Genomic DNA, 115,343 nt, shown 5'->3' on the forward strand with positions numbered 1-115,343 from the left:
TTATTGAAAGTAATAGATAATCCGCAGCAGGATATCCCATTGGCATCCGTTCTCCGCTCTCCGATTGTAGGAATGGATGAGGAGGAAATGTCTCAAATTCGTTTATACCACACAGGTACGTATTATGAGGCGTTAGCCGATTTCTATAGGAAGGGTGACCCGGATGAGCATCCGGACCTATATCGTAAAGCTTCTACCTTTTATAAAAAGCTGGTGAAGTGGCGGAAACTGGCTAGACAGGAAGCCTTGTCGGATTTAATTTGGCTTTTGTACCGCGAAACCCAATTTTACGATTTTGCTGGTGGAATGCCGGGCGGTAAACAGCGCCAGGCCAATTTAAGGGCCTTGTATGATCGGGCCAGACAATATGAAGCGAGTTCATTCCGTGGGCTCTTCCGTTTCTTGCGTTTCATCGAAAGAATGCAGGAGCGTGGAGATGATTTAGGTGCGGCACGGGCTTTAGGTGAACAGGAAGATGTCGTCCGCCTGATGACGATCCATTCCTCAAAGGGATTGGAGTTTCCGATTGTATTCATTGCAGGCCTTTCAAGACAATTCAATATGATGGATTTGCGGAAGCCGTATTTATTGGATAAGGATTATGGATTTGCGGCGAAGTATGTCAATTCCGAGTTACGGATAACGTACCCATCACTCCCACAGCTCGCTTTCAAGAAAAAGAAACAGTTAGAGTTAATTGCCGAAGAAATGCGTGTTCTCTATGTAGCGTTGACGAGGGCGAAGGAAAAGCTCCATCTGATTGCCAGCATAAGTGATGCCGAAAAAACACAGCAAAAATGGATAAGTCAAGCAACGCATGGAGAATGGCTCCTGAAAGACCATGCGCGGGCAGGAGCTAAAAGTTACCTCGACTGGATTGGTCCATCCCTTGTGCGTCATCGTGATTTTCAGGGCTTTACTGGGTTTGGTTTTGAAATGGAATCCCATCCGTCAAATTGGTCAATCTCTGTCATTCCAATGGAGGAATTGACTGTTCTGGATGAGGAAGAAGCTATTTTACAGGAGCAATTGCTGGAACATGTTCGGAAATCCGAAAAGGTGGACTTGGAATCTGAGTTTGTCGATGCTGTTAAGGACCAACTGAACTGGGAGTATGGGGAACATGAGGCGACTGTGCATCGATCCAAGCAATCCGTTTCAGAGTTGAAGCGTCAATATGAGCTGAGAGACGAGCAGAGTTCTACTGAGTTATTACGTAAATTCAAGAGCCCGATAACGAAACGCCCTGTCTTCATGCAAGAAAAATCTCTGACACCCGCTGAAAGGGGAACGATTACGCATCTAGTCATGCAGCATATCGATTTGACATCGGACATCACCATTCCCTCCATTGAGCGATTACTCGTTGACTTGATTCAGCGCGAGCTGTTGACTGAAGAACAGAGAGAAGCCGTGAATCCGGAAACGATTATCGATTTCTTTGAAAGTGATATTGGAAAGAGGCTGCGTAAGGCGCCGACAATTCGACGTGAAGTACCGTTCACGATGTCACTTCCAGCTAAAGAGGCTTATAGTGATTGGGAAAAGGGTGAAGAGGAAGTCTTGATCCAAGGTGTCATTGATTGTATTTTTGAAGATGAACAAGGCCTTGTTCTGCTGGATTATAAAACGGATGCGATAACTGGACGTTTTGCTAGTGGATATGAAGGTGCGAAAGACATTCTTGCCGACCGTTACCGTATGCAATTGGAACTTTACACAAGGGCAGTTGAAGGGATTTTGAATAAAAAAGTGACAAGCCATTATTTATTTTTCTTTGATGGCTCGCACTTATTGGAAATGTAAAAGAGAAAGGGGGGGTCTGCAGCTGAGGGACACCCCTTTTTTTGAATGGCTGTTTTCGTAGGTAGGTATTTAAATTTCATAAATGAAGGAGGAAGGGAACCATTGATTCCCTTCCTCCTTCATTTTTTTACACCAATTACACGTAATCTTTTATAATCAGCTACCCAATTTTCGTCTTTATACAAAGTATCTTTTAAATTATTCTCAACGTTTGTAATGATATCTTTTATCCTATGTTCAGGAACATCATCAAATAAATGATTACCAAACATAGCAATCCAATTTTTCAGCCCTTTATCTCCGTCCAATTGTGTCGGCCTATCGTAGTGTTGAGCAAAGGTTACTCTAAATCCTACCTCTTCCATTAAAGTTGCGTATTCAGCAATACTAGGATAAAACCACGGGAATTTTTCTTTTTTAAACGTTATCCCTTCTCTTTCGATTTGTTGAATGATTTCATCTGTTATGATTTGAACGTTTCCTTTTCCTCCGAACTCAGCTACAAATCTTCCCCCTGCTTTTAAGCTGTGGTAAATACATTGTAGGGCTTGGATTGGTGGTTTTACCCAATGAAGAGTTGCATTAGAGAATACAGCATCAAATTCGCTATGGAAGTCTAATTCTACTGCATTTTGAACCATGAACTTTATTTTTGGGTATTTGTGTCTTGCTTGAGTAATCATATTTTCTGAGTTATCTATACCAACGATATCAATACCGAAATTAGATAATTCATTTGCTAAATCACCCGTCCCGCAGCCTAAGTCAAGAATTTTTTCACCTTGCTTTGGTGCTAATAAATCTACTAAGTCCTGACCATACTCAGAAACAAATGAATGCTTTTTATCGTATAAATCTGCATTCCAGCTATCATTCTTATTTTGAAGTGTTTTCAAGTTAATTCCCCCTTTGTCAATATGGATATATTTAGTAAATTAATTATACATGAAAGAATAAATGAAAGTTAATGATGAAATTTAATTACCACAATGGACATAGGCTAACCCTTCGTTGAAGCGTGTTTCTCCACTTGCAGTAAATGCATCTTTCATTTCTTCCTCTTCATCGGAGAAGAATTCGTGTTTTGGCAAAACGGTAAAGTTAGCCTTTACGTCTTTCCAAAACGACCATTTTTAGGTATATATACAAAAGAATTTGAGAAAAAGCGGTTCGTTCACGTATACTTGAATTGTAAAATAAAATAGTGCATGCAAAGGAGAAGAGTTGAGTATGACGAGAGAACAGACGAGCAGAGGATACTTTGGAGATTTCGGTGGGAGTTTTGTACCTAAAGAACTTCAAGAAGTAATGGATAATTTAGAAGCGGCTTTCATGAAATATAAAGATGATCCTGAATTTAAAGAGGAGTTTCAATACTATTTAAAAGAATATGTGGGAAGGGAAAATCCGTTGACCTTTGCACAAAATCTAACAAAAAAAATAGGCGGTGCAAAAATTTATTTGAAGCGGGAGGACCTGAATCATACGGGCGCTCACAAAATCAATAATGCCATTGGGCAAATACTGCTCGCTAAACGGATGGGGGCAAAGCGTATCATTGCAGAAACCGGAGCCGGACAGCATGGTGTAGCGACTGCGACGGCTTGTGCGATGTTCGGCTTGGAATGTGTCATCTATATGGGCAAGCTGGATACGGAACGGCAGGCATTGAATGTATTTCGAATGGAATTGTTAGGGGCTAAGGTCATACCGGTGGAAAAGGGCCAGGGCAGGTTAAAGGATGCGGTCGATGAGGCGCTGAGTGACTTGGTTCAAAACTATGAAAATACGTTTTACCTCCTGGGTTCTGCTGTCGGGCCTCATCCTTATCCTTCAATCGTCAAGTATTTTCAGTCCATCATCAGTGAAGAATCGAAAAAACAAATCCTTGAAAAGGAAGGGAAACTGCCAACGGCAATCATTGCGTGTACGGGTGGTGGAAGTAATGCCATTGGTGCTTTTGCTCACTATATCGATGACGCAGAGGTTCGTTTGATTGGTGTAGAACCCTCCGAAGCCCCGAGTATATCTCAGGGAGTTCCAGCAGTGCTGCATGGATTTAAAAGTTTGACGTTATTGGATGAGGAAGGGGAACCACAGCCGACTTTTTCCATTGCGGCAGGCTTGGATTACCCTAGCGTAGGTCCGGAACACAGTTTCTTGAAGGAAAGTGGCAGGGCCGAGTATCTAACCATAAAAGGGGAGGAAGCGCTCGAAGCCTTTCAAGTACTATCCAAAACGGAGGGAATCATCCCGGCGCTTGAAAGTTCGCATGCCGTTGCGTGTGCCCTGGTCTTGGCAAAAGAACTATCAAAGGATGACGTGTTGATTGTGAACTTATCAGGACGCGGCGATAAAGACGTTGAGCAAGTATTCAAGATGCTGAGTGAATGATGTATAGAGACAAAAGGGTTTCGGGATGAATTCGTCCTGAAACCCTTTTTAATTTGCTTAAAGATTAAGAGTCCAAGAGTTTTACCTACATATGAATCGTTTGAAGAAGCATCGCCGCCACCCGAATTTGTTGTTGAAACAAGGTCGAGAAGCTATTTAGTGTTGATGAATGAGATGAATCTTTTGCCCTGTCTTTTCTCTATCAAAATAATTCGGCTAAGATCTACATAGGTATTTATTCTATTTTCATTCTTGACGATAAGATTTCTGAATATTTTGTCGTATTTAGTCTTATCACATGTCTTTCAAAGTGAGGAGTCTAGACTAGTAGTCCGATTATTTGTGCGGAAAGCAGGTGGCTTTACCTATATTTGTCCTGTAGTGTAATTGAGTGTTTCGACTGATAGTTAATTAATGGCAAATTAAAATAAAATAGTTTTACAGCTTGAGAGCTTCATACATAGCAAATACAAAGCGAAAGCGAGAGAGGGGAAACGAGATGAAGACTGGAAAAAGGATTGGAATGGCTATGCTGTGTTTCGGGATGAGCTTCTCCATTTTTGCCAAAGGAGCGGATGCCAAACAAAGCGAGAAGGTACAAAAGGAAGATATTCGCGTTTACCTAAAAGGGTCTGAGAATGAGATAACGCAAGCCAAGAAGAAGTTTGGGCATGAGCGGAGTTTTGGAAAGGAAGGCTTTACGGCAAACGTAAGCAGCGAAGAATATGAAGCGTTGACTAAGAATGGCAATCTAGAAGTTGAAAAGGTAAACAAGTATACAACTGCGCAAACGGTTCAACCGACTAGCCAGGCCACGACTGCTGCGGTTCCGTCCGCGAGAACGCCATGGGGCATCAAGGCTATCTACAATGATTCGTCCATCACTAAAACATCGGGGGGAGACGGTATTAAAATCGCAGTATTGGATACTGGAACAACGGTTTCGCATACGGATTTGTCAGCAAATGTGGAGCAATGCAAAGATTTCACTACCTCATCCACCTACACCAATAACTCTTGTACAGACAGGGACGGACATGGAACACATGTATCCGGAACTGTCTTGGCAAACGGTGGCTCTGACGGACTTGGGGTATATGGAGTGGCTCCTGAAGCCGAACTTTGGGCATATAAAGTACTGGGTGATGATGGTTCGGGATATTCCGATGATATCGCGGCAGCTATCCGTCATGCAGCCGATCAAAGTGTGAGCACAGGGTCTAAGACCATCATCTCGATGTCCTTGGGTTCAAGCAGGAAAGATTCCTTGATTTCAAGTGCAGTGGACTATGCTTATGGCAAAGGTGTCCTGGTCATTGCGGCTGCCGGAAACAGCGGATATTCAGCGAATACAATCGGTTATCCAGGAGCTCTTCCCAATGCAGTGGCTGTAGCGGCTCTTGAAAATGTTCAGGCTAACGGGACATATAGAGTGGCTAATTATTCTTCCAGAGGGAATCCGAATACGGACGGAGATTATGTGATTCAGGAAAAAGATGTCGAAGTATCAGCTCCGGGTTCAGCCATTGAATCAACTTGGCTAAACGACGGCTATAACACTATTAGCGGAACTTCGATGGCAACACCACATGTTTCAGGGTTGGCGGCTAAAATCTGGTCCTCTAATAAGAACCTGACTAATGCGCAGGTGCGAGCTCAATTACAAACAAAAGCAAAAGCTTATGACATCAAGGGTGGATACGGTGCAGCGACTGGTGATGATTATGCATCCGGTTTTGGATTTGTCCGTGTAAAATAACGGAACCCTTATACAGATGATATCACTGAGGGATAAATGCCTTTGAACGTGTATCATTTCATAATTCATTCATCATCTATATTTTTTTAATATAACAGAAACATCACTATTAAACTTTATTAATAAAATCATCAATTCAACAAATTGAAGCCTCCTAGAAATAGGAGGCTTCCATGCATTAATTATTTCCGGCGATAGGCTGATCTACCCCATTAACATCAAGGACGTTGCTTCCGTTCAGACCATTGGCGGTAAAAACGAATGCACCTGTGTTAGATGAGCCGGAGCCGGTGACGGACTTGCTGGCGGATTTCGGTGAAATGACGGCCGCATCCCCGAATAAGAGGTTTCCTGACCCGACATTAAATATTTGTACTGGACCTACAATGGCTGGCATATGATTTCTCCTTTATACAGTTTCTGTTCCATCCGATGTATTATCGCCTGTTCCTGCCTCATCGTTTTTCCTCGGAATCTGACGGATGTGTTTAATCCTTGATTCCATGCGGATATGACCTACGTTTCCTACGCCTACGATAGCAGATGAAGATATCCCGATGATATCGACATTCCCAACACGAATGAAGGGGTTGGGATTCGAGAATGTTGTCGCGACTGGTTCAGAAATCCTCGGGATATAGAAAGGACGTGTAAAGACTTCATAATCACTGAAGTCGGGTTCCGGTTCGGAAAAGCTATCACTTTTTTTCTGGACTGCCAATGCTTTGGCGGCCCCATCGATATAAGCAGTGTCTCCAATTTGTAGGTTGGATGAAAATGAGACGGTCTTGGCTGACAAAGACTTCACTTTCGATATTCTTGTGAACATCTGATTTATCCTTTTGGAGTGAGTGGAACGAATGGTCCGATGATGAGTGATTCGGGGGGAGTATCGAATGCTGAGGAGAGCTGGATGGTTTGTACGTCCCCAATGAGGAATAAGGCGGAACTCGCTACCCCAGTCACTTTAATATCACCGACACATAGCTGGTGGTTTGTTACATTAAACTCCATTTGGATTTCCTCCTGTCTCGGAATGTGAGTTGGTAATGAATTGTATCAACGCTGTTTGAATATCCGATCTTACTTTTTCCGTGATCTTTTCTTTCACATTATCACGCTGCTGAGGTGCACGTTCAGCATGTGAAAGGTTGTCAAAGTACATATTGATACGCTGATGAAGCTGGCGTTCCACATCCTGTCTCATGAAGTCGTGATATGAGGGTTCCAATGTGATCTGAAGCTGGCCTTCCGTATCACGGATCATATCCTCCAATCCTGAAAGAATGTCATTATAAATCTCCTGAGCGACAATTTCACGTCCTGGAAATAGAAAAGGGGCAGGTTGGATGGGTTGATTGTTGACAGCGAACTCCTCAATATTATTTAAATCATTAGGATTCAAACCGATATTCAACGTTCCATCTAATGACTCGACTTTTAACTGATCAAATTTATATTCAATTTTATCCACATGGATTGGGGGTTTATTCTTCATTTCGGCAAGTTCATCTGTCAGGCGTTTGAGTTCGTGTTCAAGCTTCATAATTCGTTTATCCTGGGCTTCAAGAAATCGCTGCATTTGTATGGAATACGAATATAAATCATGATTCACGATTAAACACCTCACCTTCACCTAATGATAATTTCATATATGGCAGTATATGAAATTGCCTCATGTAGGTGAATGCCTATGGATTACGGATTAGGGAGGGCTAAATGGGACAAAGCTAGTCTCTGGAACCATATCCTCTTCAAGCATTGGAGCGGGTTCAGTGAATCCACCTGTATTGGCTAAGGTGGAGTATGGCTTAATCACTCCGGCACTCCCTATTTGAAAAACAGATGAATTGGTTATGCTTTCGATTTTTATCATATTGATTTGGATCGTTTGGTGGATATTGAAAATCATGATGTCCTCCTTTCAAAAAAATGCTAGAGGTTCAATGCTACTGGCTGATCGACGCCATCTGAATCGTTTGTGTTAGTGGTACTGTAGGCGTTGTAAAGTGAAATGGATTCGCCTGTATTAAAAGAGCCAGCTCCCGCAAACGTTTTTGAAGCGGAATATGGGCTGATCTTAAAAACATCGCCAATATGGACAACGCCACTGCTCCCGACATTGATCACTTGAATAACTCCTACGATGGCCGGCATGAAAATCACCCTTTTTTATTCTGGTTTATCACGGATTTACAAGCAGCAAGTCTATTTTGAATGGATGCTTCACTGTATTCTATGTTTTTTCCTTTATTGATGTGATTCAATTGCCTATACCTTAGCAGCTTAGAAACCTGTGATGTTTGGTGTTGGTAAATAATATACAAATATGGTAATATAATGATAAATTCATAATTTTCAAACAAATTGAATGAGGGGTGATTGGATGAATGTGCCTTTAGTGCTATCACATTTTCTGGACAGGGCAGCTTCACTTTATGCTGACAAGAAAGCGATTATCGGGGACGATAAGGTCCTGACATATCAGGAGCTGAATGGAAGGGTCAACCAGCTTTCCAATGGATTGAGTGACCTAGGGATTAAAAAAGGGGATAAAGTGGCTTATCTTGCACCGAACTCGATCGAAATGCTTGAAGGTTTTTATGGGGCGTTCCAGCTTGGGGCTGTAATGGTGCCTTTGAACATTCGGTTGACGCCGGCGGATTATGTATTCATTTTGAATCATAGTGAATCAAGGGTCCTTTTTGTGGATCAGGATTTGTATCACCTTATCTCATCGGTTAAGGACCAGCTGAAATCAGTGGAGCATATCATCGTGCACTATAAAGCAGGCGATACAAATGAAATCGATTACAATGTCTGGCTGGAGAGGTTTGACAAAGAAGGCTTCTATCGGGAACAAGTGGATGAGAATGACGTATCGAGTCTCTTATATACAAGTGGCACAACCGGTAACCCTAAAGGGGTCATGCTCACCCATCGCAATAACTATTTACATGCCCTTAGTGCCATGCACCATTTCAGGGTCAATGATCGCGATACATATATGCATGTCCTGCCGATGTTCCATGTGAATGGGTGGGGTGCTCCTTTTTATTATACGGCCAATGGTGCGACGCAAGTTTGCTTGAGAAAAACAACACCAGATTCCATATTCAAGGCGCTTGAGAAACATAAGGTAACCATCATGCATATGGCGCCAACCGTCCTTAATTCATTGTTCCAATATTATGAAAAGAATGTACCGAAGCTGGAACAGGAAATTCGAATCGTCGTGGCTGGTTCGGCACCCCCGCCCGCCTTTGTCACTAGGGTGGAAAAAGAGTTGGGGTGGGAGTTCATCCAAATCTATGGCATGACGGAATCCACTCCAATGAGTTTGCTTTCGGTACCCCGCTCTGAATTCGATGGACTTCCGGAAAGGGAAAAATACAAAATGAAGGCGAAAGCCGGTTACCCCTCCATAGGCAGTGAGGTAAGGGTGGTACATGACAATGGTGACGAAGTAGCACGTGACGGGGTTGATGTCGGTGAAGTCATTGTTCGCAGTCATGGAGTCATGTTGGGATATTGGAAAAATGAAGAGGCCACGATGCAGGCGTTGAAAAATGGGTGGTTGCATACAGGTGATATGGCGACCATGGATAGTGATGGGAATATAGATATCGTAGACCGCAAGAAAGATATTATCATAAGCGGTGGGGAGAATATCTCATCCATAGAAGTGGAAGGGACTTTATATGAGCACGAGGGCATCTTAGAAGCGGCAGTCATCGCAGTGCCCCATGAAAAATGGGGGGAGACACCACATGCTTTCATCGTGCCAAAACCAGGCGTTCAATTAACGGAAGCCGATATTCTGGCTTTCACAAGAGAAAAACTAGCCCATTTCAAGGCAGTGACCAGCGTCTCATTCGTAAGGGAGTTGCCAAAAACGGCATCGGGAAAAATCCAGAAAATCCATCTTCGTAATGATTATTGGGAAGCTAAAGGGAAAACGGGAAGATTCGTCAATTAAAAGACGGTCCGCGCTGCTCTATGATGAGCAGCGTTTTTTCTAGTAGTTTGTAAGCCATTAATGAATGGGAAAGGAAATATACAACTAAATTTTCCAGGCTCATTTATAATGGAGTAATTAGTGAATGAGGATGTGAAATGATGAAAACTGCAATGGCCCCTTTACAGGAAAGCAAAAGGATTGCCAGTATTGATCTATTAAGAGGTTTGGCCATTTTAGGAATTTTTTTAGTGAATATGCCTTCGTTTCATACACCCATCTTGTATAGTAGTGGTGTTGAATATTGGGATGAAGGCTGGGATCGTATCTTGTACATATGTAGCGATATTATCGCCCAGGCGAGTTTTTACCCCTTGTTTGCATGTTTGTTTGGATTTGGGGCCGTTATCTTGGCTGCACGGAGTGAAGATAAAGGCATCTCGTTTCCTTTGCTGTTTACGAAGCGGCTTTGCTTTTTATTAGGGGTAGGGTGCATACATGCCTTTTTCATTTGGCATGGAGACATCCTTGTTAATTACGCAATGTTCGGGTTTGCGTTTTTATTATTCTATAAATGGAAAGGGAAGTATCTGATTTGGCTTGGATCGTTCTTATATATTGTTCCTTTCGGCGTGTTCGGGCTTTTTTTCCTTATTATGAGCTTTGTGGATAGTGGATTGATGAAAATTCAAAATGAGGTCGAGTTAATCAAACAATCCCAAGAGATATATTCTGCGGGTTCTTTTATGGAAGTGACGGGACAAAGAATGGCAGACTGGTATATGGTTAATGGTCCAACGAATGTCATCTTCCTCTTCCTCTCCATTTTTCCTTTCTTTTTAATTGGAGCTGGTGTAGCCAAGCAGGGATGGCTTCAAAATCCTGCCCGTTATAAACGGCCAATAAGGAAGATAGTGATTATAAGCCTGTTAACAGGGGTGGCGATCAAGATCCTACCGTATGTGACGGATTACGATTATGGGACGACATTCATCCAGGATTACTTTGGCGGACCGCTGCTGACGATGTTTTATATTACCGCAATCACACTGTTGGTTGAAAAGGCGTGGGCTTACAAGTTGCTATATCCCTTATCTTTGGTAGGAAGGATGTCGATGAGCAATTACCTATTTCAATCGATTGTCTGTACATTCATTTTTTATTCATATGGTTTTGGGTTGTACGGGAAAGTGACTTATACGGAAGGGTTTCTCCTGATGATCGTTGTCTTTTCTATACAAGTCTTGCTAAGCTTCTGGTGGATGAAGCGATTCCGGTTCGGTCCGGTGGAATTTGTCTGGCGATATGTTTCGTATGGCAAAAAGCCCGTTATGATACGGAATGATAAGTGAGGGGGAAGAATGTTCGCAGAACTGCCTTATTTGAGCGAGATACTGGCACCTTACTTTTGTTTTTATGTAAAAGCCTATGTTATGATGAAATGGATATTGAACGAGGGGGCAAGTAAATGGGAACTCACTTACACATAACGACTTGGGTTATCGGAATCATTCTTTTCTTTGTAACATATTCCATGCTTAAAAATGGAAGCCCGAAAGCCAAAATGATGCACATGATCACACGTGTATTCTTCCTTTTGATTTTCCTTACAGGTGGAATGCTAATTACTGACTTTGGTGCATATGCAGTGAAAATGATTGTAGGAATCATCGTGATTGCCGCGATGGAAATGGTATTGGTCCGTAGGAAAAAAGGAAAAGCTGTAAGCGCGATGTGGGCATTATTCGTCGTTGCTTTTATATTCGTCCTTTATCTAGGATTATCCCTACCACAAGGTTTTGACTTGTTTTAATCATGATTGAAAAAGGACAAATGGGTTTCATCTCATTTGTCCTTTTTTGTATGCAAACTTTACAAGGAATTAGTGGGAATTCACTTTTTCGATGATGATCCGTTTCCCTGTATTAAGGGTGAATTCAAAACGGTCATGATCCTTTTTACCATAGGAAAAATGGTGCTGGACGAGACAGATTTGGGTCTCGTTATCAAAAGTGAAGAAATTCACGCCGGATTGATTGGTGAGCTCCCTTAAAAAAGTGAGCTGATTGTAGCTATATATACAATCATAAATAGAGAAGTCCAGCGAATTCAGGGTCGTGACAAACTGGAAAAAAGAATCATCGTTCAATTCCTCCAATAAACGTTCAAACGAATATAATAGTTTTTTTCGAATCCTTATGGGTTCATTGTCCCTCAGGAAAGTGAAATCCCTGTGAAGGTGGATTTTCCCCTCCGCTTCCAATAAACCCTGCTGCCATCTTCCCCCTCTATAAACTTCAATGATGCTCTGAACGTGATCTTCAATCGATGATGCCTCATCGGTTTCATCGTCAAAAAAGATCCATTGCTGATTGATATTTTCCACAGTTCCTTCGGTAAACGCTCGTGTTTGTCTGTTCATTAACTTCGTTCGATGTTGCTGACTCATGCTTATACCTCCAATAGGGGAATCCTCACCTACTTTTTAGTCAAAATCCAATGAAAATATAACGGTATATTTTAAAATATTATGGACAAATAACCAACTTTCCATCTTTGCATAGGCTATGTTAAACAGGGATGCCTTCCTTTCCCACTCTTTTTTGTCACAACAAGGGTGGGGGCAAAGGGCTTCTACGGAATGGTGCTGTAACGATACTAGGATTTGAAGCCAGAACATAAATATGGATACCTAATTGCTTAAAAGGCAGAAGGCTATATGATTTGATCGTCCAGATGGAAAGGGTGAAGTGTGATGTGTGGAATTACAGGTTGGGTGCATTTTCAAAAGAATTTAAGGACGGAAACTGAAACACTCGAACAGATGACGAAAACTTTGGCTAAGAGGGGTCCAGACGAGGAGAATGTATGGAGTGATACCCACGTCGCCTTTGGTCATAAAAGATTAACGGTTGTCGATGCAGAGGGTGGAAAACAGCCGATGACAAAGGAACATGGAAACGGAAGATATACCCTTTGTTACAACGGCGAATTGTATAACACCGAAGACATTCGAAAACAGCTATTATTAAAAGGATATTCCTTTAAGGGGCATTCTGATACAGAAGTTTTACTAACTTCTTATATAGAATGGAAAGAAAAATGCGTCGAACTGTTCAATGGGATTTTCGCCTTTTCCATTTGGGATGAAAATGAACAGAAATTATTCATTGGAAGGGACCGAATGGGAGTTAAGCCTTTCTTCTATGCTGAAAGGAAAGGCGGGTTCATTTTTGGTTCGGAGATAAAAGCCATTCTAGCCCATCCCGATGTCAAAACAGAAATTGATAGGGAAGGCTTAGCCCAAGTATTAGGGGTGGGCCCATCCCGGACGCCCGGTTCTGGTGTCTTTCACGATGTTAAAGAATTAAGGCCGGCCCATGCCCTTACTCTATCAAGAAAAGGGATGAGAATATGGAGATACTGGAATGTTCAGAGTGAGGAACATCGTGATTCACTAGATGAGACATCTGAAAAAGTACGCTTTCTGGTAAAAGATGCCGTGACCAGGCAACTCGTCTCCGATGTTCCGCTATGTAGCTTTTTGTCAGGTGGGGTGGACTCAAGCGCGATTACGGCCATCGCGGCGAATGCCTATTTGGATGAAGGTAAAGGAAGGCTTCATACGTATTCCATCGATTATGAAGATAATGAAAAATACTTCAAGGCAAATGAATTCCAGCCTAATTCAGACGGACCCTGGATCAAAAAGATGTCGGATACATTCAACACCGTGCATCATTCCGCCGTCATCTCTCAAGAGCAGTTGACCGACTATTTAATCGAAGCTGTCCAAGTCCGGGACCTACCGGGAATGGCGGATGTCGATTCCTCTTTGCTTTGGTTCTGCAAAGAAATAAAACAAGATTTCGTGGTGGGGTTATCAGGGGAATGTGCGGATGAAATTTTCGGTGGCTATCCATGGTTTCATCGTGCCGATGATTTAAATCGCACTGGTTTTCCTTGGATGAGGTCGACTGGTGAACGGCAATCTCTGTTGAAAGAGGGCTGGCATGACAAATTAAAACTGGAGGAATATGCAAATGATGCGTATTTGACCACGGTTCTAGAAACTCCTAGATTAGAAGGGGAAAGTGGGGAAGATGCTAAGCGCAGGGAGCTATTCTATGTAAATTTATTATGGTTCATGACAACATTGCTCGATCGGAAGGATCGGATGAGTATGGGCGCAAGCCTTGAAGTGCGCGTACCGTTTGCGGATCACCGACTTGTTGAATATGCTTGGAACATCCCTTGGGAAATGAAGATGACCGGTAACCGGGAGAAGGGGATATTACGTAAAGCATTAGAAGGAATGTTGCCAGATGAAGTGTTATACCGCAAGAAGAGCCCGTATCCCAAGACACATAACCCTGTCTACACGGATCGAGTTCAGACGTGGTTGAAAGATATCCTGACTGACAAAAGCTCGGTTCTTCACGAGTTATTCGATCAACAGAAAATGACTGATATAGTTGATTCGAAAGGCGCCGCCTTTAAGGTCCCTTGGTTCGGTCAATTAATGTCAGGTCCTCAGTTACTCGCCCACTTGGCTCAAATAGATGTATGGTTCAAGCAATATGATATCCAAATCATTGAATGAAAAAAAGGGGCTCAGCGTATCGTACGCTTTGCCCCTTTTCGTTTGCTTCAGTGATCAAATGCAAGAATTCTATATTGATAGCCACCCAATTCAGAGTGGTCTTCCTTCGCGATTTCCTTCGTTCTTAAATCAATCATTGAGTCCTCTTTTACATCAAATGGGAGTTTATAAGACTGTGACCGGTCTGTCGGGTTAAGAAGAATGACAACAGAGCGTGCCTCATTGAACTTTCGATAAGCGACGATGTTTGTGTTATTGATCTTTTCAAGGAATTCGAAATGTCCTTCATTTGCAAGCAAGCCTTCCTCTTTCCGTAAAGCAATCAATTCTTTGATTTCGTTATGGAGTTCGCGATTCTGTTTGTCTTCCTCCCAGACCATACATTTTCGACAACCGGGATCCTGGTCGCCAGTTAAACCAATTTCATCTCCATAATAGATGCAGGGACTGCCCTTGAACGTCAGTAGAACGGCATGAATGAGCTTTGCCCTATTCACATCTTCCCCGCAGTCTGTGAAAATCCGTGGTGTATCGTGGCTTCCAAGAAGGTTGAAGGTGACATCGAATACATTGGTCGGATAGCTGTGATAGACAGCCGTCATTTCTTCAATAAACTGCCGGGCATTGATTTTTTGCGAAGCAATGAGGCGGAACACGTTATTGGTAAATGGATAATTCATGACTGCATCGAATTGGTCGCCTCTTAGCCATGGCATGGAATCATGCCAAATTTCCCCGAGAATATATAGATCAGGTTTAATGTTTTTCACCGTATTCCGGAACTCCCGCCAAAACGGTGAATCGACCTCATTGGCAACATCAAGTCGCCAGCCATCGATATCGAACTCCTTAATCCAATAAGCGGCGGTTTCCAAAAGGTATTTTTTGACGTCAGGATTGGCTGTATTCAATTTGGGCATCGATTCAAAAAAACCGAATGTTTCATAATTGGGACGTTCTCCTCCTTTTAAAGGGAAGCCGTGGGGGTGGAACCAATCTTTGTATTCTGAGTCCTCACCTTTTTCAAGGAGGTCTTGAAAGGGAGGGAAATAATAGCCGCTATGGTTAAAGACGGCATCGAGCATCACACGGATATTCCGTTTGTGGCATTCTTCCACAAGGGTTTTCAAGTCCTCTTTCGTCCCGAATTGGGGATCGATTTCCATGTAATCGATCGTGTCATATTTATGGTTGGAATGGGCGTGGAAAATGGGCGTGAAATAGATGCCATTGATGCCGAGGTCCTCTAAGTAATCAAGATGCTCTAGGATCCCCTCGAAATCCCCTCCAAAAAAGTTGTCCACTTTCGGTTCTTCACTGCCCCAAGGCTTTGCACCTTCAGGATCATTATCGGGATTTCCATTCGCGAATCTTTCCGGGAAGATCTGGTACCAGATTGTTTCTTTTACCCATTCAGGCGTGTTAAACACTTCATTTCGATGAAGATAAGGTATGGCAAAATAACAGCCTGTATCATCAGGAGCCTCATCAAAAAAACCTTTTTCCGTATAAATGAGTTCTTCCTCACCCGATTGTAGCTTAAATCCATACCTTATTCTCCGGTAAGGTGGCTTCACATAAATATGCCAGTAATCATAATGGCCATCACTGCCAGAGAGGTACATTGGCACTTGTTCATACTGCCAATGACCTTCATCAAGTATATTGGGGTCTCCAAAGAGGAGTCCAACGTAAGAAATATCTTGTTTTTTTGTACGAAGGCGGATATGAAGAGTTTCTGCATCGATGCTATAAGCAAAATTGTCTGTAGGCCGGTGCTGGATGGACGAACGTTCCATAGAAAACCACTCCAATTCTAGTCAGGTTAATTTTGAAAGCTGAATGAACTTTAAGACTGGAGATTGAGAGGACATTACTTATGTACTGATGAAAAGTTAAAAAAATTAAATATTTCAAAAACTATCCAGTCATTTTGATTATATACCCATTTTATATAAAAAAAGCACCTGGTTCTTAAAAAATATGAAATAGAACGCTTCCATTTAAGAAATAAAATTGATAAAGGAAAATGTTGTAAAAATTGAGTCCTCTCATATAATGATAACAATAAAGATTGATATCGTTTTCATCGTGAATCCACGTTCTTTCCTTTCGATTTTCTAACGGTGGTGTAAACAATTCGAAGCTTTGGGACATGATAGAATCAAACATTTTTAAAAGGAGAATAAAAGTGAAGAAGTTGATGATCTATTTACTCATGTCCCTCATCTTTATCGCTATCGGAAGTGCTTGTGATGCCAATACAGATAAGGAAAATGAAGTGGTGAAGGAAAGGATGCCGCGAGAAAAAGAAACCACGAATGAAAAAAAACCGGAAAAACTGATTGTTTGGGAAGAGGAGAATAAAGGGGAAGCCCTAAAACCGATCCTGAAGGAATTCGAAAAAGAATATGGAATCAAAGTGGAATATAAAGAGCAAAAAGTGAACGATGGGATGTACACACAATTACGCCGAAATGGGCCTATCGGGACATCCCCGGATATCGTGACACTTACCCATGAAAAAATAGGTCAGCTAGTGGAGGAGGGACTGATACAGGAAATCAAGGTGAATGATGAAGTTACAGATGCCTTTTTAGAAGCTTCCATATTCGCCGAAATGTATCAGGGAAAACTATTTGGGCTGCCCAAGTCTGCTGTCACTTCCGTTTTGGTGTATAACGAGAAGATGATGCCGAAGGTCCCGGACACGATGAATGAATTGTATAAAAAAGCAAAAAAGGCTAGGGCAGGTAAGGAGTATGGATTTGCGGCTGAATGGAACGATTTCTATGATGCATATGGAATTATGACGGGAATGGGAGGGTATGTATTCGATCGGGATAAGAAGAAAATAAATCCTTTGGATATAGGATTGAACAATGAAGGTGCAGTGAAAGGTGCGCAATTCATTCAAAAATGGTATAAAGCGAGTGCCATCCCAGAGGGTGACAAAGAAGATATGGAAAAAATGTTTAGGGAGGGGAAGGTAGCCTCCATCATGAGTTCAAAAACTGCATGGTTGGATGGGAAGAATGTCGGCGTCGCTCCGATGCCCCAATTGCCAAATGGAAAGCCAATGAAAACAATCATGGAAATACAGGGCTGGCATATTACCGCATTCACCAAATATCCCTATTGGTCTACAAAATTTGTGGAATATGTATCAAATGAAAAAAATGCAGTGCTCCGTTTTGAACGAACGGGAGAAATCTCCCCTATAAAAACAATCAAAGGGCATGAGGCAATAAAAGATAGTGAAAGGGCACAAGCCATCGCCATACAATTACAATACGCAGAACCGATACCGAATATTCCAGAAATGAATAAAGTCTGGGGACCGATGAATTCCGCGATGCAGGACATAACGGCGATTAAAGCCAAACCGAAAGCCGCTTTGGATGAAGCCGTAAAGAAGATCGAAAAAAGTTACCAGGAGGAATGAAACGGGAAATATGCCCCACTATCAACTGCTCTCCATTTTATCTCTTTTGTGTAAAAAATTTTATAATATGGATTTGACGTCAAGGGGGCAAAACGCTAATCTTAAAGGCGTAAAGAGATAGCTAGGAGGAGAGCGGATATGAAAAAAAGGGTGTTATCACTCGCTTTAATTCCGTTGCTTCTTTTTTACGCCATTCCTGTAGGAGCAGCTGAAAAAGAACAACGAACATGGAAGGATGAAATCGCATACTCATTGATGATAGACAGATTTTTTGATGGAAATCCTAAAAACAATGGGGATGCAGATGTATTGAATCCTTCAGCTTTTAATGGAGGAGATTTCGAAGGAGTCACGAACAAGTTAAATTACCTTAAAGATATGGGGTATACCGCTATCATCCTATCACCTATTTTTGCTAATGAAGATAATGGCTACCACGGGGAATGGGTGAAGGATTTTTATAAAACGGATGAACATTATGGTACGAAACAAGAATTCAAGAAGCTCGTGGATGAGGCCCATAGCCGTGAGATGAAAGTTATTGTTGATTTTCAGGTTAATCAGGTGGGGAAGAATCATTCTTGGCTAAACGAACCTGATAAAAAAGACTGGTTTCACGAAAAAAAGGACATTTCCAAGGATAGCAATCAGCAGAACATGGAAAACGGCTGGGTGAATGGCCTGCCGGACTTAAATCAAGATAACCAGGAAACTCGGGAATATTTGTTGGATGTTGCCAAGTGGTGGATTGCAGAAACGGATATTGATGGGTATCGACTAAATCAAGTTCAACACGTTCCAAAGGACTTTTGGAAGGAGTTTGTTGAAACAGTCAAGTCTGAAAAATCAAACTTCTATACAATTGGCGATGTCCAAGGCAATGAGGATTTGATAAAAGGATATGAGGAAACGGGAATCGATGCTTTCATGGATTACCCACAAAATGCTGAACTGAGAAAAGCATTCGCTGCACCGGATCAGGATCTGGCACCTGTTTTCAATGCTATCGGAACGAGCGGTACACAGGCTTTATTCATGGATACCCAGAATATGCCCCGTTTCACCAAGGATGCTGCCGATCATAATGAAAACCCTGGGGCAAGATGGAAGATGGCCTTATCCTATATGTATACCACTCCAGGTGTACCCATCGTGATGTATGGATCGGAAATCGCCCTTAATGGTGATGAAGCACCGACCAATCATCAATTGATGAATTTTAAGACAGAGCAAGAGCTAGTGGAGTATATCACCAAGCTTTCCGATCTTCGGGAGATGTACCCTGCATTATCAAAAGGGGATATGGAGCCTTTGTACCAAAAGGGCGGTACGGCGGTTTTTAAACGTGTGTATGGCGACGAAACAATGGTGGTGGCCATGAATAATACAACCAAAACGCAAACGATTAATCTCAGTGAAAAGGATCTTGACGAGAACAAAGAGTTGAGAGGTATGCTGAATGGAGATTTGGTTCGTAGTAAGGATAATGGCTACTCGATCGTAATCGACAGGGAGTCAACGGAAGTCTACACTCTTGCATCTAAATCGACCATCAATACTCCCTATTTGATCATTATCGGGTTGGTCCTTGTCATTTTTGCCATTTTCATTGCTTTGGTCATTAAACGTTCAAAAAGGAATCAAGTAAACTAACCATGTACCTCTCGATTTTTGGCTGCAAAACAATGTCCCTTGGCTTTGTGGAATACAGAAACGGGAGGCTACAGCATGAGCAAAACCTGGTGGAAAGAGGCTGTTTGTTATCAAGTTTACCCCCGCAGTTTCATGGATAGCAATGGAGATGGAGTGGGGGACTTAAGGGGATTGATCTCCAAACTGGATTACTTGCAGGAACTTGGGATCGATGTCATTTGGATTAGCCCGTTTTATAAGTCCCCCAACGCAGATAATGGATACGATATCAGTGATTACCAATCGGTTTCTGAAGAATTCGGCACGATGGAGGACCTGGAACAATTGCTGGACGATGTACACCGACGTGGCATGAGGGTGATTCTTGACTTGGTGCTTAACCACACTAGTGATGAGCATCCCTGGTTCGTGGAGTCGCGTTCTTCAAAGGATAACCCGAAACGAGACTGGTATATTTGGAGAGATGGCAAGGATGGTAGGGAACCTAACAATTGGGAAAGTATATTCTCAGGAAGTGCCTGGAAATTCGATGAAAGGTCAAAACAATTCTACTTACATTTATTCGCAGAGAAACAACCGGACTTAAATTGGGAATGTAAAGAAGTCCGGCAGGCTCTATACAGCATGGTGACATGGTGGTTGGATAAGGGCATCGATGGTTTCCGGATTGATGCCATCACCCATATTCACAAGCGTGAGGGGTTGCCGGATATGCCCAATCCATATTGGCATCAATATGTCCCTGCGTTTGAGATGCATACCAATCAGGAAGGGATATTGGATTACCTTCAAGAGCTTAAGGAAGAAACTTTTGCGAAGTATGATATCATGACGGTTGGTGAAGCCAATGGCGTAAGGATTGAACAAGCGGATGATTGGGTCGGGGGAGAAAACGGTAAGTTCAATATGATTTTTCAATTCGAACATCTGGGCCTATGGAATCGGGGACATGATCATCATGTCGACGTCTATGAACTGAAAAGGACCATGACAAAATGGCAAAAGGGACTTCAGAATAAAGGCTGGAATGCTTTGTTTTTTGAAAACCATGACCAGCCGAGAAGTGTGTCCACTTGGGGAAATGATCATCAATATTGGTTGGAGAGTGCGAAAATGATTGGTGCATTGTACTTTTTTATGCAAGGGACACCATTCATTTATCAAGGGCAGGAAATTGGGATGACAAACGTACAATTCGACTCTATCGATGATTATGATGACATTGGCATGAAAAACTTTTATCATATTGAAACCTCCAAGGGACGTTCACATGATGAAATCATGCAGATCATTTGGCATAACGGTCGGGACAATTCACGTACACCCATGCAATGGAATGATACGGAGCATGGAGGGTTTACAGAAGGAACACCCTGGATGAAAGCAAATTCCAATTACCGTGCAATCAATGTGGAAGAGCAAAGGAATAATCCTTCATCCATCTACCATTTTTACAAAAAGATGATTAATCTTCGAAAGAAGTACCAGGTTTTAGTTTATGGAGAATATGATTTATTATGGGAAAATCATTGTGAACTTTATATTTATACAAGAAAAATGAATAGTGAATCAGTGAAAGTCATATGCAATTTCAGTACGAATCACCATTCCATCGATATATCTGATTGGGGGAATATGGAACTATTACTGGGCAATTATGACAATGTGGAAGACGAATGTGAGATTCATTTGCGTCCTTACGAGGTGAGGGTCTACCATCATTAGTTGAAGCTATGTAGTCGTTGGTGCTACTGTAGTTAGTCGTCTGACTTCTGTCCTCTTCTCTAAACAAATCATACGTTTCAATGAAGGAGTTGATTTAAAATCAACTCTCTTTTTTATGATAAAAGTGAAGGCTGACTCTAAAAGCCGATATTTTCTGAAAAAAATAGAAAATTTAAAAAAAGTAATGGATATAAGCATTGAGTTGAGTGTATGATAGATACATATAATTGTATATTTATTTAATATATTGGAAAAGTATTTATTGACTTTACACAAAGTTGTCCAAAAAGTCTGTAATACGATGAGGGGAGACGGGAAATGCATGGCTATTACGATTAAAGATGTAGCTCAACTGGCGAATGTAGCACCTTCAACAGTTTCTCGAGTGATTGCAAATAATCCTCGAATTAGCGAGAAAACGAAAGTGCGCGTGCGTAAAGCGATGGAGAAATTGGGATATCACCCAAATTTCATTGCCCGCAGCCTAGCAAACCAATCAACGAAAATTATAGGGTTGGTCTTACCAAGTTCATCGAATGTCATCTATCAAAATCCATTTTTCTCAACAATCTTGCAAGGACTTAGCGAAGGGGCCCAGGAAAAACAATATTCGCTATTGCTCAGCACGGGAAAAACGGAGAATGAGATTTATGAAGGAATCGTGAATATGGTCCAGGGGGGGATGGTAGATGGTATCGTCCTGATGTATTCAAGGATGAATGATCATATCCTTACTTATTTGCGATCAAGGGATTTCCCATTTGTCATGATTGGAAAGCCATACGATTTTATCGAGGAAATATCATATGTGGATAATGATAACGTCTTGGCGGCTGAACAGGCCTCAGATTATCTAATCCAATTGGGGCATGAAAGAATCGGTTTCATCGGTGGGGATATAAAGTCTGTGATGACACTCGATCGCCTTTCTGGATACGAACGGGCATTAAAAAGGGCTGGGATCGTTCCAAGAAGTGAATATACGATACTTGAGAACTTTGTACATAATGGGGAACTGGAAGTAGCAAATAGGTTGCTATCCATTAAGGAACCTCCGACCGCTTTAATCGTCAGTGATGACTTAATGGCACTTGGAATTGTCCATTCACTAAGGGAGATGGGCATACGCACTCCTGAAGAGATATCAATTGTCAGCTTTAATAACCTTCTTTTCACTGAAATGTCACTACCTGCCCTAACTTCTGTCGATATTAACATTTTTGATCTGGGTTATCAGGCAGCCAAATCGATCATCCAAAAGTTACAAAAGGGAGCAGAGCCGGGGGGAATCATCATACCCCATCAGTTTGTGGAAAGAAGTTCCTGCCGACCTTTAAAGCAAGAATCGTTGGTCATGAATTATTAAAGGGAAGAGCATTGTGTGTCACAATGCTCCTTTGATTTGCATGCATATCCTTAAAACTGGACGCTGAAGCTTCTAAATGAATGGATGCCTGTTCCGTGTCTGTCCAAGTTATGTTTCCGAATGTAGTGGACCGCATCCATCACGTCAAAAAGGATGATTGGCTCGAGGCCTAGCTGATTATGCCCTCCATATATTTTGGTGATGTCTTTTATTTGAGCCACCCTCTCTAAAGAATTAACGAGATCAACCGGGTTCGTGGATGGATAAAATGCGTAGATAGGAGTATCAGCATACAATAGGTCTCCGGTAAATAAATAACCTGTTGATTGGTCGAAAATCGAGATGTGACCCGGTGAATGCCCGGGGGTATGGTAAATGGTTAGGTCACGTTTCCCGAGGAGAATGGTGTCCCCGTCTACAAGCACATTATCAGGAATTCCTTGAAAAGGATGATATGTAAAAGGATTAAATGATTTCGGTACAGGCAAGGTGATGTCACGGGCCATACCTTTTCGTATTTGGTCTAAAGACAATCCTTTAATTCCATTCATCAACCAGTCAGCATCATCTTCATGAACATAGAGCGTATCGAACTCTCCATGGCTTCCAATATGATCAGCATGGACATGTGTAGTGAGGACAATGATGGGAAGTTCTGTTATTTGATCGGTTATCCGTTTTATATGGTCTATTCCTAATCCGGTATCAATCAAGGCAGCCTTTTCCTCGCCTAGCAATAAAAAGGAATGAACTTTTTCCCAATGTCCATATTCACTAATTGCGAATGTTTTCGGGTCTAATTCTGTAACGGTGAACCAAGGATCGATAATAAGAGTCAAAAAATCACACCTTTCTTGTCCTTATATTCGTTACGAGCTTTCTAAATCCTTCTTAATAAAAAAGCAGCGGATCTCAGAAATGAAATCCGCTGCTTCCTTCTCGTAATTAACCGTTTACCACTGAACCGCCGTTGACATGGATGACTTGTCCGCTGACGTAAGATGAATCATCACTTGCTAGATATACATAGGCAGGTGCTAATTCTTCTGGCTGTCCTGCACGACCCATAGGTGTATTTTGTCCAAATTTGGCCACATCTTCTTCACCGAATGAAGCGGGAATAAGCGGTGTCCAGATAGGACCTGGCGCTACACCATTCACTCGAATGCCATCTTTTGAAATGGAATTCGATAGAGCGCGTGTAAAGGCTAAAATGGCGCCTTTAGTTGATGAGTAATCGATTAGCTTTGGATTACCCTGGTAGGCTGTGATTGAGGTTGTATTGATGATGCTGCTCCCTTTTTTGAGGTGCTTCAAAGCGGCTTTCGTTAAGTGGAACATGGAAAAGATATTAGTTCGGAATGTTTTTTCCAACTGCTCGGCTGATATGTCGAGAAGGCTTTCTTGCACATGCTGTTCGCCGGCATTGTTGACAAGGATATCCAACCCGCCGAATTCTTCAATTGTTTGCTTGACGATATCCTGACAAAACGTTTCATCACCGATATCCCCTGCAAGTAGCAAGCATTTTTGTCCTTCTTGTTCGATTAATTCCTTAGTTTTCTTTGCATCTTCGTGTTCATCCAAGTAGGCTACAACTACATTGGCTCCTTCTTTCGCATAATAGATGGCGACCGATTTACCAATGCCGCTATCTCCGCCGGTTACAATCGCTGTTTTTCCTTTTAATTTCCCACTACCTTTATATTCCGATTTTACAGACTCAGGATTCGGATCCATCTTCGTTTCTACTCCGGGTTGATGTTGTTGATGTTGTGGTGGAAACCCTTGTTTATTTTGGTTTGTCATGATTACCCCTCCTATATTTTATTGTATTTTTTATATTCCTTATTTTTGAATTGCTTAAACATAAGAGCAAGAATAGCATCTCACAACTCCTTGGAATCGATACATTGGTTTGAATAACAGGAAATGTGAAGGCGTTATGTGTGAGATATCCAGATAGGGTGTATGGGGAGGAATGGAGGGGGAAATAGGCATGGGGAAACGGGCACCTTGTGCCTTCAACTAAATGAAAAAGGGGCTGTCTAATAAGTCCCTAAAATAAAACAGGTGGAGAAAAACGAGTTGTTTTTCTCCACCTGTTTTTCTATTTTTATAATTATTCATTGAAAGTAGCTGATGCAAGCCAGCTATCTTCAGTAAATTATGTGCCATGGCTACGATGCCAAACTCCGTTTGGACTTTCGTTAAGCCCCGAAGCGAAAAGCGACGGAACGACCTATTGCCCTTGATATGACCAAAAACACTCTCTACCTCGATTTTTCGTCGAGCGTAAATTTGTGCATTCGATTCAGACCAAAGGTTCACTTTTGCTTTCGCTTTTAGTTCTTCATAAACTGGATTAACATGCACTTGGCGATTTCCTGCCGCCTTTGTACATTGCGATTTTAATGGACAATCCGTACAATCCTCACATTCATAAATTTTAAAGTCACGTGTGAATCCATTTTTATCCGTACGGGTCGAGTAACGCTTAAATAAAACCTTACGGTTATTTGGACAGGTGTATTCATCCTTTTGTTCATCATATGCCCAGTTACTCGCATGACGAATATCTTTTTTATAGCTCCGTTTTTGTTCCGTTAAAAAAGTATTGTAAGGAATCAAAGCTTCAAATTCTTCCTCCAAAGAGTAGAGGTAGTTTTCTTCACTGCCATAGCCGGCATCTGCGATGACGTTTTTCGGGAATGGTAGCGATGTATTCTTCAGTGCCTCTATATGGGGCTTAAAACACCGTGTATCAGTTGGACGTTGATGTATCGTATAAAAAAGAATGAATTGATTTTCCGTTGCCATTTGAATATTATAACCAGGTTTTAGTTGTCCGTTATTCATATGATCATCTTTCATTCGCATAAATGTCGCATCCGTATCAGTTTTAGAATAACTATTTCGATCGCCAAATAGAGCGTTTTGTTGTTTATATTTTACTAATCGTGGACCTAAGTCTTCACGCACTAATTTCAATAGTTTCTTAACCGGACTGAGTTCCCGTCGTTTTTCTTTTCGTACCTGGACATCTTCTTCAAGCTGGATACCATTCGTTTCTTTTTCAACTTTTTTCACTAATGCTTTTTCTATTTGAGTTAGTTTTTCCTCTGCCGTTAAAAAGGACGTTTCGTCTTGAGCAGACAGTTCATGCCCTTCTTCATTTGTAATGGTCTGAATCTGTTGGTACGTTTCTTCAATTTTTTCTTGTAGCTTCGCCTCAAATTTGGTCGTCGCCTTTTTCCACACAAATGAATACTTGTTTGCACTTGCTTCAATTTTTGTTCCGTCTAGGAAATAGTTCTCCATTGTGATGTGCTTTTCTTCTATTAGTTGATGGATCATTTCTTCAAATAGCTTCGGAAGGAGCTTTTCCATTTGTTGTGTACGAAATCGATTAATCGTTCGATAATCCGGTTTCTGCAAGGCAGCCAGCCACATTGTTGGGATATTTTCTTCAACCAGTTTGGCGATTTCACGACAGGAATAGACTTTTTGAGAATAGGCATACAAAATGACTTTCGTCATCATTTTGGGATGGTAAGAGCTACGTCCGCCACCATTATAGTGCTCGAAAAAGACTTTATCTTCTACTGATTCAATCATTTGATCGATTACACGCGCGACGTGGTAAGCTGGAATCAGATCCTGAATATCAAAAATCACAGTTGTTTGTTGATTATCATAGGGAATAAAAGTAGGTGTGACATTTCGTTTTTGGGGAACGACAGTTTCCTCATGTATGCAGAGTGGTAGTAAAGTTTGTTCCATGTTATAATTTTCTGTAGTAATCTTTGGATTGCTCATAAAAAATCGTCCTTTCTAAATGTTGTCTGGTAACTTCATTTTACTAAAAAGGGCGATTTTTTTGTGCATAAATTTATAAAAAAAAGGGGTTGCCCTAAAAGTCATATTCCTGACTTTTGGGACAGCCCCTACTAGTTTAGCGGTAATTTAGGAATTGTACATCAATTGATAATTCAGCACCACGGATGGCAGAGATGATGCCTTGCAGGTCATCCCTGTTTTTTCCGGTAACGCGAATTTGGTCGTCCTGAATTTGACTTTTGACTTTTAACCCACTGTTTTTAATGATGGTGTTGATTTTCTTTGCTTGTTCTTTATCGATACCTTGAATGAGTTTAGCGCGTTGACGGACAGTACCGCCGGAAGCCCCTTCTATTTTCCCGTAATCGAGGTTTTTGACGGGAACTCCACGCTTTATAAGTTTACTGATTAAAACATCTTTTAATTGATCAAGTTTATACTCGTCATCAGAAACCAAAACGAGGTCTTCCTTATCGATGGAAATCGTACTTAAGCTGCCCTTGAAATCATAGCGCGTTTGTATTTCTTTCATTGCCATGGTTACAGCATTTGTCACTTCCGAAAAATCTACTTTGGATACTATATCGAATGAATTTTCCTTTGCCATTACTTACCTCCAGCAGGTTTTATTTCTTTTATTATAGAGAAGATAGGTAAGGAAGACAACCATTCATTCTGTTAAGCAAGTGGACTTTGTCAAGGGGATACAGGAAAAAACGGGGGATGTCCCCCGTTATTTATGATCTGTTTTTTTGGAGTAGGAATGTTTTCCCGCTTTAAGATTTTCCTGGTAGGCAATGTTTTTTTCGGCGTTTCTCGCTTGGTTATCTTCGGGTCTTTTATTGTTATCTTTAGTGTGTGACATAATAAAAACTCCCTTCATAATCATGATCAATATGTATTGTTCACAATTATAAGAGGGAGTATGCATATTTATGATTTCACAGGGGTATCGTTTAAGAAGAAGATACCTACAGTACCAGGACCGGTATGTGCCCCGATTACTGAACCGATTGAATGGATCATGAAATTTGTCGTACCAAATTCATGTTGAATCACTTCTTTCCATTCCAATGCGGATTCTTCGTCATTGCCGTGAACAATACCAATTGTTTGAGTAGATAGATTTATGCCACGCTCATGCATTAATTCCATCGCTCTTTTCACTAATTTCTTTTTGCCGCGAATCTTCTCAAGAGGAACGAGTTTTCCATCCTCCACATTTAGTAGCGGTTTAATGTTTAATAACCCGCCAACAAGGGCAGATGTTTTGGATATACGTCCACCACGCGCCAAGTATTCAAGGTCACCTACCGTGAATAGGTGTTCCATGTGCTTGAGGAGAAAATTTATATGTGTTAAAATTTCTTCTTTAGAAGCTCCACTCTGAGCTAACTTGGCAGCTTGTTCAACGACCATGCCAATGCCTAATGATGCGCATTTCGAGTTAATGATCTCTATGTCCAAATCAGGGTATTCTTCCTTCACCTGGTTATGAATCATAACGGCTGTTTGGTACGTTCCGGATAGTTCAGAGGAAAAGGCAATATAAATGCCCTGTTTTTTTTCTTTGGCAAACTCCGTGAATATTTCCAAGAAATGTTCCGGAGAAACTTGTGAAGTTTTTGGAGCCTTGCCATCAAGCATGGCTTGAAAAATCTCCTTAGAATTAATGGTAACGATGTCTTCATAATTTTGCCCATCCAAATGAACTTGTAGGGGGATCAATGTTACATTGTTTTCTTGATAGAAAGACAATGGCAAGTCACATGCACTATCCGCAAGAATCGTGATAGCCATAATACACCCGCTTTCTTTTTACATATTTTAGTAAATGTGTGTTTTACTCTATTTAGTTTAGCATGTAACGGTGAAATTTCAATCACTACGACTATAGAAAGAGAAAATAAGGGGAATTGGCCACTAAAAATAGGATATATTGGAGGTTTTTTGGTTGTATGGTAATGAAATAAAGAAAATTCTAATTGTCATAATTGGTGCATTACTGAATGCTGTTGCAATGAACTTTTTTCTGATTCCTGCAAATGTTTATGCAAGTGGATTCACAGGGGTAGCGCAGTTATTATCAAGTATTATTGGATCCTTTGCACCATTTAATGTATCGACTGGTATCTTACTCTTTCTATTGAATATTCCAGTCACTATTCTTGCCTGGAGGAAGGTTGGGAAGTCCTTCACTTTTTATAGCTTCCTCAGTGTTATATTAATGAGTTTATTTATGGAAATCATCCCGCTAACACGATGGTCCCCAGACATTTTGTTGAATGCTGTCTTTGGTGGTGTGATCGCTGCGGTCGGAGTAGGGATTACATTGAAATTCGGGGCATCGACAGGTGGTATGGATATTATCGCCATGCTTTTATCACGCAAGAAGGACAAGCCTGTAGGAACTTACTTATTTCTTTTGAATGGAATCATCATCGTCACAGCCGGAGCGGTATATGGACCTGAAAAGGCCTTGTATACCCTCGTTACGCTTTATACTTCAACACGCGTGGTAGATGCTATACATACTCGCCATGAAAAGTTGACAGCCATGATCATAACGAAGCAAAGCGAGGAACTGAAGCAAGCCATCCATGCTAAATTGGTTCGCGGCATTACAAGGCTCCCTGCTAAAGGAGCTTTCACCAATGAAAGTAAGGAAATGTTGATGATCGTCATTACTCGGTATGAATTGTATGATTTGGAGAGGATTATTCAAGAAGTCGATCCTCATGCCTTCACCAACATTATTGAAACGTCGGGAATCGTTGGTACGTTCCGAAGGGAATGAACAGTAGGATTTTTACCATATTTTTCATTACTGTTACACTTCATTGACAAATGGATAAATATTGGTGTTTTACGTTTGAGGCTTATCCCAAACGGCTAATGTACTAGCGTATCGCCAATAAATCTTGTTGAAGGAGTGATGAACAATGGCTAAGAATGAAAAGATGAGTAGGGAAGAAGCTGGACGCAAAGGCGGGGATGCCACTTCGAACAATCACGATAAGGACTTCTACCAAGAGATTGGACGCAAAGGCGGAGAAGCCACCTCCGATTCTCATGATAAAAGTTTTTATAAAGAAATCGGTAAAAAAGGCGGAACAACAAGAAATAACGATTAAATACGAGAAAAGCCTCCAGGATCCTGGAGGCTTTTCCTTTTTACTTTAGATGGTTTTCCAACTTTTCCTGAAGTTCACGCAACTGTTCTTTTTCGGCATTATTCGTATTGGCATTAGCCGAAGAAAGAGCATTTTTGGCGATTTCCACAGTTTTTTGCTGGTCGCCACCAGGCTCAGAGTGGAGAGCTTCTTCAACAAAGTCCCGAGCGTTCTGGAATAATTTGTTTCCCATTAGAAGCCACCATAGCTTTGTTCTGACATAATACGTAATCTGTCTTTTTCAGCCTCTGCATACGTAGTGTGATAAGGGATTTTTTCAGCGTGTTTGGCAACACTTTCTTTGCCTTGCTGTACAAAACGTTTTGATTTTGTTCCCATTATATCTCCTCCGAATCTGAGCTTTTTGACAACGATGTTTGCTGTTGTCCCTACTAGTGTGGCTCAATGAATGGAATTTATGAAGGGAAAAATGTGTTATTTCAGATTAAATTTTTCCTCAAGGAAAATGGCAATGCCATCTTCCTCATTGGTCAAGGTTGTCGTGTTGGCTACGTTTTTCACCAATTCTATGGCATTACCCATGGCGACACCCGTTCCTGCGTAGTCAAGCATTTCCAAGTCGTTGTCCTCATCCCCGAATGCGATGATCCGGTCTTTTGGAATGTCCAGGTAATTGGATACACGTTGAAGCCCAACAGCCTTGCTTAATCCACTTTTTATGATTTCGATGATGTGAAAGGGCTCTGACCAACGTCGGTGATCAACCAATTCAGCATGAACATCCGATAGATGCTGCCGAATTTGCCCGACATATTCGCTATCTGTATGGATGAGCATAGAGGTAGGCGAATCGTTTAGGTAGTTTCGCAGGTCCCCGCTAGTCATTTTTGGATTCCCTACATTGAACATATTCATCAATTTTTCGTCATGATAATGGACATATAAATCATCCCTAACCTCTGCAATGATGTTATGATAGCTAAATTGGTCACAGGCCTCGACTATCTCTTTTGCAATCTTGATGTCGAGAGGTGAATGATACGTCCCCCAGCTTGTCTGCAAGGGATGGTGGACAAAGGCACCATTGAAATTGACGATAGGCGTTGTCAATCCCAACTCACGATAATAGAGTTCGCTTGAGCGGTAGGGACGGCCTGTCGCAATCATGACTTCATGTCCATCCTCTTTCAGTTTTAAAAGGGTCTGTTTAGTGCGGGGGGAAATGGATTTTTTATCAGTAAGTAATGTTCCATCAAGATCCAATACAATTAAATGCTTGTCATTCATCTATGGCACCTTCTGTTCTTTTTTGATTTTATTATAGGCGAATATTGTTAAGTTTAGTGTACTGAAATTGTAAATGTTTTTCATTCTTTATGCATTCTTGTATGATATTACTAAATGAAAGGGTTATAATAATCCCGAGATTATACGACTTACTTAAATAGGTTTTTTAATAAAATTTTGGTTGTTCCATATAGGGGCAATCAGCATTATAACATGAATGATTCGGAGGGGTCGAATTGGTGATCATCGAAAAAGAAGTAATAGGGCACATTCCTGTTTTACATGTTAGCGAACGGTCCATTTTCAATAAGGAACTGCCGCTAGTCATTTTTATACACGGATTTCAGAGTGCAAAGGAACACAATCTCCATTATGCATATTTAATGGCTGAAAAGGGCTTTCGCGTGATTCTTCCCGATGTTGTCTACCATGGAGAGAGGGAAACGGGGGAAAGCGAATCCGAGTTGATGCCTCGTTTTTGGGAAATGGTATTACAGAGCATCAAAGAGTTGCCCCTACTTAAAGATGATTTACTTTCCCGTAAATTAATCGATCCTAAAAGGATTGGCATAGCCGGCAGCTCAATGGGTGGGATTGTGACCAATGGGGCGTTAGCGACTTATGATTGGTTATCGGCGGGCGTGAGCTTGATGGGGAACCCTTCATATGTTTCGTTTGCCGAGCTTCAAATAGGGGAGATGAAAAAAAGGGAGATTAGCTTTCCCCTATCGGAAGAGGAAATCACACAAGCGATTGCACAACTTAAACCATTTGACCTAAGCTTGAATCCCGACAGGCTCGCTAATCGGCCACTATTGTTTTGGCATGGAGCAAAAGATCATGTGGTTCCTTATCAATATGCATATCGCTTTTATGAAGAGGTTAAATCAAGTTATAATGAAGGGGATAATAGAATTAATTTCATTCTCGACAAGAAAGCATCTCATAAGGTAAGCAGAGAAGGTGTGCTTCAAACGGCGAACTGGTTTGAGAAACATTTATTGCCAACTATACAAAAAGCTTAATGGAACGCGAAAAATCTGTTATGATTCTAATATGTAGATAGTGTAAACCGTTTTAACTATCAGCACCCGGTATGAATGACGGGGATAATTGATTATAAAAGGAGTGATTAAGATGGATCAAGATACAAAAGACATTATTATGGGAGCTTTGGAACAGGTTATTGACCCGGAGCTTGGAATAGATATCGTCAATCTAGGCTTGGTATATGATGTGGATATGGACGAGGCAGGACTAACGACTGTGAAGATGACCTTGACGGCTATGGGCTGCCCATTAGCTGGTACAATTGTCGATCAAGTGAAATTGGTGCTTGAAGATATTCCGGAAGTGAAAGAAACGGACGTGCAAATTGTGTGGAGTCCACCATGGTCCAAGGACCGCATGTCCAGATATGCAAAAATCGCATTAGGCATAAAATAAATTCCATGTAAAAGAATGAATAGAGAGCCAGTCAAAAAACGGTGAATCCGCATTTTGTGGACCAGCTTTTTATTGGCTTGGCTTTTTCTAATACATGAGGGCTAGGAGTGGTTAATTGACCAGTCAAATAAAAGATTCTTTAGATAGGCCATTAAGAGATTTGAGAATTTCCGTCATCGATCGTTGCAACTTCCGTTGTCAATATTGTATGCCGGCTGAAATTTTTCATGAGAATTTCCAGTTCCTCCCGAAGAGCGAGCTTTTATCATATGAAGAAATTATAAGGATCTCTAAAATATTCGCAAACTTAGGTGTGAAGAAGTTAAGGTTGACGGGCGGGGAACCGCTGTTACGCAGAAATCTTACCACGCTTATTTCCGAACTTGTCTTGATTGAAGGAATAGAAGATATAGGGTTGACCACCAATGGCGTGTTCCTGAAGAAGCATGCGGCCGATTTAAAGGCAGCAGGTTTACAACGAGTGAACATCAGCCTAGACAGTCTGGATGACGAGTTGTTTAAAAAGATGAATGGCAGAAATATCGGGATAAAACCGGTTCTGGAAGGCATCGCCGCTGCTAAAAAGGCAGGACTTGGCGTCAAGGTCAATATGGTGGTGAAAAAAGAAACGAATGAATCTCAAATCCTGCCAATGGCTCGTTTTTGCAAACAGGAAGGCATTCAACTGCGATATATAGAATATATGGATGTTGGCCATACAAATGGTTGGCAACTAAAAAATGTGGTAACGAAAAAGGAACTGCTCGAGATGCTACAGCAAGAATTCGAATTGGAACCTGTGGAAGAAGATTACTTTGGGGAAGTTGCTAAGCGTTTCCGTTATAAAGGAACAACAACTGAAGTAGGATTCATCACGTCGGTTTCGGAATCATTCTGTTCAAGTTGCACGCGTGCACGTCTCTCTGCAAACGGTAGCATATATACTTGCTTATTTAATGGGAAAGGCCATGACTTGAAGTCATTGGTTCGTTCAGAGATGTCGGATGAAGAATTAACAGACCACATCATCTCGATTTGGAATCATCGAGATGACCGTTATTCGGACGAGAGGGTAGCGGGCACTTTGAAAAAACAAGAAAAAATAGAAATGTCCTTTATTGGTGGTTGATTTTTAAAGGACAAGTTAAAAATACGGGATGGCAGATGCCATCCCGTATTTTTTTGTATGTGCATCGTTTGGTTAATGAATAAATTATACGGGTTTTATGCATGTATATGATGGAACAAGATATTAAATGATCCCTGGGTCAATACAATTGGATGGATACCGTCGATATCCCCGCAACCTTTTCATGTTGTAGGCATATAATTGCTGGTGGTCGGGGGACGGATATGGAGGTTGTGAAATGAATAAACAAGGCAATGAATGAACTACTGGTGATTTTAGCAACAAGAAAGGGTTAAATCTAAGACGTTGTTCATAAATGGGCTGTGAATGGAAAAAAATATATCAAAGAATAGTAGCAAAAGATAGAATTTTGTATATAATTTAATAATTTTATAAAAATACATTTGATTTTATTTTTATTCAATCATATAATAATAGAATCAAAGAATGACAGGGACTAGAATATAGGAGTGGTTTTATGAACGTTTCAATTGTCGGAGCTACAGGATATGGTGGATTGGAGCTAATAAGGTTCCTGGCTAATCATCCTCATTTACAAATAGAATCATTACATACTTCATCCCAATTTGGTCGGAGTATCCATGAAGAAAATCCGCATTTAATGCATATGAAAGATAAATTGGAAGCCATTGATCCGGAAAAAATCGCAAAAAAATCTGATATTGTTTTTCTCGCTACGCCTTCAGGTGTTTCCTCACAACTGATTTCGCAATTTTCTGATCTTGACTTGAAAGTAATCGATTTGTCAGGGGACCTCAGGCTTCAAACTCCAGGAGAATATGAACGTTGGTATAAAAAAGAGGCTGCCCCTCAATCCATCCTTGAAAAAGCTATATACGGTCTAGCAGAATGGAATGCCGAGGAAATCAGGCAATCCACTATTATTGCAAACCCAGGTTGTTACCCCACCGCTACATTGCTTGGCCTTGCCCCTTTATTTACGGAAGGATGGGCTACAGGTTCAGATGTCATTATCGATGCTAAATCAGGGGTGTCCGGGGCAGGGAAGTCTCCTTCGGTCGTAACGCATTATAGTGAAATGAATGAAAATTTCAAAATATACAAGGTGAACCAGCATCAACATATACCGGAAATTGAGCAACAGCTTGGACGCTGGTCGAAAGATTTACAGCCGATATCTTTTAATACCCATCTTGTCCCGATGACGAGAGGGATCATGGCCACAATGTACGTTAAATTAAACCGGCAAACTTCAACGGCCGAATTAAGGGATTTGTATGAAACCATTTATGATAAACATCCATTTGTTCGAATACAGCCAATAGATCACTTTCCTTCTACAAAACAAGTATATGGCTCGAATTTTTGCGATATAGGTGTTGCTTATGATGAAAGAACAGGAAGGGCAACGATTGTTTCGGTGATTGATAATTTAGTGAAAGGCGCTGCTGGGCAGGCCATTCAAAACGCAAATCTTTTAATGGGGATTGAAGAAACAACAGGATTATGGAACACCCCGCTTTATCCATAAAATTTCTTGGAGGGAAATAATGAATACATTACAGCAAGTTGAAACAATCAAACAAATTGAAAAAGGAAACATCTTAATTCCACAAGGATTTAAAGCGTCAGGCGTTCATGCAGGTTTACGTTACTCCAAAAAAGATATTGGCGTCATTTTTTCGGACGTCACGGCCTCAGCTGCTGCCGTTTATACACAGAATGTCGTTCAGGCGGCCCCAATCGATGTGACGAAAGACAGTATTTCCGTCACCGGCAAAATTCATGGCATCATTGTGAATAGTGCCTGCGCGAATGCATGCACTGGAAAGCAAGGGCTAAAGGATGCGCTTGAAATGCGAAAGCTTACGGCACAAAAGTTTGGCTTGGAAGATCATGCTTTTGCTGTTGCTTCAACGGGAGTCATTGGTGAGTACTTGGATATGGAAAAGATCAAAAAGGGAATAGATTTACTCGAGATAGCTGATACACCAGGAGCCGCAGAAGACTTTGGTACCGCTATTTTGACGACGGATATCGTAACGAAGAGCTGTGGGTATGAAGCGGTCATTGACGGCAAGGTCGTAAAAATGGGCGGTGCAGCGAAAGGGTCGGGGATGATTCATCCTAACATGGCTACGATGCTTGGATTCATTACGACGGATGCAGCCATTGAACCGGCCGATTTACAGCAGGCGTTATCTAGCATAACCAACGATACCTTCAATCAAATCACGGTTGATGGTGATAGTTCCACGAACGATATGGTTCTGGTTTTGGCAAATGGAGAAGCAGGCAATGAACCATTATCCAAAGCACACCCGGAATGGTCCGTCTTCTTGAATTTATTGAAACAGACATCTGAAAACCTTGCTAAGCAAATTGCAAAAGATGGAGAAGGGGCTACGAAGCTAATTGAAGTCAATGTCCATGGAATGAATGAGAAAACCGATGCACAGATGATGGCAAAAACGATTGTGGGTTCAAATTTAGTGAAAACCGCAGCGTTTGGTTCTGACGCTAACTGGGGTCGCATTATCGCGGCCATGGGAAGAAGCGGAGTGGCCTTTCAACCTACACAAACAACAATCGCCTTTGGTGATATCGTAGTCCTGAAGGAAGGCGAACCGGTACAGTTTTCCGAAGAAGAGGCGAAAGTCTATTTAGAAAATAAGAGTATAACGATTAATGTCTATTTACAAGATGGGAACGAATCAGGTACGGCATGGGGCTGCGATCTAACCTATGATTATGTGAAAATTAATGGGAGCTATCGATCATAAGGGGGATGAATGGGTGGACACTTTAGTCATCAAATGCGGCGGCAGCATTATTAATGAGTTATCCGAATCATTTTTTACGAGTATAAAAGAATTACAAAGCCGTGGGTATCAAATCGTCTTCGTTCATGGAGGCGGTCCGGATATCAATTCGATGCTTGAGAAATTCGAAATTGAACCAGTGTTCGAAGATGGGTTGAGAAAAACGACAACAGACGTGCTGGAAGTGGTTGAACTGATGCTGGCAGGTAAGTCTAATCGTTGCCTTGTACACAAGTTGGAAGAACACGGAATCAAAGCAGTTGGCCTCAATGGATCGGATGGCGGCATCCTGACCGGTGAGTTCATTGATAAAGAAAAACTAGGGGCTGTCGGTGAAATTCATCAGGTCGATACAGAACTATTGGAATTGTTTTTCGACAAAGGCTTCTGCCCAGTGTTGACGCCTATCTCCTCTACAGAAGATGGAAATAAACTGAATGTGAATGCCGATATGGCTGCAGGTTCAGTGGCGAAAGCCCTTTCGGCGGCCATGTGTTTATTTGTAACAGATGTTAAAGGGGTAATGAAGAATCATCAAGTCATCGAAAAGCTGACCGAATCGGAGACGCAAGATTTAATTACAGATGGCAGTATATATGGAGGAATGATTCCAAAGGTAAAGACTGCATTATCCGTGTTGAATAAGGGCGTCGAAGAAGTGATGATTGTAAGTGGAAAAGAGATCTTCTACGAGGATGGACAGTTCATCGGTACGAAATTTTTACAGAAAGAAGGGGTATTCAAATGAGTTCTTTATTTCCAACGTATGCAAGATGGGACATAGAACCAGAAACAGCGAACGGTACGAAGTTAATGAGTAAGAATGGGAAAGAGTATCTGGACTTTACATCAGGAATTGGAGTGCTGAATCTTGGTCATTGTCACGAAAAAGTGAAGAATGCCGTTACCCAGCAGTTGAATAAGTATTGGCATGTATCGAATATGTTCCAGAGCTCTGCACAGGAAAGGGTTGCGGGCATGCTGGCAGAAGCATCGGGATTGGACCACGTTTTCTTTGCCAACAGCGGTGCGGAAGCAAATGAGGCAGCAATTAAACTTGCCCGTAAAGCGACAGGGAGAAGTAAGATCGTCACTTGTTTACAATCATTTCATGGGCGTACTTTCGCAACAATGGCAGCAACCGGGCAAGATAAGATCAAGAAAGGTTTCGGCCCGATGTTAAACTCTTTTGAATATGTTCCATTTAATGATAACGACGCTTTAGCCGCCGCAGTAGACGGTGACACGGCAGCGGTCATGATTGAAATCGTTCAAGGGGAAGGTGGCATTCATGTTGTTCAGCAAGCTTATTTGGATGCAATTGCTGCCGCATGTAAAAAACATGGAGCCCTTCTTATCGTTGATGAAATTCAAACGGGAATTGGCCGGACAGCTAAGCCATTCGCTTTCCTTCATTTCGATATCCAGCCAGATATCCTTACTTCGGCCAAAGGGCTTGGAAACGGACTCCCTATCGGGGCAATGATCGGTAAAAGGGAATTGGCGGAATTCTTTGGTCCTGGAAGCCATGGGTCCACTTTTGGAGGAAACCCAGTGAGTGTCGCAGCTGCCGAAGCGGTTCTAACTGAAATATTCCAACCGGATTTCTTAAAAGAAGCAGAGGAAAAAGCTGAGTATCTGAAAAGTGAATTGACCAAGGCGTTAGAGGATCTTGACGATGTAATAGAAGTCCGGGGTCTTGGGATGATGATTGGCATTGAATGCAAACAGGAAGTCCAGGGCTTTATATTGGAGATGCAAGAGGCAGGTCTACTTCTATTGAGTGCCGGGCCGAACGTACTTCGCTTGCTTCCACCGCTTACGGTGAATCAATCAGAAATAGATCAGGCAATCGTGAAAATTAAAAGTGCAGTGGCAACAAAACAAATAATCTAAATTATTTGAATTTTTATAGAATGAAATGAATAATTATGCTACTATGTATATAAATATACATCATCTACCTAAGAGGTGAAAAACATGAAAAATTATTTATGCTTAGAAAATGGTTCTGTATTCGAAGGGAATCTGTTAACTAAATCGACTCAGAAAACAATTACTGGAGAGATTGTCTTTTTTACCGGAATGACCGGATATCAGGAAGTATTGACTGATCCGTCCTATAAAGATCAAATCGTCATCTTTACGTATCCCTTAATTGGGAATTACGGAATCAATCCATTCGATTTCGAAAGTAAGAAGCCTCATGTGGCTGGCGTTATTGTGTATGAAGGCACTATGAATCATTCACATTATCAAGCCGAATATTCACTTGCTGAGTATTTGGATAAATGGAATATTCCTCTATTGAGTCATGTGGATACAAGGGCTGTCGTCAAGAATATCCGTCAAGAAGGTTCCATGCAAGCGGCGATCTCCATGAATGAAAACTTTACCTTCGAATCCAAGCTCAATGGTATAGCCGCACACGTCGCTGTAGTTTCCACGAAAGAATATGAGGAATTTGGAGAAGGCGGCAAGCATATTGTATTGATGGACTTTGGCTATAAAAAATCCATTTTAACTTCATTGATCGAGCAGGGGTGCCATGTTACAGTCGTTCCCTTCGATACGAAATTCGAACAGATCGTGAAATTGAAACCGGATGGCATTTTGCTTTCAAATGGGCCTGGGGATCCAAAACAGCTTGAATATCTGTTGGATAATATAAAGAAAATCATTTCGAATTTTCCTACCATGGGCATTTGCCTAGGTCATCAATTGACCGCACTTGCTTTTGGGGGCAATACGAAAAAGATGCTGTTTGGGCACCGAGGTGCGAACCAGCCCGTGGTCGATTTGAAAACGAAAAGGGTTTATATGAGTTCACAAAACCATAGTTATGAAGTGGATGAACCAAGTTTAGAAGGAACATCGCTTCAAGTCCGGTTCCGTAATGTAAATGATCATACCGTTGAGGGCCTTATGCATAAAGACCTTCCAATTTTCACAACTCAATACCATCCTGAAGCAAATCCAGGACCGGTTGAAAGTTCACTGTTGTTCCACGACTTTTTACAAATGATAAATGATTATAGCGGGAGAGAAAAAGCATATGCCTAAAGACAACACGATACAGACCATATTAGTAATTGGTTCAGGGCCAATCGTCATCGGGCAGGCCGCTGAATTTGACTATGCAGGAACACAAGCCTGCCTCGCCTTAAAAGAGGAAGGCTATAAAGTCATTCTTGTCAATAACAATCCGGCAACCATCATGACGGACGAAATGAACGCGGACGCGGTCTATTTCGAACCGTTGACGGTGGATGTACTGGAAAAAATCATTGCGAAAGAAAAGCCAGATGGCTTACTTGCCACTTTAGGCGGTCAAACGGGATTGAATCTTGCCTATCAGTTAGATGATGCTGGGATTCTTGAAAAATACAATGTCAAATTACTAGGAACACCGATTGACTCCATCAAAAAGGGAGAAGATCGTGAGCTGTTCCGTCAACTAATGTTTGAAATAGATGAGCCAGTGCCGGACAGTAAGATTGTCCATACTTTGGAAGAGGCGGTAGCTTTTGCTGAGGAAATTGGCTTTCCCATCATCATCAGACCAGCCTACACACTAGGCGGAACCGGTGGTGGAATCGCAGAATCCATGGAGGTTTTCAAAGAACTTGTTCGGGGTGGTCTTCAGGAAAGCCCGATCACTCAATGCTTGATTGAACGAAGCATCGCGGGCTTTAAGGAAGTCGAATATGAGGTCATGCGTGATGGAAACAATACATGCATCACCATCTGTAATATGGAAAATATTGATCCAGTCGGTATTCACACAGGTGATTCAATCGTGGTTGCACCATCACAGACATTGTCTGATGATGAGTTTCAAATGCTACGTTCTGCCTCTATTAAAATCATTTCCGCTTTAGGGATTATCGGGGGCTGCAATATTCAATTTGCACTTGACCCTAACAGTAAACAATATTATTTGATTGAAGTGAATCCGCGTGTCAGTCGTTCTTCTGCATTGGCTTCCAAAGCGACTGGGTATCCAATTGCCCGTATCGCTGCAAAACTGGCTGTCGGCTATCATTTATCGGAAATCATCAACCCAGTAACGAAGAGCACGTATTCAAGCTTTGAACCGGCGTTGGATTATGTAGCAGTTAAGTTCCCGCGTTGGCCATTCGATAAATTCAAGACGGCACACCGTAAATTGGGCACACAGATGAAAGCGACAGGAGAAGTAATGGCCCTGCATCGCAATTTCGAAGGCGGAGTACAAAAGGCTATTGATTCATTGGAATTAAAGACAAACGGGCTTCAGCTCCTGTCATTAAAGGATAAGTCAGTATCCGAGCTTTGGGAAAAGCTTGCCGAGAAATCGGATGAAAGAATCTTTGTCATTTTTGAAATGCTTCGTAAAGGTGTGACGATGGAGGAAATCCATGAAGCAACCGCCATAGATTACTATTTCCTTCACTCTTTCGCTTCGCTGATCGAGGAAGAAAAGGATATCTCTTCCAAGACTGCTGAATTGGTCAACAAGGAAGAGATGCAGCTTTACAAGGAGAAGGGCTTTTCAGATCGCTACCTTGCCTCCGTATGGAATATAAGTGAATTCGACGTGAGGGCACTTCGTAAAACACTGGGTATAACTGCCGTTTACAAGACGGTGGATACTTGTGCAGCCGAATTCGACTCACATACGAACTATCATTATTCGACTTACTTTGGAGAAAATGAACAGCTAAAAACAGATAAGAAAAAAGTTCTGATGATTGGCAGCGGGCCAATCCGAATCGGTCAAGGCATCGAATTCGATTATTGTTCCGTTCATGGCGTTTATGCCCTTCAAGGTGAAAATGTGGAAACGGTCATGATCAATAATAACCCCGAAACGGTCAGTACGGATTTTGCGACAGCAGACCGTTTGTATTTCGAGCCTTTAACTTTGGAATATGTCTTGAACGTCATTGAAGCGGAAAATATTGAGGATGTCATTGTCCAGTTTGGCGGTCAGACGGCTATCAATCTGGCAAAAGGATTGGAAGACTACGGAATCAATTTGCTTGGTACTTCATTTGACATGCTTGATCAGTTAGAAGATCGCGATCGTTTTTATCAACTGTTACAAAAGCTGGACATTCCGCATGTCCCAGGAACAATGGCTGACAGTGTGGGACAGCTCGTTGAAAGTGCTGAAACAATCGGCTTCCCTGTGCTGTTGCGTCCGTCTTATGTCATCGGTGGACAAGGAATGGAAATAATCCGTTCAAAGGAAAGTTTGTTGAACCGAATCGAAAATGGTGCAGAACTTGTGTATCCCGTATTGATCGATTCTTATATTCCTGGTAAGGAAGCAGAAATCGATTTGATTGCGGATGGTAAGGAAGTTTATATCCCAATCGTAGCCGAACATGTTGAAAAAGCAGGGGTTCATTCAGGAGATAGCCTGGCTTTACTGCCTTCACAGTCCTTATCGGATGATATTAAGGGGAAAATGACCATTTATGCAGAAAAGCTTGTGAGAGAGCTTGGATATAAAGGACTCATGAATATCCAATTCGTCATTGATGGCAGTGATGTATATGTACTGGAAGTGAATCCACGTGCCAGCCGTACGATTCCAATCATCAGTAAAGTCACGAACGTCCCATTAGTGCAAATGGCGACAAAAATATTGCTTGGGAAATATTCTTTAGCAAATTTGGTTGAAAAAACAGGATTAATGGAAGATATTCCGTATTCGGTCGTCAAATATCCAGTATTCTCAACCTTCGCTTTAAGTGGACTGGATTCAAAAGTCGGTCCGGAAATGAAGTCTACAGGTGAAGGCATCGCAATCGGGGAAACCATGATAGAAGCGTTAACGAAAGTATTTCACGCTCAAAAGGCTAAACATACGACAGGTGTGTATCAAGCCGAATCAGCCCAATTAAGCGAAGGACTACTTAAGCTAATCCATGATGCCGACTTGGAAATCACCCATACGGACTTTGACCAATGGCTAAAGGCAGGCAATGCAGCCGTCGTCTTGGCTTACGGAGCAACGGATGAAGATAAGCAGTTACGGTTATTAGCCGCCAAATACAGACTATTGGCCTTTTCGGAAGAGGAAACATTTAAAGCGTATTTACAATCACTGAAGCATGCGGATCCAAGCGTTACCTCATTGCAGGAATGGCTTGCAACTTATTCGAAAGGGGTGTCACATGTATGAATGCACTGATGGCACAGTCGCACTCGAAAATCTTGGGTGGAAAAGACTTCTTGACGATGAAGGAAACAACATCAAAGGAAATTGCAGCTTTATTGGAGTTGGCGCAAAATATAAAAGCCAAATTACAAGCAGGCGAGGAATATAAACCTTTAGCTGGTAAGACATTAGGGATGATTTTTGAAAAATCATCGACTCGTACCCGGGTCTCTTTTGAAGTGGGAATGCTACAGCTAGGTGGCCATGCATTATTTTTGAGCAGTAATGACTTGCAAATCGGACGTGGAGAACCCATTTCCGATACGGCAAAAGTCCTTTCCGAGTACCTTGATGGTATCATGATTCGTACTTTCGGACATGAAAAAATCATGGAATTGGCTGATCATGCAACCATTCCAGTTATTAATGGGTTGACTGACCTTGCACATCCTAGCCAAGTGATGGCGGACTTCCTGACCATCCTAGAATTGAAAGGGAAATTGAAAGGATTAAAAATGAGTTACATTGGCGATGGGAATAATGTAGCCAACTCATTGATGGTCGGTTGCGCTAAAATGGGCATGAATTTCTCGATTGGATGTCCGGAGGGGTATAAGCCTGACGAAGAAATCGTTGCCTACGCGAAGGAAGTAGCAGCTGAAAACAATTGTGAAGTAACTGTTACGACCTCAGCGGTTGAAGCCATTAAGGACGCAGATATCGTATATTCGGATGTATGGACCTCCATGGGGCAAGAAATTGAGAATAGCATCCGTTTAGAAGCGTTTAAGGGCTATCAAATCAACGGTGAACTTGTTAAACATGCAAAGAATGATTATCTATTCATGCATTGCTTACCCGCTCATAGAGAAGAAGAGGTGACTGCAGAAGTCATCGATGGGCCGAATTCGGTCGTATTCCATCAAGCGGGGAACCGTCTACATGCCCAAAAGGCGGTTCTCGTAGATTTACTAACATAATAAATTTAAGCGTCTGCTCTATAGCAGGCGCTTTTTACTTTTGCCACCATCCTCTTTTCCCCTTTGAAATTTTCGGTCATGAAAGAAAAAAAGGTGGCAATAATAATAGGGAAAGCATGTAAAGGGGTGAAATACATGGGGCAAAATCGTCAATTTAAGCCAGGGCAAAAAGCACCTAATAATGGGGCATACGTAGAAATCGGTGAAACAGGAAGTATGGTAGTCAATCCGAAAATGGTCAAGCTCGAAGCAGGGGACACCTTTCCTGAGACCTCGAATCATAACCGGCTATGGACCTATCAAAGAAAGCCATAATGAAATGGAAAAGCAGGAAAAGGATGATCATTCCCTTTCCTGCTTTTTTGTAGAAAAGAAAGGGGCTGTCCCAAAAGTCAGGAAAATGACTTTTAGGGCAACCCTTTTTTTATGAAATTTATGCACAAAAAAATCGCCCTTTTTAGTAAAATGAAGTTACCACACACCATTTACGAAAGGACGATTTTTTATGAGCAATCCAAAGATCACTACAGAAAATTATAACATGGAACAAACTATACTACCACTCACCATTCAAGAGGAAACTACCGTTCCTCAAAAACGAAATTCTACACCTACTTTTATTCCCTATGATAACCAACAAACCACTGTTATTTTTGACATTCAGGATCTCATTCCGGTTCACCACGTGGCGCGTGTGATTGATCAAATGATTGAATCAGTAGAAGATAATGTCTTTTTTGAGCACTATAATGGTGGCGGACGTAGCTCTTACCATCCTAAAATGATGACGAAAGTCATTTTGTATGCCTATTCTCAAAAAGTCTATTCCTGTCGTGAAATCGCCAAACTGGTTAAAGAAAATATCCCAACAATGTGGCTGGCTGCCTTGCAAAAACCGGATTATCGAACGATTAATCGATTTCGCACACAACAAATGGATAAGCTCCTTCCGAAGCTATTTGAAGAAATGATCCATCAACTAATAGAAGAAAAGCACGTCACAATGGAGAACTATTTTCTAGACGGAACAAAGATTGAAGCAAGCGCAAACAAGTATTCATTTGTGTGGAAAAAGGCGACGACCAAATTTGAGGCGAAGCTGCAAGAAAAAATCGAAGAAACGTACCAACAGATTCAGACCATTGCAAATGAAGAGGGTCTTGAACTGTCTACTCAAGATGAAACCTCCTCATTAACGATAGAGGAAAAACTAACTCAAATAGAAAAAGCATTAGTGGAAAAAGTTGAAAAAGAAACGAACGGTATCCAACTTGAAGAAGATGTCCAGGTACGAAAAGAAAAACGACGGGAACTCAGTCCGGTTAAGAAACTATTGAAATTAGTGCGCGAGGACTTAGGTCCACGATTAGTTAAATATAAACAACAAAATGCTCTATTTGGCGATCGAAATAGTTATTCTAAAACCGATACGGATGCGACATTTATGCGAATGAAAGATGATCATATGAATAACGGACAACTAAAACCTGGTTATAATATTCAAATGGCAACGGAAAATCAATTCATTCTTTTTTATACGATACATCAACGCCCAACTGATACGCGTTGTTTCAAGCCGCATTTAGAGGCACTGAAGAATACATCGCTACCATTCCCGAAAAACGTCATCGCAGATGCCGGCTATGGCAGTGAAGAAAACTATCTCTACTCTTTGGAAAAAGAATTTGAAGCTTTGATTCCTTACAATACTTTTTTAACGGAACAAAAACGGAGCTATAAAAAAGATATTCGTCATGCGAGTAACTGGGCATATGATGAACAAAAGGATGAATACACCTGTCCAAATAACCGTAAGGTTTTATTTAAGCGTTACTCGACCCGTACGGATAAAAATGGATTCACACGTGACTTTAAAATTTATGAATGTGAGGATTGTACGGATTGCCCATTAAAATCTCAATGTACAAAGGCGACAGGAAATCGCCAAGTGCATGTTAATCCAGTTTATGAAGAATTAAAAGCGAAAGCAAAATTGAACCTTTGGTCTGAATCGAATGCACAACTTTACGCTCGACGAAAAATCGAGGTAGAGAGTGTTTTTGGTCATATCAAGGGCAATAGGTCGTTCCGTCGCTTTTCGCTTCGGGGCTTAGCGAAAGTCCAAACGGAGTTTGGCATCGTAGCCATGGCACATAATTTACTGAAGATAGCTGGGTTACGTCAGCTACTTTCAGTAAATTATTATAGAAATAGAAAAACAGGTGGAGAAAAACAACTCGTTTTTCTCCACCTGTTTTATTTTAGGGACTTATTAGACAGCCCCTTTACCTGGAATTGTAAGTATCATATCGTATTTGCACCGAAGTACAGAAGACAATTGATTTACAAGAAAGATAAAAAAGGATATCGGTCAAATATTGCGCACGCTATGTGAAAGGAAAGGCGTGGAAATCATTGAAGCAACGGCATGTAAAGCCCATGTACATATGCTCGTGAGCATCCCACCAAAAATAAGTGTAACTTCATTTGTGGGTTATTTAAAGGGAAAAGTAGTTTGAATATATTTGACCGTCATACGAATTTGAAATACAGGTATGGAAACCGAAAGTTTTGGTGTACGGGATATTATGTAGATACAGTTGGACGAAACAAGAAGGTATAGAAGAATACATACGGAACCAGATACAAGATGATATAGTCGCAGATCCATTCACAGGTGAACCAATCAGGGGCCCTTTAGGGCCTGGTCAGTAATAAAGGCTTTCAGCCGCAGACCACCCATTATCACGCGGGTGGTCGTTATTATTGGAACATTATTCTTGAGTATATCCGAAAATATTCGAGATTTCTAAAAAACTCTTCCGCAAATATTTACTTAAAGGATCTTCGGGATGATTTGGCCTTTCTTCTTGATTGAAGAGAGGTTTTTGGCTTTGTACTTTTAACTTTTAGAGTAAACAGATTGTATAAACCCTCTGGTAGGGTGGGTTGTAAAGGGTTAATAGCAGAAATTATCAATGTCCCATATAACTTTTCTTTACAAGGGAATAATAAGCAGTATAATTAAAATATAAAGGTCAAAGTTGGTCAAACATTATAAGCATTCTTTTGGAAACAATGAATGGGAGGTTTTAAGATGGATTTTAATACGATGACGGAAAGAACCCAGCAGGCATTTATAAGTGGGCAGGAGCTGGCCAAGGATAGGGAAAACCCGGAACTTACCGAGCTTCATCTATTAAAAGCCCTGATGACACAGGATGAAAGCCTACTCATTAGAATTTTGTCGGAAACGAATCAATCGCTCAGTCATTTCGATACGGAACTGAATAAAGAAATAAATAAGTTGCCTCAAGTTAGCGGAAGCACCTCTCAAGTTTATATGTCGAATTCCCTTCAAAATGTGCTGTCGGCAGCTGAAAAGGAAATGAAGAGCTGGGAGGATGAGTATCTATCAGTTGAGCATATTTTGCTTGCTTTGTTAAAAGAAGATAAACCGAACATAAGAAAGCTATTTGCGGACTATGGGATCGACTATGGGAAAGCGAAGCAAATTATCCAAACGTTAAGGGGGAATCAGAGAGTGACTAGTCAAAATCCGGAAAACACATATGAAGTTTTGAAAAAATATGGAAGAGATCTTGTTGCTGAAGTGAAGGCGGGGAATGTGGATCCTGTCATTGGCCGTGATACGGAGATCCGGAATGTCATCCGTATTTTGTCACGTAAGACAAAAAATAACCCCGTATTGATTGGGGAACCTGGTGTTGGTAAAACGGCCATTGTCGAAGGCCTGGCCCAACGAATTGTCCGAAAAGATGTACCGGAAGGGCTTAAAGATAAAACGGTGTTTTCGCTTGATATGAGTGCGTTGGTTGCCGGGGCTAAGTTTCGCGGTGAATTTGAGGAACGACTGAAAGCGGTTCTGAATGAAGTGAAAAAGAGCGATGGGAACATCCTATTATTCATCGATGAATTGCATACCATTGTCGGTGCTGGTAAAACGGAAGGGGCAATGGATGCCGGAAATATGCTGAAGCCAATGTTAGCGCGTGGTGAATTGCATTGCATTGGTGCAACCACACTTGACGAATATCGTAAGTATATTGAGAAGGATCCCGCTCTTGAACGGCGTTTCCAGCAAGTGCTTGTTCCAGAGCCAGACGTAGAAGATACCATTTCCATTTTGCGTGGTCTGAAGGAAAGGTTCGAGGTCCATCATGGGGTCAGAATACATGATCGATCCATTGTGGCAGCAGCTGTTCTATCAAATCGCTATATCACGGAACGCTTCTTACCGGATAAAGCAATAGACCTTGTGGATGAGGCTTGTGCAATGATCCGGATGGAAATCGACTCGATGCCAGCGGAACTTGATTCGATTACGCGGAAAGTCATGACGTTGGAGATAGAGGAAGCCGCCCTTAAAAATGAAGAGGATGCTCAAAGCAAAGCAAGATTGGAGGTACTCCAAAAAGAACTTTCGGAATTGCAGGATCAGGCTACCAGTATGAAGGCCAAATGGCAAATGGAGAAATCGTCCCTTCAAAAAGTCCAGGATCAAAGGGAAGAACTTGAAAAGTTAAAGCATGAGCTGGAACAGGCGGAAAATGACTATGACCTGAACCGTGCAGCTGAACTTCGACATGGGAAGATTCCACAGCTTCAAAAGGAATTGGAGGCCATGGAAGAAGAGGTGGAAAATGGGAAGCAGGAATCCCGTTTGCTCCGCCAAGAAGTGACCGAGGAAGAAATTGCCTCAATCGTTGCTAGATGGACGGGTATTCCGGTAAGTAAGTTAGTGGAAAGCGAAAGGGATAAATTGCTTCGTCTTTCGGATATTCTTCATGAACGGGTAATCGGTCAAGGGGAAGCGGTGGAACTTGTATCGGATGCTGTTTTACGGGCTAGAGCCGGGATCAAGGATCCAAACAGACCAATAGGTTCCTTTATTTTCCTTGGACCGACAGGGGTCGGTAAAACAGAATTGGTCAAAGCGTTGGCAGAGACGCTATTCGATAGTGATGAACATATGATACGGATTGATATGTCTGAGTACATGGAGAAACATTCTGTTTCCCGTTTGGTCGGGGCGCCTCCCGGATATGTAGGGTTTGAGGAAGGCGGTCAGTTGACGGAAGCGATTAGGCGAAATCCGTACTCGGTTGTGTTACTTGATGAAATCGAAAAGGCTCACCCGGAAGTCTTCAATATTTTATTGCAAATGCTAGACGATGGCAGGATCACGGACTCTCAAGGTAGAACGATCAACTGTAAAAACACGGTGATCATTATGACTTCCAATATCGGTTCACATTTCTTGCTTCAGTCCAATCGAGAAGATGGAGCCATTGAAGAAGGAATAAAAGAGCAGGTCTTCACGGAGTTAAGAGGACATTTCCGTCCTGAATTTCTAAATCGTGTGGATGATATCGTTCTGTTCAAGCCACTCACAAAACTAGAGATTGTCGGTATTGTTGAAAAGATGATTCAACAGTTGCAAGTAAGGTTGACTGAACAAGATATCACGCTTGGTGTGACGGATGCCGCTAAGGAATTTATTGCTGAACAAGGGTATGACCCAGTATACGGAGCAAGGCCATTGAAACGTTTTATCCAAAAGCATCTAGAAACGATGATTGCCCGTAAAATTATATCGGGGACGATTGGTGATCATGGAAGTATGACGATAGATTATGACCAAGAGGGATTGGTTTTGAGGTAAATGTAAGTAGTTAGTTTAGAAAATAGCTGAAAACGGTATATGAAAGAGGACATCCTAAAAGGATGTCCTCTTTTGCTTCTTAATGTTGATGTGAGTCTTTTGATGGCCCTTCAGGCATAACAGCAGGGATGATACAAACTAGAACAGCCGTAATAAGTCCTAAAATTGTTCCCTGTGTAGCATCGTATGAAACTCCGATCATGGAAGAAACAACATATACAAGCATATGCACTAATACGAATGTCCAAAGAATTGTCCAAGCATAACGCATCGAATTTCACCTCATTCCACTACAGTCTTTTTTATCTTACCATAATTAATATACAGTTAAAACGGCTTTTTCATAATAACTGATAAATAATTCATCGTTGCCCTTTCATGTCTTTTGAACGACGGGCGATATCAGTCACGAATCCAGCAGGCATGATTCCTGAAAATTAATGGAGAAAAGTAATTTAAGACTCGAAGATAGGCGTCCCCCCTTACCCTTTTGATATCTCGACATAAATTAACTAATAGTAATATTCCTAAAAGGAGTTAGTTTAGATGGAACAGAGAACTTTTCAAATCGAAGACCAATGGAATATCGTCTATTATCCAGAACAACCCAGTGGATTTTCCGTCATGGTAATTGGGGACCGAAGTTCTTTTGTAGATAAGGACAGTAGCTTTTGGCTTCAGCATCCGGGTAGGTTACGTATATTAGAATATTTGAAACAAACCGGTTACACCCTTTTTTCCTCGAATTTTTACGGGGCGAACTGGGGGAGCCCCAAAGCTCTTGATCTTTCGTTGAAGTTATATATCCTCTTTATGAAAAATGAAATAGTCAATCGGAAAATCCATGTTCTTGCAGAGGGGACAGGAGCCCTGCTGGCATTGAGACTAATGAAAGAGATGGGAAGCCAAATCCGTTCGGTTGTCCTCATTGACCCGATTTTATCTTTGAAGGTTCAAATGGAAAAAGAAAAGGATAATAAGTTCTTTTATAAAAAGTGGCTATCGGAAATAGCCGCAGCATATGAGGTGGATCCAGCTGATATGGAGAAAGAAATTTTGGATTCCAATGTGCAGGCATTCACGGAGCATATACCGGTGAAGGTGATCCTTGTTTTCGGCAGTTTTCGAAAAGAACAAGCCTCATTTTATCGGAGGATTCAGAGAACCAGGAAAGACCATTTGCATTTAACCTATTTGCTAGCAGAAAAACGGTATAAAATCCCTTATCAAATCCAGAAGTTTTTTCATGAAAATGAAGAGTCTTTATGAGAATGGATATATTTTCGCGGTACTTTGCATACGATACAGCATCCGAAAAAACTTGCGGTGACGGATAAGCGAGCCATTGCATAAGGGGAGGCTGTATTTATGGGGACATATATTGTTGTTGGGGCTTATCAATTTGTAGGTTTTCATGTGACACAATATTTGTTGGGGCAGGGGGAAGAGGTAATCGGAATTGATTGGGAGGATACAAAGACCAATCGATATATTATAGAAGAAAAGGAGCTCGAAATAGGGCGTAACGCTAACTTTACTTATCTGCCATTTAATAAACTTCGGTTATTGGATGTTTCCGAGCCATTCACCATTCTATTATCTTTTTATGATAGTAGAAGAGGTAAAACGGCTTTAAAGGGTCTTCATATAAATGATATTGTTTCTTTTCTTGAAAAATGCAAGAAAAACGGTCATGGCAATAGCCTGAAAATTGTGGTGCTCCTTCCAATCGATGCTGATACGGAAGGATTTCAGACTGTATTAAACGCTTGTGAAGGCTTCGATTCAGTCAAAACAGTATATTTACCGACGATATATGGTCCTTGGCAACCAGCAACCATGGGATTTGAAGCGGGTATCAGCCAACTAGAGCAATCCACTATCCAAGCTACACTCGCTTCAGAATACAGGGAGGATGCGCTTTTTATAGCCGATTTCATCGAGGGTCTTGAACAGCTCCTTTCTTCCACTGATAGATGCCTTCACCTCAAAAGCAGCATTGACGACCACTGGAATACATGCGCCAAGCTCATTTTTAAACAAGAGGTGATCGACTCACTTCCCCCACAATCTCCAATCAAGGCAACGAAAGGAACCGTATATGAAGTGCCTAATAAAACGAGTCCAGAGGAAGGCATCACCTTGCAAATCGAGCAAAATAAACGGTTAAACCTCCTTACAAAGTGGAGGATGCGCGATAAGAAGGACTAAACATTATCCAGGAGTGCCCAATGTGTGGAATTAATCAAGAAAGTCATAAAGTGAAGGGGGAACTCATACCTTAGTAACTGGGAATTGTTCTGTACTTTCAAGATGGCATATAGCATGAAGAATATTCATTCAGGCAAGTTTCGGCTTTACGAATGGACTTTGGGGAATTATGATAAGAATGAACCTGATTTTTGGTTTATGGGATACCCATTTGTAGAATCATGTTCCAAGTGTCATCAAAGGATACTAATAGAGCATTCAAAATGACCAAGTATGGTAAGGAGGCAAAAAAATGAGTTCAGATAAAACCCTTGAATTTATGGGGATTGCTATGAAGTACTTCCCGGAAGCAAAAGCAAAGTTAGAGGCAAGCGGGATTCCATTTTCAATGGACATGGCAGAGCCATTCATGGATTTATTTAAGAAAGTGATGCAAGAAGCTTATGACCTTGGCAAACAAGATGCCCAACGTTAAGTAAGAGAAGGCTGTCCGGATAATCGGGCAGCCTTCTGTTTATTCTTCTTTTTTCAGCATCTTTGAAATGATGGGGTTCACTTTCTGGATGGTAGGCTTAAATTGATCGTACAAACCCACTAATGTCTCTACGCTTGCCATCAACTGCATATAATCAATCTGGGTCTCTTCTTTCTCAGGTTCTTCTTCGGGCTCGTTGTTACGCGTGCCAAACATCATTTTGGAAAAGGGATCGTCCTGGTTCCTTCGATTGTTGCGATTAAAAATATCCATTGTGATTCCTCCCTTCTTTTACTATAATGTATGCACGCTTGCGTCCTTGGATTAGGCCCTTGTCCGACTTAAGATGCAGATTAATTAGACTTTCAAACTGATAGCTCTTGCAAGAAAGCGTATTTTTCTATAAAATTAGTACCAGGTAATAATAGATGATAATAATAACTCATTAAAATATAAGGGGTTGGCTGAAATGAATGCTGGTATATTAGGGCTTGGTCGTTACTTACCCGAGAAAATTGTCACAAATGCGGACTTAGAGAAAGTCATGGATACGTCGGACGAGTGGATTCGTACTCGGACAGGTATCGAACAAAGAAGAATAGCCAATGATGAAACAGAAACTTCCGATATGGCTTATGGCGCAGCAAAAGCTGCTTTAGATAATGCAGGCATTTCAGCTGAGGATATAGATTTAATCCTTGTCGCAACCGTTACACCCGATCGGCCTTTTCCTTCCATAGCTTGTATGATCCAGGAAATGTTGGGTGCTACGAGGGCAGCTGCAATGGATGTTAGTGCAGCATGTGCTGGCTTCATGTATGCTATGATTACGGCGCAGCAATTTATTAAGACAGGTGCTTACAAGCATGTATTGATTGTTGGGGTTGAGAAACTATCCAAGATCACTAACTGGGATGATCGCAATACCGCTGTCCTTTTTGGGGATGGAGCTGGGGCTGCTGTCGTGGGACCTGTATCAGAAGGCAGGGGAATTCTTTCTTTTGAATTAGGTGCAGATGGATCTGGTGCTAAGCATCTATTCCAAGATGGGGAATTCATCACGATGAATGGACGAGAAGTATTTAAATTTGCTGTCCGTCAAATGGGAGAATCCAGCCTGAATGTATTGGATAAAGCAGGATTGACCAAAGAGGATGTGGATTTACTAATCCCACATCAAGCCAATATTCGAATTATGGAGGCTTCAAGAGAACGTTTGGGCCTACCCGTTGAAAAAATGACAAAGACCGTTCATAAATATGGGAATACTTCATCAGCATCCATACCAATTGCTCTTGTGGAAGAAATGGAAGCAGGTAGAATCAAAGAAGATGACTTGCTCGTCATGGTTGGTTTTGGTGGAGGACTCACGTGGGGAGCTATTGCCCTTAGATGGGGAAAATGAAAATAAAAGAAATATTTGAGTAAAGGAAGGAGCCATTGTAATGACGAATCGTCGTGTTGTTGTAACAGGGATTGGAGCTATTTCTCCAGTTGGAAATGATGCAGAAACTGGATGGAAGAATATAATTGAGGGGAAATCAGGGATTGGACCATTAACTCGTCTTAATGCTGATGATTTTCCTGCTAAAGTGGCTGCAGAAATAAAGGACTTTGATATCGAAACATATATTAATCGTAAAGAAGCACGCAAAATGGATCGTTTTACGCATTATGCGATTGCCGCTTCAGTCATGGCTTTAAATGACAGTAAATTAGAAATAACGGATGAAAATGCAACGCGGGTAGGAGTCTGGATCGGTTCTGGAATCGGTGGGCTTGAGACACTTGAAACCCAGCACGAAAATTTCTTGAACAGGGGCTATAAGCGGGTTAGTCCATTTTTCGTACCCATGATGATACCAGATATGGCAGCGGGCCAGGTATCCATTTTACTGGGCGCTAAAGGGATCAACTCTTGCACCGTGACGGCTTGTGCAACGGGAACGAATTCCATCGGTGATGCATTTAAGGCCATTCAGCGTGGAGATGCCGATGCCATGATTACTGGTGGTGCAGAAGCGCCGATTACAAAAATGGCAGTTGCAGGATTCTGTGCGAACACAGCTCTATCCACCAATCCAGATCCTAATACGGCGAGCCGCCCATTTGATGCTAACCGTGATGGATTTGTCATCGGGGAAGGAGCAGGTGTGATCATTCTTGAGGAGTTAGAACATGCGTTAAACCGCGGAGCGTATATTTATGCTGAAATAGCTGGATACGGAACGACCGGAGATGCTTTTCATATTACGGCTCCAGCGCCTGGTGGAGAAGGTGGGGCAAGGGCAATGAAAATTGCGATTGAAGATGCAGGGTTAACACCGGAAGACATCCAATATGTTAATGCCCATGGTACAAGCACACCTTACAATGATAAATATGAAACGATGGCGGTCAAAGAAGTATTTGGGGAGCATGCTTCTAAACTAGCATTAAGCTCTACCAAATCAATGACAGGCCATATGCTGGGTGCAGCAGGTGGTATAGAGGCCATCTTTACGATTCAAGCAATCAGGGATAGTATCTTGCCCCCTACCATCAATATAGAAACACCGGATCCTGAGTGTGACTTGGACTATGTGCCAAATCAAGCAAGGGAATGTGAAATTAAGGCAGCTATCAGTAATTCATTAGGATTTGGCGGTCATAACGCCACTATCCTATTCAAGAAATATCAATAATCAAGAGTAATGAAGAGGAAGAGCAAATCTTGGGATTTGCTCTTTTTATGTTGGGAATAAGTAATGGGAATGATGTATCACTAAGCATTTTTGGAACATACAATAAAAGAGGATGAAGTAGTGGGGGCGAAACGGATGGGAGTTATTTCAACTAATGAGTGGATGGAAAAGGATTTTGACCATCCGGTTAAGATGATGGAAAAGTTGAAAGGGGAATTCTATGAACAGGTTAAAGAAGACATGATCTACCGCCATTTACAAAACCATGGAATGTACCTGCCCAATCCAAAAACGAAAAAAACCTTCGATGAACTGAAACAAAAAAATGTATGGGTCAAAACACAAAGTTTATTTACAACTTATAAGAAATTATGGGGGGGACCCGATATCCCCATTTATATCTTTCCTCTCGTAGCCTCTGGAAGGAAGCAACCGAATGAGAGTAAATCAGGATTGGCCTTTAAAGATAAATTATTTCTTTTTTACGATATCGATATAACCGAAAAAGAGATGGAAGCAGTGCTGATTCACGAATACCATCACGTCTGCCGTTTGCACCATTTAAAAAAGGCGGAAGAAAACTATACCCTACTCGATACAATGATCATGGAAGGACTCGCCGAGAGGACAGTCGGTAAGTATTTAGGAACGAAATACCTGGCAAAATGGACACAATTATATTCAGAAGAAAAGCTCCAGCATTTTTGGGACAGCTATCTAGTAGAAAACCTGAACAAGAAACGCACGGATCCGCTACATGATGCCCTTCTTCTGGGGAAAAAAGGGTATCCGGAGATGTTGGGGTATTGCAGTGGTTTTCATTTAGTGAAACAATTCAAAAATTTCTCCGTCAAAAAATCCTTTGCTATCCAATCTGAAGAATTCATAACAGAAAAGAGTTAATTTATACGTGTTTTATTTCAAAATCTGTTTTCTGAAATAGGAATAAATTGTATGGTTCCTGCCTATACTGATTGACAAACAGAAATTTGTTTAAGTGAGGGATGGATAATGTTATATCTTCATGATGTATGGGTTAACTGGTTTGAAGGAGAGGAAAATGGTTATAATATTTGTCATTTTCATGAATGGAGGAAGGATGATGGCATTGAACTGCTAGATCAAGTTCCTCTGATGAAAGTTTCAACAACTTTGTTTCACTACATAGAAAATGACCTATCTGAATTACCGAAGGCATTACTGAACGATGTCTACCAAAAAGCATATGCAAGGAAAAATCATGAACGCATTCAGCTTGACTACTGTTTTGTCGTGACCGATGGACATGGAATACTTGCTGTGGATACAATAGGCTACCATATTCCCATCCGGAAAAGCAGAATTATTCCTCGTCAGGAACAAATTGTTTATGACATGATCGAAAATCACGAAGTGATGGATTATACTTTTACGGAAAATCCTGAAAGCGAGAAAGAATATCATATTCTGTCTCCATCGCCCTTATTTATGAATGGATTGACAAGAAAAGAAAGGCAATTGAAACAGCTCCTTTTCATGGCCATGGATCAGTTATTCACAGCAAAGAATACGGCTGAAATTCGATACTGGTATACTGAATGGGCTCCTGAGAAATATGAGAGCATTCAGGATATGGACTTTCAGATAGCGTGGCTTGAGTTATATGAGGAAATGAAAACAGGTTGGTCTGAAAAACACCTTCAGCTATGTGAAAATTTAGTGAAAGGGCAACCCTTTTTCGAAAAACTTTGGCAAGTAGAAGCCGGCGATAGTCCATCCATATTATAGGTTCACAAAAAAAGACGATCCGTTGCGGATCGTCTTTTTCCATTATCTTTTTCTTCCAAGTCCCATGCCGTTGTACATTTTTCTAATCATCTTATTGGCTTCGATATTTGCCTTCTCTGCCCCACGATCTAAAATTTCATCAAGTTCAGGGGAATCGATCAAGCTATAGTAACGCTCTTGAATGGGTAGAATCTCTCCTAGTACCACTTGAGCTAAATCACCTTTAAAGTCGCCATATCCTTTTCCTGCATACATCTCTTCAATTTCAGCGTATGTTTTTCCACTGAAGATGGAGTAGATGGACATTAAGTTCGATACGCCCGCTTTATTTTCTTTATCATAACGAACGATGCCTTCAGAATCAGTTACTGCACTCTTAATGTTTTTCTCGATTTGTTTAGGATCGTCAAGTAGAGCAATCGTAGCTTTTTTATTAGGGTCGGATTTACTCATTTTCTTAGTCGGTTCTTGAAGCGACATTATTCGCGCTCCTGCCTTTGGAAGGCTGATTTCTGGTATTTTAAAGATATCGTTGTACCTATTATTGAATCGCTCAGCTAAATCTCGCGTTAATTCCAAGTGTTGTCTTTGATCTTCCCCAACAGGAACAACATCTGTATTGTACAGGAGAATATCTGCAGCCATCAGTGGCGGGTAGGTAAGAAGTGCAGAAGAAACGCCTTCCTTGCCGGCTGATTTATCTTTAAATTGGGTCATTCTCTCAAGTTCGCCAATATAAGCGATGCTTTGCAAAATCCAGCCTGCCTGGGCATGCGCGGGAACCTCTGATTGAATGAAGATCGTATTCTTTTCAGGGTCAATGCCGATTGCCAAATATAAGGCAGCGAGTGTTTTAATGTTTTTTCTTAATTTAAGTCGATCCTGCGGAACTGTAATTGCATGTTGGTCAACGATACAAAAGAAACAGTCATATTCATCCTGTAAGTTAACAAATTGCTTCATTGCTCCGATATAATTTCCTAATGTAACAGAACCAGATGGCTGAATGCCAGAGAAAATCCTTTTCAACTGCTAGTCACTCCTCTAAATACGTTTAATTAACTAATTGGATATTCGCTCTTCATTATTGTAAGGATAAATAGGGAAGTAATCCACTTCCTGTACAGCAAGTGTAAGAGAGCTCATTTATGTCTTGCAAGGCAGTACTCGCCAGGGAATGTCTACCTAGAGATACGAATTTTCCACTATACCTGTATTTTAGCATTTATTCTTAAGAAATGTAATCCAAACAGCATGCCCTTATTACAACTAATATATACGATGGGGTAAAAAAAGAAGGATTCGTAACTTATTGATTTTTAACCATCAATGGGGAATCGATTTTAGGGTAGGATAATGATATAGGAGATTGTTACACACCATTTTTTTAAAAAAAGTTTATTTTATAGGAATAAAGTTTTGCTGTTGTGGTATTAAACAAAAGAGTCTGTTGTAGATTTGAAGGGCGAATGAGGTGAAGATGTGAAATCGTTAAGTAAATGTATAGTGGCAGGAATGTGTTTGTTTTTGGTTCAGCAACCGGTCCATGCTGAGGATTTGGAACAAGCAAGAACTGTGGCGCTTGAGCAGAAAGAACTACCAAAGTTGGCCCCTAGATTCGTATATGATTCTGGATTGAAGTTTGATTATCCTGATGCAGTACGAGGGCTTTATGTTACAGGGCATGTAGCTGGTGGAAATAAGTTAAATGAACTCATACAATATGTGGACGAAACCGATTTGAATGCAATGGTCATTGATATTAAGGATGACAGAGGGAATGTTACCTATAAACCGGAAGACAAGGATTCCCCTTATTCGAATATTGGAAAGGATTACATAAGGAAACCGGTGGACATGTTAAAAAAACTTGAGGATAAAAAGATTTATCCGATTGCCCGTGTCGTCGTTTTCAAGGATACCCTTCTTGCAAAGGAAAAACCACAATGGTCGTTTAAAGATGGCGATAAGGTCTGGAAGAATGGACGTGGTGAATCTTTCGTGAATCCATTCCTGAAAGAGGTATGGGATTATAACGTGGGGATTGCCATAGAAGCTGCGAAGATGGGATTCAAAGAAATTCAATTCGACTATGTCCGTTTTCCTGAAGGGTTCGAGAATAAAGAGGATGACTTAAAATATGATATGGGAGAGTATGAAAAAGGCAATAAGACCCATACTGAAAAACGGGTACAGGCCGTAACCGACTTTGTGGCCTACGCAAAAAAACAATTAGAGCCATATGGTGTGGAAGTATCAGTCGATATTTTCGGCTATGCCGCTACATTACCTGAAGCTCCTGGTATTGGGCAAAATTTCTCCAAGATCTCTGAAAATGTAGATGTCATCTCTTCGATGATTTATCCAAGTCACTGGACATCCTATTTCGGGATCGAAAAGCCGGATTTAAAACCGTATGAACTTGTTCGGGAATATGCAAAATTGGAGAACAAGAAATTGAAGGAACTAGAAACGCCGCCTACCTCTAGACCGTGGATTCAGGACTTCACTGCTTCATACTTGGGTGAGGGGAATTATCAAAAGTATGGTAAGGAACAAGTGGAAGCCCAAATTAAAGCGTTAAATGATAACGGAATTGATGAATATCTATTATGGAATGCTGCAAACCGCTATACAAAAGGGGTAGACTACACCCCATAAACCATCAGATGACCGATATGTACACAATCGGTCATCTGGACTCCCGAAGAATCATCGCTTATGTTTCTTCCCGCCGACTTGATTCCATCCCGACTGAATTCGTTTTGATTGATTGAAAATGTGGGAATGATTTTTACCACCAAACCACTTTTCCCCAATGGCATTCGTCAGGACACCATTTATGGCTGTGATCCCAATTACGCAGACAGCAACTAAAATTAAGTCTATAAGGTAAGTAAGCATGGATACCCCCTTGAGAATTTCAATTTATTTACAGTCTATTGTAAACGATAAGCAAAAGCGTGGAAAGATAAAATTTGAAGAGGAGATGAAATCGTGAATTGGTATGATAAACTAAATCAATATTTTCCAATTGAAGAAATGAAGTCAAAAGAACATATAGAAATTTTATTGAAGGATAAACAAGACATCTATAAAAAGGATGAAGGGCCTGACCATGTTCTACTATATGTGGAAGGTAAGGAATTTATTTTCGTCGATTATTTATTCGTCGGCAAAAATGCCCGGGGTCAAGGCCTTGGAAAGAAATTGATTCATCAATTGCAAGAAAAACAAAAGACCATTTTCCTTGAAGTCGAGCCAGTGCAGGAAAATGACGTGGACACGTCAAAACGATTAAGATTTTATCAAAGAGAAGGCTTTTTACATGCTTCTTCTATCGCCTATAATAGAAAATCGTTGGCTACTGAAGAAGATACGCCGATGGAAATCCTTTATTGGCCGGCACATGATGCTGTTAAAGAAGAAGATGTATTCAATTATATGAAAAAGATTTACTCTGAAATTCACACGCATAAAGATAAGCATCTATATGGAAAATCGTATCAATCAGTAGACGAAGTATTGAATATAGAAACAGAAGTGGGAAGTGATAGGGTTTAAAAAGATATGAAATGACACAGGAGCCGACTAAATTCGTCGGCTCTTTTATCTCGTGGTGCGGAATGCATATTTATTTTCCGTCCCTGTAAATGATCATTTGTATGGAGCATGCATTTAATTTAATTGATTTAAGCAGTCAAAAGGAGGGTTTTTAAGAAGGAAGAAGGAATTAAAGGATACTTAAAGAAATTATAAATGATAATCACTAGTTTATAGCTAAAAAAAGGGGGTAAATAAAAAGTAATGAGCAAATGAAAAGAATAAAGGGAAAATGAGGGGCAATTTGCTACTTAAATGAGAATAATAGGTGCGTATTTTCAATTAGAAAATAGCGTTGTAATGTATTACATAAAAAAACGAAGTGCCTATAGTACAGATGAAATAGGAAGTTATAAAGGATAGTTTCAATTTTGAAAAAGGGTATTCATTTTAAATGAATTAGTGTATAATTAATTAAAAGAAATGCTTATTTAAAATTATTTCAAATTAGAATCGTAGTTGTGAATGATAATAGATTTCCCCTCATAGATCACCGATTCTATATTTAGGGAGTGTGGGTAAACATGGTAACATTATATACATCCCCAAGTTGTACGTCATGCAGAAAAGCAAAAGCATGGTTAGAGGAACATGAGATTGGTTATACAGAAAGAAATATTTTCTCTGAACCTCTTTCAATAGAGGAAATCAAAGAAATTCTACGTATGACGGAAGATGGTACGGATGAAATCATCTCAACCAGATCAAAAACGTTTCAAAAGTTAAATGTTAACTTAGAGAGCTTGCCTCTACAAGAGTTATATAAATTGATTAAAGAAAACCCTGGTTTGCTAAGACGTCCGATTATTCTTGATGAGAAGCGCCTTCAAGTTGGGTATAACGAAGATGAGATTCGTCGTTTCTTACCACGGAAAGTACGTACGTTCCAATTATTAGAAGCACAACGTATGGTAAATTAATGAATAAGTGTTTTCCAAGCTCTGCTGAGAATAGTGCAGAGCTTTTTGTTTATACATATATCTTTTTCTCAGGCCACAAGGCTTTTATGACAATGGTCAGGGCGGGATTGGATAAATAAAGCATGTAATTAACCATTAACTGTATACAATATAGAATATGAATGAAATAAGGCACTGTCTTCGTGAAAGTTGCATATGAACGATTTTTTTTATAAAATGAATGGAATATTAGGCAAACAATTGTTTTTATGATATTGATGTTTTTTATTTCCCTTCTTCAAGGTTTTGTCATAAAATGAGGTAAAATAGTCTGTTTTAACGTAGCATGATTTATAGTATGAACTTTTGGGTAAAGAGCTTTTAAGAGCAATTTTCGCTTGGGGGTTATTATCCCTTCAAAATGAGAAAGGAAGGGAGAGGGGAATCATGGAAATCGAACGTATTAATGATGATACAGTAAAATTTTATATATCCTATATAGATATCGAGGAAAGAGGCTTCGACCGGGAAGAAATTTGGTATAGCCGTGAGAGAAGTGAAGAACTTTTTTGGGAAATGATGGATGAAGTGCATCAGGAAGAGGAATTCATGATTGAAGGTCCGTTATGGATTCAAGTTCAAGCATTGGAAAAAGGCTTGGAAGTCTTGGTCACAAAAGCCCAACTTGCCAAAGATGGTCAGAAACTTGAGTTGCCTCTATCGGATGATAAGTTAAAAGAGTTAAGTGTAACAGACAAAGTAGATACGCTTCTTGATCAACACTTTGAAGGTAAAGATGAAGAGAGCACCATGACATTTGAAGATGGGATGATTGAATTCATTACAATATTCGAGGATTTTGAAGATGTCATTTCTTTAAGCAAGCGTTCTGGTTTGGATACCTGGACAACGAAGCTTTATGCTTATCAAAATAAATATTATCTATATATTGAATTTTCCGAAGCTGAAATTGACGAGGAAGAAATTGATAATGTCTTAAGTCTATTGTTGGAATACAGCGAGGAATCCCCAATAACGGTACACATGCTTGAAGAATACGGAAAAGTAGTCATAGAAAATGATGTACTCTCCACAGTAGATAAATATTTCGCATAATATTTTTAGGCCGATTTCTTAGAAATCGGTTTTTTTTACCCTTGATAAGTCATGCACCTCAACAGAAGCTTTTACGTGCACCTGCGTTTTGTAATTGGAGGTAGTCATAAATGAACGGGAAGGTTGGTTTAAGTTTACTAGTACTTGTACTCATGTTAGGTAGCCCATGGTATCTCCTACTGGAAGAAGTGGGGGTTAGGGGGTATCTAAGTCTGTTGTTGGCCCTTTCGTTGGTAATCATTGGATTTAATATTTTCATCGAAAATCGTCATCCCATTCAAACGATCACATGGATCATTGCATTTGGGGCTTTTCCTGTTATCGGGTTCATCTTTTATTTGTTGTTTGGCGGGAATTTTCGAAAAGAGAGAAAGTTTCGTAGGAAGTATTTTTTGGATAAGCATGAGTTCCTTAAACGCGGCACGGAAGTAGATACCTGGGAAAAACGGGGAGTGAAGTTGCGTCATCGAAGGTTATTTTCCCTCGCTGAAAAGCTTGGAAACAGTTCCATTTCGTTTGCATCGAAAACCCGAATACTAACAAATGGAAAAGAGACGTATGCTAGTATCCTGAAGCAACTGAGGAAAGCTAAACACCATATTCATTTGGAATATTATATTGTACGGGATGATGACAGTGGTGGCACTTTGAAGGATATCTTGATCCAAAAGGCAAAAGAAGGGGTGCGGGTACGCTTTTTATATGATGCGGTGGGATGTTGGTCCCTGGCCCGCCCTTATATTGATGAATTGAGGGATTCAGGCGTAGAGATTGTTCCCTTTGGACCCATCCATCTTCCTTTCATAAATAGTACATTCAATTTTCGGAATCATCGAAAAATGATTATTGTCGATGGGACCATTGGTTTTATCGGTGGCCTTAATATTGGCGATGAATATTTGGGGCTTAATGCGAATTACGGGTCTTGGCGTGATACTCACCTTTTGGTAGAAGGTGAAGCGGTCCGAACGCTACAGCTCATCTTTTCACAGGATTGGTACTATAGTACAAACCAAAGCTATTTGTCGGATGCCTATATTGGTACAAGTCAGCCAGTTTTGCAGGACCTTGGTGGCGTACAAATGATAGCCGGTGGTCCTGATTGTGAATGGACGGTTATTAAGAACCTTTTTTTCACCATGATAAATTCGGCGGAAAAGTCCATCTGGATTGCATCTCCCTATTTCGTCCCTGATGAGGATATTTTTCAGGCATTGAAGGTGGCGGGCCTGAGTGGATTGGATGTGCGAATACTGGTCCCGAGGAACCCAGATAAGTGGATTGTATTCCATGCTTCAAGGACGTACTTTTCTGAGCTCTTGGAAGCAGGGGTCAGGATATTTCAATATAATGAGGGCTTCATGCATAGCAAGATTGTCATAGTGGATAACGAATTGGCTTCAATTGGCAGCGCTAATATCGATATGAGGAGCTTTCATTTGAATTTTGAAGTCAATGCCTTCCTTTACCGTACAGAGAGTACACAGACTCTAGTAGATGATTATTTGAAGGATCTAAAGGTATCACAGGAGATACAGTTGAAAGTATTTTCCAATCGCAACTTAGGTCTGAAAGTATTGGAATCCACTTGCAGACTATTGTCACCGCTTCTATGATGATTCATTTATGCCATCACGGCATTTTTTTTATTTTAAAGGAATTTTCCAGGCCAAGGGAGAATGGATATAGTAGGAGGGGAGGAGAAATATGCTTAGCGCAATGAAAGAGGATGGGACATGGATCACCCTTCCTGAAAAACTGACGGGAAACCAGCTCCTGGCAATGAAGGCATCAAAAGGTTATTTCTGTCCTTGCTGTAAAACAGAAGTGATGATCAAAGCCGGAATGATAAAAATCCCTCATTTTGCCCACAAGAATAATACTTCGTGCCATGCTTCATCGGAACCTGAATCCACTTATCATTTAATGGGAAAAAGAAACCTGTATCAATGGTTGGTATCACATAAGTTTCATGCGAAGTTAGAAGCCTATATTCCCGCAATCAAGAGAAGGACGGATATATTGCTGACAATCGATGATCAGCGCTACGCGATAGAATTCCAGTGCTCCGTCATTTCCGAGGCTGACTTCCATGAAAGGACTAGAGCCTATCAAAGTGTGAAAATCATACCCATTTGGATCATGGGCGCCAAGCAATTGAAACGAAAGAGTAAATATGAATTCAGCCTATCTACCTTTCAGTGGCTATTTGTCAGTGGTACCTATCAGCATCCATTTCTGTGGATGTATTGTCCTGAATCTCATCAACTATCCGCATTGAAAAACATGACCCCTTTCTCAAAAAGAAGCGTTTTGGCAGAACTGACCACAGCACCTTTAAACCTTCTATCCCCCAATCAAATGACACCTCGATATTGTGATGCCTTTCCTTTTTTGATGGCTTGGAGAAAGAAACGGAAAAGCTGGTGCCTCCACCGGGTAAGAACAGCAAAAAGGAGTGATCCATTCTTTTATGACCTCTATACCCATCACCTTTCTCCTGCAACGATTCCCATAGAAATCGGTGTTCCAATTCAAGGCATGCACCTAATCGAGACACCGGCAATCGAATGGCAAGCTTGGCTATACATGGATGTGTTTCAAAAGAAAAAAATCGGGGAAAAAATTGAAATGAATGAAGTGCTCGGTCATTTTAAAAAGCGAATCAAGCTGGGGAATATCAAGCAGCGCCCTTTACCACTTATCAAGGAGAAAGATATGGGAAACCCTGTAAGAAAATATGTTCAGTTATTAGAAAAGCTGGGATATTTAAAAGAGTGGAAAGAAGGAATCTTTACGGTTACCACTCCGTTTACTGTGCCGATTACAAGTGATCAAAGTGAGGCTTTAGAAAGAATTTTCTATCAACAGAGCAAGATTATGATAGAAAAGGCATATATCCATTATAATGGGTTATAACCACTCTATTCCTTTTGACTGGGTTGTAGCAGGATTATGATGGTGAACGCAGAATAGTATGGAGTAAGAGAAGTATCGTTTTGCATGGGAAATGCAAATGGTTCAGGAAGTAAATAAGTTGTACATGCCCTGGTAAAGATAAGGGTAAGTTTTATTAGAATGGAGAGGAATTTATTATGACACAGGAAACTAAAGTGAACACATTACCTTCAAGAAGTGAGATTCCGGCTGAAGATACATGGAGACTTGAGGATATATATGCGACGGAGGAAGATTGGGAAGCAGCCTTCAAAGATGTAAAAGAACAGCTGTTGAAAGCGGAAGCATATAAAGGAACATTGGGTGAAAGCGCTGAAAAGCTATTTGCGGCACTGCAATTCCAAGATGAAGTATTTGAAAAGATGGGTAAAGTGTATGCGTATTCACATATGCGCAACGACCAGGATACAACGAATCCCTTTTATCAAGGAATGGAAGACAGGGCGAAGGCTCTGTATGCTCAGGCTGCCGCAGCCTTCTCATATATCGTTCCAGAACTGTTAAGCATTGATGAAAACAAAGTCCAGGAATTTTTGGAGGAAAAAGAAGAACTAAAGTTATATAAACATTCTTTGGAGGAAATCAACCTACAGAGACCGCATATTTTAAATGCAGAACAGGAGTCATTACTGGCTCAGGCCTCCGAAGTACTCGATAATTCCGGCAATATCTTCAGCATGTTGAATAATGCGGATTTGAAGTTCCCCGTTATTAAAGATGAAGAGGGCAATGAAGTGGAAATCACTCACGGAAGGTATATTCGTTTCCTTGAGAGCGAAGACCGCCGTGTCCGTCAAGACGCATTTAAAGGCATATACAGCAAGTATGGAGAGTTCCGTAATACATTTGCTTCTACCTTATCAGGTGAAGTGAAGAATCATAACTTCAACGCAACAGTACGTAAATATGAATCCGCGCGCCAGGCGGCATTAAGCAATAATAATATTCCAGAAAGTGTATACGATAACCTCATTCAAACGGTCAATGACAATTTGCCATTGTTACATCGTTATCTCGACTTACGCAAAAAGGTTCTCGAGTTAGACGAGCTTCATATGTATGATTTATTCGCTCCGCTCGTAAAAGAAGTGAAGATGGAAGTGACGTATGATGAGGCGAAGGAATATGTACTTAAAGGACTTGCCCCACTTGGAGAAGACTATATAAATGTCTTAAAGGAAGGGTTTGAGAATCGCTGGGTGGATGTACAAGAGAATGTAGGGAAAAGAAGCGGGGCCTATTCCTCTGGAACATATGGAACCAATCCGTATATTTTAATGAATTGGCAGAATAACGTGAATAACCTATTCACCCTTGTTCATGAATTTGGTCATTCGGTCCATAGCTACTATACTCGTAAACACCAACCGTATCCTTATGGGAATTATTCGATTTTTGTAGCGGAGGTTGCTTCTACTTGTAACGAAAACCTGTTGAACGATTACTTGCTGAATACGATAGATGATGAAAAGAAACGTATTTATTTATTGAATCATTACTTAGAAGGCTTCCGTGGTACACTGTTCCGTCAAACGATGTTTGCCGAGTTCGAACATACCATCCATAAAAAGGCACAGAATGGGGAAGCGTTAACCGCTGATATGTTGACGAAGGAATATTATGAACTTAACAAGAAATATTTTGGAGAGAATGTAGTAATTGATGAGGAAATCGGTCTTGAATGGGCACGTATTCCACACTTCTACTATAATTACTATGTTTATCAATATGCGACAGGAATTAGTGCAGCTACTGCTCTAAGTAAACAGATTCTCACAGAAGGAGAACCAGCTGTCAAACGATATTTGGAATTCTTGAAATCAGGAAGTTCAGATTATCCGATTGAGGTATTAAAAAAGGCGGGCGTCGACATGACGAAGGCTGAACCTGTACAAGAAGCGTTAAACGTATTCGAAGAAAAGTTAAATGAATTGGAACAGCTTTTAACAAAATAAATGGCAAAAGAGCCAACCGCCTACAGAAAAAGTCGGTTGGCTCTTTTATGTATGTTGCTATAGACCTTTAAATCGATTTCTCTGATTGAAGCTATGAAGAATAATGAAAAAAACAAAAAACAAGATGGGGGAAGTGACATACAAAGGAATGAGCTGCATGATTCCAAGTAGTTGGATGAATAAGGAGCTGATCAGGAGGATAAGTAAAATCGTACTTCTCAAAACTAGCACCTCCGCTAAATGGAATGGAAAGATGTCGGTACACTTTCTTTAAATAATATGTTTTGAAGAAAGAGGTTATTCGGAGAATATGACAATAATGTGAAATGAAACACAATCTACTTGCACTGTTTAGATGAAATCTGATATAGTACAGATATAGAAGTTATCACATCCAACTTATACCCCTTTGTTGATTCGTGAAATTTCTCCCATCCCCTTATTCGTATAAATAGATAAAAGCCCGGCAAATTTCGCGATTTGCCGGGCTTTTATCTATTTATCAAACTCTAGAAAAGTGAGTAAGGAAAAATAAAAGAAAATGAACTTGACTATAGAATGAAGCGAGATTCATTCTCGAAAAATTTGAATTATTCACTTGTGAACAATTTGTGAAATAAGACACAAAGTAGTTGAAAGTGGGTCGCTCACCTGGTATATTACTGACATGAAGTAATTCACATCTAAACTTATACCCCTTTGTTTGATCGTGAAGATTTCTCCCATCCCCTATTGTTCGTATTAATAGATAAGAAAACCCGGTAAATTCCCCAATTTACCGGGTTTTCTTGTTGTTGGATGACTTCATCCGGTAATTTGGAAAATGGTGGATGAAAGACCAACGGAAAAAAAGTGAACAAAATGTGAATTTATGCACAAAGTGATTGAAATATGGTCTAGCTATCTGTTATATTACTAACATGAAGTAATCACACCAAACTTATACCCCTTTGTTTGATCGTGAAATTTCTCCATCCCCTTTGTTCGTATAAATATACAGAAAACCGGTGAATTCCCCAATTCACCGGTTTTCTTGTATTTAAATGGAGGAAGAAGCTATTTCTTCCGAATTCATAAAAGAAAAAGTGAACATATTGTGAACTTATACACAAATCAGTTGATGAAATGATGGGAAATCTGTTATAGTACTAAATGAAGTGAATCACATCTAAACTTATACCCCTTTGTTTGATCGTGTAAATTTCCCATCCCCTTTTGTTCAAATATATGAATAAAAAGAAAAAGCCCGGCAAATTCCCCAATTTGCCGGGCTTTTTGTGTAGATGAGAGGGGGCGTTCGATAAGACCGTCATTTCGTCGGCTTTTCGGTGTACCTCCAAAATGTTCCGTACTTAGCAGGTATTTTTTCTGCCACTTGTTTTAAAACGAGCTTTTTCATTTCCAGCTCCACGGTACTTTTACTCATATTATAGACCGTTTCAATTTCTTTGGTGGCCACTAGTTTAAAACAACGTATAAACTCCTCAAGAGAAGGTGGCTCAGCTGGGTCTGGGAGACCATTTAAGATGTCCCTCAATATCTGAACGTATACCTCATAGGAATATACCCCAGAAACCTTAATTCCTTCTTCCTCAATATTTTGATTGAAGAATACGAGTGAAGGAATTTCAGTGACCTCCATTTCACTTGTGATTTTCAAGTCACATTGAAAGCCTTTGGATGCACTGGAGGAGTTTATGTCATGAAGAAATTCTTCTACATCCAACCCTACGCTTTGAGCACATTCGGTCAGTACCTTGATATTGGAAATATCCTTTTTTCCAATGAATACGTATTCTTGAAGCTGCCTTAAGAAACGAATGGCTAGTTTTCTACCCTGTAATTCGGCCGCTTTAATGGCTATGGATGCAGCGTAGGGAGAGGAAATGGGATTTTCGGTCCATAAGCTTCCATCACAAGACATTCCAGAACGGCTGGCTGTCTTTTCCCAAACTTGGGCGATGTTTTCAAAGTTTTTATGATTGCCGATATTTAGTGAATTAATCTTTCCACTTAAAACATGACGTAGGCTGAATAACTGGCCATATTCCACCTGCAATTTTCTTATGATTGGTTCAAGGCCCCAGCATTCAGGGCAAAGTGGATCAACAAAAACATAGATTTCTAATGGTTTCTTTCCTACATCATAACAATGTTGTGTTTTTATCCAATCGGAAATATTGAAAACTGGTTTTTGTGTGCTCAACTGTCTTCTCCTTTCCCGTCTATACCGGATGTATTGATCATATGCTGTGCTGTCAAATAGAGGCGATGGTAGAAAAATTCGCGAATTTCACCTTCAAGACCAATTTCGTCCATAGCGTGATACATGCAGGAAAGCCATGCTTTTGCACGATCTGGTGTAATTTCAAAAGGTATATGTCGAGCCCGCAACATAGGGTGACCGTGTTCCGAGGTGTATAAGGATGGCCCACCTAAATATTGCGTCATGAATTGTTTTTGTTTACGGACTGTCTCTGATAAATCGTCAGGAAAAATCGGTTTCAGTTCCGGATGTTGACTAACGTTGGAGTAAAATGCATCAATTAACTTGTGTAATTGTCCCTCTCCAATTAATTCATATGGTGTAGGGTTCTCTTTCGTCATGTTGATTACTCCTTTAAAAGAAAGATGTTTGATATTTAATCATATTTTAACAATCGCTTACTCATATAACAAATATCTAGCTTCAATAATACTTCCCCATAATGTTTTTTCACAAATGGAGGAGGGGAATTTTGTAGTCGTTCAAGCTGTTTTCGAAAAGATATCAACGATAAAAATAGCCGACCCAGAAGAAGGGTCGGCTAATGATTTCAGCTCATAAAGTTATTGAACACTTTCTGAACATAATTTTGCGTTTCGGAAAAAGGCGGTATGCCGTTGTATTTATCGACGTTACCAGGTCCGGCATTATAGGCTGCAAGGGCCATTCGGACATCCCCGTTATAACGGGAGAGCATCTGGCTTAAGTATTTACTCCCACCCATGATATTTTGCTTGGGATCGGTTATGTCTTCTACTCCCAGACTTCTTGCGGTCGCAGGCATCAACTGCATGAGCCCTGCTGCCCCAGCGTAGCTTGTCGCTGATGGGTTAAAATTGGATTCCTGTTTTATCACTGACTTAATCAATTTTTCCGGAAGGTTATATAGAGTCGCGGCCTCGCTGATCATATCATCAAAGTTCGTGACCGTCTCGCTTGTCTTTTTTTCTGGGAGAGCGGTTGTCAACGGGTTGTTGAGTGAATGTATCGTGTTGGATTGAAGGATGGACTTTGCCTCAGTTTCTACGTTAGACAGAAGGGACCCCAATGATTGCGATGTGTTTTCCAAAGTATCGCTTGACATGAGTCCCGTCAGCATTTCCTGAAACATTGATCGCGACGAGGATGTATTCGTGATAGTGCCTGTCGAGAATTGTTGTATGGCTTGCAAATCCATCAATGTCCTAAAGTCCTGAACTTTCAAATGTACCACCTCCATATCTATTTTTGGTCGGATTTAATCACTGAATTTCGCCCGATAGAATCTCTTTACTTTATTTTCGGTTTTCCGTACCGGAATTTGAAGTGATTCTAGAAGTTTAAAAAACTTTTTTTGCCCATCGGCCCGATCCGTCACTTCATATTCGAGCTCGTAATCCTCATGTCCCAAATATGAGCTATGATCTAAAACAAGCAAACCTCCCTGGAATGGGAATTCTGAACGGTCCGTTTGTAAAGTGCCAAAACATGTGAAATCCTCTGGAATTAGATTATTTTCTATAATCAGGTCATGAACAGGGCCTTCAGGGAAAATTCCTTCTTTTAAGAAGGAATTTGCGATATCCTTCGTGATCGCTTGATTGGTTTCCAATAGACCCTCGCTTGCGGGTTGCTTCAAGGTTAACTCGTACTGGCCATTTTTCTCCCGTATACGGAGGGCTGAGTTCTGACTTTTCAACTGAAATTTCGCTGTATCAAAATAGTGATTTTGCTGAGTTTTGAAGGTTGATGAATGTACTTGAAAATGGTCCAAAAGCTGTTTGAATTCTTTTTCATTCAAAAGGTTCTTAAATTCAATTTCGATATGTTGATCCATGATTTATCCCTCTCTAAGCTGTTATTTTAGTTTAATCATATAAGAACCATTCGAGCTGTCAAATCGAATGAATATTTTTTCATTATCATACTTGAATATTTAGGAATCAATTGCCGAATATGATAAAATATAAACATTGAGCATATAAATTAGTTCAGTATACAGCAACATCAAAATTATACATATTTTTCACTATACATATCCTTGGGGAGAAGCAGTGGTAAGAACTGCTGGAGGAACTCATACAGATGATTCGAATCGTTCTGCCCATACCAGATTTGAACAGGCGTTTCGAAAGAAGTGGGTGGTGTGGCAATGGAAAGTTGGGATGATTTCTTAGCACCTTATATACAGGCCGTTGAGGAATTAAAAGTTAAATTAAAAGGCTTAAGAAAACAATTTGAGAGAGAGAATATTCATTCTCCCATAGAGTTCGTAACGGGTAGGGTGAAGCCGATTGACAGCATCTTGAACAAGGCTAGTCAGAAGGGTATTCCCATCGATAAGTTTGGGGCTGAGATACAAGATATCGCCGGACTTCGGATGATGTGTCAGTTCGTCGATGATATTGAACAGGTCGTAGGACTCCTGAGGAGCCGGAATGATTTTGAGATTGTAGAGGAAAGAAATTATATTTCCCATAAAAAAGCAAGTGGCTACCGTTCCTATCATGTTGTCATTCGCTATCCTGTCCAGACCATTCATGGTGAGAAAAACATATTGGCCGAGATTCAAATCAGAACCTTGGCTATGAACTTTTGGGCAACCATTGAACACTCTTTAAATTATAAATATCAAGGGGCTTTCCCCGAAGATATCCAATTACGATTGAAACGTGCTGCAGAGGCTGCGTTCCTGCTTGATGCGGAAATGTCACAAATCCGTACTGAAATACAGGAGGCACAGCGTCTTTTTTCAAGGAAAAAGGATTCCTGAAAGTGGTAAGGATAAAGACGGAAGAATTCAAACAGAGTTAGGTGGTATTGTATGAAATTTGCGATTACTTCAAAGGGAGATGCAAAATCGAATACGTTAATGCAAAGGATGAGGACGTATCTCCAAGACTTTCAATTGGAATATGATGAAGATCAGCCGGATATCGTCATTTCGGTCGGCGGTGACGGTACGCTGTTATATGCTTTTCATCGATATAAGAATCGGCTCGATAAGACGGCCTTTGTCGGTGTGCATACGGGGCACCTCGGATTTTATGCGGATTGGACTCCCGATGAAATAGAGAAACTAGTGATTGCTTTAGCAAAGACTCCTTTTCAAGTCGTCGAATATCCTCTGTTGGAAACGATTGTGCGCTATCAGCATGGTGGACGGGAAGCAAGATTCTTATCATTAAATGAATCAACGGTCAAAAGCGTCGAAGGGACATTGGTCATGGATGTAGAGATACGTGGTCAGCACTTCGAAACATTCCGTGGGGATGGACTATGCATTGCCACTCCTTCTGGAAGCACCGCTTATAATAAAGCGCTGGGAGGGGCCATCGTCCACCCTTCGATAGATGCAATTCAAATAACGGAATTGGCGTCGATTAATAACCGGGTGTTCAGGACGGTTGGATCTCCACTTTTACTGCCTGCGCATCATACGTGCATGTTCAGGCCAGTCAATGCTGTCAATTTTCAAATCACGATCGATCATCTGACTCTACTACAAGAAGATGTGAAATCCATTCAATGTCGGGTGGCGGATGAAAAGATTCGTTTTGCAAGATTCCGGCCGTTTCCTTTCTGGAAAAGGGTCCATGATTCATTCATTGCCAATTAAGGAGATTATATTACCTCATGTCTAATCAAAAATTTTCTTTAAGTTGGGCGGTTTCTGAAGAGGATTCTGGCTCTTTATTGAGAGATTTTCTCGGCAAATGCGATATCTCAAAACGGGCGTTAACGGATATTAAATTTAAAGGCGGTTCCATCATGGTCAATGGTCTTGAGGTGACAGTGAGGGAGCGCATAAAAACTGGTGATGGCATCACCGTCATTTTTCCACCGGAAGAGGGAAGCGAGGGGCTATTACCTGAAGATATTCCCCTTCAAATCCGTTATGAAGACGATTATGTATTAGTCGTAGTCAAGCCTCAATCCATGAACACCATCCCTTCCCGTGAACATCCGAATGGGAGCCTTGCAAATGGATTAGCTGGTTACTATAAAAAGAGGGATATACAGGCAACGATCCATATCGTTACTAGACTTGACCGCGATACCTCGGGATTGGTCTTGATTGCGAAGCATAGGCATATCCACCATCTTTTAAGTGAACAGCAAAAGTTGGGGCAAGTTAAACGGCGCTATCAAGCGGTAGCTGAGGGTCAAATCGAGGGCCCCGTTGGAAAAGTAGAGGTACCCATCGGTCGGAAATCGACAAGTATTATTGAACGTGAAGTACGGGAAGACGGCCGTTATGCTTGTACACTCTTTGAAGTACAAGCCCACACTGAAGATCATACGTTCCTTAAGCTGGAACTTCTGACAGGCAGGACACATCAAATAAGGGTGCACATGGCCCATATTGGACACCCGCTTGCAGGAGATGATCTATATGGCGGCCACAGGGATAGGATTGACCGTCAGGCTCTCCATTGCTATGAATTGAAGTTCCTGCATCCCTTTACAAAAAAGGCGTTGAAGTTCCAGGAAAACCTACCCCTGGATATGTTGGTTCTTTTAGAAAAGAATTAGTATGAAAAAACTCAAACCCAAAAAAACTCACCAAAACCGGCGAGTTTTTTTGGTTATTTAGAAGAGGACCTGAATTTATCTGCTACATAGGGTAAAGAAGAGGGAACGCTCTGCAATTCCATTTCCGGGTAGCGAAGGGCAGTGAGCTTCCCACCGAAAACGCACCCGGTATCAATGTTGTAGGTGCGATTGACACAGATGGCTTCAGGAACGGGAGTATGGCCATACACAATCCACGCTTTCCCTTTATAGGATTGGGCCCAGTCCCTTCTGACAGGGGAACCGTCTGGATGCTTGGCCCCATTGATATCGCCATAAAGGACAAAGGTTTTTGCCTTGCTGCCATATTGACCGATTAAATCGTGACGGATGCCTGCATGAGCTATAATTAAACGGCCTTCATTGATTAATTGATATAGGGGAGATTGTTCATATAAATCCATGAACTGTTTACGGATTTTCTTCTGTTCACGGTTATTCAATGCCTGGTACTCCGCTAGAGTTGTCTCCAGTCCGTGAGATACCTGTACCTTATTTCCTGAAAAATACCGATACAGTTTATTGCAGTGATTTCCTGGTGCATAAAGCGCAATTTTTTTGTTGATGACCAATTCGTAAACGACTTCAATAACACGGAGTGATTCTGGACCACGGTCAGTCAAATCACCCACAAAGCCTAAGATTCTCCCGTGGGGATGGACTGGAATTCCGCTTTCCCAGCCATAGCCCATATTCAACGTCAATTCCTTAAATTCAGTGAAGCAACCGTGTATGTCTCCGATGATATCAATCTTCATACTACACGTCCTTTGTTTGTTTTATTTATATTTATGGTATTAGTATAGTATTATTTCAAAAAATAATATATTAAGTACAAAATAAAAAAATGTTTGGGAGGTGTAACCTTGGAAGAGAAGATGGAAAGAGAAATCAATAAACAGAATAGAGACCTTTTGGTTAATGCACTTAAACATGAAAATCTGGATCAGTTCCGTATAGAGTTCCTTGATATGCATCCTTATGATCAGGCCCAATTTTATACGAGTTTAAAGGAAGAGTACCGGCCAGTATTGTATCGCTACTTATCACCGGAAGAAATGGCGGACCTTTTTGAAAATATAGAAATAGATGAAGAAGAATACGAAAACCTTCTAGCTGAAATGGATCCTTCGTATGCAGCCGATATGCTTTCCCATATGTACGCAGATGATGCGGCCGATGTCCTGAACGAAATCAACGATGAGCAAGCCGTTAGCTATTTGACGATCATGGATGATGAAGCGGCCAGTGAGATTCAAGAACTGCTGCATTATGAAGAGTCGACTGCCGGAAGTATAATGACCACCGAGTTCATTGCAATTGAAGCAAACGAAACGGCGCGTTCGGCCATGCAGATTTTAAAACGGGAAGCCCCGCAAGCAGAGACGATTTATTATGTGTTTGTTACGGACCAAGATAAAAAGTTACTTGGCGTGTTATCACTGCGGACATTAATCATTGCGGATGAAGATGCTTTGATTGGTGATTTGATGGATGAACGGGTCGTTTCCGTCCCTGTCTCAGAGGACCAGGAAGAAGTGGCGCGTAAAATTAGGGATTATAATTTTCTAGCCGTGCCGGTTGTGGATTTTCAGAACCATCTATTAGGGATCATAACCGTCGATGATATCATTGATGTCATGGACGAAGAAGCATCGGATGATTACTCCAAATTAGCAGGTGTATCCGACCTTGACCATGTAGATAAAAGTGCTTTTTCAGCTGCGAAAAAGCGATTGCCGTGGTTGGTCATCCTTTTATTTCTAGGTTTATTGACTGCGAGTCTGATCGGGAGGTTTGAAGAGACGCTTAGCCAAAAAGCCATCCTTGCCGTTTTCATCCCCTTGATTGGCGGGATGGCCGGAAATACGGGGACACAGGCTCTTGCTGTCGCGATTCGAGGAATTGCGACAGGTGATTTGGAAGAGGAAAGTAAATGGAAACTGATCATCCGAGAGGCTGGGACGGGGTTTATTACCGGTTTGACTTGTGGAATCGTTATAACGGGTATTGTCTACTTTTGGAAACACGATTTCATGTTAGGGTTATTGGTCGGCATTTCGATCTTCATTACCTTGATTGTGGCGACGCTAGCCGGATCGTTGGTCCCGTTGCTCATGCATAAAATGAAAATTGACCCTGCCGTTGCATCTGGTCCTTTCATTACAACCATTAATGATATCATCAGTATTCTCATCTATTTCGGATTGGCCACTTTATTGATGGGGTATTTATTGTAAGCGAAGGATTCGACTTTCGCTTACATTTTCAGTAGGTTAGAAAACGGTATTTTTCTTTCTTATTATTTGTTATAATGGAAATTAGTATCAGGTACTAATAACTTGTATTAATTTTAGGAGGATCATATACACATGACTTTTTCATTAGAAGGAAAAACGTTCGTCATCATGGGTGTCGCCAACAAAAGAAGCATCGCTTGGGGAGTGGCCCGTTCCTTACATAAAGCGGGTGCCAAGCTGATTTTTACATATGGAAAAGAACGTACAGAAAAAAGTGTCAAGGAGTTGTCTTCCACTTTGGAGGGCGAACCTTCAATCATCCTGCAATGCGATGTAACAAAGGATGAAGATATCGAGAAGTGCTTTGCTTCCATTAAGGAGAAGGTGGGAGTCATTCATGGTGTCGCTCATTGTGTGGCATTTGCTAATAAAGAAGAGCTAGATGGTGATTTTGTCAACACTAGCCGTGAAGGATTCTTGCTTGCACACAACATTAGTTCCTTCTCATTAACGGCTGTGGCTAAGGCGGCGAAAGAAATCATGCCAGAAGGTGGAAGCATTGTCACCATGACCTATCTTGGTGGCGAAAGAGTCATGCCGAATTATAATGTGATGGGTGTGGCTAAGGCGTCACTTGAAGCCAACGTACGGTATTTATCAAGTGATCTTGGTAAGGATAATATTCGTGTCAATGCCATATCTGCAGGGCCAATTCGCACCCTTTCCGCCAAAGGCGTTCGTGACTTCAACACCATCTTGAAGAAAATCGAAGAAGAAGCACCGCTCCGTCGTACAACTACTCCGGAGGAAGTCGGGGATACTGCCGTTTTCCTTTTCAGTGACATGTCACGCGGAATCACAGGGGAAAATATCCATGTGGATTCAGGTTACCATATTATTGGATGAGGAATAGGGGGCTTCAATAGACAATCTCGTCATTGATGCCCCCCATATTGCCAGGATGCTTTCATGTATAAGCATTCTGGCTTTTTATTTTCTTATGTTTTCGACAACGATAACCTTTTATCGGTCCATATGCCCCTTATCCTTTTGGTCTTCAAAAATTGGAGTCAATTTATCCTTCCCGGTATTTTGTAGGTTCACTTCGATCTTTATCGATTTAATCGTGTCATCTTCTAATGGAATTTCTCCGTCTTTTTGAATTTCCTTCCACTTTTTAATGTCTTTTCGATAAAGGGTTTCAGAAAGTCTGAATAGATCGACTTTCTTTTCTTTTGCATATTTATAGGTGTATTTGATTTCCTTTTTGAGAATACGCTTTAATTCTCTTTCATATTCCTTAGGTGATGAATCCACCTTCATCGTCTCGATGCTCGATTTCAGTTTCATCTTGATGTGAAACCGTACCTTTCCATCCTTCTCTATAACCGGTTTCATTTTAACCTTTTTTTCGTAAACAATGACAGAAGTGTCCTGCCTGGTCCCCGGGAAAAGTGTAACACTATCGCGAACAAAGTTCTTATTTACCAGTCTTGCCCCTTTCATTGCACGAGTAGGAAAAATGGTTTTAATCTTATTTTCTGAAATGACTGCAATGCTATCCAACAGCAAGTCTTTCTTTTTTTCTTTCTGGCCGCTCCATTGTTTTGTCACTTTCATTCGGGGAATGGAAACAAAATAAGCTGGTTCGTCCATTTCAATGATAAGTTCCCTCAAGTTTATGGGTGGTATAAATGAGCTTTGCTTATAGTTCCCCTCGGGATCGCTTAATTTAGAAAAAGCCAGGGAAATATTTTCGATAGGACCAACCAGCATTGCTTCTTTAACTGATTCCTTGGTCATATAAAAGAAAATGCGGTAACGCGTTTCACGATAGCGGTCCAGAAAATCCACTGTCTTTTTGAATCCCCCTGCATTAAGGGCTTCATCAGAAAAAATGACAAACGAAAGATGACCCCAATAAATGCGACGATCTGACGTATGATATAAATCGAAAATGGCTTCTTCCAGTGTATCCCCGGTTCCAGTTCCAACATCACTCGCATTTTGTGAACTTGGATCGCCACCCGCTTCGGTTTTAGCCAATCCCTGTAAGTTGATGATTTGAAGGTAAACGACGACCTTGCCGTCCTTATAATCGACTCCAACCCCATGGGCATATACAAGCCGTTCCGGTTCATTCGAATCCCAACACCCAGAAAGAAAGATGATAAGCACCAGTAATGGGATGAACTTGTACTTCATTTTTTTTCATCATCCCCTTTCCTCGTGGAGTCTTTTGGCGCAATGACGGTAGGCCTTCTTTTATCGAAAGTGGGGGGAACTCTAAAAAGGGTTTTAAATATATTGGTTGGACTTAAGTTAGCGGTCACTTCCAAGTAAGGGACCCCTAATATTCGGATATTACTCACGTATGCACATAAAAATAGAGCAAGAAGGAAAAAAGCGAACAGACCTAAAAAGGACGCAGAAGCAATCGAGAGAAGCCGGACCAAACTGATGACCCCTATGATGGATTGGTTAACGAGCGTGAAGGTAGCTACCGCTGAGCCTGCAATCACGACCAGCATGGCGGGGCTTGTCAATCCAGATCGGATTGCAGCATCTCCGATAATTAAGGCGCCGAGGACACTTAATGTTGGACCAATCGAACTTGGAAGGCGCATGCCGGCTTCCTTGAAGATTTCAAATACGATGACCATGGTTATGGCTTCGAGTGCAGTGGGAAGCGGTAATCCCCGCCTCGATTCAACGACAGTGGCAAGAAGGATCAAGGGAAGCTGATCTTGATGAAACGTAGTTAAGGCAACCCAAAAACCCGGTAAAAGCGCAGCAACAAAGATTCCGAAGATACGAAGTCCTCTTTCAAAGGTGGCGTAGGTTGATGTATATTCATTATCTTCTGAGGTCTTTAAGATAATAAAAAGGTTGATAGGAGTGATCATGGTATAAGCAATCCCATCGATGAGCAACAATATCCTCCCCTTTAATAGGCACTGTACCGCAAAATCAGGCTTTCCTGAGTAGTGATGCCTCGGAAAAAGGATAGCAGGTTTTTCCTCGATTAATTCCATGAATTGATTCCCACTATAAATTCCGTCGACATCAAGTGATTCGATTTTCTTGGAAAGTTGATCCACCATCTCGGGATTTGAAATATCATCCATATATAAAAGAGCTACTTTGGTCAAGGTACGTCTGCCTACTTCAAAATGCTTCACACTTAAGGAATTGGTGCGCATCCGCTTCCTGATCAAAGCGACATTGACTGATAAATCTTCTATGAAATTATCCCGAGGTCCTTTAATTGTAACTTCAGCTGATGTCTCCTCGGGACTACGTTGTGGACGGTTCGCTATATTGGAAGATAATAATCGATTCGTACCTAATACATGGATGATCAATTTCCCTGAGTATATCTCGGCAAATAGTTGTTCCGTTGTTGTCAGTTCTGTTAACTGTGGGAGGTGAAGGGAGGATTTTAAGTCCTCGACCGTAATCTTTCCTTTTTTATATTTCTGGAAAAAAAGAGTTAACCTCTCGAACACAAGATTATTCAATAATTCATTGTCGATCAACCCTTCACAGCCAATTAATGTGACTTTAACAGGGGCATCATCACGATAGAAAGCGTTTTGAAAAAAAACATCCTCAGAATTTCGGAAAACCTCTTTCAAATATTCTTCATCTGTACGAAGAGGCTCTTTGGAAATCGAGTCGTGCTTAATCGGTTTGGATGCTTGCTTTTCCTTTTTGTTGAACATCGCATTTGGTCCTCCTTTTTCGGCGATTTTTGAAAAAAACGAAAAGGCTCAATAGAATGGATACCGCTAAGAAGTAATAGAAAGTTCCAGGCATAATAAATGTTTTAATGATGAAATATAAATCGATATCACTGATTCTATATAAATTAGAAATGATTAAGACTAGGGAAAAGATGATGAGTAGAATCGTCTTATTCCGCTTCTTTTTTATGGAAAGGACTTCAAGGGATAGAAACAATAAAAAGGAGACCCTTATAAAAGCACCGGTTAACCATTGATAAATCGACAGAAAGTCAAGGTGCTCGATGAAGCGGCCCAATGTGACCAACCCCCATTGCTCAAATGCAGGATACTTTTGTCTGGCAGCTTCCTTCGGTCCAAACTCAGTAATGGAACCGATGAGCGGTCCCAGTATGAGTAAAGTAAGGATTAAGGCATTGAAGAAAAACACCTTATATTTTAACGGTCCATGAACTTTTTGCTGCATGAACAGAAGCGCCATCAATTCTATCAATCCGGATAAAGGATAGATGATACCGGAAAAAACGGGTTTCCACCCATGTTCCAGCACCGGTCTCAAAAGTGTATAGTCCTTGAATTGAATATTGGTGAAGGCGACAAACAATCCGAATGCAATGACTGCAGTCAATACGAAGGTATTCACGATGGCGATCGTTTGTATGTTTGTATTTGCGAGAAAAAAACATAATCCCGTGAATAGTATGATTTCAATGAAGGGAGGGGTAACCGGTAAGTAGGATACCTTGGTCCATACCACCATCTCTTTCAATGAGACTGCCGCTAATATGACGAAGAGCATGCTTAGGGAAATCGCTAGTACCTTCCCAGGCAGCTTGCCAATGTTCATTTCGACCCATTTGAAAACATTTTCATGTGCCGTGGCTTTGTGAATAAAGTACAAAAGCACACACCAACCCACAATGAGAAAAAAGGAAATAAGGACAGTGATCCACCCATCCCGTTTTGCAGCCGGTAATAAATGAGGGAGGATTGTCACATGATTCTTTAAACCGACAGCAGTCATTATGATCAAAGATAGTTGTACAGTTGAAATTTTCCCGTTTTTTCTCATCTTTGTTTACTCCTTTACTATCATTCTTCGTTTAGTTATCTCCATTTCATTCCGGAATATCCAATAGTGGACGTTTCTCCTTTTTTGGAAGAAGGTTACTTACCGAGCATAAAAAACGGAGTGCTTCATATAGATGATACATAGAGCAGATAAAAGCCTGTAGTGTGAAAAATCGGTGGGAACCCCTTTGAAATCCATTGTTGAATGAGTGAAGGAGGGAAAGTTATGGACGTGAAAAAGCGTCTGTCTTTTACCAATGGGGTGCAAACAGTATGTGAGCATCCGGTCAAACAGATAAACCCTACCAGTAAGAGACTAGATGGTTCCTATAATACGGAGGAATTGCTGGAATTATTGGGGAGACTGCCTGCTTTTGCACCTAAACCTGTTTGTAAGTTCACCATTAATGGCCGCACTCTATTCGGAAAGTTGGAACAAAAACAGGAATCCAGTCTTTTTATCAGGCATCATTTTGGTAAAAAGGTCGTCAAATACCATATAGAGCAGCTTCAATCCGTGGTTATCTTGAAATATTAGGAGGATTTGCATGTCAGAAAATAAAAATGATAAAAAATCAAAACCTTTACTATATGTCGATCAAGTAGAAGTGAAGGCCCAAAGAGGGAACATGCAAAGTGATTACCGGACAAAAAGAAAAAAGAAAGAAGTGTCAGCAGAGCCTGAAGTAGTCGAAGATGACCGAAAGACTCAAAAAATAGAAAAGATAAAACAGGAGTTCGGTGTGTACGAGGCAATGAAGGAAATTGAATCGGAACTGAGTGAAATAAAAAAAATAACGGACCAATACGTACCTGAACCAGAACAAGAACATGCGCCCGTAGAAACTAATGAGGAAATTCCTATAGATCTTGAACCAGAAAAGAAAAAAACCAAAAGGAAGAAAAGGGTGGAGAAGGTTTCGACAACTGACCTCATAACACGCCTTTCCCAACATAAAGGATACCCAAAACCAGTTTGTGAAGCAGTTATCCATGGTGAAACGGTTAGGTTTCAAGTCATGGGGATGAGGGGGGAGTCGGTAAAGATCAAAAGGGGGAACCATATCCGGTTCGTCAGATTGTCGGATATAATGAATGCTACTATTATCGAAGAGTCCAATTAGTGAAGGAGCAAAATATACATGTTTCTCTCGCAGTCTGATTTGACAATCGTGCTTCTATTAGGTCTGGCTTCATTTAGGCTTACTCGATTAATCGTTTTTGATAAAATAACCGAACCTTTGCGTCGTCCATTCTTTAAAGAAATTGAAGAAAAAGGTGAAGATGGGACGGCTGAAGTTTACCTAGTTCCAAAAGAAAAGGGATTGAGAGGTTGGATTGGCCAATTGCTTAGTTGTTTTTGGTGTGTAGGTGTGTGGTCCAGCCTCTTTCTGGTCATCCTTTATCTTGAGCATGTGTTCATGGGGCAAGTATTGATCTTGGTCCTTGCCGTTGCTGCAGTCGGTTCCATAATTGAAGTGATTATCAGTAAAATTATGGATATTTGATGGAGTACAACTTGTCTTTTTTATCATATAGTATGGTATAGATGATAAAGGAGGGTCACAAATGAATTATAAACAGAATCCTTGGCAGTATGCTGCGAAACCAATCAAAAAAGATCAGCCTGTCAAAATTAAAAAAGATTGTGGCTGTAATAAAAGCAAAAAAAACAAAGCCTATTAAATAAACGGAACCCTTCCTCTTTGGAAGGGTTTCTTTTATTTCCTAATCCTACCATTCATAAAAAATGGGATAAACAAGAAGATAATAATAGAACGTTAAATTAGGATGTGATTCTATGTTCAGAAAACGGAGAATTTTATATGTTAGCTGGATGTCTCTAGCAGTCATTATGCTCCTATTAACTGGCTGCAGCAGTAAAGATGATGGGAAAACAGAAGGATTGGCTTTAATCAAGCGAACGAATCCGGAACCGATGGATATCATTCACGGAGAAGATGAAGAAGATGAAAAAGGACTCATTACGAAAGTTAAGGAGATGGTAAGTGATGAAGACGAAATTTATGATGTGATCGTTGTGAAAAATGGTAAGAAAATCCTCGTGGCCTATAAAGTAAAGCATCTACAGCGTTTTCATATGAAAAAAATCGATAAAAACGTGACAAAAAAATTGGAAGACAAGTATCCAAAGTATAAATTTATCATTTCCAGCGATTATAAAATCTTTTTGGAGTCAGTAAGGTTGGATGAATTGCTTAAGGAAAAAGATGTACCAGAAAAGAAAGCGAAAAAGAAATTCAAAGAAATAGTTGAGCTTCATAAGGAATTAATATAAGAAGGCGAGGTTTCAAAGTATGAGCGGAAAGGAAAAGACGACCCCACAGCAAGATGAATATAAACAGCTTCAAGGCAAGCACGAGATTAAAAGGCCTGTCTTGACCAATTGTCTAAAGGCTTTTTTGGTAGGCGGTATTTTCTGCATAGTGGGACAAGCCATTTCTTATTTCTATATTTACTTCTTTAATTTCACGGAGCAGACGGCCGGGAGCCCAACCACTGCAACCATGGTATTTCTTGCTCTTTTAATGACGGGCTTCGGATTTTATGACCGGATTGGGCAATTTGCTGGAGCTGGTAGTGCCGTACCTGTTACTGGCTTCGGTAACGCGGTCATCTCAGCGGCCATCGAGCATCGTACGGAAGGATTCGTCCTTGGTGTGGGTTCCAATATGTTTAAATTGGCGGGATCGGTCATTCTATTTGGTGTATTTTCCGCTTTCGTCGTGGCTTTAATCAAAACGATTATTCAGATGATAGGGGGTTAATCGATGCTAAAGGGGAGACAAACTTGGACGTTCGCTAATAAACCAATCATTTTAAGTACGGGTGTAACGGGTGGCCCTTTTGAAGCAAATGGTGAAATTCCGGGTGACTTTGACATTCTGTACAGCGACCTGTGGATGGAGCAGGATTCGTATGAAAAGGCCCATCGTCATTTGATGGAAAAATCAGTGGAGATTGCCCTGCAAAAAGGGGGAATTGAAAAGGAACAAGTGCAATTTTTTCTGGCAGGGGATTTAATCAACCAGATTACACCCACCAGTCTGGCAGCTAGAACCAATGGGATTCCGTACTTCGGTTTGTTCGGTGCTTGTTCAACATCGATGGAAGGTCTTGCCCTGGCAGCCTTCATCACCAATTACGGTGGGGCTAACTATGTGCTGACAGGGGCGTCCAGTCATAATGCAGCCGTCGAAAAACAATTCCGTTATCCAACAGAGTATGGGGGACAGAAACCACCTACTGCTCAGTGGACGATAACCGGTGCGGGGGTAGCTTTGGTGACTCCAAATGGTACGAGGCAGGAGGCATACCCTCATGTTGTTTCCGCTACCATTGGAAGAGTCATTGACATGGGGTTGAAGGATCCTTTCAATATGGGGGGGGCAATGGCACCCGCTGCCGTAGATACGATTATCGCTCATTTCAGAGACACGGGTCTTACCCCTGACCATTATGACTTGATTGTCACTGGTGATTTAGGGCAGATAGGAAGGTCCACGGCGTTGGATCTTTTGAAGGAAAAAGGATGTAGGATCAACCAGGAAAAATTCAAAGACTGTGGATTGATCATTTATAAAAAGGATCAGCCTGTTTTAGCTGGTGGAAGTGGTGCCGGTTGTTCCGCAGCCGTGTTATACGGTCATTTATTAAATGAAATGAGTCAGGGGAAATATAAACGGATATTATTGATTGCAACAGGGGCATTATTGTCACCGTTAACGTATCAGCAAAAAGAATCGATTCCGTGTATTGCCCATGCGGTGGCCATTGAGTATGGGACAAATACATGAAAAAGGAGAGATCAGGATGTTAGCAATGTTTTTTTGGGCCTTTGTCATCGGAGGCTTGATTTGTGTAATCGGCCAGCTTTTATTCGACTTGGCTAAGCTAACCCCGGCACATACACTAAGCTTATTCGTTGTAATAGGAGCCATACTGGGAGGCTTCGAATTATATGAACCGCTTATAGACTTTGCAGGAGCAGGAGCAACCATTCCCATTGTTTCCTTTGGGAATTCCTTGGTGAACGGAGCCATGTTAGAAGCAGAAAAGCATGGGATTGTCGGCGTCCTTACCGGCATGTTTGAAATCACGAGTTCAGGAATCTCTGCAGCTATCATCTTTGGATTTATCGGAGCTTTGGTCTTCAGACCGAAAGGATGATCCATACATAGCGGAAATGGGCATGATGTTTAGGGCATGGCCTATACATATTGTCCCATCCTACATATATTATCAGTGAGCTCAATTTGAGAGCGAGGTGATTGTAATATGTTTGGTTATGGTGGCTACGGATGTGGCGGTTGCAATGAAGGCTATGGCTATGGAGGCGAAGCATACGGTGGCGGCGGATTTGGCGCTGGATCCACGTTCGTCTTGATCGTAGTATTGTTTATCCTATTAGTGATTGTCGGGGCTTCTTTCTGTTAGTGTAATTGGAATAGGCTGTATGAGCCTATTCCTTTTTTTATTGATTTTTATGGTCCTTGCACATATCCTACATCCTTCCATAAGATAGATACAGAAAAGGAGGGGCTTAGGCATGGATAACAATTTATTTAAAAACATAGAAGGAAAAACGGGTGTGAATATGAAAGATGTGATGGAATTGGCAAATTCACTTCAGGGTGCGAATTTCAAAGATGAAACGACTGTAAGGAACGTGATCAAAAGGGTATCTCAAATAGCCAATAAACCAGTCAACAAGGAAATGGAAGACAAAATCGTACATTCTATCGTTGCTGAGGGAAATAAACTGGATTTCGGGACGATTTCCAATATGATGAATAAAAAATAGTAAGCGAAACAGGAGTCTGCAGCATTGCAGGCTCCTGTTTCCATGGATATTCTTAAAGATTAAGGAACCGTGATGGATGGGCCGTCCTTCCACGCCTGGTTTGCGGGATAGAGATATAAAGATCCTTTTTGGCCCGGGTCGCAGCCACATAAAGCAATCTCCTTTCCTCTTCGAGCGGGCCTAGTTCACCCTTACGATACGAATCCAATGCAAAATCATGGGGAAGGCTGCCATCAACCGCCGCCAGGATATAAACAGATTGATATTCAAGGCCTTTAGAGCGGTGAATCGTCGTGAGCTGTATGGCATCTTTAAAGTGCTTGGACAGCTGTTTTACTTCCTGCACCATGGCAGTCATATGATCGACATGGTCGAGGAAGGAAGCAACTGTAGGAAACCGGTTAGCAGCCACTTTCAAATCACGGATATCGTCCGAACCCTTTTCCAGGTTGGCCTCATTTCCCCTCTTCTTTACATACTCTTGATAACCCAAATCCTTCTCGATGATTTCTAAAGCCACGAGCGGGGACATGGTCTTTATAGAACGGATTTGACCCGGTATTGCTTTTAATTTACGTTCTTGAAACGCATGTCCCGTTTTTACAAAGGCAAATGCATCAATAAAGTCACAATCTTGCAGGATCGTCTGGGCCTTTAGCTCTTGTAGGACGCTCTGCTTTAAAAATAAAGAAGAAAGGACGTCGGAAGCTGCTTTGCTATCATGAGGGTGCAGGCTCAAGCGCATGAATGCAAGCATGCCATGGATGACTCGCCGTTGATAAAACGAATCCGCATCCTTTTCGATCACGAAGGGAAGGTTAGAAGATGCCAGTCTTTCAAAAATGGCCCGCGACATCGTATGGGTCCTGTAAAGGATGGCGAAGTCACCAGGATTGGCACCTTTGGATATCTTCTCTTGTATGTCGGTCACGATCATCGTCGCTTCGAGCTCTTCATCATGCGGATAGAATAATACAGCCGGATTCCCTTGATCATGTTGTGCCCGCATCGTTTTATCCATCCGATGCTGATTTCGTTTTATCATTCTGTTTGCCGTAGCGACAATCTCATGGGAGGAGCGGTAATTTTCGGTCAACTTCACGACTTGGGAACCAGGGAAATCCCGGTTAAAATTCAGGATATACTTTGGATCACTCCCTCGGAATGAATAGATGGCTTGATCGTCATCACCAACAGCACAAACATTTTTTGTATCCGCTGAAAGGAGTTTTATCAACTCATATTGAACTTTATTAATATCCTGAAACTCGTCCACTAAGAAATAGCGGAACCGTCGTTGATATTTCAGTAACAATTCAGGATGGTTCTTCAAAAACACGTAACAACCTACCAGCATATCATCGAAATCATATTTACTTGTTTGCTCTTTATACGCTTCATACTTTTTATATAAGAATAAACAGGATTTCTCCCAATCATCATTCGGTTTGACATCGTCAGGAAAAATCAACGAGTTTTTCCATAGGCCAATTTGCTGAAGTGCCTGATCGTAGGCGAATTCCTTTTCATCAAGCTCTAACTCCCGACCGGCCTGCTTCAATATTTTTTCTTTTTCCCAATTCCACTTCAACAGGAAGTCCCGTTGCCATTTTTCCGGCTCATGAAAAATCAGGATTTTATAAAAGATGCTGTGGAAGGTACCACTAACAATTTGAGAGACGAGGGAAGGGGACATATAAGGATAGCTGATTAGCCGTTGCTGCATCTCCTTAGCGGATTTCGCTGTAAAGGTTACAAGCATGATGCTTTTAGGATCTACTTTTTCTACAGTGAGCATATAGGCAGTCCTGACCGTCAATACTCTCGTTTTACCGCTTCCAGCTCCGGATAAAACAAGGACGGGACCTTCTATCGTTTTAACTGCCTTTAACTGTTCGGCATCAAGCATGATCCCTTTTTCAGATAGTTCCTGAAAGTAAGGGTCCAAAAGTTCAGTGCGGACGGATGGTTTATCCAAATAGGGAGGATTGCCTGTAATGGTCCGGCTTTTCAAAAATGGTTCGATAACTGGCTTCGTTTCGGTAATGGTGCGGGATTTAGGAATTCTGAATCCGTTTTGTTCCATGTATTCTAAAGGTTTAGTTTCTGGTTTTGATATAGGATTTGGCATTTCACAAGCAGGTCGTGAAGGGTCACTGTGATAAAAATAGGGTGTTTCATGAATGCCAATGAATAATTTCACTGGCTTATCACATATGACACAAGAGAGCTGATCACGTTTTCCTTTTTCAAAGAGTGTCTGCAGCTCACTAGCCGAAACAGTAAGTAGATGTATGATTTCATTTCCCGATTTGGCTTGATTCATATAAATGGATACCTCAAATCTATTAAAAATATCGGCAATCTCCATTTTACCAGAGAAATAGAAAAAAAGAATCCGGGAAAAGATGTTTCGTTTCATTTTGATTTGGGTATGTAAATGACAAGAGAAACTATATAGTGAGGAGGGTTAATGATGGGATACATAGCGCCAGTAACGCAATTCGAATACATTCAATACGCAAACCGGACAATAGAAGCGGAGAGAAAACCAAGAATCGTTGATGGAACGACACCCATTCAGCCAATTCGTTTTGACCAAGTACTGGAAGACGAAACGAAGCGGTCGGAAAAATTTGACCATGTCACGAATATGAATCAAGACCGATCACCAAGAGCAGGTGCGTATAAGAACCATTTACTAATGAGGGCTCATGAGGAAATCACGGCTGAAATGACAGGGAAAGGCGGATATGTAAACGAAATGGTCTGAACATTCGGTAGAAATACAAAAGGACACATTTATGTGTCCTTTTTGTGTTCACTCTTAAAGAACGTCTAATTCTACAATTAGAGCTAATAGCAATTGAAGTAACAATTGGATGTTAACCGCAATTTGAGCATCGGTTGTAGTAATTTCGATATCACGGCTATTTTCAACAATTGTTTTTTGACGTGTAATTTGTTTAACATTAGAAGATTGGATCAATTCTTGAGTTATGCGGTCGGCTTGGTCAGTGTCTGCAATGGAAATGCTGACGATGACAGCGATGGCTGCTTGGATGGCCGTCTGTAAAGAAAGGGCCGCTTTAACATCTGTAGAGATTACTCTTACATTACAAGAATCTTTAATGTAAACAAGTTCTTCAGAAAGTTGGAGTTGCGAGTTTTCCTGTTTAGCTTCTTGTTCAATTTCGTTTGCAGATTCTTCACAGAATGATGTTAGGGGATGGTTGGTATTATTGTCTAGAGCCGACCATGATCTTTCAGAATGCTTGGTTGTATTGCAATTGTTGCTATGATATACATTTTGGTTCATGTCGTTTTTTCCTCCTTAGGGTTTAATTCCCTATTAAAATATGCTATGCATGTAAATTTGGTTGGACGAATAAATCAATTCATTCGTTTATTTTTAAATATTTTTTTGAAGAGAGTTTGTGCGAACGGATATGAAGCATCATAGAATGCCTTGTAAGCAAGGTCTACGCTTCATACCGAAAAAAGTGTAATTGAATAGGAGGAATGTTAGTTATTTGTCTTTTGTATCGGAATAACTAGTGTGGTGAGAATTTGTGACGGGATTCACATCGTTTTCTGTAATGCTTTTTTCTTGATTGATAAGCATTTCAGATTGTTTCTGTAAAAACTGTATGGTCTCTTTTAAGTGATTTCTTTCTTTCTCACTCAAATCAACTTTATCCTTTTTGACACCATGCTTTCTCAAGGTCCTTGAAACGAGTAGTTCCATTAATCTTTTTTGAGATTCATCCATGTTAAATTCATTGTTACTCATGAAATTTCCCTCCTTCTTGCTTTCTATATATAGACTATGTTTATTTGTAGAATTTGACATAGAATGGGAAGGGATTTTTATGAGAATGGTATATAGAAAAAAACGCTGTCCCCTGTGGAAAACCCAAGGGAACAGCGTTTTTATTAGGAAATCTTTTTTTTCATCGTTTTATGGGGAATGCCTGCATCCATAAATTCTTCGGAAATGATTTCATACCCTAACTTCGAGTAAAAGGGGATGGCGTGCAATTGAGCATCAAGCTTCAATTGAGTGACGTCATGAGAAACCGCAAACTCTTCAATGGCATTCATGATCATGGCCCCAGCCCCAGTCTTACGGGAGTCAGAGAGTACACAGATGCGCTGGACCTTACCAATCCCATCAATGATTCGAAATCTCCCCGCGCCAATAGGCTGATCTTCATCGTTATATAAGACAAAGTGTGTGGAATCTTCTTCATATTGGTCAATCTCTTCTTCAAGTGGGACATGTTGTTCCTCTACAAACACTTTTTTTCTTATGGTGTAGGCATATCCACGTTCTTGCTCGTTCTCAACAATTTTTACAAACACGAAATTATTCAGCTCCTAAACGAAATGTTTCATATACAGTCCAAGTTCCATCTTCTAATTGATACAATAAATGAATTCTTTTGACTTCTTCTTCGTGGCTTACATCAAGCATGCTTAATTGGCCTAACACATCTGAATGTTCGTTATCAGATAAATCTTGTGCAATCGTTATATGTGGCACAAAAGCATGTTCTGTTTCGTTTTTGAAGAAGTTCTCATCATGAAGCATTTCGTGTAAGTCTTCCAATTCCTTTGACAGCTCCACTTTAAAATAAATGGTGTTGCTGACGGGTTGGAAGGATTTCGCTTTCGTCACATTTAAGGAGAAAGGCTGGAACTTCCGTGCAATGTCTTTCAAGCGTTCTGCAACTGCTGAAATTTCCGTTTCAGTCGCTTCAAACGGTTGTTTAAGTGTAAGATGTGGTGGAATGAATGCGTACTTTGTATCATACCGTTTCCGGTAGGAGTTAGCTAAATCTTGAAGTTTTTTTGAAGGGAAAATTGCAACACCATATTTCATATTGTTACCTCCTAAGATTATAATTTAATTTTGCGAAAACTCTAATCCAAATGCATCATTTCTACCATTCCAATCGAGATTAAAACATTTCAAGAAGGGCCCTTTTTAAATCTGCCTGCCAAAACTTCCATGTATGATTCCCTTCAAATTCTTCATAGAAGCAAGGGAATCCTTTTTGTGTTAACAATTGATGAAGTTCCCGATTGGGTTCTATGAAATTTGCCCGGTTCCCGTCTGTAGTGGGTACATCGGTCTCTTCCGTTCCAATCACATGATACAGTTCGAGGAGATGAGGATTCTCAAAACTACGGACAGCATCCATCACTTCTTCATTGGCAAGCGGAGATTGCATGATACATTTACCGAATGTATGTGGATATTTAAGTGCAGCGAGCAGGGAGACCGTGCCACCAAGGGAATCCCCCATTAACGCCCGGCCATGTCCCATTTGATAGGTCGGGAATTCCTCATCTAAAAATGGAACGAGTTCATGGGCCAGAAATCGTATGTAGGCTTCGTGCTGTTCACCATCAGGATGATATTTCCGTCTGCGGTCAAACCGATCTTTATATGGAATGCCGACGATTATAATATTCTCTATCTCGCCATTTCCCAGAAGTTCATCAGTCACACGGCCTATTCGACCCATTTGGAAATAATCTCGACCATCTTGAGCTATGACAAGCGTATATTTATAAAGTGGTGAAAAATTAGCCGGTAAATATACAAGTAGCTCTAATTCCTCAGATAATGCCTCACTTTTAAACATATATTCTTTTATCGTGCCTTTGCGTAAACTCATTTACCCGCACCTCTATGAATTTATAATGAAAATAATGTTCTTAGTTATTTTAGCATAGCCATCCTTCTTTTTCCTGTCTGAAGGATACAGAAAAGTAATTTTTCTATTATTTTCTAAATATTTAGAATACTTAATGGTATAATGGAAAGATATCAATAAAAGGGGAGGCAGATAAAATGGCAGATGTACGCGTCCATAGTAGGGAAGTCACAAGAGCGGCTAAACAAGCATTACTAGATCGTGGTGTAAGTGTGGAAGATATTGCTGAGATTGTCTTTGAATTACAATTCCCTTATAAAGCTGATTTGAAAGTAGAGGAATGCATTAGAAGTGTTGAAAGGGTGCTTTTAAAGAGAGAAATCCAACATGCCATTTTAGTTGGCGTTGAACTTGATCGACTTGCAGAACAAAAGAAGCTATCGGAACCGCTCCAATCCATTGTCGAATCGGATGAAGGTCTGTTTGGAGTGGATGAAACGATTGCCTTTGGTGCCGTACTTGGTTATGGAAGCATTGCCGTGACAACCTTTGGGCATTTGGATAAAAATAAAATAGGCGTCATTCACGAATTGGATAAGAAGCAAGAGGGAGTCGTACACACCTTCCTTGATGATATTGTTGCAAGCATTGCAGCAAGCGCTGCCTCAAGATTGGCACACCGTCTAAGAGATGATGAAGAATCCTTGACGGAACAAGAAAAGGATATACAGGAGGAAGAGGAGATAATCGGATAAGTTTGGATCTTTTAAACGATGCGTTAGGCACTCATCGGCATTATCCTGACCTATCATACCTGGACTTAATAAGGCGGGCCGAGAGGATGTTTTCTATTTTGAACGTTCGCTTTGTCCGCCGAAGAAAACAAAAGGCACGGATGTAACCTGAATATACTTCAAGAACTTCAATTCTCCGCTGTGTAATCTTTCCATTTTCAGATAGGTAAATGATTTCTAAAGGAACCTTTTCATCCATATGTTTCCTAATGATATATTTCATTCCGGTGGCCTCCGTTTCTATCTTTATTGGTTATATTATATGCGAACATTTGTTTGTTATGCAAGAAAATAAAGAACATTTGTTCTGAATTTGTTCATGCCCTTTATTTAAAAGCTAACAGTAAACTTTTTTTAAAATAATTCGTTGACTTTTGTCGAAAAAAACTTATAATAAATTATGTACTTAAGTAACAGAGCAAGCCAACTTTTACATACGACTTGTTAGCTCAGTGGGAGAGCACTTCCTTGACAGGGAAGGGGTCGTGGGTTCGAATCCCTCACAGGTCATCCAACGGCGTAAGCATTGTACAATCAATGTTTTCGCCGTTTTTTATTATGGTTTTACTGGATTTGATCCTAAGAAACATATAGGATTACTCCATTTTGATCATTTATCATTAACCCCTTTCATTGATATCCACCCTTTTTTCTTTTTTGGGGTAATGGTTTTTGCCGTAGAACAAAAAAGACTTCCTTATAGAGTCGGACCGTAGGCATCACTAAATATTGAAAATGTGGGTAATGGAATAAATGGCAGGTCATAATTAAGTGTAAATCGTTGTTTTTCACTTATATCAAGCATAGAATGAAACATCTAACGATTAATGTGTACAAAAAGAAATGAAATGTTTGTTCTTTTTCTAAAATATTTAATGGGAGTTTGTATAAATGAGTAAACAAATTTTTTTAGATCTTCAGGGAATTGTACATCCAAGTAATGTAAGAATGAATGAACCGCTACACCAATATACGTTTACGAAAACAGGCGGCAAGGCAGATTTCTTCGTAATGCCTAAAAATTATCAAGAAGTCCAAGCGATATATATTTATGCGCTCAACAATCATTTACCCTTAACGATCGTGGGGAATGGTTCTAACATGATTATTAAAGATGGGGGCATACGTGGTATCGTCATGACCCTTATTGATATAGCAAGCATGGAATTGGACGGTAACAAGCTCACCGTACAAAGTGGTGCCGCTATCATTCAAGCCTCTCGATTCGCGTTACAAAATAGTCTGACTGGCTTAGAGTTTGCTTGCGGGATCCCCGGCTCTGTTGGAGGGGCTTTATATATGAATGCAGGGGCATATGGTGGAGAAGTTTCAGATGTACTACAGGAAGCCCTTGTCATCACCCGTTCAGGAGAATTACAGACTTTGAAGAAGGATGAATTAGATCTGGGCTATCGTTCTAGCCGTTTTTCAAAAGAAAAACTATTGGTATTAGAAGCTACCTTCTTATTAAGAAAGGGAGAATACGAAGAAATCAAAAGTAAGATGGATGATTTTACTTTCCAGAGGGAATCTAAACAACCGCTTGAGTTCCCGTCTTGTGGAAGTGTCTTCAAACGTCCCCCTGGACATTTTGCAGGTAAACTAATCCAGGATAGCGGCTTACAAGGGAAGCAAATCGGTGGAGCTCAAGTTTCCACTAAACATGCCGGATTTATCGTAAATGTTGATTCCGCGACGGCCACCGATTATTTGGAACTCATTCAATATGTTCAAGATACCGTTAAAAGGAAATTTGACGTGGAGCTTGAAACCGAAGTGAAAATAATTGGAGAAGACTAATATCCTACAAAAGAGACTTTCGTTCATTAGAAAGTCTTTTTTTTTATCAGATTGCGGATGAAATTTGAATATGGCACGTAAAGATAAAAGTGTACGTGTTACCAAAACGGGGAAGTATACCTTTAAGTTACGGGGAACAAGTGATAGAAGGAGAGGGATATATGCGCTTAGAAGGAAAGAAAATAATCAGTCTTGTGCATCATGATTTCGAAGATTTGGAGCTTTGGTATCCAATTTTAAGATTGAGGGAAGAAGGGGCCATCGTTCATCTTGCCGGAGAAAAGGAAAATGAGACGTATATTGGTAAATATGGTGTGCCAGCCGTTTCAGATTTTGATTATGGCAGCATCAAAGCGGAAGACTATGATGCGATCCTAGTTCCGGGAGGTTGGGCACCCGATAAGATTCGCCGGTTTCCTGAAGTGATTTCTCTGATTCAGGGCATGGACGAAAACAAGAAGCCGATTGGCCAAATATGTCATGCGGGTTGGGTCCTGGTTTCAGCAGGGATTTTGCAAGGTAAGAATGTGACAAGTACGCCTGGCATCAAAGATGATATGGAGAATGCCGGGGCACATTGGATGGATGAGCCTGTTGTGGTGGACGGAAACTTGGTATCGAGCAGACGTCCACCGGATCTTCCCGATTATCTACGGGAATTGATTCGGGTGATTGAACAGAAATGAACACAAAAAAAGTGGTTTTTCCAAACGGAGAAATCACTTTTTTTGTTTCCTGTTCCCTATTGAATTTTTTTCTCTAAATTGTTCTTCAGGAAGTTTTCGATTACATGAGCCGAGACCCCTAAGGAAGGGGAATAGGAAGATAAATCAGAAAAGCTGATATGCAATTTTTCTTGGTTGAACGGGAGGGCATGGCTTTCAACAGTCTTGACGATGGGGTCCCTTAACCATTCCTTGGCCAAGGCCAAACGATTTCCAATGATAATCTGCTGCGGGTTGAAGGTATTGGAAATATTGCTAATGCCAATGCCTAGATAATGCCCGATATCTTTGAAAAGCTCACGGATTTCTTCTCTATGGCTTGCCTGGTCAACTAGGGATTTGAGCGTGATTTCTTTTGGCTGGAAAAGTACTGATGCCCGTTCAATCAAAGCTTTTTCGGATGCGTATAATTCCCAACACCCCTTGCTTCCACACTTACAGGGCTTTCCATGAACGTCAATGATCATGTGGCCCATTTCTCCGGAAAATCCATTCGCCCCGCGATACAGTTCGTTTTCCAGGATAATGCCTACACCAATCCCCATACCTGCGCTAACGTAAACAAGATGTTCATGGTCTTTGCCGGCCCCAAATTTCTTTTCTCCATAGGCCCCGGCATTTGCTTCGTTCTCTACGATGACAGGGAGACCAAACTCTTCTTCCATGTCTTTTTTTAGGTCAACATTCTTCCAACCTAAATTCGGAGCAAGCAGAATTTCCCCTTTATTATTAACGACTCCAGGAATGCCCAACCCGATTCCTACCACTCCATAATGGCTTTCGGGAGCAGTTTTTATTAAAGATTGAATCATTTCTTTCATGCGCTCAAACGTTTCTTCGTAGTTCCCATTATTCGTATTTCTACTAATTTCACTTACGATGTCACCATTGAGATCAGTAAGGATCCCTAATATATAATTTACTCCAAGATCTATCCCAATTGAGTAACCGGCTTTTTCTTGAAACAATAATAGAACGGGGCGCCTTCCACCGCTGGATTCTCCGGGACCTGATTCAAAGGTTAGATTAGCTTCCAACAGTTCATTGACGAGAGAAGATACAGTTCCCTTCGTGAGTCCGAGATGCTGCGAAATGTCTGCCCGAGATATAGGTGCACGTTTCAGGATGGTTTCTAAAATGGCCTGCTTGTTATTCACTTTCATCAGTTGCTGGTTCCAGGTCATCTTTCTACCTCCTTTTAATAATAATGGATTTTAGGTAAGTTTTATTATAACAAAAAAAATTCAAAAAACTTAGTATATTCATTAGACAAACTAAGTTATTGCTGTTATTATTATTTTCATAAGTAATGAAAGCGATTTCAAATTCATTTTATCTTAGGAGGAATACTAATATGAGTTATTTTGAAACTATCAATCAAGTAAAATATGAAGGTTCAGAATCTTCAAACCCTTTATCCTTTAAATATTATAACCCGAAAGAAATGATTAACGGACAGACAATGGAAGAGTTTTTGCGCTTCGCCGTTTCTTACTGGCATACATTCACTGCAGATGGCACAGACCCATTTGGACAACCAACAATGCTTCGTCCATATAATAAATTTACGGGAATGGACCTTGCCAAAGCACGTGTGGAAGCTTCCTTTGAATTTTTTGAAAAAATGAATGTTCCATTCTTTTGTTTCCATGATGTCGACGTCGCTCCTGAAGGAGACACATTGAGAGAGACAAATAAGAACATGGATGAAATTGTGGCCTTGATCAAGGAATACTTGAAGACTAGCAAGACGAAATTACTTTGGAATACGGCGAATATGTTCTCTAATCCCCGTTGGGTTCATGGTGCAGCCACTTCACCGAATGCGGATGTATTTGCCTATGCGGCAGCGAAAGTGAAAAAGGGATTGGAAGTAGGGAAGGAATTAGGTTCGGAAAACTATGTATTCTGGGGCGGACGTGAAGGCTACGATACCCTTCTTAATACGAATATGAAGTTAGAACTGGATAACTTGGCCCGATTCTTCCATATGGCCCTCGATTACTCTAAAGAAATTGGTTTTGATGCGCAGTTCTTGATTGAACCAAAACCAAAGGAACCGACGAAGCACCAATATGACTTTGATGTCGCGACGGGTCTTGCCTTTTTACAGACGTATGGCTTGAAGGATCATTTTAAATTCAATATCGAGGCGAACCATGCAATTTTGGCAGGACATACATTCGAACATGAATTGCATGTTGCCCGTACTCATGGCATGCTTGGTTCCGTCGATGCGAACCAAGGGGACTCGCTACTTGGATGGGATACCGATGAATTCCCGACTGACCTCTACGCAACGACGTTGGCGATGTATGAAATCCTGAAAAATGATGGTCTTGGAACGGGTGGCCTGAACTTTGACGCGAAAGTGAGACGTGGTTCCTTCGAGTATGAAGATTTATTCCACGCTCATATTGCGGGGATGGATAGCTTTGCAATTGGTACTAAGGTCGCTAAAAAGTTACTCGAAGACAAAGTGTTGGAAGACTTCATCGCGGACCGTTACAGCAGCTATACAGCTGGAATCGGCTTGGAGATCGTTGAGGGGAAAACGGATTTCCGCAAGTTGGAAGACTATGCACTTGGTCTTGGTGAAATCCAAAATAAATCGGGCAGACAAGAATACTTAAAAGGCATTTTGAACAAATACATCCTTAAGGCAATTGCAGAATAAAAGATGAATGGGAAGGAAGGAACTAGCATACGATTTAGATTCCTTTATGGTCATATATTCTAATTCAACTAGAGGGGAGTAAGGAGAAGGAGTATATGGTGGAAAGAAAAGAAACAGCTGGATACCTTGGCACTTTTCTTTTGCGGGCTTATTCTGACTCTATAAAACTATGAAAAAAAATCGTAACTCACTTTATATTTTTTCACTTACACTAGTAGCGGCACTTGGTGGATTGCTATTTGGGTATGATACGGCTGTAATATCAGGGGCGGAAAAGTCCCTGGAAGCCTATTTCATTACGAGTTTAGGCATGGGGTCTTTAGCCCACGGGGCGACGACTTCAAGCGCATTGATTGGTTGCATCATTGGAGGGTTGCTGTCCGGGATGATCTCATCTAAACTCGGGCGTAAGAATTCATTGATCCTTGCTTCTCTTTTATTCTTTTTTTCTGCTTTAGGGTCCGCTTATCCGGAGTTTTTATTTTTCACAAAAGGCGAACCGACGTTAGGGTTATTACTCACTTTTAACGTATACCGGATTATAGGCGGCATCGGAGTGGGTCTGGCTTCAGCAATCGTCCCTATGTATATAGGGGAGATTGCTCCAGCAGATATCCGAGGTAAATTGGTATCGTTTAATCAATTTGCGATCATTCTTGGGATGTTAGTCGTGTACTTCGTAAACTGGAGCATCGCAAATGGCCAGTCAGTGGAATGGATTAACGATATTGGTTGGAGATATATGTTCGCTTCAGAAGCGATTCCGGCTCTATTGTTTGGTCTGCTCCTGCTGTTTGTTCCAGAAACGCCACGATATTTAGCGTTGAAACATCAAAACGATAAAGCGCTGGCGATATTAACGAAGATTAATGGGGCTGCTGAGGCCAAATCCATCTTTAATGAAATTAAACAAACGGTGAATGTATCCAGTGGGAGATTATTATCTTACGGTAAACTGGTAATCGTCATTGGGATCCTTCTATCCGTATTCCAACAATTTGTCGGGATTAACGTTGCATTGTATTATGCACCGCGCATTTTTGAAAGCATGGGGGCAGGAAAAGATGCGTCGATGATGCAAACCATCATCATGGGAATTGTAAACGTTATCTTTACTGTGATTGCTATCATGACCGTGGATAAATGGGGACGAAAACCATTACTCGTAGTCGGTTCCATAGGAATGGCGATAGGCATGTTCGGGGTAGCGGGAATGGCGTACGCCAATGTGATTGGAATTAGCACGTTAGTATTCATCATTATATATACGGCTTCATTCATGATGTCGTGGGGACCTATTTGCTGGGTATTGATTTCAGAAATATTCCCGAACAAAATTCGAGGCCAGGCGGTTGCCATTGCTGTAGCAGCCCAATGGATCGCCAATTATTTAATATCAGCCACATATCCTATGATGATGGAGTACAGTGGTGCCTTAACATATGGGTTCTATGGTTTAATGAGTGTCCTTTCGGCAATTTTCGTATGGAAATTCATACCGGAAACGAAAGGAAAGACGCTGGAGGACATGGAAAAAGTCTGGATGAAATCGGCTTGACCCATAAAAGAATACGTAACATGATTATGTGCTGGGTCCTAAAGGACTTCCAGCACATTTTTCTAAATTGAATAAAGGATGGTGGAACATGAAATATGTCATCGGCGTGGATTTAGGGACGAGTGCGGTAAAGGTTTTATTGATGAATCAACAAGGAAAGGTGTGCGACGAGATTTCAAAGTCATACCCCCTCATACAGGTACAACCAGGGTTCAATGAACAAGATCCCAAGGGATGGATTGATAAGACGACAGAAGCGCTCAGAGAGTTAGTCAGGAAATTCGATGGGGACACAAATGACATTGAAGGAATTAGTTTTTCCGGGCAAATGCACGGTCTTGTTTTATTGGACCGAGAAGGGAATGTCCTTCGAAATGCGATTCTATGGAATGATACAAGAACAACGGAACAATGCCGTCAAACTTATGAATGTATTGGCGAGAAAAGGCTATTGGAAATCACAAAAAATCAGGCGCTTGAAGGATTTACCCTACCGAAATTGCTTTGGGTCAAGCAATATGAACCGGAAATCTATCATCAAGCAGATGTCTTCCTGCTGCCAAAAGACTATGTTCGTTATGCGATGACAGGAACAATACATAGTGAATATTCCGATGCTGCCGGAACTCTTCTAATGGATGTGGCAAAAAAACAATGGAGCGGTGAAATGTGTGAACTTGTCGGTGTCGACGTAACACTATGTCCGCCTTTGGTAGAATCGAGTGAGTGTGTCGGAGAAATCACAGCAGACTTTTCAGTCCAAACGGGTTTGGCGAAAAAAACAAAAGTGTTTGCTGGGGGAGCCGACAATGCATGTGGTGCAATCGGGTCGGGTATCCTTTCCGAAGGGAAAACGCTTTGCAGTATCGGCACTTCCGGTGTGGTCCTCTCCTATGAAGAAAAGAATGACCGCGATTTTGGTGGAAAAGTTCATTATTTTAATCATGGTGAAGAAAATACTTATTATACAATGGGTGTGACCTTATCTGCAGGGCATAGCTTAAGCTGGTTTAAGGATACTTTTGCAAGTGGGGAAGAATTCGATACGGTTCTGGAGGGGATTGCTAACGTTCCGATAGGGGCAAATGGTCTCCTATTCACTCCATATATATCGGGCGAGAGGACACCGTATCCGGATGCGACCATTCGTGGAAGCTTTATAGGCATGGATTCTTCTCATAAGCGGATTGATTTTGCCAGGGCCGTCCTTGAAGGCATTACCTTCTCATTGAATGAATCGATCGACATATTCAGAAAAAGCGGGAAGTCAATTGATACGGTCATATCCATTGGCGGAGGGGCCAAAAATGAAACATGGCTACAAATGCAGGCAGATGTTTTCAATGCGACGATCGTTAAATTATCAAGCGAACAGGGCCCGGCAGTTGGCGCTGCAATGCTTGCTGCATATGGTAGCGGCTGGTATGATTCCTTGCAAGCATGTGCAGAGGTATTCACTTCAGAAGAAAAATCCTATAAGCCGATACAGGCTAATGTCGAAAAGTATGCCTTGCTATTTGATGTGTATAAAAAGGTATATAATCAGACAAAGGAACTGAATGAAGAACTGAAGATTTTCCGCAATCATTAATCGAGAATGGGCGACCGAGGTTTATCCTTCCGGGAAGAAATATTCTTTCGCTTTAATAGAAGAAAAAATGAATAATCTCTGAAAGAAGTAGCTGTCATTTCGATGGCTGCTTCTTTTTTATATAAAGGGATGGATATGTTTACATGGTATTGAAGCATCTTCCTACCCTCATACTATTATGGAAAATGAATACCGGAGGTCTATCTTGAGAAAGATTTGGGGAATATTCATAGAGGATTTAAACAGTATTTATAAGAATTTATTTGTGTGTGTCGTTATCTTTTTTCTCATGTTGATCCCTTCCATTTATGCGTGGTTTAATATCGTTGCTTCCTGGGACCCATACTCCAATACGGGAGGAATCCTCGTTGGGGTTGCCAATAACGATAGGGGAGCGGAGTTGAATGGTGAATCGATAAATATAGGAGAAGAAGTGGTGCAAGGGTTAAAGGGAAATTCAGACCTTGGCTGGAGATTCACGACGGAGGAAGAAGCCATTTCAAAAGTGAAGAATGGCGATTACTACGCATCAATCATCATTCCGGGAAACTTCTCTGAGCATATAGCGACCATCATGACGGAAGATCCCATCAAGGCCGAAATCGATTATTACGTAAATGAAAAAATCAATAGCATCGCACCGAAAATGACGGCTGCAGGGGCCAATAGCATTGTAGACAATGTCAGTAAAAGCTTCGTTAAAACGGCCAGTGGAAGTATACTCTCCATCTTTAATGAACTGGGAATCACATTGCAAAACGAGCTTCCGACGATACAAAAAATGAAGAATATGGTGTACGTTTTAGAAGGAGAGTTGCCCGAACTTGAACAAAGTATGAACACAGTCCATAAGCATGTGACTAAAGCCGAAGACTTAATTGTAAAGGTCAACGATAGTCTGAAAGCGGTAGAAAATATTTCATCACAAAAAGAACAATTGGTATCCAATATTGCCGTTTATATTGATTCAGCCCAAGCGGCTTTTCATGCCATTAATCCACTCCTGGAAGATGATCTTGCAATAGTAAGGAGTGATAATGAATCGGTTATTGGAATAGCCGGCCGATTGAAGGAGCAAGGTTTAACCGACGATGAAGTATATGGACTGACAGAGCAAGGAATAAGCAGGCTGAAAAAGGATAGGTACTTATTGGATAGTATGTATAATCTATTGGTAAGGGTCAATCAGTTCAATGGGAAAAACGTGTTGCAACCAGAAATATATTCTATTAATGAGTTGCGCGAAAATACGAGAAAACAAATGCAGTCATTGAATGAACAAGACACGGATTCACTTACCGGTCGTGGAGAAAGAAACCTTAGTGTATTGAACGAAATGCAAAGCGATTATCAAGACCATACAGGGGTGAAATTTGAAAAACTAGGGGATGAAGGGCATGCACTTTTAGAAAAAGTGCAAATGACGCTAGAGGAAGGGGGACAAGCCCTTCCTGAGGTTAAAGCACTATTGGGAGAGAGCAATCAAACCATTTTAGACCGGAGAGAGGAAATCGATAGGTTACAGAGTAACTTTCCAGAGGTCGAGAACAAGATTCGAGGGCTTGCAAATAAAATGAGAGAGATAGACAAGAGTTATAATATCGAGGATGTCATTCGCTTTTTGCGAAATGATATTGAGAAAGAAAGCGACTTTTTTTCAGAACCGGTCCTTCTTAATCAACATAGCCTTTTCCCAATTCCTAATTACGGTTCGGCAATGTCTCCATTCTTCACAGCGCTTTCGCTTTGGGTAGGGGGGACAGTATTAATCTCGATACTGAGCGTGGATATTTCTCAACAAGGGTATAGTCCATATCAGATCTATATAGGAAGGTACCTGATTTTCTTAATCATCGGATGCATGCAGGCATTAATCGTATCCATAGGGAATATACTTCTTCTTGATGTATATGTTGCGGATAAATGGGAGTATATCTTGTTTTCGGTATTGATTAGTGCAGGATTTACACTACTTGTCTACACATTTGTATCCGTTCTCGGAAATGTAGGCAAGGGGATCAGCGTGATTTTGATGGTCCTTCAAATTTCAAGTTCCGGTGGGACCTTCCCCATTCAAGTGACGCCACCTTTTTTTCAACATATCAATCCTTTCTTGCCATTTACCTATGCCGTTAGCTTACTTCGTGAAGCTGTCGGTGGAATCACTTGGACCACTGCCACTAAGGATATTCTGGTGTTGTTACTCTTTATTTTGCTCACCCTTTTGTTGGGGGTGATTTTGAAGAAACCTTTCCACCGTCGAACACAAAAAATGAAAGATAAATTATATCGAAGCAGATTATTTTAAATCAGACGTTGATATGAAATATAGAAAAAGTTTCCGGATCCCAGGAAACTTTTTTTGTATGCAGAGATTGGAGATTATTATTTCGAAATAGTCGATTAAGCTATAGGAAAAACGGATTTTCCTTTCTCATCATACAAAAGAATACATTTTACTAAAATATGTAGTATTGTAGTATATCTCCATTATTCGGTGGGAAGTAGAAAAACACAAAAAAGTTAGAATTCTCGCATTTTTATAGTTGACAAAAACGATTGGATTAATCATTATTAAGGAATAATGTCTAGTCAATTAGTGTGATTTAAAAGTGGGGTGTCTTCAGTGTATTTAACAGTAGACGGAATTGAAAAAAGCTTTATGAATGAAAAGAAAGAAAGTATAAAGGTACTTGATGATATCAATATAGAGGTCGAAAAGGGAAGCTTCGTTTCAATCGTTGGGCCGTCAGGTTGTGGCAAATCGACCCTACTTTATTTAATAGCCGGACTCGATAAAGCAGATTCAGGCGACATCCGGGTGGCTGGGAAAAAGGTTTCGAAGCCGGGACCCGAACGAGTGGTTGTGTTTCAAGAAGCAGGCTTATTCCCCTGGTTGACGGTACTTGAAAACGTCACGTACGGGTTGAAGTTGAAGAAAATGCCTAAAGAAAAAGCGAAAGAAAAGGCGTTGGATATTCTAAAAATGGTTCATCTTAGCCGCTATGTAGATTCCTATCCACATCAGCTTTCAGGAGGGATGAAACAGAGAGTCGCCATTGCCAGAGCCCTTGTAATGGAACCGGATATTCTATTGATGGATGAGCCATTTTCTGCACTTGATGAGCAGACGAGAATGGTATTGCATAAAGAGTTACTTGAAATCTGGAGAAAAACTAAAGTGACGATCTTTTTTGTCACGCATAATATTCGTGAAGCCGTTCAGCTTTCGGAGAAAATCGTGGTTTTTGCAACCCGACCGGGAAAGATCAAAGAGACGATTTCCGTACCGTCCATGAAAGATGGGGTCATGCCGGATAGTGTGACGCTGCACACCGAACAAAGGGTATTATCGATTTTACAGGAGGAAATTGAAAAAGTGCTGAAGGAGGAAATGGGGAATGATTACAGCTTTAAGACGAATCATATTCATCGCGATGATAGCGGGGATATGGGAAGTCACATCTAGATTATCAAGCCTTCCGGATTTCATGTTTCCTAGCCTGACTCAGGTCCTTGAAACCCTGTTTAATGGAATAGTGAGTGGACAAATCACGGAAGCTGTCGGAAAGAGCATGGGACGCATCTTGATCGGGTTCACCATCGCCATCATTATCGGTCTGATTTTAGGATACTTCATCTGGCGTTATAAGCTTGTAGAAGACACGCTTGGTTTTGTGGTAACAGCCTTACAATCCATACCAAGTATCGTATGGTTTCCGTTAGCGATCATCTGGTTTGGCTTGAATGATTTTTCCATCCTTTTCATCGTTACCATCGGCGCGACCTGGACAATGACAGTCAATGCAACGAGCGGGTTCAAAAATGTGCCCCAGCTCTATCAAAGGGTGGCTAAAACTTATGGGTCAAGCGGATTCCATTTCTTAAGGACCGTGATTCTGCCTGCATCTGTCCCACAAATCATTTCTGGTCTCCGAATCGCTTGGGCTTTCTCTTGGCGTGCTTTAATGGCAGGTGAGTTACTCGGAGGAGGCGGAGGTCTCGGGCAACTTCTGGAAATGGGAAGATCGCTCGGTCAAATGGACCTTGTTATTTCCGTCATGATCATCATTGCGATTATTGGAACCATTGTAGATAACGTCGTTTTCTCCCGCCTGGAACGTAATGTTCAAGTTAAATGGGGAGTGAACCAACGATAAGTTCATATAATAATAGATTAAGAGGAGAGAGACAAATGCTGAAAAAAACATTATTTACTCTTATTATGTCCGTATTGTTAATTGGAATAGTAAGTGGTTGCACAGAATCTTCGACTAACGAAGAAGGAAAAGATTCAGAAAAACAAACCGTGAATATCGGGTATTTCCCTAACCTGACTCATAGTGCAACAATCATTGCGCTTGAAAAGGGCTACTTTAAAGAAGAATTTGGTGAAGACGTAACCATTAAAACGAAAACAGTGGCCAACGGTGGGCTATTTATGGAAGCGATGGCTACGAAGGCTATCGATGTCGGAACAACCGGTCCTGGTCCGTTACTTAACTTTTACGTGAAAAATCCGGAATACCACTTAATTTCCGGGGCTGTAAACGGTGGAGCAGTTCTTGTGTCAGGTGAAAGCAGTAAAATTTCGGATTTAAAAGATTTGGACGGTAAAAAAGTTGCGATCCCTGTCATCGGAAGCACTCAGGACGTCATGCTTAGAAAGGCCCTTAAAGACGTTGGGCTTAAACCGACTACAAATGGTGGTACAGTGGAGTTATTTGCTTCAGCACCTGCTGACACAGCAGCACTTTTTGTCCAAAAAACAGTCGATGCAGCTGCTACTCAGGAACCTTGGGGATATGTGTTGGAAAATCAGGCCAACGGGAAGCTATTGCTTAACTGGGATGAATTCGCTTGGGGCAAAGATTCACCGAACACAGTGGTGGCTGCAAGCCAGAAGTTCTTAGATAAAAAAGGTCTCTCCACTGCCTATTTGAAAGCTCACAAAAAAGCGGTTGATTTCATCCAAAACAATCCGGAAGAAAGCCAAGAGCTAGTCATTAAGCATCTTAAGGACTTGACTGGAAAAGAATTAAGCAAGGAAGAGGTGGCCGCTGCCTTTTCACGCTTGGAAGTGACAACGAATGTTAATGAGGACGTCATTCAGGAAATGGCTGATATTAGTAAAGAGGCTGGATACATTCCTAGCGCGGATATTAAAGGGATGATTGATTTATCCTCTCTTGAAGAAGTATCGAAATAAGAACATAACGCCCGGGCCATATGGCTCGGGCGTTTCTCTTACGCTCCTTTCATCCAACCAGCTCAGGGACAAACTTGGTTCAAAGCGTGTATGACCTGATCGACTGCCTCCCATGAAGGGATGTTCGCTCCGGAAGCGAAGGGGTGCCCTCCCCCGTTAAACATGCGTGCAACTGAATCAATCGGGATGTTTCTGGAACGGATCCTGACTCGGATTTCTTCGGGATATTCAATGAAGAACACCCAAATTCTCACCCCTTTTAACCCAGAAAGCGTATTAATTAAATTCGCGGCTTCGGTCCGGTCCATATCATACTTGCTTAACATCTCCTCGGTCATGACGAAGTAGGCCACCCCTTTATCGGTCCTTTTATAGCTCATCATGATATCCCTTTGAAGATGGGAAGCATGCTTGGTTTTTATATTCAACAAGTTGTGGATTCTTTCTGGCTGAATATTATACGACCGTAAAATCGATGCAATTTCTAAGGTCCCGGGAGATATTTTGCCTTTTTGGAAATTTCCTGTATCACCAATGATGCCGGTATAAAAGGCACGGGCAGCTTCTTTGTTTAATTTAAGGTCATCAGGGAAACCCAAACACAGTTCAACAAGCATCTCACTTGCAGAGCTGAAAGAAGGATCCACCCATGAAAGATCACCGAAGGACTCTTGAACGGGATGATGATCGATCTTAATCAACCTTTTTCCCATTTTGTATCGTGAATCACTAATGCGTGAAAGATTAGCGGTATCGCACACAACCACTAATGCATCTCTATACACATCATCGGGGATAACATCCATCCTTCCAATAAATTGGAGCCGACCTACTTCTTCTCCCACTGCATGAACAACCTTGGATGAATATGAGTGCTTTATCACGTGTTGAAGTCCGCTTTGAGACCCCAGTGCATCCGGATCTGGATTAAGATGGCGGTGAATGATGATCGTAGAATATTGCTTGATGGCTTCAACGATTTCTTTCTTTATGTCGTCCACTCTTAAATCCCCCTTACCATTAATGGACTTGTCGAACTATAGCGTTTATATCTTTGAATTTTATAGACAGAAGGGGAAAGAAGCAAGGCGAGAGCTTCATTCTCCATACCTTTAGTGTAAAGGGGGAGGAGAACAACAATCATGATAAATTTGCGAACGATCAATATCCATAAAGTGAATTTAATTATTGCAAAATTCAAATAACTATTTTATACTTAATTTACCAAACCGATGACAGCGACTTACCTTGCTGCATGGCCGGCTTGTTTTAAATGAGTATTCATAAAATTGACTTTGTTCACTTGATCTTCCTTTGTCGGGAGACAAGCCATGGATAAGAGTCAGTGAAACCTACAATGTAATCACATTGTTTGTTTTACTGGCTCTTTTTGTATATTTCAACAATGGAAAAGGGGTGAACGGATGAATGGGGCCTTGGAAGGAATAAGGATCATTGACGTCTCCCGTGTATTGGCGGGACCGTTTTGTTCAATGATTCTTGGTGATTTGGGAGCCGAAGTTATTAAAGTGGAACATCATGAATCAGGAGATGAAACGAGAGGATGGGGTCCGCCTTTCGCCAAAGGGGAAAGCGCTTACTATTTATGTGCCAATCGCAACAAAGAAAGTATAACATTGAATTTAAAGTCAGAACAGGGAAAAGAAATATTTCGTAAGCTAGTGTCGACAGGTGATATTGTCGTCCAAAACTTCAAGGCAGGCACACTGGAAAAAATGAGTGTGGGATATGAACAATTAAAAGAAGTGAATCCGCATTTGATTATGGCGTCAATCACCGGATTCGGATTAACCGGTCCTAATAAAGATCTACCAGGCTATGATTATATCATTCAAGCGATGAGCGGCCTGATGAGCATCACGGGCGAGAGTGATGGAAGCCCCATGAAAGTGGGGGTGGCGATAGCTGATGTCCTGACAGGGTTATATACCTGCATTGGAATTTTGTCAGCCCTGCATCATCGGAACAATACGGGGGAAGGTCAGGAGATTGACATTGCATTGATGGATTGTCAAGTCGCTTCCTTAGTGAATGTCGCAAGCAATTATTTGTTCAGCGGGGTAGCTCCTAAGCGGATGGGAAACCAACATCCGAATATCGTCCCCTATCAAGTTTTCCATGCAAGTGATGGGGAACTGGTCGTCGCTGTTGGGAATGATGAGCAATTTAAGAGATTCACGACAGTTTTAGGAAGGCCGGAATTGGCGGATCATGAGCCTTTTATGCACAATAAAGATCGTTTGCAGAATAAAAAGGAGTTAATACCGATTATAGAAGCTTTATTAAAAAGCAAGACGAAGAAAGAGTGGAAAACGCAACTGGATATCGCCGGGATTCCTAATGGCCCTATTCAAACCATTGCCGAAATGTTCGAGGATCCCCAAATACACGCAAGGGAAATGTTAGTGGAGATGGACCACCCAAAGATTGACAACCTTAGAATGACTGGGTCGCCTTTAAAACTCTCAAAAACACCGGTCACGATGAGAAAGCATCCACCGCTTTATGGAGAGCATACAGAATCCACTTTAGCCGAATTGGGGTATAGCCCGGAAGACATAACCAAATTCAAACAAAATAAAATTATTTAGGAGGAATTTAGATGATGAATTTCGAATTAACAGAAGAACAGAAAAGTGTAAAAAAAGTGGTTAGGAAATTTGTTGATAAGGAAATCATTCCATATATACAAGAGTGGGACCGACAAGGAGAGTTTCAGCCACATATCCTAAAGAGATTGGCCGAATTGCAATTGATGGGTGTGTGCATTCCTGAAGAATATGGCGGAGTCGGCATGGATTATAATACACTGGCCATCGTGTGTGAGGAATTGGAGCGCGGCGACACGGCTTACCGGACGGCGGTGTCCGTACATACCGGGTTAAATAGCATGACACTGTTGCAGTGGGGAACCGAAGAACAAAAACAGAAGTATTTAGTGCCACAAGCAAAAGGCATGAAGATTGGTGCTTTCGGCCTCACTGAGCCTAATGCTGGGTCAGACGTTGCAGCCATGAAATCAACGGCTAAACGAGATGGTGATTATTACATTTTAAATGGATCGAAAACATGGATTTCTCTTTGCGATTATGCGGACCATTTCCTCATTTTTGCGAAAACGGATCATGACCTAGGCTCCAAAGGAATTACGGCATTTATCGTTGAGCGTACGTTTGATGGCGTTGAATCGAAAGCAATCAAAGGAAAGCTAGGGATTCGTGCCGGTAATACAGGGGAAGTCTTTTTAACGGATGTTAAAGTTCCGGTTGCCAATAGATTGGGCGAAGAAGGGGAAGGGTTTAAAATTTCCATGTCTGCCTTGGACAATGGACGGTTTACGGTAGCTGCCGGCGCAGTAGGCCTAATTGGAGCAAGTCTGGAAGCGAGCTTAAAGTATTGCCATGAGCGCAGTACATTTGGTAAAGAGATTGGCAGACATCAGCTTGTACAACAGATGATAGCCAAAATGTCGGCGAATTTAGAGATTGCAAGATTGTTGGTCTTTAAAGCAGGGACTTTAAAAAATCAAGGAAAACGAAATACACAAGAAACGTCACTTGCTAAATGGATTTCATGTGATGCAGCAAATGAAGCGGCGAATGATGCGGTGCAGATCCATGGAGCCTATGGTTATTCAGATGAATATCCGGTGGAACGGTTCCTAAGGAATTCAAAAGCTCCGGTCATTTATGAAGGAACACGAGAAATCCATACGGTCATGCAAGGAGAATATGCATTGGGGTACAGGCAGGATAAAGAACTTCGCAAGCAATTGCCTGCATGGCCATTTGAGCAGGTGTCTGTCCATTAATTACAAATAAGGAGATCAGATGATGAACACATATTTTATTGCAGGGCATGCTAAACTCCCACAAGGTATGGCGGCAAGAAATCTCTATGACTCCATCACGATCACGGTAGAACTGGACCTTAAATACGGCGTAATTGTCGATGCCTCCTGTACGCTTGCTACAGAACATGGTAGGGAATTCATCCGCCAGTTACTTCGTGGTTATTGTTTAAATGATGGAATTGACGAATTGATTGAACGCGTGCAATTGTATTATCGAGGGAAGGCAGGTCAAGCCATTCAAGCAGGTCTGAAAGATGTCTATGGTCAGTTCGAATTGATCTCCATTAAATAAGAGATGAGGTGGGTTTTCCAGGGTAATAATCTGGTGAATCCATCTTTTTTAATGTAAGGGTTTGGCATTCAATGTTTAGGTTTATGCTTTCACTGCTAGATATAACACGTTCAGGGAGCTCTATGATTATGTAAAAAGAGGTGATAATAAATCTATCACCTTTCAAAATGGGTCTTGATGATCCTATATTAATTCTGTTTATTTGCCTGTAATCAGAAATTCCATTTCCAGTTCTTGTGGAAGCCGAAAGAACCTTTTCCATGGAATCTGTGGTTTCTTGAAGTTCTGCGGTTCCTAGTGGAACGACGATTTCTGCTAGTACGACGTTGAGTGCTGCAAGTAGAACGGTTTCGGCTAGTGCGACGACGAGTGCTGCAAGTAGAACGATTCCGGCTAGTACGACGTTGAGTGCTGCAAGTAGAGCGGTTCCGGCTAGTACGACGTTGAGTGCTGCAAGTAGAACGGTTCCGGCTAGTACGACGTTGAGTGCTGCAAGTAGAGCGGTTCCGGCTAGTACGACGACGAGTACTGCAAGTAGAACGGTTCCGGCTAGTACGACGACGAGTGCTGCAAGTAGAGCGATTCCGGCTAGTACGACGACGAGTACCACAAGTAGAGCGGTTCCGGCTAGTACGGCGTTGGGTACCACGTGTTGAACGTCTAGTACTACGCTTTTTATTATTTTTCTTGTTTTTCTTATTCTTCTTCCGTGATGACCGGTTTTTTGAACGTGGGTCTTGGAATAGGAATTCATCTAACCCAAACGAATTTACCATTTCCACCGCTTTTTGAATTTCTTTAAATTTAGTTGACATACATTCATTCCCCCTTTTCACTAGCTAAAATATGCGGCTTGTACACAAAGTGATAATGGTAAACGCACATACTTTCAAAATAAATTGATGGCTTAGTGGCAGCCTTCGTTTTTTTTTCATAAAGTAAAATGAAAATGAAAGGGAAGGTTTTTATGAATACTGACAAGAATCTACCGATTTATCACCTTTTTATTCCCCCTGTAAACTTGATCGAGCTTCGTAGGGATATTTGGAGTAATGATCCCGTCCCTGCAAAATTATCGATAGAAAAGAAAAAATTGGATGTCGATATCGTTTATCGGGGCTCCCATATCCGGGGTTTCCGGAAAAAGTCCTATCATGTGGCCTTTTATAAACCGAGTATGTACCGAAAGGCTAAAGAAGTTCATCTGAATGCTGAATATAAGGATAAATCTCTGCTGAGGAATAAACTGTCTTTAGATTTTTTCGCAGATATCGGAACTTTATCCCCGAGATCCCAATTCGTTTTCCTTAATCTTAATGGAAAGGACGAAGGGATTTATTTAGAATTGGAATCTGTGGATGAGCATTACTTGAGGAACTGCCATTTGCCTGAAGGATCCATTTTTTATGCGGTGGATGGAGATGCTAATTTCTCATTGATGAGTGATCTGGATAAGGAAGTTAAGAAATCCCTGGAATTCGGGTATGAAAGAAAATGTGGGACAGCTCAGGATGAGTTGTACTTACACGAGCTGATCATAAAAATCAATACGATACCAAGAGTGGATTTCGAGAAGGAAATTGGAAAGCTGGTCAATGTGGAAAAATATCTCCGCTGGTTGGCAGGTGTCGTATTTACACAGAATTATGATGGATTTGTCCATAATTATGCTTTATACCGGAATGGAGAAACGGGACTTTTCGAAATCATCCCTTGGGATTATGATGCGACATGGGGCAGGGATGTAAATGGTAAAGTGATGGAAGAAGATTATGTTGGAATCAGAGGCTTCAATACATTGACCGCAAGGATTCTTGATATAGCTACATTCCGCAAACGGTATCAAAGTCTTCTTAAAGAGATTATGAATAACCAATTCAACGTGAGGTATATGGAACCCATCATTCATGAAATGCATAGCCTGATCAAACCGTATATTCCAAGAGATCGATATGTCAGGGACAATATCGAGACATTTGAAAATGAACCTGACTTTATTCTAAAATATATAGATGCCCGGGCACAATATATTCGTAGTCAATTGCATAAGTTGGATTAAATGGATCGTGTGAATTCATTGGGGTGGGCCAAGTATTTTCTACCTTCATTTCTTAAAGCAAGTGGAAGGGTGACGTATTTATTAAAATAGCAGGAACACTGAAAAATCAGTATTCCTGCTATTTTTTTCATTTGCATTTCCATCCACTTACGGCTATGTTTGATAGAAAGATATAATCTAAAGTGGTGAAGGATGGGAATAGTTTGAACAATGAAAGCCGTATACCGGCGTATATATATACTTTTACGTGCACTCCAGACGAACGTTCTTTATGTAATATGGAAACGCGCTCGCTTTTTGGTTGTAAGACCGAAGTCAATATTTTAAAAAGTGACATCAAAATTGATCCGAGCAGAAGCCCTTTTATCAAGGGACGTGTCGATATTATGTACGAAGGGGAAAGCATATCTGAAATCGTTGAACAGGTAAAGCAACTTCCGATTACCGATTCAACATTTAAAGTCCTATTCATTAAAATAAATGATTTGAATATAGAAGAAAAAATTGATTATGATGGACAACGTGCCATTGAGAGGGAAATTGGCTGGCATATCCAGAGTAAGGCAGATGTGCGCAATCCAGATCAAACTTATGGGATTGTGCCATTCGAAGGACGTTGGTACTTTGGGGAATTCGTCAAACCCGAACCGGTTTGGTTACATCATTTGAAGAAACCCCGTGAGTATTCAACGGCACTTAGTACCCGGGTCGCAAGAGCGATTGCCAATATTGCCGTACCACATCCAGAGGGGGTAAAAGCCATTGATCCATGTTGCGGAATAGGGACGGTATTGGTGGAAGCATTATCCATGGGAATCGATATTGTTGGTCGTGACATCAACCCTCTAGTTACGGATGGGTCTAGGGAAAATATTGCTTACTTCGGGCTGGAAGGCGATGTAACAACAGGACCGATTTCAGAGGTTACGGAACACTATGACGCAGCCATCATAGATATGCCGTATAATCTTTATACACATGCTACGCCGGAAGACCAACTTTCGATTCTTAAACATGCTCGTCGTTTTGCGGACAAGGTGGTTGTAGTAACCATCGATACGATGGATGATATGATTCATGAAGCGGGCTTTGAAATTGCGGATCGTTGTCTAGCGAAAAAAGGTGTATTTTCTAGGCAAATTGTGGTGTGTGTATAAAAGCCTCGTTGGATATGTAGAAGTATCCCTAATCAAGTTGTCTATTAAAGTTAATAGATAAGAAAGGAAGAGTGGTGCATACTCTTCCTTTTTTATATGTCTGTTATTCCTTAGCATCAATCGAAAACGACCGAAATCATCGTGCTTATCGGCTGTTTTGTGTGAAGCAAATCCTTGCGTTCGATGGCATAGCCTCTAGGTTGCCAAGACCGGATGACCAGGATATTACCCTTATCTAGCGGTATAGTGAATCACATTTCCACTAGAGTATTTGTCGATTTTTCCTTGGTACTCCAAGTAATCTAAATGTCCGATGATCTCCGACATGACAAGTGGGAACTCTTTTAAATATTTTTCTTTGTAATAGTTTTTTGCTAACTCATTCCCTGTTGTTATTCCAGCTTCAATTAAAGCGAGGATTTTCTTGGATTTTGTTTCAATGTTACGGAGCCTTTTTTCTATTAATGGACCTGCTTGATAGATGATGTTTCCGTGTCCAGGGTAAAGGCTGTCCACCCCTAATGCCAAACAGCGCTCCAACGATTCAATATGGTCTACTAGAGTCCGCATCCTTTGGCCGTTTTCATCGGGCTCCACCAATGCATTACTAGAGATATGTTCAATTAATAAGTCTCCAGCAAGAAGTCGGTTCTCGCTTTTATCAAGAAAGGCAATCTGGTCTGGTGCATGACCGGGAAAATGAATCACTTCAAAATTTAATAATTGGCTTTCCTTAATCTCGATGATTTCACTATTGATTTTTTGATCTTTGTTATTATTGACGGCATTGAATAAATAGGCCACTTGTTTATCTCCAAGTTCCCCACAGCCCATCTGAAGGTAAAGTCGTTTATAGAACTCAATCCTCATGCTAAGAAAATCCGGATCTCGCTTTAACCTTGGTATGGATTTAGAGTGAGCATAAACAGGAATCGGGTGAAGCTCAGTGATACGGTTAACGAGTCCCACGTGATCCCCGTGATGATGGGTCAAGAGAATCTCTGTAATATTTTCAAGCTTTAGGCTATTTTCCTCTAATGTGTGTTGTAAAGCGTCCCAACAAACATCATCATTCATGCCAGCATCCACCAGCGTAAGGGACTCATTCTGTTCCACTAAATAAAAGTTTATACTTTTCAATGCGAGTGCACTTGGCGCTATAACTGGGTGAATCTTAAGTGTTGACCGGTTTTTCATGAGCATCCCTTGTTCCCCCTGAAATGAATGAACTTTTGGTAGGAAGGTTTATTCATTTATGCTGTATCAATGAATCGCTCAAGCTTATAAATGAATGAACGATCCTTAAAGTTCAATTTATTAATAAACGATAGTTATACCTTTAGCTTACTATTTGTTTTATTTAAAGTAAATTCTGAAAAATGAAACATTTATATTATAATAGCAAGATAATTTTCCTGAATCGTTTCTCATACTGGTGGATTTTTCTACTATAACTAAATTTACCTTTTTTATATTTTTATGTAAAATAATCTTCTCGCCATGCAAGTTTTAGTATATGGTTAATTTAACAGATTGGATGGCCATTATTCCATGTAAACTAAAAGGTGATAATCGGAATGACAGAAGAAATGAGGGCATGTATGGATCAAGATAAACAAAGGCTCAGTATTGCGGCTGCAAGACTATACTATGAATCGGATTATAGTCAACAAGAGATTTGTGCACGCCTTGGCGTGTCGCGACCAACGGTTTCTAGGTTGTTGCAATATGCGAAGGAGCAGGGCTACGTAAGTATACACATTAAAGACCCGTTAGAAGATGTGGACGAACTCTCAAAACAGTTAAAGGAACGGTATGGATTGGATCATGTAAGCGTTTCATATTCCCCACTTAATGAGTATGAGGAGATAACTAAGCATATCGGGCGGACTGCCGCCGAATTTTTACACAAAATCGTAAAAGACGGAGATATCATCGGCATTACCTGGGGTACCACATTGTTTTCAGTGGCCTCACAACTTAAAAGCAAGCGAGTGAAAGGTGTAGAAGTAGTTCAGCTAAAAGGCGGTGTAAGCCATTCGTATAGCCTTACTTACGCCGTTGAAGTTGCCAATCTATTTGCCGAAGCTTATTATACGGTCACCCGCTATTTACCTTTACCTGTTATTTTTGATAAGCCAGAACTTAAGCAGATGGTTGAGGAAGATCGGCATATAGAACGGATCATCGAAATGGGTAGACAAGCGAATATTGCATTATTTACGGTCGGTACGGTCAGAGATGATGCTTTACTTTTTAAACTGGGTTATTTAAGTGAAGGGGAGAAAGCTGATCTCCAACGCACGGCCGTAGGTGATATTTGTTCTCGTTTTTTTGATGAAGAGGGGAACATCTGTAATGAAGTTATTAATAGCCGCACGGTGGGCATTGATTTAGAAGAATTG

111 protein-coding genes, 1 tRNA gene and 4 pseudogenes (2 of these 116 only partly in view) are annotated in these 115,343 nt (G+C 41.0%); 73 read left to right on the forward strand and 43 right to left on the reverse strand.

Going from position 1 to position 115,343, the window contains the following annotated elements:
* Positions 1 to 1,806: the 3' end of a helicase-exonuclease AddAB subunit AddA gene (gene addA / locus AC503W_RS05135; protein WP_494916331.1), read on the forward strand. It extends 1,932 nt beyond the left edge of the window; 1,806 of the gene's 3,738 nt are visible here — the last part of the coding sequence; its start codon lies beyond the left edge, outside the window; the stop codon is at positions 1,804 to 1,806.
* Positions 1,807 to 1,925: 119 nt separating this feature from the next.
* Here addA and AC503W_RS05140 read toward each other — a convergent pair whose 3' ends face one another.
* A complete protein-coding gene (locus AC503W_RS05140) occupies positions 1,926 to 2,702 on the reverse strand; it encodes a class I SAM-dependent methyltransferase (protein ID WP_494916333.1) in 777 nt (258 codons plus the stop codon).
* 334 nt (positions 2,703 to 3,036) lie between these two features.
* On the opposite strand from AC503W_RS05140, the gene trpB reads away from it, so the two are divergent.
* Complete coding sequence (trpB, locus tag AC503W_RS05145) at positions 3,037 to 4,200, forward strand: tryptophan synthase subunit beta (protein ID WP_407408428.1); 1,164 nt, start codon at positions 3,037 to 3,039, stop codon at positions 4,198 to 4,200.
* 499 nt (positions 4,201 to 4,699) lie between these two features.
* The gene (locus tag AC503W_RS05150) at positions 4,700 to 5,959 is read left to right on the forward strand and encodes a S8 family peptidase (protein WP_494916335.1); all 1,260 of its coding nucleotides are present in this window, start codon (positions 4,700 to 4,702) and stop codon (positions 5,957 to 5,959) included.
* Positions 5,960 to 6,137: 178 nt separating this feature from the next.
* Here AC503W_RS05150 and AC503W_RS05155 read toward each other — a convergent pair whose 3' ends face one another.
* From AC503W_RS05155 to AC503W_RS05180, 6 genes are all read right to left on the reverse strand, one after another.
* Complete coding sequence (locus AC503W_RS05155) at positions 6,138 to 6,356, reverse strand: spore germination protein (protein ID WP_402867743.1); 219 nt, start codon at positions 6,354 to 6,356, stop codon at positions 6,138 to 6,140.
* Between the two features lie 12 nt (positions 6,357 to 6,368).
* On the reverse strand, positions 6,369 to 6,788 hold the full coding sequence (locus AC503W_RS05160) for a spore germination protein GerPE (protein WP_407408432.1): 420 nt from the start codon (positions 6,786 to 6,788) through the stop codon (positions 6,369 to 6,371).
* A gap of 5 nt (positions 6,789 to 6,793) precedes the next feature.
* The gene (locus AC503W_RS05165) at positions 6,794 to 6,973 is read right to left on the reverse strand and encodes a spore germination protein GerPD (protein ID WP_402964212.1); all 180 of its coding nucleotides are present in this window, start codon (positions 6,971 to 6,973) and stop codon (positions 6,794 to 6,796) included.
* On the reverse strand, positions 6,963 to 7,574 hold the full coding sequence (gene gerPC / locus AC503W_RS05170; RefSeq protein WP_427687878.1) for a spore germination protein GerPC: 612 nt from the start codon (positions 7,572 to 7,574) through the stop codon (positions 6,963 to 6,965). The genes AC503W_RS05165 and gerPC overlap by 11 nt, the downstream gene beginning before the upstream one ends.
* A 90-nt stretch (positions 7,575 to 7,664) precedes the next feature.
* Positions 7,665 to 7,871, reverse strand: coding sequence for a spore germination protein GerPB (locus AC503W_RS05175; protein WP_407406513.1), 207 nt, complete (start codon positions 7,869 to 7,871; stop codon positions 7,665 to 7,667).
* 23 nt (positions 7,872 to 7,894) lie between these two features.
* Positions 7,895 to 8,116 carry a spore germination protein gene (locus AC503W_RS05180; protein WP_402867748.1) on the reverse strand — a complete coding sequence of 74 codons (222 nt, stop codon included), beginning with the start codon at positions 8,114 to 8,116 and terminating at the stop codon, positions 7,895 to 7,897.
* A gap of 229 nt (positions 8,117 to 8,345) precedes the next feature.
* On the opposite strand from AC503W_RS05180, the gene AC503W_RS05185 reads away from it, so the two are divergent.
* The 3 genes from AC503W_RS05185 to AC503W_RS05195 all read left to right on the forward strand — a co-directional run bounded on the left by AC503W_RS05185 (position 8,346) and on the right by AC503W_RS05195 (position 11,730).
* On the forward strand, positions 8,346 to 9,938 hold the full coding sequence (locus tag AC503W_RS05185) for a long-chain-fatty-acid--CoA ligase (RefSeq protein ID WP_407406515.1): 1,593 nt from the start codon (positions 8,346 to 8,348) through the stop codon (positions 9,936 to 9,938).
* 137 nt (positions 9,939 to 10,075) lie between these two features.
* The gene (locus AC503W_RS05190; RefSeq protein ID WP_494916338.1) at positions 10,076 to 11,269 is read left to right on the forward strand and encodes a DUF418 domain-containing protein; all 1,194 of its coding nucleotides are present in this window, start codon (positions 10,076 to 10,078) and stop codon (positions 11,267 to 11,269) included.
* A gap of 116 nt (positions 11,270 to 11,385) precedes the next feature.
* Positions 11,386 to 11,730 (forward strand): YisL family protein, encoded by a 345-nt coding sequence (locus AC503W_RS05195; RefSeq protein WP_402867751.1) that lies wholly within the window; start codon positions 11,386 to 11,388, stop codon positions 11,728 to 11,730.
* 69 nt (positions 11,731 to 11,799) lie between these two features.
* Here AC503W_RS05195 and AC503W_RS05200 read toward each other — a convergent pair whose 3' ends face one another.
* The gene (locus AC503W_RS05200; protein WP_427687873.1) at positions 11,800 to 12,366 is read right to left on the reverse strand and encodes a DUF2777 domain-containing protein; all 567 of its coding nucleotides are present in this window, start codon (positions 12,364 to 12,366) and stop codon (positions 11,800 to 11,802) included.
* A 306-nt stretch (positions 12,367 to 12,672) separates the two neighbouring features.
* Here AC503W_RS05200 and asnB point away from each other — a divergent pair, with 306 nt between their 5' ends.
* Positions 12,673 to 14,520, forward strand: coding sequence for an asparagine synthase (glutamine-hydrolyzing) (gene asnB, locus AC503W_RS05205; protein ID WP_427687871.1), 1,848 nt, complete (start codon positions 12,673 to 12,675; stop codon positions 14,518 to 14,520).
* Positions 14,521 to 14,567: 47 nt separating this feature from the next.
* Here asnB and AC503W_RS05210 read toward each other — a convergent pair whose 3' ends face one another.
* Positions 14,568 to 16,319, reverse strand: a complete 1,752-nt coding sequence (locus AC503W_RS05210; RefSeq protein WP_427687870.1) for a glycoside hydrolase family 13 protein — start codon at positions 16,317 to 16,319, stop codon at positions 14,568 to 14,570.
* 392 nt (positions 16,320 to 16,711) lie between these two features.
* Here AC503W_RS05210 and AC503W_RS05215 point away from each other — a divergent pair, with 392 nt between their 5' ends.
* The 4 genes from AC503W_RS05215 (at position 16,712) to AC503W_RS05230 (ending at position 22,709) form a co-directional block, all read left to right on the forward strand.
* On the forward strand, positions 16,712 to 17,965 hold the full coding sequence (locus AC503W_RS05215) for an extracellular solute-binding protein (protein ID WP_407408619.1): 1,254 nt from the start codon (positions 16,712 to 16,714) through the stop codon (positions 17,963 to 17,965).
* Positions 17,966 to 18,103: 138 nt separating this feature from the next.
* Positions 18,104 to 19,618: an alpha-amylase family glycosyl hydrolase gene (locus AC503W_RS05220; protein ID WP_427687868.1), complete on the forward strand. Its 1,515-nt coding sequence runs from the start codon at positions 18,104 to 18,106 to the stop codon at positions 19,616 to 19,618.
* 75 nt (positions 19,619 to 19,693) lie between these two features.
* Complete coding sequence (locus tag AC503W_RS05225; RefSeq protein ID WP_427687866.1) at positions 19,694 to 21,343, forward strand: glycoside hydrolase family 13 protein; 1,650 nt, start codon at positions 19,694 to 19,696, stop codon at positions 21,341 to 21,343.
* 322 nt (positions 21,344 to 21,665) lie between these two features.
* Positions 21,666 to 22,709, forward strand: coding sequence for a LacI family DNA-binding transcriptional regulator (locus tag AC503W_RS05230; RefSeq protein WP_427687864.1), 1,044 nt, complete (start codon positions 21,666 to 21,668; stop codon positions 22,707 to 22,709).
* Positions 22,710 to 22,759: 50 nt separating this feature from the next.
* Here AC503W_RS05230 and AC503W_RS05235 read toward each other — a convergent pair whose 3' ends face one another.
* The 6 genes from AC503W_RS05235 to AC503W_RS05260 form a co-directional block, all read right to left on the reverse strand.
* Positions 22,760 to 23,548, reverse strand: a complete 789-nt coding sequence (locus AC503W_RS05235) for an MBL fold metallo-hydrolase (RefSeq protein WP_427687862.1) — start codon at positions 23,546 to 23,548, stop codon at positions 22,760 to 22,762.
* Between the two features lie 106 nt (positions 23,549 to 23,654).
* Positions 23,655 to 24,518: an SDR family oxidoreductase gene (locus AC503W_RS05240; RefSeq protein WP_402867759.1), complete on the reverse strand. Its 864-nt coding sequence runs from the start codon at positions 24,516 to 24,518 to the stop codon at positions 23,655 to 23,657.
* Between the two features lie 219 nt (positions 24,519 to 24,737).
* Positions 24,738 to 26,492 carry an IS1182 family transposase gene (locus AC503W_RS05245; RefSeq protein ID WP_494917277.1) on the reverse strand — a complete coding sequence of 585 codons (1,755 nt, stop codon included), beginning with the start codon at positions 26,490 to 26,492 and terminating at the stop codon, positions 24,738 to 24,740.
* A gap of 172 nt (positions 26,493 to 26,664) precedes the next feature.
* Complete coding sequence (locus AC503W_RS05250) at positions 26,665 to 27,156, reverse strand: YajQ family cyclic di-GMP-binding protein (RefSeq protein ID WP_402867760.1); 492 nt, start codon at positions 27,154 to 27,156, stop codon at positions 26,665 to 26,667.
* 126 nt (positions 27,157 to 27,282) lie between these two features.
* Positions 27,283 to 27,414, reverse strand: coding sequence for a DUF3941 domain-containing protein (locus AC503W_RS05255; protein ID WP_403123592.1), 132 nt, complete (start codon positions 27,412 to 27,414; stop codon positions 27,283 to 27,285).
* Positions 27,415 to 27,482: 68 nt separating this feature from the next.
* Positions 27,483 to 28,349 (reverse strand): DegV family protein, encoded by an 867-nt coding sequence (locus AC503W_RS05260; protein ID WP_427688563.1) that lies wholly within the window; start codon positions 28,347 to 28,349, stop codon positions 27,483 to 27,485.
* 154 nt (positions 28,350 to 28,503) lie between these two features.
* Between AC503W_RS05260 and AC503W_RS05265 the strand changes: the two genes are divergently transcribed.
* On the forward strand, positions 28,504 to 29,346 hold the full coding sequence (locus tag AC503W_RS05265) for a YitT family protein (protein WP_402867763.1): 843 nt from the start codon (positions 28,504 to 28,506) through the stop codon (positions 29,344 to 29,346).
* 145 nt (positions 29,347 to 29,491) lie between these two features.
* Positions 29,492 to 29,680, forward strand: a pseudogene (locus AC503W_RS05270) (KGG domain-containing protein); the annotation flags it as partial.
* A gap of 43 nt (positions 29,681 to 29,723) precedes the next feature.
* Here the strand turns inward: AC503W_RS05270 and AC503W_RS05275 are convergent.
* From AC503W_RS05275 to AC503W_RS05285, 3 genes are all read right to left on the reverse strand, one after another.
* Positions 29,724 to 29,915, reverse strand: coding sequence for a DUF3813 domain-containing protein (locus tag AC503W_RS05275; RefSeq protein WP_407408616.1), 192 nt, complete (start codon positions 29,913 to 29,915; stop codon positions 29,724 to 29,726).
* Positions 29,915 to 30,061 carry a hypothetical protein gene (locus AC503W_RS05280; RefSeq protein ID WP_402867766.1) on the reverse strand — a complete coding sequence of 49 codons (147 nt, stop codon included), beginning with the start codon at positions 30,059 to 30,061 and terminating at the stop codon, positions 29,915 to 29,917. The genes AC503W_RS05275 and AC503W_RS05280 overlap by 1 nt, the downstream gene beginning before the upstream one ends.
* 96 nt (positions 30,062 to 30,157) lie before the next feature.
* Positions 30,158 to 30,970, reverse strand: a complete 813-nt coding sequence (locus AC503W_RS05285) for a Cof-type HAD-IIB family hydrolase (RefSeq protein ID WP_402867767.1) — start codon at positions 30,968 to 30,970, stop codon at positions 30,158 to 30,160.
* A 236-nt stretch (positions 30,971 to 31,206) separates the two neighbouring features.
* Between AC503W_RS05285 and AC503W_RS05290 the strand changes: the two genes are divergently transcribed.
* The 14 genes and pseudogenes from AC503W_RS05290 (at position 31,207) to clpB (ending at position 49,166) form a co-directional block, all read left to right on the forward strand.
* A complete protein-coding gene (locus AC503W_RS05290; protein ID WP_402867768.1) occupies positions 31,207 to 31,995 on the forward strand; it encodes a prolyl oligopeptidase family serine peptidase in 789 nt (262 codons plus the stop codon).
* A 112-nt stretch (positions 31,996 to 32,107) separates the two neighbouring features.
* The gene (locus AC503W_RS05295; RefSeq protein WP_402867769.1) at positions 32,108 to 32,416 is read left to right on the forward strand and encodes a metal-sulfur cluster assembly factor; all 309 of its coding nucleotides are present in this window, start codon (positions 32,108 to 32,110) and stop codon (positions 32,414 to 32,416) included.
* Between the two features lie 115 nt (positions 32,417 to 32,531).
* Entirely contained in the window at positions 32,532 to 33,545 is a 1,014-nt protein-coding gene (moaA, locus tag AC503W_RS05300) for a GTP 3',8-cyclase MoaA (protein WP_402867770.1), read from the forward strand.
* A 478-nt stretch (positions 33,546 to 34,023) separates the two neighbouring features.
* A complete protein-coding gene (gene argC / locus AC503W_RS05305) occupies positions 34,024 to 35,058 on the forward strand; it encodes an N-acetyl-gamma-glutamyl-phosphate reductase (protein WP_427688561.1) in 1,035 nt (344 codons plus the stop codon).
* Between the two features lie 19 nt (positions 35,059 to 35,077).
* Positions 35,078 to 36,310, forward strand: coding sequence for a bifunctional ornithine acetyltransferase/N-acetylglutamate synthase (argJ, locus tag AC503W_RS05310; protein ID WP_427688560.1), 1,233 nt, complete (start codon positions 35,078 to 35,080; stop codon positions 36,308 to 36,310).
* Positions 36,291 to 37,097 (forward strand): acetylglutamate kinase, encoded by an 807-nt coding sequence (argB, locus tag AC503W_RS05315; RefSeq protein ID WP_494916346.1) that lies wholly within the window; start codon positions 36,291 to 36,293, stop codon positions 37,095 to 37,097. Before argJ ends, argB begins: the two co-directional genes overlap by 20 nt.
* Positions 37,094 to 38,245, forward strand: a complete 1,152-nt coding sequence (gene argD / locus AC503W_RS05320; protein ID WP_402955847.1) for an acetylornithine transaminase — start codon at positions 37,094 to 37,096, stop codon at positions 38,243 to 38,245. Before argB ends, argD begins: the two co-directional genes overlap by 4 nt.
* Positions 38,246 to 38,329: 84 nt before the next feature.
* Positions 38,330 to 39,412 carry a carbamoyl phosphate synthase small subunit gene (locus AC503W_RS05325; RefSeq protein ID WP_427688556.1) on the forward strand — a complete coding sequence of 361 codons (1,083 nt, stop codon included), beginning with the start codon at positions 38,330 to 38,332 and terminating at the stop codon, positions 39,410 to 39,412.
* Entirely contained in the window at positions 39,405 to 42,524 is a 3,120-nt protein-coding gene (gene carB, locus AC503W_RS05330; RefSeq protein ID WP_494916348.1) for a carbamoyl-phosphate synthase (glutamine-hydrolyzing) large subunit, read from the forward strand. Before AC503W_RS05325 ends, carB begins: the two co-directional genes overlap by 8 nt.
* Positions 42,521 to 43,480 carry an ornithine carbamoyltransferase gene (gene argF / locus AC503W_RS05335; RefSeq protein ID WP_494916349.1) on the forward strand — a complete coding sequence of 320 codons (960 nt, stop codon included), beginning with the start codon at positions 42,521 to 42,523 and terminating at the stop codon, positions 43,478 to 43,480. The genes carB and argF overlap by 4 nt, the downstream gene beginning before the upstream one ends.
* 135 nt (positions 43,481 to 43,615) lie before the next feature.
* A complete protein-coding gene (locus AC503W_RS05340; protein ID WP_402867778.1) occupies positions 43,616 to 43,795 on the forward strand; it encodes a YjzC family protein in 180 nt (59 codons plus the stop codon).
* A gap of 226 nt (positions 43,796 to 44,021) precedes the next feature.
* Positions 44,022 to 45,764 (forward strand): annotated as a pseudogene (locus AC503W_RS05345) (IS1182 family transposase); the annotation flags it as partial.
* A 94-nt stretch (positions 45,765 to 45,858) separates the two neighbouring features.
* A pseudogene (gene tnpA / locus AC503W_RS05350) lies at positions 45,859 to 46,103 on the forward strand (IS200/IS605 family transposase).
* Between the two features lie 474 nt (positions 46,104 to 46,577).
* Positions 46,578 to 49,166, forward strand: a complete 2,589-nt coding sequence (clpB, locus tag AC503W_RS05355) for an ATP-dependent chaperone ClpB (RefSeq protein ID WP_494916351.1) — start codon at positions 46,578 to 46,580, stop codon at positions 49,164 to 49,166.
* A 79-nt stretch (positions 49,167 to 49,245) separates the two neighbouring features.
* On the opposite strand, the gene AC503W_RS05360 is transcribed toward clpB, so the two are convergent.
* Entirely contained in the window at positions 49,246 to 49,437 is a 192-nt protein-coding gene (locus AC503W_RS05360; protein ID WP_402867780.1) for a YjzD family protein, read from the reverse strand.
* 275 nt (positions 49,438 to 49,712) lie between these two features.
* Between AC503W_RS05360 and AC503W_RS05365 the strand changes: the two genes are divergently transcribed.
* The 3 genes from AC503W_RS05365 (at position 49,713) to AC503W_RS05375 (ending at position 51,852) form a co-directional block, all read left to right on the forward strand.
* The gene (locus AC503W_RS05365; RefSeq protein WP_402991462.1) at positions 49,713 to 50,435 is read left to right on the forward strand and encodes a hydrolase; all 723 of its coding nucleotides are present in this window, start codon (positions 49,713 to 49,715) and stop codon (positions 50,433 to 50,435) included.
* A 99-nt stretch (positions 50,436 to 50,534) separates the two neighbouring features.
* Positions 50,535 to 51,377 (forward strand): hypothetical protein, encoded by an 843-nt coding sequence (locus AC503W_RS05370; RefSeq protein WP_427688548.1) that lies wholly within the window; start codon positions 50,535 to 50,537, stop codon positions 51,375 to 51,377.
* 292 nt (positions 51,378 to 51,669) lie between these two features.
* Positions 51,670 to 51,852 (forward strand): ComZ family protein, encoded by a 183-nt coding sequence (locus tag AC503W_RS05375; RefSeq protein WP_402867783.1) that lies wholly within the window; start codon positions 51,670 to 51,672, stop codon positions 51,850 to 51,852.
* 39 nt (positions 51,853 to 51,891) lie between these two features.
* On the opposite strand, the gene AC503W_RS05380 is transcribed toward AC503W_RS05375, so the two are convergent.
* Positions 51,892 to 52,125 carry a hypothetical protein gene (locus AC503W_RS05380; RefSeq protein ID WP_402867784.1) on the reverse strand — a complete coding sequence of 78 codons (234 nt, stop codon included), beginning with the start codon at positions 52,123 to 52,125 and terminating at the stop codon, positions 51,892 to 51,894.
* Between the two features lie 196 nt (positions 52,126 to 52,321).
* On the opposite strand from AC503W_RS05380, the gene AC503W_RS05385 reads away from it, so the two are divergent.
* The 4 genes from AC503W_RS05385 (at position 52,322) to AC503W_RS05400 (ending at position 56,303) form a co-directional block, all read left to right on the forward strand.
* Entirely contained in the window at positions 52,322 to 53,257 is a 936-nt protein-coding gene (locus AC503W_RS05385; RefSeq protein WP_407408646.1) for a beta-ketoacyl-ACP synthase III, read from the forward strand.
* A gap of 40 nt (positions 53,258 to 53,297) precedes the next feature.
* Positions 53,298 to 54,536, forward strand: coding sequence for a beta-ketoacyl-ACP synthase II (fabF, locus tag AC503W_RS05390; protein WP_402867786.1), 1,239 nt, complete (start codon positions 53,298 to 53,300; stop codon positions 54,534 to 54,536).
* A gap of 135 nt (positions 54,537 to 54,671) precedes the next feature.
* Positions 54,672 to 55,439 carry a DUF2268 domain-containing putative Zn-dependent protease gene (locus AC503W_RS05395; RefSeq protein WP_403123611.1) on the forward strand — a complete coding sequence of 256 codons (768 nt, stop codon included), beginning with the start codon at positions 54,672 to 54,674 and terminating at the stop codon, positions 55,437 to 55,439.
* A gap of 108 nt (positions 55,440 to 55,547) precedes the next feature.
* Positions 55,548 to 56,303, forward strand: coding sequence for a YjbA family protein (locus tag AC503W_RS05400; protein ID WP_427688546.1), 756 nt, complete (start codon positions 55,548 to 55,550; stop codon positions 56,301 to 56,303).
* A 42-nt stretch (positions 56,304 to 56,345) separates the two neighbouring features.
* Here the strand turns inward: AC503W_RS05400 and trpS are convergent, their stop codons facing one another.
* Positions 56,346 to 57,332 (reverse strand): tryptophan--tRNA ligase, encoded by a 987-nt coding sequence (gene trpS, locus AC503W_RS05405; protein WP_402867789.1) that lies wholly within the window; start codon positions 57,330 to 57,332, stop codon positions 56,346 to 56,348.
* A gap of 453 nt (positions 57,333 to 57,785) precedes the next feature.
* Between trpS and AC503W_RS05410 the strand changes: the two genes are divergently transcribed.
* Positions 57,786 to 58,964 carry a putative glycoside hydrolase gene (locus AC503W_RS05410; protein WP_402867790.1) on the forward strand — a complete coding sequence of 393 codons (1,179 nt, stop codon included), beginning with the start codon at positions 57,786 to 57,788 and terminating at the stop codon, positions 58,962 to 58,964.
* 51 nt (positions 58,965 to 59,015) lie between these two features.
* On the opposite strand, the gene AC503W_RS05415 is transcribed toward AC503W_RS05410, so the two are convergent.
* On the reverse strand, positions 59,016 to 59,207 hold the full coding sequence (locus AC503W_RS05415) for a hypothetical protein (RefSeq protein ID WP_427688544.1): 192 nt from the start codon (positions 59,205 to 59,207) through the stop codon (positions 59,016 to 59,018).
* A gap of 93 nt (positions 59,208 to 59,300) precedes the next feature.
* Here AC503W_RS05415 and AC503W_RS05420 point away from each other — a divergent pair, with 93 nt between their 5' ends.
* The 6 genes from AC503W_RS05420 (at position 59,301) to pepF (ending at position 66,834) form a co-directional block, all read left to right on the forward strand.
* Positions 59,301 to 59,867: a GNAT family N-acetyltransferase gene (locus AC503W_RS05420; RefSeq protein WP_427688542.1), complete on the forward strand. Its 567-nt coding sequence runs from the start codon at positions 59,301 to 59,303 to the stop codon at positions 59,865 to 59,867.
* 563 nt (positions 59,868 to 60,430) lie between these two features.
* Positions 60,431 to 60,826, forward strand: a complete 396-nt coding sequence (spxA, locus tag AC503W_RS05425; protein WP_402867793.1) for a transcriptional regulator SpxA — start codon at positions 60,431 to 60,433, stop codon at positions 60,824 to 60,826.
* 426 nt (positions 60,827 to 61,252) lie between these two features.
* On the forward strand, positions 61,253 to 61,921 hold the full coding sequence (gene mecA, locus AC503W_RS05430; RefSeq protein ID WP_402955874.1) for an adaptor protein MecA: 669 nt from the start codon (positions 61,253 to 61,255) through the stop codon (positions 61,919 to 61,921).
* 110 nt (positions 61,922 to 62,031) lie between these two features.
* Positions 62,032 to 63,537: a cardiolipin synthase gene (gene cls / locus AC503W_RS05435; protein ID WP_427688540.1), complete on the forward strand. Its 1,506-nt coding sequence runs from the start codon at positions 62,032 to 62,034 to the stop codon at positions 63,535 to 63,537.
* A gap of 91 nt (positions 63,538 to 63,628) precedes the next feature.
* Positions 63,629 to 64,840, forward strand: a complete 1,212-nt coding sequence (locus AC503W_RS05440) for a competence protein CoiA (RefSeq protein ID WP_427688539.1) — start codon at positions 63,629 to 63,631, stop codon at positions 64,838 to 64,840.
* A 176-nt stretch (positions 64,841 to 65,016) separates the two neighbouring features.
* Positions 65,017 to 66,834, forward strand: coding sequence for an oligoendopeptidase F (gene pepF / locus AC503W_RS05445; RefSeq protein WP_427688537.1), 1,818 nt, complete (start codon positions 65,017 to 65,019; stop codon positions 66,832 to 66,834).
* 57 nt (positions 66,835 to 66,891) lie between these two features.
* Here the strand turns inward: pepF and AC503W_RS05450 are convergent, their stop codons facing one another.
* From AC503W_RS05450 to AC503W_RS05470, 5 genes are all read right to left on the reverse strand, one after another.
* A complete protein-coding gene (locus tag AC503W_RS05450; RefSeq protein ID WP_494916358.1) occupies positions 66,892 to 67,065 on the reverse strand; it encodes a hypothetical protein in 174 nt (57 codons plus the stop codon).
* A gap of 1,078 nt (positions 67,066 to 68,143) precedes the next feature.
* Complete coding sequence (locus tag AC503W_RS05455) at positions 68,144 to 69,040, reverse strand: ClpXP adapter SpxH family protein (RefSeq protein WP_402867798.1); 897 nt, start codon at positions 69,038 to 69,040, stop codon at positions 68,144 to 68,146.
* Positions 69,037 to 69,441: a globin domain-containing protein gene (locus tag AC503W_RS05460; RefSeq protein WP_402867799.1), complete on the reverse strand. Its 405-nt coding sequence runs from the start codon at positions 69,439 to 69,441 to the stop codon at positions 69,037 to 69,039. The genes AC503W_RS05455 and AC503W_RS05460 overlap by 4 nt, the downstream gene beginning before the upstream one ends.
* A 209-nt stretch (positions 69,442 to 69,650) precedes the next feature.
* Entirely contained in the window at positions 69,651 to 70,313 is a 663-nt protein-coding gene (locus AC503W_RS05465) for a lytic transglycosylase domain-containing protein (protein ID WP_427688536.1), read from the reverse strand.
* Positions 70,314 to 70,337: 24 nt separating this feature from the next.
* Positions 70,338 to 70,916, reverse strand: a complete 579-nt coding sequence (locus tag AC503W_RS05470) for a CYTH domain-containing protein (RefSeq protein ID WP_427688534.1) — start codon at positions 70,914 to 70,916, stop codon at positions 70,338 to 70,340.
* A gap of 315 nt (positions 70,917 to 71,231) precedes the next feature.
* Here AC503W_RS05470 and yjbM point away from each other — a divergent pair, with 315 nt between their 5' ends.
* Genes yjbM through AC503W_RS05485 form a run of 3 tightly spaced genes read left to right on the forward strand, consistent with a single transcriptional unit; the run spans position 71,232 to position 73,615 of the window.
* Positions 71,232 to 71,852, forward strand: a complete 621-nt coding sequence (gene yjbM / locus AC503W_RS05475; RefSeq protein ID WP_402867801.1) for a GTP diphosphokinase — start codon at positions 71,232 to 71,234, stop codon at positions 71,850 to 71,852.
* A 51-nt stretch (positions 71,853 to 71,903) separates the two neighbouring features.
* Positions 71,904 to 72,698, forward strand: a complete 795-nt coding sequence (locus tag AC503W_RS05480) for an NAD kinase (RefSeq protein WP_402867802.1) — start codon at positions 71,904 to 71,906, stop codon at positions 72,696 to 72,698.
* Between the two features lie 17 nt (positions 72,699 to 72,715).
* A complete protein-coding gene (locus tag AC503W_RS05485; protein WP_427688532.1) occupies positions 72,716 to 73,615 on the forward strand; it encodes an RluA family pseudouridine synthase in 900 nt (299 codons plus the stop codon).
* A gap of 53 nt (positions 73,616 to 73,668) precedes the next feature.
* On the opposite strand, the gene prpE is transcribed toward AC503W_RS05485, so the two are convergent.
* Complete coding sequence (gene prpE / locus AC503W_RS05490) at positions 73,669 to 74,412, reverse strand: bis(5'-nucleosyl)-tetraphosphatase PrpE (RefSeq protein ID WP_427688530.1); 744 nt, start codon at positions 74,410 to 74,412, stop codon at positions 73,669 to 73,671.
* 120 nt (positions 74,413 to 74,532) lie between these two features.
* Here prpE and mgtE point away from each other — a divergent pair, with 120 nt between their 5' ends.
* Entirely contained in the window at positions 74,533 to 75,894 is a 1,362-nt protein-coding gene (gene mgtE / locus AC503W_RS05495; RefSeq protein ID WP_402868540.1) for a magnesium transporter, read from the forward strand.
* A 132-nt stretch (positions 75,895 to 76,026) separates the two neighbouring features.
* A complete protein-coding gene (gene fabI, locus AC503W_RS05500; RefSeq protein ID WP_402867805.1) occupies positions 76,027 to 76,800 on the forward strand; it encodes an enoyl-ACP reductase FabI in 774 nt (257 codons plus the stop codon).
* Between the two features lie 117 nt (positions 76,801 to 76,917).
* Here the strand turns inward: fabI and AC503W_RS05505 are convergent, their stop codons facing one another.
* From AC503W_RS05505 to AC503W_RS05515, 3 genes are read right to left on the reverse strand one after another with little or no spacing between them, the layout of a single operon-like run.
* A complete protein-coding gene (locus AC503W_RS05505; RefSeq protein ID WP_494916363.1) occupies positions 76,918 to 78,099 on the reverse strand; it encodes a Ger(x)C family spore germination protein in 1,182 nt (393 codons plus the stop codon).
* Entirely contained in the window at positions 78,096 to 79,619 is a 1,524-nt protein-coding gene (locus AC503W_RS05510) for a spore germination protein (RefSeq protein WP_427688526.1), read from the reverse strand. Before AC503W_RS05510 ends, AC503W_RS05505 begins: the two co-directional genes overlap by 4 nt.
* A complete protein-coding gene (locus AC503W_RS05515) occupies positions 79,579 to 80,712 on the reverse strand; it encodes a GerAB/ArcD/ProY family transporter (RefSeq protein ID WP_427688524.1) in 1,134 nt (377 codons plus the stop codon). The genes AC503W_RS05510 and AC503W_RS05515 overlap by 41 nt, the downstream gene beginning before the upstream one ends.
* 225 nt (positions 80,713 to 80,937) lie before the next feature.
* On the opposite strand from AC503W_RS05515, the gene AC503W_RS05520 reads away from it, so the two are divergent.
* The 9 genes from AC503W_RS05520 (at position 80,938) to spoVIF (ending at position 85,536) form a co-directional block, all read left to right on the forward strand.
* Positions 80,938 to 81,249: a hypothetical protein gene (locus AC503W_RS05520; RefSeq protein WP_402987464.1), complete on the forward strand. Its 312-nt coding sequence runs from the start codon at positions 80,938 to 80,940 to the stop codon at positions 81,247 to 81,249.
* A gap of 10 nt (positions 81,250 to 81,259) precedes the next feature.
* On the forward strand, positions 81,260 to 81,835 hold the full coding sequence (locus AC503W_RS05525; protein WP_427688522.1) for a hypothetical protein: 576 nt from the start codon (positions 81,260 to 81,262) through the stop codon (positions 81,833 to 81,835).
* 18 nt (positions 81,836 to 81,853) lie between these two features.
* Positions 81,854 to 82,219, forward strand: coding sequence for a DUF1360 domain-containing protein (locus AC503W_RS05530; RefSeq protein WP_402987470.1), 366 nt, complete (start codon positions 81,854 to 81,856; stop codon positions 82,217 to 82,219).
* 293 nt (positions 82,220 to 82,512) lie between these two features.
* A complete protein-coding gene (locus AC503W_RS05535; RefSeq protein WP_402867812.1) occupies positions 82,513 to 83,010 on the forward strand; it encodes a YhcN/YlaJ family sporulation lipoprotein in 498 nt (165 codons plus the stop codon).
* Positions 83,011 to 83,029: 19 nt separating this feature from the next.
* Entirely contained in the window at positions 83,030 to 83,500 is a 471-nt protein-coding gene (spoVAC, locus tag AC503W_RS05540; protein ID WP_402867813.1) for a stage V sporulation protein AC, read from the forward strand.
* Positions 83,501 to 83,503: 3 nt separating this feature from the next.
* The gene (spoVAD, locus tag AC503W_RS05545) at positions 83,504 to 84,529 is read left to right on the forward strand and encodes a stage V sporulation protein AD (RefSeq protein ID WP_402867814.1); all 1,026 of its coding nucleotides are present in this window, start codon (positions 83,504 to 83,506) and stop codon (positions 84,527 to 84,529) included.
* Between the two features lie 16 nt (positions 84,530 to 84,545).
* On the forward strand, positions 84,546 to 84,902 hold the full coding sequence (gene spoVAE, locus AC503W_RS05550) for a stage V sporulation protein AE (RefSeq protein ID WP_402987473.1): 357 nt from the start codon (positions 84,546 to 84,548) through the stop codon (positions 84,900 to 84,902).
* 108 nt (positions 84,903 to 85,010) lie between these two features.
* Positions 85,011 to 85,169 carry a YjcZ family sporulation protein gene (locus AC503W_RS05555; RefSeq protein WP_427688517.1) on the forward strand — a complete coding sequence of 53 codons (159 nt, stop codon included), beginning with the start codon at positions 85,011 to 85,013 and terminating at the stop codon, positions 85,167 to 85,169.
* Positions 85,170 to 85,281: 112 nt separating this feature from the next.
* A complete protein-coding gene (gene spoVIF, locus AC503W_RS05560) occupies positions 85,282 to 85,536 on the forward strand; it encodes a sporulation-specific transcription regulator SpoVIF (protein ID WP_402867817.1) in 255 nt (84 codons plus the stop codon).
* A gap of 52 nt (positions 85,537 to 85,588) precedes the next feature.
* On the opposite strand, the gene AC503W_RS05565 is transcribed toward spoVIF, so the two are convergent.
* Positions 85,589 to 87,862 carry an ATP-dependent helicase gene (locus tag AC503W_RS05565; RefSeq protein WP_427688516.1) on the reverse strand — a complete coding sequence of 758 codons (2,274 nt, stop codon included), beginning with the start codon at positions 87,860 to 87,862 and terminating at the stop codon, positions 85,589 to 85,591.
* 147 nt (positions 87,863 to 88,009) lie between these two features.
* Between AC503W_RS05565 and AC503W_RS05570 the strand changes: the two genes are divergently transcribed.
* Positions 88,010 to 88,309, forward strand: coding sequence for a hypothetical protein (locus tag AC503W_RS05570; RefSeq protein WP_494916368.1), 300 nt, complete (start codon positions 88,010 to 88,012; stop codon positions 88,307 to 88,309).
* 54 nt (positions 88,310 to 88,363) lie between these two features.
* Here the strand turns inward: AC503W_RS05570 and AC503W_RS05575 are convergent, their stop codons facing one another.
* The 5 genes from AC503W_RS05575 to AC503W_RS05595 all read right to left on the reverse strand — a co-directional run bounded on the left by AC503W_RS05575 (position 88,364) and on the right by AC503W_RS05595 (position 91,223).
* On the reverse strand, positions 88,364 to 88,855 hold the full coding sequence (locus tag AC503W_RS05575; RefSeq protein ID WP_427688512.1) for a spore coat protein: 492 nt from the start codon (positions 88,853 to 88,855) through the stop codon (positions 88,364 to 88,366).
* A 210-nt stretch (positions 88,856 to 89,065) separates the two neighbouring features.
* A complete protein-coding gene (locus AC503W_RS05580; RefSeq protein ID WP_427688510.1) occupies positions 89,066 to 89,329 on the reverse strand; it encodes a hypothetical protein in 264 nt (87 codons plus the stop codon).
* A gap of 143 nt (positions 89,330 to 89,472) precedes the next feature.
* Entirely contained in the window at positions 89,473 to 89,901 is a 429-nt protein-coding gene (locus AC503W_RS05585; protein WP_427688508.1) for a GNAT family N-acetyltransferase, read from the reverse strand.
* A gap of 4 nt (positions 89,902 to 89,905) precedes the next feature.
* Entirely contained in the window at positions 89,906 to 90,421 is a 516-nt protein-coding gene (locus tag AC503W_RS05590; protein WP_427688507.1) for a YjcG family protein, read from the reverse strand.
* 79 nt (positions 90,422 to 90,500) lie between these two features.
* Positions 90,501 to 91,223 (reverse strand): alpha/beta hydrolase, encoded by a 723-nt coding sequence (locus tag AC503W_RS05595; RefSeq protein WP_427688505.1) that lies wholly within the window; start codon positions 91,221 to 91,223, stop codon positions 90,501 to 90,503.
* Between the two features lie 176 nt (positions 91,224 to 91,399).
* On the opposite strand from AC503W_RS05595, the gene AC503W_RS05600 reads away from it, so the two are divergent.
* Positions 91,400 to 91,957: a phosphatidylglycerophosphatase A family protein gene (locus AC503W_RS05600; protein WP_427688503.1), complete on the forward strand. Its 558-nt coding sequence runs from the start codon at positions 91,400 to 91,402 to the stop codon at positions 91,955 to 91,957.
* Positions 91,958 to 91,997: 40 nt separating this feature from the next.
* Here the strand turns inward: AC503W_RS05600 and AC503W_RS05605 are convergent, their stop codons facing one another.
* Positions 91,998 to 92,219 carry a hypothetical protein gene (locus tag AC503W_RS05605; protein WP_402867826.1) on the reverse strand — a complete coding sequence of 74 codons (222 nt, stop codon included), beginning with the start codon at positions 92,217 to 92,219 and terminating at the stop codon, positions 91,998 to 92,000.
* 215 nt (positions 92,220 to 92,434) lie between these two features.
* Between AC503W_RS05605 and AC503W_RS05610 the strand changes: the two genes are divergently transcribed.
* From AC503W_RS05610 to AC503W_RS05620, 3 genes are all read left to right on the forward strand, one after another.
* Positions 92,435 to 92,506 (forward strand) — tRNA-Val (locus tag AC503W_RS05610).
* 381 nt (positions 92,507 to 92,887) lie between these two features.
* A complete protein-coding gene (gene murB, locus AC503W_RS05615; protein ID WP_427688501.1) occupies positions 92,888 to 93,796 on the forward strand; it encodes a UDP-N-acetylmuramate dehydrogenase in 909 nt (302 codons plus the stop codon).
* A 161-nt stretch (positions 93,797 to 93,957) separates the two neighbouring features.
* Complete coding sequence (locus AC503W_RS05620) at positions 93,958 to 94,482, forward strand: type 1 glutamine amidotransferase domain-containing protein (RefSeq protein ID WP_427688499.1); 525 nt, start codon at positions 93,958 to 93,960, stop codon at positions 94,480 to 94,482.
* 56 nt (positions 94,483 to 94,538) lie between these two features.
* Here AC503W_RS05620 and AC503W_RS05625 read toward each other — a convergent pair whose 3' ends face one another.
* Positions 94,539 to 95,705 carry an ROK family protein gene (locus AC503W_RS05625; protein WP_427688497.1) on the reverse strand — a complete coding sequence of 389 codons (1,167 nt, stop codon included), beginning with the start codon at positions 95,703 to 95,705 and terminating at the stop codon, positions 94,539 to 94,541.
* A gap of 170 nt (positions 95,706 to 95,875) precedes the next feature.
* Between AC503W_RS05625 and xylA the strand changes: the two genes are divergently transcribed.
* The 7 genes from xylA to AC503W_RS05660 all read left to right on the forward strand — a co-directional run bounded on the left by xylA (position 95,876) and on the right by AC503W_RS05660 (position 105,556).
* Positions 95,876 to 97,198 carry a xylose isomerase gene (gene xylA, locus AC503W_RS05630; RefSeq protein WP_427688496.1) on the forward strand — a complete coding sequence of 441 codons (1,323 nt, stop codon included), beginning with the start codon at positions 95,876 to 95,878 and terminating at the stop codon, positions 97,196 to 97,198.
* A 169-nt stretch (positions 97,199 to 97,367) separates the two neighbouring features.
* Positions 97,368 to 98,756 (forward strand): D-xylose transporter XylE, encoded by a 1,389-nt coding sequence (gene xylE / locus AC503W_RS05635; RefSeq protein ID WP_427688494.1) that lies wholly within the window; start codon positions 97,368 to 97,370, stop codon positions 98,754 to 98,756.
* An 88-nt stretch (positions 98,757 to 98,844) separates the two neighbouring features.
* Positions 98,845 to 100,347, forward strand: a complete 1,503-nt coding sequence (xylB, locus tag AC503W_RS05640) for a xylulokinase (protein ID WP_427688492.1) — start codon at positions 98,845 to 98,847, stop codon at positions 100,345 to 100,347.
* Positions 100,348 to 100,552: 205 nt separating this feature from the next.
* Positions 100,553 to 102,655, forward strand: a complete 2,103-nt coding sequence (locus tag AC503W_RS05645; protein ID WP_427688491.1) for a YhgE/Pip domain-containing protein — start codon at positions 100,553 to 100,555, stop codon at positions 102,653 to 102,655.
* A gap of 318 nt (positions 102,656 to 102,973) precedes the next feature.
* The gene (locus AC503W_RS05650; protein ID WP_427688489.1) at positions 102,974 to 103,816 is read left to right on the forward strand and encodes an ABC transporter ATP-binding protein; all 843 of its coding nucleotides are present in this window, start codon (positions 102,974 to 102,976) and stop codon (positions 103,814 to 103,816) included.
* A complete protein-coding gene (locus AC503W_RS05655) occupies positions 103,749 to 104,507 on the forward strand; it encodes an ABC transporter permease (RefSeq protein WP_402867835.1) in 759 nt (252 codons plus the stop codon). The genes AC503W_RS05650 and AC503W_RS05655 overlap by 68 nt, the downstream gene beginning before the upstream one ends.
* A 35-nt stretch (positions 104,508 to 104,542) precedes the next feature.
* Positions 104,543 to 105,556 (forward strand): aliphatic sulfonate ABC transporter substrate-binding protein, encoded by a 1,014-nt coding sequence (locus AC503W_RS05660; RefSeq protein ID WP_427688488.1) that lies wholly within the window; start codon positions 104,543 to 104,545, stop codon positions 105,554 to 105,556.
* Between the two features lie 62 nt (positions 105,557 to 105,618).
* On the opposite strand, the gene AC503W_RS05665 is transcribed toward AC503W_RS05660, so the two are convergent.
* The gene (locus tag AC503W_RS05665; protein ID WP_494916373.1) at positions 105,619 to 106,557 is read right to left on the reverse strand and encodes a DHH family phosphoesterase; all 939 of its coding nucleotides are present in this window, start codon (positions 106,555 to 106,557) and stop codon (positions 105,619 to 105,621) included.
* A gap of 423 nt (positions 106,558 to 106,980) precedes the next feature.
* On the opposite strand from AC503W_RS05665, the gene AC503W_RS05670 reads away from it, so the two are divergent.
* From AC503W_RS05670 to AC503W_RS05680, 3 genes are read left to right on the forward strand one after another with little or no spacing between them, the layout of a single operon-like run.
* Positions 106,981 to 108,168: a CaiB/BaiF CoA transferase family protein gene (locus AC503W_RS05670; RefSeq protein WP_427688484.1), complete on the forward strand. Its 1,188-nt coding sequence runs from the start codon at positions 106,981 to 106,983 to the stop codon at positions 108,166 to 108,168.
* Positions 108,169 to 108,182: 14 nt separating this feature from the next.
* Entirely contained in the window at positions 108,183 to 109,388 is a 1,206-nt protein-coding gene (locus AC503W_RS05675) for an acyl-CoA dehydrogenase family protein (RefSeq protein ID WP_427688575.1), read from the forward strand.
* A gap of 22 nt (positions 109,389 to 109,410) precedes the next feature.
* The gene (locus tag AC503W_RS05680) at positions 109,411 to 109,722 is read left to right on the forward strand and encodes a DUF3870 domain-containing protein (protein ID WP_402867852.1); all 312 of its coding nucleotides are present in this window, start codon (positions 109,411 to 109,413) and stop codon (positions 109,720 to 109,722) included.
* On the opposite strand, the gene AC503W_RS05685 is transcribed toward AC503W_RS05680, so the two are convergent.
* Both AC503W_RS05685 and AC503W_RS05690 read right to left on the reverse strand, forming a co-directional pair.
* Positions 109,715 to 110,476 carry a hypothetical protein gene (locus AC503W_RS05685; RefSeq protein ID WP_427688577.1) on the reverse strand — a complete coding sequence of 254 codons (762 nt, stop codon included), beginning with the start codon at positions 110,474 to 110,476 and terminating at the stop codon, positions 109,715 to 109,717. The two genes, AC503W_RS05680 and AC503W_RS05685, sit on opposite strands and share 8 nt — an antisense overlap.
* 7 nt (positions 110,477 to 110,483) lie before the next feature.
* A pseudogene (locus tag AC503W_RS05690) lies at positions 110,484 to 110,537 on the reverse strand (hypothetical protein); the annotation flags it as partial.
* Between the two features lie 152 nt (positions 110,538 to 110,689).
* Here AC503W_RS05690 and AC503W_RS05695 point away from each other — a divergent pair.
* The gene (locus AC503W_RS05695; protein WP_427688481.1) at positions 110,690 to 111,781 is read left to right on the forward strand and encodes a CotH kinase family protein; all 1,092 of its coding nucleotides are present in this window, start codon (positions 110,690 to 110,692) and stop codon (positions 111,779 to 111,781) included.
* 203 nt (positions 111,782 to 111,984) lie between these two features.
* On the forward strand, positions 111,985 to 112,938 hold the full coding sequence (locus tag AC503W_RS05700; RefSeq protein ID WP_427688479.1) for a TRM11 family SAM-dependent methyltransferase: 954 nt from the start codon (positions 111,985 to 111,987) through the stop codon (positions 112,936 to 112,938).
* Between the two features lie 231 nt (positions 112,939 to 113,169).
* Here the strand turns inward: AC503W_RS05700 and AC503W_RS05705 are convergent, their stop codons facing one another.
* Complete coding sequence (locus AC503W_RS05705) at positions 113,170 to 114,141, reverse strand: MBL fold metallo-hydrolase (RefSeq protein ID WP_427688477.1); 972 nt, start codon at positions 114,139 to 114,141, stop codon at positions 113,170 to 113,172.
* A 398-nt stretch (positions 114,142 to 114,539) separates the two neighbouring features.
* Here AC503W_RS05705 and deoR point away from each other — a divergent pair, with 398 nt between their 5' ends.
* Positions 114,540 to 115,343, forward strand: partial view of a DNA-binding transcriptional repressor DeoR gene (gene deoR / locus AC503W_RS05710; RefSeq protein WP_427688475.1) — the 5' portion only. Its footprint extends 135 nt past the window's final position; the window shows 804 of its 939 coding nt (coding positions 1–804); it begins with the start codon at positions 114,540 to 114,542; the stop codon falls past the right edge of the window.

The organism is Peribacillus suis (assembly GCF_059384845.1).

Bases quoted from the DNA above. Each gene is read 5' to 3' on its own strand.
- trpB (WP_407408428.1), top strand. From the start codon at position 3,037: ATGACGAGAGAACAGACGAGCAGAGGATACTTTGGAGATTTCGGTGGG.
- AC503W_RS05150 (WP_494916335.1), top strand. From the start codon at position 4,700: ATGAAGACTGGAAAAAGGATTGGAATGGCTATGCTGTGTTTCGGGATG.
- AC503W_RS05155 (WP_402867743.1), bottom strand. From the start codon at position 6,356: ATGCCAGCCATTGTAGGTCCAGTACAAATATTTAATGTCGGGTCAGGA.
- AC503W_RS05160 (WP_407408432.1), bottom strand. From the start codon at position 6,788: ATGTTCACAAGAATATCGAAAGTGAAGTCTTTGTCAGCCAAGACCGTC.
- AC503W_RS05165 (WP_402964212.1), bottom strand. From the start codon at position 6,973: ATGGAGTTTAATGTAACAAACCACCAGCTATGTGTCGGTGATATTAAA.
- AC503W_RS05175 (WP_407406513.1), bottom strand. From the start codon at position 7,871: ATGATTTTCAATATCCACCAAACGATCCAAATCAATATGATAAAAATC.
- AC503W_RS05180 (WP_402867748.1), bottom strand. From the start codon at position 8,116: ATGCCGGCCATCGTAGGAGTTATTCAAGTGATCAATGTCGGGAGCAGT.
- AC503W_RS05185 (WP_407406515.1), top strand. From the start codon at position 8,346: ATGAATGTGCCTTTAGTGCTATCACATTTTCTGGACAGGGCAGCTTCA.
- AC503W_RS05190 (WP_494916338.1), top strand. From the start codon at position 10,076: ATGATGAAAACTGCAATGGCCCCTTTACAGGAAAGCAAAAGGATTGCC.
- AC503W_RS05195 (WP_402867751.1), top strand. From the start codon at position 11,386: ATGGGAACTCACTTACACATAACGACTTGGGTTATCGGAATCATTCTT.
- AC503W_RS05200 (WP_427687873.1), bottom strand. From the start codon at position 12,366: ATGAGTCAGCAACATCGAACGAAGTTAATGAACAGACAAACACGAGCG.
- asnB (WP_427687871.1), top strand. From the start codon at position 12,673: ATGTGTGGAATTACAGGTTGGGTGCATTTTCAAAAGAATTTAAGGACG.
- AC503W_RS05210 (WP_427687870.1), bottom strand. From the start codon at position 16,319: ATGGAACGTTCGTCCATCCAGCACCGGCCTACAGACAATTTTGCTTAT.
- AC503W_RS05220 (WP_427687868.1), top strand. From the start codon at position 18,104: ATGAAAAAAAGGGTGTTATCACTCGCTTTAATTCCGTTGCTTCTTTTT.
- AC503W_RS05225 (WP_427687866.1), top strand. From the start codon at position 19,694: ATGAGCAAAACCTGGTGGAAAGAGGCTGTTTGTTATCAAGTTTACCCC.
- AC503W_RS05230 (WP_427687864.1), top strand. From the start codon at position 21,666: ATGGCTATTACGATTAAAGATGTAGCTCAACTGGCGAATGTAGCACCT.
- AC503W_RS05240 (WP_402867759.1), bottom strand. From the start codon at position 24,518: ATGACAAACCAAAATAAACAAGGGTTTCCACCACAACATCAACAACAT.
- AC503W_RS05245 (WP_494917277.1), bottom strand. From the start codon at position 26,492: ATGGAACAAACTTTACTACCACTCTGCATACATGAGGAAACTGTCGTT.
- AC503W_RS05250 (WP_402867760.1), bottom strand. From the start codon at position 27,156: ATGGCAAAGGAAAATTCATTCGATATAGTATCCAAAGTAGATTTTTCG.
- AC503W_RS05255 (WP_403123592.1), bottom strand. From the start codon at position 27,414: ATGTCACACACTAAAGATAACAATAAAAGACCCGAAGATAACCAAGCG.
- AC503W_RS05260 (WP_427688563.1), bottom strand. From the start codon at position 28,349: ATGGCTATCACGATTCTTGCGGATAGTGCATGTGACTTGCCATTGTCT.
- AC503W_RS05275 (WP_407408616.1), bottom strand. From the start codon at position 29,915: ATGGGAAACAAATTATTCCAGAACGCTCGGGACTTTGTTGAAGAAGCT.
- AC503W_RS05280 (WP_402867766.1), bottom strand. From the start codon at position 30,061: ATGGGAACAAAATCAAAACGTTTTGTACAGCAAGGCAAAGAAAGTGTT.
- AC503W_RS05285 (WP_402867767.1), bottom strand. From the start codon at position 30,970: ATGAATGACAAGCATTTAATTGTATTGGATCTTGATGGAACATTACTT.
- AC503W_RS05295 (WP_402867769.1), top strand. From the start codon at position 32,108: ATGGATCAAGATACAAAAGACATTATTATGGGAGCTTTGGAACAGGTT.
- argC (WP_427688561.1), top strand. From the start codon at position 34,024: ATGAACGTTTCAATTGTCGGAGCTACAGGATATGGTGGATTGGAGCTA.
- argJ (WP_427688560.1), top strand. From the start codon at position 35,078: ATGAATACATTACAGCAAGTTGAAACAATCAAACAAATTGAAAAAGGA.
- argB (WP_494916346.1), top strand. From the start codon at position 36,291: ATGGGAGCTATCGATCATAAGGGGGATGAATGGGTGGACACTTTAGTC.
- argD (WP_402955847.1), top strand. From the start codon at position 37,094: ATGAGTTCTTTATTTCCAACGTATGCAAGATGGGACATAGAACCAGAA.
- AC503W_RS05325 (WP_427688556.1), top strand. From the start codon at position 38,330: ATGAAAAATTATTTATGCTTAGAAAATGGTTCTGTATTCGAAGGGAAT.
- carB (WP_494916348.1), top strand. From the start codon at position 39,405: ATGCCTAAAGACAACACGATACAGACCATATTAGTAATTGGTTCAGGG.
- argF (WP_494916349.1), top strand. From the start codon at position 42,521: ATGAATGCACTGATGGCACAGTCGCACTCGAAAATCTTGGGTGGAAAA.
- AC503W_RS05340 (WP_402867778.1), top strand. From the start codon at position 43,616: ATGGGGCAAAATCGTCAATTTAAGCCAGGGCAAAAAGCACCTAATAAT.
- clpB (WP_494916351.1), top strand. From the start codon at position 46,578: ATGGATTTTAATACGATGACGGAAAGAACCCAGCAGGCATTTATAAGT.
- AC503W_RS05360 (WP_402867780.1), bottom strand. From the start codon at position 49,437: ATGCGTTATGCTTGGACAATTCTTTGGACATTCGTATTAGTGCATATG.
- AC503W_RS05365 (WP_402991462.1), top strand. From the start codon at position 49,713: ATGGAACAGAGAACTTTTCAAATCGAAGACCAATGGAATATCGTCTAT.
- AC503W_RS05370 (WP_427688548.1), top strand. From the start codon at position 50,535: ATGGGGACATATATTGTTGTTGGGGCTTATCAATTTGTAGGTTTTCAT.
- AC503W_RS05375 (WP_402867783.1), top strand. From the start codon at position 51,670: ATGAGTTCAGATAAAACCCTTGAATTTATGGGGATTGCTATGAAGTAC.
- AC503W_RS05380 (WP_402867784.1), bottom strand. From the start codon at position 52,125: ATGGATATTTTTAATCGCAACAATCGAAGGAACCAGGACGATCCCTTT.
- AC503W_RS05385 (WP_407408646.1), top strand. From the start codon at position 52,322: ATGAATGCTGGTATATTAGGGCTTGGTCGTTACTTACCCGAGAAAATT.
- fabF (WP_402867786.1), top strand. From the start codon at position 53,298: ATGACGAATCGTCGTGTTGTTGTAACAGGGATTGGAGCTATTTCTCCA.
- AC503W_RS05395 (WP_403123611.1), top strand. From the start codon at position 54,672: ATGGGAGTTATTTCAACTAATGAGTGGATGGAAAAGGATTTTGACCAT.
- AC503W_RS05400 (WP_427688546.1), top strand. From the start codon at position 55,548: ATGTTATATCTTCATGATGTATGGGTTAACTGGTTTGAAGGAGAGGAA.
- AC503W_RS05415 (WP_427688544.1), bottom strand. From the start codon at position 59,207: ATGCTTACTTACCTTATAGACTTAATTTTAGTTGCTGTCTGCGTAATT.
- spxA (WP_402867793.1), top strand. From the start codon at position 60,431: ATGGTAACATTATATACATCCCCAAGTTGTACGTCATGCAGAAAAGCA.
- mecA (WP_402955874.1), top strand. From the start codon at position 61,253: ATGGAAATCGAACGTATTAATGATGATACAGTAAAATTTTATATATCC.
- cls (WP_427688540.1), top strand. From the start codon at position 62,032: ATGAACGGGAAGGTTGGTTTAAGTTTACTAGTACTTGTACTCATGTTA.
- AC503W_RS05440 (WP_427688539.1), top strand. From the start codon at position 63,629: ATGCTTAGCGCAATGAAAGAGGATGGGACATGGATCACCCTTCCTGAA.
- pepF (WP_427688537.1), top strand. From the start codon at position 65,017: ATGACACAGGAAACTAAAGTGAACACATTACCTTCAAGAAGTGAGATT.
- AC503W_RS05460 (WP_402867799.1), bottom strand. From the start codon at position 69,441: ATGACGAAAGAGAACCCTACACCATATGAATTAATTGGAGAGGGACAA.
- AC503W_RS05470 (WP_427688534.1), bottom strand. From the start codon at position 70,916: ATGGATCAACATATCGAAATTGAATTTAAGAACCTTTTGAATGAAAAA.
- yjbM (WP_402867801.1), top strand. From the start codon at position 71,232: ATGGAAAGTTGGGATGATTTCTTAGCACCTTATATACAGGCCGTTGAG.
- AC503W_RS05480 (WP_402867802.1), top strand. From the start codon at position 71,904: ATGAAATTTGCGATTACTTCAAAGGGAGATGCAAAATCGAATACGTTA.
- AC503W_RS05485 (WP_427688532.1), top strand. From the start codon at position 72,716: ATGTCTAATCAAAAATTTTCTTTAAGTTGGGCGGTTTCTGAAGAGGAT.
- prpE (WP_427688530.1), bottom strand. From the start codon at position 74,412: ATGAAGATTGATATCATCGGAGACATACACGGTTGCTTCACTGAATTT.
- mgtE (WP_402868540.1), top strand. From the start codon at position 74,533: ATGGAAAGAGAAATCAATAAACAGAATAGAGACCTTTTGGTTAATGCA.
- fabI (WP_402867805.1), top strand. From the start codon at position 76,027: ATGACTTTTTCATTAGAAGGAAAAACGTTCGTCATCATGGGTGTCGCC.
- AC503W_RS05505 (WP_494916363.1), bottom strand. From the start codon at position 78,099: ATGAAGTACAAGTTCATCCCATTACTGGTGCTTATCATCTTTCTTTCT.
- AC503W_RS05510 (WP_427688526.1), bottom strand. From the start codon at position 79,619: ATGTTCAACAAAAAGGAAAAGCAAGCATCCAAACCGATTAAGCACGAC.
- AC503W_RS05515 (WP_427688524.1), bottom strand. From the start codon at position 80,712: ATGAGAAAAAACGGGAAAATTTCAACTGTACAACTATCTTTGATCATA.
- AC503W_RS05520 (WP_402987464.1), top strand. From the start codon at position 80,938: ATGGACGTGAAAAAGCGTCTGTCTTTTACCAATGGGGTGCAAACAGTA.
- AC503W_RS05525 (WP_427688522.1), top strand. From the start codon at position 81,260: ATGTCAGAAAATAAAAATGATAAAAAATCAAAACCTTTACTATATGTC.
- AC503W_RS05530 (WP_402987470.1), top strand. From the start codon at position 81,854: ATGTTTCTCTCGCAGTCTGATTTGACAATCGTGCTTCTATTAGGTCTG.
- AC503W_RS05535 (WP_402867812.1), top strand. From the start codon at position 82,513: ATGTTCAGAAAACGGAGAATTTTATATGTTAGCTGGATGTCTCTAGCA.
- spoVAC (WP_402867813.1), top strand. From the start codon at position 83,030: ATGAGCGGAAAGGAAAAGACGACCCCACAGCAAGATGAATATAAACAG.
- spoVAD (WP_402867814.1), top strand. From the start codon at position 83,504: ATGCTAAAGGGGAGACAAACTTGGACGTTCGCTAATAAACCAATCATT.
- spoVAE (WP_402987473.1), top strand. From the start codon at position 84,546: ATGTTAGCAATGTTTTTTTGGGCCTTTGTCATCGGAGGCTTGATTTGT.
- AC503W_RS05555 (WP_427688517.1), top strand. From the start codon at position 85,011: ATGTTTGGTTATGGTGGCTACGGATGTGGCGGTTGCAATGAAGGCTAT.
- spoVIF (WP_402867817.1), top strand. From the start codon at position 85,282: ATGGATAACAATTTATTTAAAAACATAGAAGGAAAAACGGGTGTGAAT.
- AC503W_RS05565 (WP_427688516.1), bottom strand. From the start codon at position 87,862: ATGAATCAAGCCAAATCGGGAAATGAAATCATACATCTACTTACTGTT.
- AC503W_RS05570 (WP_494916368.1), top strand. From the start codon at position 88,010: ATGATGGGATACATAGCGCCAGTAACGCAATTCGAATACATTCAATAC.
- AC503W_RS05575 (WP_427688512.1), bottom strand. From the start codon at position 88,855: ATGAACCAAAATGTATATCATAGCAACAATTGCAATACAACCAAGCAT.
- AC503W_RS05580 (WP_427688510.1), bottom strand. From the start codon at position 89,329: ATGAGTAACAATGAATTTAACATGGATGAATCTCAAAAAAGATTAATG.
- AC503W_RS05590 (WP_427688507.1), bottom strand. From the start codon at position 90,421: ATGAAATATGGTGTTGCAATTTTCCCTTCAAAAAAACTTCAAGATTTA.
- AC503W_RS05595 (WP_427688505.1), bottom strand. From the start codon at position 91,223: ATGAGTTTACGCAAAGGCACGATAAAAGAATATATGTTTAAAAGTGAG.
- AC503W_RS05600 (WP_427688503.1), top strand. From the start codon at position 91,400: ATGGCAGATGTACGCGTCCATAGTAGGGAAGTCACAAGAGCGGCTAAA.
- AC503W_RS05605 (WP_402867826.1), bottom strand. From the start codon at position 92,219: ATGAAATATATCATTAGGAAACATATGGATGAAAAGGTTCCTTTAGAA.
- murB (WP_427688501.1), top strand. From the start codon at position 92,888: ATGAGTAAACAAATTTTTTTAGATCTTCAGGGAATTGTACATCCAAGT.
- AC503W_RS05620 (WP_427688499.1), top strand. From the start codon at position 93,958: ATGCGCTTAGAAGGAAAGAAAATAATCAGTCTTGTGCATCATGATTTC.
- AC503W_RS05625 (WP_427688497.1), bottom strand. From the start codon at position 95,705: ATGACCTGGAACCAGCAACTGATGAAAGTGAATAACAAGCAGGCCATT.
- xylA (WP_427688496.1), top strand. From the start codon at position 95,876: ATGAGTTATTTTGAAACTATCAATCAAGTAAAATATGAAGGTTCAGAA.
- xylE (WP_427688494.1), top strand. From the start codon at position 97,368: ATGAAAAAAAATCGTAACTCACTTTATATTTTTTCACTTACACTAGTA.
- xylB (WP_427688492.1), top strand. From the start codon at position 98,845: ATGAAATATGTCATCGGCGTGGATTTAGGGACGAGTGCGGTAAAGGTT.
- AC503W_RS05655 (WP_402867835.1), top strand. From the start codon at position 103,749: ATGATTACAGCTTTAAGACGAATCATATTCATCGCGATGATAGCGGGG.
- AC503W_RS05660 (WP_427688488.1), top strand. From the start codon at position 104,543: ATGCTGAAAAAAACATTATTTACTCTTATTATGTCCGTATTGTTAATT.
- AC503W_RS05670 (WP_427688484.1), top strand. From the start codon at position 106,981: ATGAATGGGGCCTTGGAAGGAATAAGGATCATTGACGTCTCCCGTGTA.
- AC503W_RS05675 (WP_427688575.1), top strand. From the start codon at position 108,183: ATGAATTTCGAATTAACAGAAGAACAGAAAAGTGTAAAAAAAGTGGTT.
- AC503W_RS05680 (WP_402867852.1), top strand. From the start codon at position 109,411: ATGAACACATATTTTATTGCAGGGCATGCTAAACTCCCACAAGGTATG.
- AC503W_RS05685 (WP_427688577.1), bottom strand. From the start codon at position 110,476: ATGAATTCCTATTCCAAGACCCACGTTCAAAAAACCGGTCATCACGGA.
- AC503W_RS05695 (WP_427688481.1), top strand. From the start codon at position 110,690: ATGAATACTGACAAGAATCTACCGATTTATCACCTTTTTATTCCCCCT.
- AC503W_RS05705 (WP_427688477.1), bottom strand. From the start codon at position 114,141: ATGCTCATGAAAAACCGGTCAACACTTAAGATTCACCCAGTTATAGCG.